This window comes from Pseudomonas sp. YL2, from assembly GCF_023063025.1.
Lineage (GTDB): Bacteria > Pseudomonadota > Gammaproteobacteria > Pseudomonadales > Pseudomonadaceae > Aquipseudomonas > Aquipseudomonas putida_A.
Genome location: NZ_JAJSLU010000004.1, coordinates 168,273 through 265,142, shown reverse-complemented (window position 1 = coordinate 265,142; position 96,870 = coordinate 168,273). Strand labels below are relative to the sequence as shown.

96 protein-coding genes and 2 pseudogenes are annotated in these 96,870 nt (G+C 60.1%); 53 read left to right on the top strand and 45 right to left on the bottom strand.

Annotation, left to right across the window (positions count from 1 at the left end; all coding sequences use genetic code 11):
* The first annotated feature begins 163 nt into the window (after positions 1 to 163).
* Positions 164 to 910: a FadR/GntR family transcriptional regulator gene (locus tag LVD08_RS08620; RefSeq protein WP_247267918.1), complete on the top strand. Its 747-nt coding sequence runs from the start codon at positions 164 to 166 to the stop codon at positions 908 to 910.
* Positions 911 to 914: 4 nt separating this feature from the next.
* Here LVD08_RS08620 and LVD08_RS08615 read toward each other — a convergent pair whose 3' ends face one another.
* The 3 genes from LVD08_RS08615 to LVD08_RS08605 form a co-directional block, all read right to left on the bottom strand.
* Complete coding sequence (locus tag LVD08_RS08615) at positions 915 to 1,268, bottom strand: hypothetical protein (protein WP_115988217.1); 354 nt, start codon at positions 1,266 to 1,268, stop codon at positions 915 to 917.
* A gap of 243 nt (positions 1,269 to 1,511) precedes the next feature.
* Positions 1,512 to 1,700 carry a hypothetical protein gene (locus LVD08_RS08610; protein WP_027610825.1) on the bottom strand — a complete coding sequence of 63 codons (189 nt, stop codon included), beginning with the start codon at positions 1,698 to 1,700 and terminating at the stop codon, positions 1,512 to 1,514.
* A 2-nt stretch (positions 1,701 to 1,702) separates the two neighbouring features.
* Positions 1,703 to 3,016: a phospholipase gene (locus LVD08_RS08605; protein WP_247267917.1), complete on the bottom strand. Its 1,314-nt coding sequence runs from the start codon at positions 3,014 to 3,016 to the stop codon at positions 1,703 to 1,705.
* 237 nt (positions 3,017 to 3,253) lie between these two features.
* Here LVD08_RS08605 and kdgD point away from each other — a divergent pair, with 237 nt between their 5' ends.
* The 5 genes from kdgD (at position 3,254) to LVD08_RS08580 (ending at position 9,992) form a co-directional block, all read left to right on the top strand.
* Entirely contained in the window at positions 3,254 to 4,165 is a 912-nt protein-coding gene (gene kdgD, locus LVD08_RS08600; RefSeq protein ID WP_247267916.1) for a 5-dehydro-4-deoxyglucarate dehydratase, read from the top strand.
* A 60-nt stretch (positions 4,166 to 4,225) separates the two neighbouring features.
* Complete coding sequence (locus tag LVD08_RS08595; RefSeq protein WP_096795340.1) at positions 4,226 to 5,671, top strand: aldehyde dehydrogenase family protein; 1,446 nt, start codon at positions 4,226 to 4,228, stop codon at positions 5,669 to 5,671.
* A gap of 189 nt (positions 5,672 to 5,860) precedes the next feature.
* A complete protein-coding gene (locus LVD08_RS08590) occupies positions 5,861 to 7,225 on the top strand; it encodes an MFS transporter (protein WP_247267915.1) in 1,365 nt (454 codons plus the stop codon).
* Positions 7,226 to 7,236: 11 nt separating this feature from the next.
* Positions 7,237 to 8,790, top strand: coding sequence for a galactarate dehydratase (garD, locus tag LVD08_RS08585; RefSeq protein ID WP_027610829.1), 1,554 nt, complete (start codon positions 7,237 to 7,239; stop codon positions 8,788 to 8,790).
* Between the two features lie 260 nt (positions 8,791 to 9,050).
* Positions 9,051 to 9,992: an AEC family transporter gene (locus LVD08_RS08580; RefSeq protein ID WP_134785438.1), complete on the top strand. Its 942-nt coding sequence runs from the start codon at positions 9,051 to 9,053 to the stop codon at positions 9,990 to 9,992.
* 109 nt (positions 9,993 to 10,101) lie between these two features.
* Here LVD08_RS08580 and LVD08_RS08575 read toward each other — a convergent pair whose 3' ends face one another.
* The 6 genes from LVD08_RS08575 to gatC form a co-directional block, all read right to left on the bottom strand.
* Complete coding sequence (locus tag LVD08_RS08575) at positions 10,102 to 10,482, bottom strand: carboxymuconolactone decarboxylase family protein (protein WP_027610831.1); 381 nt, start codon at positions 10,480 to 10,482, stop codon at positions 10,102 to 10,104.
* On the bottom strand, positions 10,479 to 11,540 hold the full coding sequence (locus LVD08_RS08570; RefSeq protein ID WP_247267914.1) for a calcium/sodium antiporter: 1,062 nt from the start codon (positions 11,538 to 11,540) through the stop codon (positions 10,479 to 10,481). Before LVD08_RS08570 ends, LVD08_RS08575 begins: the two co-directional genes overlap by 4 nt.
* A gap of 46 nt (positions 11,541 to 11,586) precedes the next feature.
* Positions 11,587 to 11,961 (bottom strand): septal ring lytic transglycosylase RlpA family protein, encoded by a 375-nt coding sequence (locus tag LVD08_RS08565; RefSeq protein ID WP_202370182.1) that lies wholly within the window; start codon positions 11,959 to 11,961, stop codon positions 11,587 to 11,589.
* 191 nt (positions 11,962 to 12,152) lie between these two features.
* On the bottom strand, positions 12,153 to 13,598 hold the full coding sequence (gene gatB / locus LVD08_RS08560; protein ID WP_007961565.1) for an Asp-tRNA(Asn)/Glu-tRNA(Gln) amidotransferase subunit GatB: 1,446 nt from the start codon (positions 13,596 to 13,598) through the stop codon (positions 12,153 to 12,155).
* A gap of 10 nt (positions 13,599 to 13,608) precedes the next feature.
* The gene (gatA, locus tag LVD08_RS08555) at positions 13,609 to 15,060 is read right to left on the bottom strand and encodes an Asp-tRNA(Asn)/Glu-tRNA(Gln) amidotransferase subunit GatA (protein ID WP_003221655.1); all 1,452 of its coding nucleotides are present in this window, start codon (positions 15,058 to 15,060) and stop codon (positions 13,609 to 13,611) included.
* Between the two features lie 16 nt (positions 15,061 to 15,076).
* Positions 15,077 to 15,364 carry an Asp-tRNA(Asn)/Glu-tRNA(Gln) amidotransferase subunit GatC gene (gatC, locus tag LVD08_RS08550; protein ID WP_003221657.1) on the bottom strand — a complete coding sequence of 96 codons (288 nt, stop codon included), beginning with the start codon at positions 15,362 to 15,364 and terminating at the stop codon, positions 15,077 to 15,079.
* A gap of 211 nt (positions 15,365 to 15,575) precedes the next feature.
* Between gatC and mreB the strand changes: the two genes are divergently transcribed.
* From mreB to tldD, 8 genes are all read left to right on the top strand, one after another.
* Positions 15,576 to 16,613, top strand: coding sequence for a rod shape-determining protein MreB (gene mreB / locus LVD08_RS08545; protein WP_002555108.1), 1,038 nt, complete (start codon positions 15,576 to 15,578; stop codon positions 16,611 to 16,613).
* A gap of 141 nt (positions 16,614 to 16,754) precedes the next feature.
* Positions 16,755 to 17,867: a rod shape-determining protein MreC gene (mreC, locus tag LVD08_RS08540; RefSeq protein ID WP_342453876.1), complete on the top strand. Its 1,113-nt coding sequence runs from the start codon at positions 16,755 to 16,757 to the stop codon at positions 17,865 to 17,867.
* On the top strand, positions 17,867 to 18,358 hold the full coding sequence (gene mreD / locus LVD08_RS08535; protein ID WP_096795347.1) for a rod shape-determining protein MreD: 492 nt from the start codon (positions 17,867 to 17,869) through the stop codon (positions 18,356 to 18,358). The genes mreC and mreD overlap by 1 nt, the downstream gene beginning before the upstream one ends.
* 44 nt (positions 18,359 to 18,402) lie before the next feature.
* Positions 18,403 to 18,999 (top strand): Maf family protein, encoded by a 597-nt coding sequence (locus tag LVD08_RS08530; RefSeq protein WP_247267912.1) that lies wholly within the window; start codon positions 18,403 to 18,405, stop codon positions 18,997 to 18,999.
* Between the two features lie 58 nt (positions 19,000 to 19,057).
* Positions 19,058 to 20,515 carry a ribonuclease G gene (gene rng / locus LVD08_RS08525; RefSeq protein ID WP_007961585.1) on the top strand — a complete coding sequence of 486 codons (1,458 nt, stop codon included), beginning with the start codon at positions 19,058 to 19,060 and terminating at the stop codon, positions 20,513 to 20,515.
* 75 nt (positions 20,516 to 20,590) lie between these two features.
* Complete coding sequence (locus tag LVD08_RS08520; RefSeq protein WP_247267911.1) at positions 20,591 to 24,394, top strand: YhdP family protein; 3,804 nt, start codon at positions 20,591 to 20,593, stop codon at positions 24,392 to 24,394.
* A gap of 58 nt (positions 24,395 to 24,452) precedes the next feature.
* Positions 24,453 to 25,313 (top strand): carbon-nitrogen hydrolase family protein, encoded by an 861-nt coding sequence (locus LVD08_RS08515; RefSeq protein ID WP_096795350.1) that lies wholly within the window; start codon positions 24,453 to 24,455, stop codon positions 25,311 to 25,313.
* 4 nt (positions 25,314 to 25,317) lie between these two features.
* The gene (gene tldD, locus LVD08_RS08510; protein ID WP_007961588.1) at positions 25,318 to 26,760 is read left to right on the top strand and encodes a metalloprotease TldD; all 1,443 of its coding nucleotides are present in this window, start codon (positions 25,318 to 25,320) and stop codon (positions 26,758 to 26,760) included.
* A gap of 51 nt (positions 26,761 to 26,811) precedes the next feature.
* On the opposite strand, the gene yjgA is transcribed toward tldD, so the two are convergent.
* Positions 26,812 to 27,336, bottom strand: a complete 525-nt coding sequence (yjgA, locus tag LVD08_RS08505; RefSeq protein WP_007961589.1) for a ribosome biogenesis factor YjgA — start codon at positions 27,334 to 27,336, stop codon at positions 26,812 to 26,814.
* Between the two features lie 108 nt (positions 27,337 to 27,444).
* On the opposite strand from yjgA, the pseudogene pmbA reads away from it, so the two are divergent.
* The 6 genes and pseudogenes from pmbA to LVD08_RS08475 all read left to right on the top strand — a co-directional run.
* A pseudogene (gene pmbA, locus LVD08_RS08500) lies at positions 27,445 to 28,758 on the top strand (metalloprotease PmbA); the annotation flags it as partial.
* A gap of 281 nt (positions 28,759 to 29,039) precedes the next feature.
* Positions 29,040 to 29,447, top strand: coding sequence for a FagA protein (locus tag LVD08_RS08495; RefSeq protein ID WP_247267910.1), 408 nt, complete (start codon positions 29,040 to 29,042; stop codon positions 29,445 to 29,447).
* Positions 29,428 to 30,804 carry a class II fumarate hydratase gene (locus tag LVD08_RS08490; protein WP_247267909.1) on the top strand — a complete coding sequence of 459 codons (1,377 nt, stop codon included), beginning with the start codon at positions 29,428 to 29,430 and terminating at the stop codon, positions 30,802 to 30,804. The genes LVD08_RS08495 and LVD08_RS08490 overlap by 20 nt, the downstream gene beginning before the upstream one ends.
* 27 nt (positions 30,805 to 30,831) lie before the next feature.
* Complete coding sequence (locus tag LVD08_RS08485) at positions 30,832 to 31,272, top strand: hypothetical protein (protein ID WP_007967199.1); 441 nt, start codon at positions 30,832 to 30,834, stop codon at positions 31,270 to 31,272.
* Position 31,273: 1 nt separating this feature from the next.
* Positions 31,274 to 31,885 carry a superoxide dismutase gene (locus LVD08_RS08480; RefSeq protein WP_247267908.1) on the top strand — a complete coding sequence of 204 codons (612 nt, stop codon included), beginning with the start codon at positions 31,274 to 31,276 and terminating at the stop codon, positions 31,883 to 31,885.
* A 30-nt stretch (positions 31,886 to 31,915) separates the two neighbouring features.
* Positions 31,916 to 32,809, top strand: coding sequence for a ZIP family metal transporter (locus LVD08_RS08475; protein WP_247267907.1), 894 nt, complete (start codon positions 31,916 to 31,918; stop codon positions 32,807 to 32,809).
* A 109-nt stretch (positions 32,810 to 32,918) separates the two neighbouring features.
* Here the strand turns inward: LVD08_RS08475 and LVD08_RS08470 are convergent, their stop codons facing one another.
* The 10 genes from LVD08_RS08470 to LVD08_RS08425 all read right to left on the bottom strand — a co-directional run bounded on the left by LVD08_RS08470 (position 32,919) and on the right by LVD08_RS08425 (position 40,035).
* Positions 32,919 to 33,194 (bottom strand): HPr family phosphocarrier protein, encoded by a 276-nt coding sequence (locus LVD08_RS08470; protein WP_003221684.1) that lies wholly within the window; start codon positions 33,192 to 33,194, stop codon positions 32,919 to 32,921.
* A 15-nt stretch (positions 33,195 to 33,209) separates the two neighbouring features.
* The gene (gene rapZ / locus LVD08_RS08465; protein ID WP_027610844.1) at positions 33,210 to 34,067 is read right to left on the bottom strand and encodes an RNase adapter RapZ; all 858 of its coding nucleotides are present in this window, start codon (positions 34,065 to 34,067) and stop codon (positions 33,210 to 33,212) included.
* A 2-nt stretch (positions 34,068 to 34,069) separates the two neighbouring features.
* Positions 34,070 to 34,534, bottom strand: a complete 465-nt coding sequence (gene ptsN / locus LVD08_RS08460) for a PTS IIA-like nitrogen regulatory protein PtsN (protein ID WP_027610845.1) — start codon at positions 34,532 to 34,534, stop codon at positions 34,070 to 34,072.
* Between the two features lie 12 nt (positions 34,535 to 34,546).
* A complete protein-coding gene (gene hpf, locus LVD08_RS08455) occupies positions 34,547 to 34,855 on the bottom strand; it encodes a ribosome hibernation-promoting factor, HPF/YfiA family (RefSeq protein WP_025109458.1) in 309 nt (102 codons plus the stop codon).
* 73 nt (positions 34,856 to 34,928) lie between these two features.
* Complete coding sequence (locus LVD08_RS08450; RefSeq protein WP_027610846.1) at positions 34,929 to 36,422, bottom strand: RNA polymerase factor sigma-54; 1,494 nt, start codon at positions 36,420 to 36,422, stop codon at positions 34,929 to 34,931.
* Positions 36,423 to 36,698: 276 nt separating this feature from the next.
* Positions 36,699 to 37,424: an LPS export ABC transporter ATP-binding protein gene (lptB, locus tag LVD08_RS08445; RefSeq protein ID WP_247267906.1), complete on the bottom strand. Its 726-nt coding sequence runs from the start codon at positions 37,422 to 37,424 to the stop codon at positions 36,699 to 36,701.
* Positions 37,424 to 37,969, bottom strand: a complete 546-nt coding sequence (lptA, locus tag LVD08_RS08440; RefSeq protein ID WP_247267905.1) for a lipopolysaccharide transport periplasmic protein LptA — start codon at positions 37,967 to 37,969, stop codon at positions 37,424 to 37,426. Before lptA ends, lptB begins: the two co-directional genes overlap by 1 nt.
* Entirely contained in the window at positions 37,956 to 38,528 is a 573-nt protein-coding gene (lptC, locus tag LVD08_RS08435) for an LPS export ABC transporter periplasmic protein LptC (protein ID WP_027610848.1), read from the bottom strand. Before lptC ends, lptA begins: the two co-directional genes overlap by 14 nt.
* An 8-nt stretch (positions 38,529 to 38,536) precedes the next feature.
* Complete coding sequence (locus LVD08_RS08430; RefSeq protein WP_007967216.1) at positions 38,537 to 39,061, bottom strand: KdsC family phosphatase; 525 nt, start codon at positions 39,059 to 39,061, stop codon at positions 38,537 to 38,539.
* Positions 39,061 to 40,035, bottom strand: a complete 975-nt coding sequence (locus LVD08_RS08425; protein WP_247267904.1) for a KpsF/GutQ family sugar-phosphate isomerase — start codon at positions 40,033 to 40,035, stop codon at positions 39,061 to 39,063. Before LVD08_RS08425 ends, LVD08_RS08430 begins: the two co-directional genes overlap by 1 nt.
* A gap of 274 nt (positions 40,036 to 40,309) precedes the next feature.
* On the opposite strand from LVD08_RS08425, the gene LVD08_RS08420 reads away from it, so the two are divergent.
* The 10 genes from LVD08_RS08420 (at position 40,310) to hisC (ending at position 48,275) form a co-directional block, all read left to right on the top strand.
* Positions 40,310 to 41,119: an ATP-binding cassette domain-containing protein gene (locus tag LVD08_RS08420; RefSeq protein WP_003221703.1), complete on the top strand. Its 810-nt coding sequence runs from the start codon at positions 40,310 to 40,312 to the stop codon at positions 41,117 to 41,119.
* Positions 41,119 to 41,916 (top strand): lipid asymmetry maintenance ABC transporter permease subunit MlaE, encoded by a 798-nt coding sequence (mlaE, locus tag LVD08_RS08415; protein WP_027610851.1) that lies wholly within the window; start codon positions 41,119 to 41,121, stop codon positions 41,914 to 41,916. The genes LVD08_RS08420 and mlaE overlap by 1 nt, the downstream gene beginning before the upstream one ends.
* A complete protein-coding gene (gene mlaD / locus LVD08_RS08410) occupies positions 41,916 to 42,383 on the top strand; it encodes an outer membrane lipid asymmetry maintenance protein MlaD (RefSeq protein ID WP_007967220.1) in 468 nt (155 codons plus the stop codon). The genes mlaE and mlaD overlap by 1 nt, the downstream gene beginning before the upstream one ends.
* An 11-nt stretch (positions 42,384 to 42,394) precedes the next feature.
* Positions 42,395 to 43,048: an MlaC/ttg2D family ABC transporter substrate-binding protein gene (locus tag LVD08_RS08405; protein WP_027610852.1), complete on the top strand. Its 654-nt coding sequence runs from the start codon at positions 42,395 to 42,397 to the stop codon at positions 43,046 to 43,048.
* Positions 43,045 to 43,350: an STAS domain-containing protein gene (locus LVD08_RS08400; RefSeq protein WP_027610853.1), complete on the top strand. Its 306-nt coding sequence runs from the start codon at positions 43,045 to 43,047 to the stop codon at positions 43,348 to 43,350. The genes LVD08_RS08405 and LVD08_RS08400 overlap by 4 nt, the downstream gene beginning before the upstream one ends.
* Positions 43,351 to 43,466: 116 nt before the next feature.
* Positions 43,467 to 43,706, top strand: a complete 240-nt coding sequence (locus LVD08_RS08395) for a BolA family protein (RefSeq protein WP_007953556.1) — start codon at positions 43,467 to 43,469, stop codon at positions 43,704 to 43,706.
* 22 nt (positions 43,707 to 43,728) lie between these two features.
* Positions 43,729 to 44,994, top strand: coding sequence for a UDP-N-acetylglucosamine 1-carboxyvinyltransferase (gene murA, locus LVD08_RS08390; RefSeq protein ID WP_027610854.1), 1,266 nt, complete (start codon positions 43,729 to 43,731; stop codon positions 44,992 to 44,994).
* A 127-nt stretch (positions 44,995 to 45,121) separates the two neighbouring features.
* Positions 45,122 to 45,757, top strand: a complete 636-nt coding sequence (gene hisG / locus LVD08_RS08385) for an ATP phosphoribosyltransferase (protein ID WP_007967226.1) — start codon at positions 45,122 to 45,124, stop codon at positions 45,755 to 45,757.
* Between the two features lie 125 nt (positions 45,758 to 45,882).
* Positions 45,883 to 47,220: a histidinol dehydrogenase gene (gene hisD / locus LVD08_RS08380; protein ID WP_096795361.1), complete on the top strand. Its 1,338-nt coding sequence runs from the start codon at positions 45,883 to 45,885 to the stop codon at positions 47,218 to 47,220.
* A gap of 2 nt (positions 47,221 to 47,222) precedes the next feature.
* Positions 47,223 to 48,275 carry a histidinol-phosphate transaminase gene (gene hisC / locus LVD08_RS08375; RefSeq protein WP_027610856.1) on the top strand — a complete coding sequence of 351 codons (1,053 nt, stop codon included), beginning with the start codon at positions 47,223 to 47,225 and terminating at the stop codon, positions 48,273 to 48,275.
* Positions 48,276 to 48,371: 96 nt separating this feature from the next.
* Here the strand turns inward: hisC and LVD08_RS08370 are convergent, their stop codons facing one another.
* From LVD08_RS08370 to algW, 3 genes are all read right to left on the bottom strand, one after another.
* Positions 48,372 to 49,091: a DUF4198 domain-containing protein gene (locus LVD08_RS08370; RefSeq protein ID WP_247267903.1), complete on the bottom strand. Its 720-nt coding sequence runs from the start codon at positions 49,089 to 49,091 to the stop codon at positions 48,372 to 48,374.
* Between the two features lie 12 nt (positions 49,092 to 49,103).
* Positions 49,104 to 51,209 carry a TonB-dependent siderophore receptor gene (locus tag LVD08_RS08365; protein WP_247267902.1) on the bottom strand — a complete coding sequence of 702 codons (2,106 nt, stop codon included), beginning with the start codon at positions 51,207 to 51,209 and terminating at the stop codon, positions 49,104 to 49,106.
* Between the two features lie 87 nt (positions 51,210 to 51,296).
* Positions 51,297 to 52,451, bottom strand: a complete 1,155-nt coding sequence (algW, locus tag LVD08_RS08360) for a Do family serine endopeptidase AlgW (protein WP_096795365.1) — start codon at positions 52,449 to 52,451, stop codon at positions 51,297 to 51,299.
* Positions 52,452 to 52,554: 103 nt separating this feature from the next.
* On the opposite strand from algW, the gene LVD08_RS08355 reads away from it, so the two are divergent.
* The 3 genes from LVD08_RS08355 (at position 52,555) to cysN (ending at position 56,395) form a co-directional block, all read left to right on the top strand.
* Complete coding sequence (locus LVD08_RS08355) at positions 52,555 to 53,313, top strand: Nif3-like dinuclear metal center hexameric protein (RefSeq protein ID WP_027610860.1); 759 nt, start codon at positions 52,555 to 52,557, stop codon at positions 53,311 to 53,313.
* A gap of 256 nt (positions 53,314 to 53,569) precedes the next feature.
* Complete coding sequence (cysD, locus tag LVD08_RS08350) at positions 53,570 to 54,487, top strand: sulfate adenylyltransferase subunit CysD (protein WP_003221715.1); 918 nt, start codon at positions 53,570 to 53,572, stop codon at positions 54,485 to 54,487.
* Between the two features lie 9 nt (positions 54,488 to 54,496).
* Positions 54,497 to 56,395, top strand: a complete 1,899-nt coding sequence (gene cysN, locus LVD08_RS08345; protein ID WP_027610861.1) for a sulfate adenylyltransferase subunit CysN — start codon at positions 54,497 to 54,499, stop codon at positions 56,393 to 56,395.
* Between the two features lie 757 nt (positions 56,396 to 57,152).
* On the opposite strand, the gene LVD08_RS08340 is transcribed toward cysN, so the two are convergent.
* The 3 genes from LVD08_RS08340 to LVD08_RS08330 are packed head-to-tail and all read right to left on the bottom strand — an operon-like array spanning position 57,153 to position 60,545.
* Positions 57,153 to 58,058, bottom strand: a complete 906-nt coding sequence (locus LVD08_RS08340; protein WP_047597834.1) for an acyltransferase — start codon at positions 58,056 to 58,058, stop codon at positions 57,153 to 57,155.
* On the bottom strand, positions 58,059 to 60,158 hold the full coding sequence (gene pta, locus LVD08_RS08335) for a phosphate acetyltransferase (protein ID WP_098967230.1): 2,100 nt from the start codon (positions 60,156 to 60,158) through the stop codon (positions 58,059 to 58,061).
* Between the two features lie 60 nt (positions 60,159 to 60,218).
* Positions 60,219 to 60,545 (bottom strand): DUF3565 domain-containing protein, encoded by a 327-nt coding sequence (locus tag LVD08_RS08330; RefSeq protein ID WP_247267901.1) that lies wholly within the window; start codon positions 60,543 to 60,545, stop codon positions 60,219 to 60,221.
* Between LVD08_RS08330 and LVD08_RS08325 the strand changes: the two genes are divergently transcribed.
* The 3 genes from LVD08_RS08325 (at position 60,514) to LVD08_RS08315 (ending at position 62,849) form a co-directional block, all read left to right on the top strand.
* Entirely contained in the window at positions 60,514 to 60,999 is a 486-nt protein-coding gene (locus LVD08_RS08325; RefSeq protein ID WP_007968032.1) for an FKBP-type peptidyl-prolyl cis-trans isomerase, read from the top strand. The genes LVD08_RS08330 and LVD08_RS08325 overlap by 32 nt on opposite strands.
* 122 nt (positions 61,000 to 61,121) lie before the next feature.
* Entirely contained in the window at positions 61,122 to 61,604 is a 483-nt protein-coding gene (locus tag LVD08_RS08320) for a glutathione peroxidase (RefSeq protein WP_027610864.1), read from the top strand.
* A 141-nt stretch (positions 61,605 to 61,745) separates the two neighbouring features.
* Positions 61,746 to 62,849, top strand: a complete 1,104-nt coding sequence (locus LVD08_RS08315) for an NADH:flavin oxidoreductase (protein ID WP_247267900.1) — start codon at positions 61,746 to 61,748, stop codon at positions 62,847 to 62,849.
* A 135-nt stretch (positions 62,850 to 62,984) separates the two neighbouring features.
* Here LVD08_RS08315 and LVD08_RS08310 read toward each other — a convergent pair whose 3' ends face one another.
* On the bottom strand, positions 62,985 to 64,184 hold the full coding sequence (locus LVD08_RS08310) for a glycosyltransferase family 4 protein (RefSeq protein WP_247267979.1): 1,200 nt from the start codon (positions 64,182 to 64,184) through the stop codon (positions 62,985 to 62,987).
* 114 nt (positions 64,185 to 64,298) lie between these two features.
* Here LVD08_RS08310 and LVD08_RS08305 point away from each other — a divergent pair, with 114 nt between their 5' ends.
* On the top strand, positions 64,299 to 64,874 hold the full coding sequence (locus tag LVD08_RS08305) for a hypothetical protein (RefSeq protein WP_143520542.1): 576 nt from the start codon (positions 64,299 to 64,301) through the stop codon (positions 64,872 to 64,874).
* 28 nt (positions 64,875 to 64,902) lie between these two features.
* Here LVD08_RS08305 and cysZ read toward each other — a convergent pair whose 3' ends face one another.
* Positions 64,903 to 65,658 carry a sulfate transporter CysZ gene (gene cysZ / locus LVD08_RS08300; protein ID WP_027610866.1) on the bottom strand — a complete coding sequence of 252 codons (756 nt, stop codon included), beginning with the start codon at positions 65,656 to 65,658 and terminating at the stop codon, positions 64,903 to 64,905.
* Positions 65,659 to 65,969: 311 nt separating this feature from the next.
* Between cysZ and trxB the strand changes: the two genes are divergently transcribed.
* Positions 65,970 to 66,932 carry a thioredoxin-disulfide reductase gene (gene trxB, locus LVD08_RS08295; RefSeq protein WP_003221727.1) on the top strand — a complete coding sequence of 321 codons (963 nt, stop codon included), beginning with the start codon at positions 65,970 to 65,972 and terminating at the stop codon, positions 66,930 to 66,932.
* Between the two features lie 182 nt (positions 66,933 to 67,114).
* Here the strand turns inward: trxB and LVD08_RS08290 are convergent, their stop codons facing one another.
* The 6 genes from LVD08_RS08290 to LVD08_RS08265 form a co-directional block, all read right to left on the bottom strand.
* The gene (locus tag LVD08_RS08290) at positions 67,115 to 67,453 is read right to left on the bottom strand and encodes a HopJ type III effector protein (protein WP_247267899.1); all 339 of its coding nucleotides are present in this window, start codon (positions 67,451 to 67,453) and stop codon (positions 67,115 to 67,117) included.
* The gene (locus tag LVD08_RS08285; RefSeq protein ID WP_007968038.1) at positions 67,446 to 67,742 is read right to left on the bottom strand and encodes a DUF1244 domain-containing protein; all 297 of its coding nucleotides are present in this window, start codon (positions 67,740 to 67,742) and stop codon (positions 67,446 to 67,448) included. Before LVD08_RS08285 ends, LVD08_RS08290 begins: the two co-directional genes overlap by 8 nt.
* Before the next feature lie 96 nt (positions 67,743 to 67,838).
* Positions 67,839 to 68,210 carry a dihydroneopterin triphosphate 2'-epimerase gene (folX, locus tag LVD08_RS08280; protein ID WP_007968040.1) on the bottom strand — a complete coding sequence of 124 codons (372 nt, stop codon included), beginning with the start codon at positions 68,208 to 68,210 and terminating at the stop codon, positions 67,839 to 67,841.
* Positions 68,211 to 68,771 carry a GTP cyclohydrolase I FolE gene (gene folE, locus LVD08_RS08275; RefSeq protein WP_103369128.1) on the bottom strand — a complete coding sequence of 187 codons (561 nt, stop codon included), beginning with the start codon at positions 68,769 to 68,771 and terminating at the stop codon, positions 68,211 to 68,213.
* A 21-nt stretch (positions 68,772 to 68,792) separates the two neighbouring features.
* Complete coding sequence (gene folM / locus LVD08_RS08270; RefSeq protein WP_027610869.1) at positions 68,793 to 69,503, bottom strand: dihydromonapterin reductase; 711 nt, start codon at positions 69,501 to 69,503, stop codon at positions 68,793 to 68,795.
* Positions 69,504 to 69,682: 179 nt separating this feature from the next.
* Positions 69,683 to 70,252, bottom strand: coding sequence for an antibiotic biosynthesis monooxygenase (locus LVD08_RS08265; protein ID WP_115988194.1), 570 nt, complete (start codon positions 70,250 to 70,252; stop codon positions 69,683 to 69,685).
* 212 nt (positions 70,253 to 70,464) lie between these two features.
* On the opposite strand from LVD08_RS08265, the gene LVD08_RS08260 reads away from it, so the two are divergent.
* Positions 70,465 to 71,424: a MerR family transcriptional regulator gene (locus LVD08_RS08260; RefSeq protein WP_096795375.1), complete on the top strand. Its 960-nt coding sequence runs from the start codon at positions 70,465 to 70,467 to the stop codon at positions 71,422 to 71,424.
* 3 nt (positions 71,425 to 71,427) lie between these two features.
* Here LVD08_RS08260 and LVD08_RS08255 read toward each other — a convergent pair whose 3' ends face one another.
* Both LVD08_RS08255 and LVD08_RS08250 read right to left on the bottom strand, forming a co-directional pair.
* Complete coding sequence (locus tag LVD08_RS08255) at positions 71,428 to 72,033, bottom strand: hypothetical protein (protein ID WP_027610872.1); 606 nt, start codon at positions 72,031 to 72,033, stop codon at positions 71,428 to 71,430.
* A 55-nt stretch (positions 72,034 to 72,088) separates the two neighbouring features.
* The gene (locus tag LVD08_RS08250) at positions 72,089 to 72,565 is read right to left on the bottom strand and encodes a PAS domain-containing protein (RefSeq protein WP_210558909.1); all 477 of its coding nucleotides are present in this window, start codon (positions 72,563 to 72,565) and stop codon (positions 72,089 to 72,091) included.
* A gap of 152 nt (positions 72,566 to 72,717) precedes the next feature.
* Between LVD08_RS08250 and LVD08_RS08245 the strand changes: the two genes are divergently transcribed.
* Complete coding sequence (locus LVD08_RS08245) at positions 72,718 to 73,173, top strand: flavodoxin (protein ID WP_247267898.1); 456 nt, start codon at positions 72,718 to 72,720, stop codon at positions 73,171 to 73,173.
* Here the strand turns inward: LVD08_RS08245 and LVD08_RS08240 are convergent.
* Positions 73,163 to 74,050: a LysR family transcriptional regulator gene (locus LVD08_RS08240; RefSeq protein ID WP_247267897.1), complete on the bottom strand. Its 888-nt coding sequence runs from the start codon at positions 74,048 to 74,050 to the stop codon at positions 73,163 to 73,165. The genes LVD08_RS08245 and LVD08_RS08240 overlap by 11 nt on opposite strands.
* Before the next feature lie 94 nt (positions 74,051 to 74,144).
* On the opposite strand from LVD08_RS08240, the gene LVD08_RS08235 reads away from it, so the two are divergent.
* From LVD08_RS08235 to LVD08_RS08210, 6 genes are all read left to right on the top strand, one after another.
* Positions 74,145 to 74,531: a CidA/LrgA family protein gene (locus LVD08_RS08235; protein ID WP_027610876.1), complete on the top strand. Its 387-nt coding sequence runs from the start codon at positions 74,145 to 74,147 to the stop codon at positions 74,529 to 74,531.
* Positions 74,521 to 75,207: an LrgB family protein gene (locus LVD08_RS08230; protein WP_097090405.1), complete on the top strand. Its 687-nt coding sequence runs from the start codon at positions 74,521 to 74,523 to the stop codon at positions 75,205 to 75,207. The genes LVD08_RS08235 and LVD08_RS08230 overlap by 11 nt, the downstream gene beginning before the upstream one ends.
* A gap of 131 nt (positions 75,208 to 75,338) precedes the next feature.
* Positions 75,339 to 76,121 carry a class II aldolase/adducin family protein gene (locus tag LVD08_RS08225; protein ID WP_247267896.1) on the top strand — a complete coding sequence of 261 codons (783 nt, stop codon included), beginning with the start codon at positions 75,339 to 75,341 and terminating at the stop codon, positions 76,119 to 76,121.
* Complete coding sequence (locus LVD08_RS08220) at positions 76,121 to 77,023, top strand: alpha/beta fold hydrolase (RefSeq protein ID WP_247267895.1); 903 nt, start codon at positions 76,121 to 76,123, stop codon at positions 77,021 to 77,023. The genes LVD08_RS08225 and LVD08_RS08220 overlap by 1 nt, the downstream gene beginning before the upstream one ends.
* A gap of 202 nt (positions 77,024 to 77,225) precedes the next feature.
* On the top strand, positions 77,226 to 78,137 hold the full coding sequence (locus LVD08_RS08215) for an SDR family oxidoreductase (RefSeq protein WP_247267894.1): 912 nt from the start codon (positions 77,226 to 77,228) through the stop codon (positions 78,135 to 78,137).
* A gap of 601 nt (positions 78,138 to 78,738) precedes the next feature.
* On the top strand, positions 78,739 to 82,221 hold the full coding sequence (locus LVD08_RS08210) for a dermonecrotic toxin domain-containing protein (protein WP_247267893.1): 3,483 nt from the start codon (positions 78,739 to 78,741) through the stop codon (positions 82,219 to 82,221).
* Positions 82,222 to 82,251: 30 nt separating this feature from the next.
* Here the strand turns inward: LVD08_RS08210 and LVD08_RS08205 are convergent, their stop codons facing one another.
* Positions 82,252 to 83,037: an IclR family transcriptional regulator gene (locus tag LVD08_RS08205; RefSeq protein WP_027610880.1), complete on the bottom strand. Its 786-nt coding sequence runs from the start codon at positions 83,035 to 83,037 to the stop codon at positions 82,252 to 82,254.
* 165 nt (positions 83,038 to 83,202) lie between these two features.
* On the opposite strand from LVD08_RS08205, the gene hmgA reads away from it, so the two are divergent.
* The 4 genes from hmgA (at position 83,203) to LVD08_RS08185 (ending at position 87,991) form a co-directional block, all read left to right on the top strand.
* Positions 83,203 to 84,507 (top strand): homogentisate 1,2-dioxygenase, encoded by a 1,305-nt coding sequence (gene hmgA, locus LVD08_RS08200; RefSeq protein WP_247267892.1) that lies wholly within the window; start codon positions 83,203 to 83,205, stop codon positions 84,505 to 84,507.
* 3 nt (positions 84,508 to 84,510) lie between these two features.
* On the top strand, positions 84,511 to 85,815 hold the full coding sequence (fahA, locus tag LVD08_RS08195; protein ID WP_103369123.1) for a fumarylacetoacetase: 1,305 nt from the start codon (positions 84,511 to 84,513) through the stop codon (positions 85,813 to 85,815).
* A 12-nt stretch (positions 85,816 to 85,827) separates the two neighbouring features.
* Complete coding sequence (gene maiA / locus LVD08_RS08190; protein ID WP_247267891.1) at positions 85,828 to 86,463, top strand: maleylacetoacetate isomerase; 636 nt, start codon at positions 85,828 to 85,830, stop codon at positions 86,461 to 86,463.
* A gap of 157 nt (positions 86,464 to 86,620) precedes the next feature.
* A complete protein-coding gene (locus tag LVD08_RS08185) occupies positions 86,621 to 87,991 on the top strand; it encodes an MFS transporter (RefSeq protein ID WP_247267890.1) in 1,371 nt (456 codons plus the stop codon).
* A gap of 183 nt (positions 87,992 to 88,174) precedes the next feature.
* On the opposite strand, the gene LVD08_RS08180 is transcribed toward LVD08_RS08185, so the two are convergent.
* Positions 88,175 to 88,978, bottom strand: a complete 804-nt coding sequence (locus LVD08_RS08180; protein WP_247267889.1) for a SirB1 family protein — start codon at positions 88,976 to 88,978, stop codon at positions 88,175 to 88,177.
* A gap of 172 nt (positions 88,979 to 89,150) precedes the next feature.
* Between LVD08_RS08180 and LVD08_RS08175 the strand changes: the two genes are divergently transcribed.
* Positions 89,151 to 90,170 (top strand): Glu/Leu/Phe/Val dehydrogenase family protein, encoded by a 1,020-nt coding sequence (locus tag LVD08_RS08175; protein ID WP_047597781.1) that lies wholly within the window; start codon positions 89,151 to 89,153, stop codon positions 90,168 to 90,170.
* Positions 90,171 to 90,348: 178 nt separating this feature from the next.
* Here LVD08_RS08175 and LVD08_RS08170 read toward each other — a convergent pair.
* From LVD08_RS08170 to LVD08_RS08150, 5 genes and pseudogenes are all read right to left on the bottom strand, one after another.
* Positions 90,349 to 90,603, bottom strand: a pseudogene (locus tag LVD08_RS08170) (YebG family protein); the annotation flags it as partial.
* 188 nt (positions 90,604 to 90,791) lie between these two features.
* Positions 90,792 to 91,562 carry an SDR family NAD(P)-dependent oxidoreductase gene (locus LVD08_RS08165; protein WP_247267888.1) on the bottom strand — a complete coding sequence of 257 codons (771 nt, stop codon included), beginning with the start codon at positions 91,560 to 91,562 and terminating at the stop codon, positions 90,792 to 90,794.
* A gap of 13 nt (positions 91,563 to 91,575) precedes the next feature.
* The gene (locus LVD08_RS08160; protein ID WP_247267887.1) at positions 91,576 to 92,724 is read right to left on the bottom strand and encodes an NADH:flavin oxidoreductase; all 1,149 of its coding nucleotides are present in this window, start codon (positions 92,722 to 92,724) and stop codon (positions 91,576 to 91,578) included.
* Entirely contained in the window at positions 92,721 to 93,965 is a 1,245-nt protein-coding gene (locus tag LVD08_RS08155) for an AfsA-related hotdog domain-containing protein (RefSeq protein WP_247267886.1), read from the bottom strand. The genes LVD08_RS08160 and LVD08_RS08155 overlap by 4 nt, the downstream gene beginning before the upstream one ends.
* A 148-nt stretch (positions 93,966 to 94,113) precedes the next feature.
* The gene (locus LVD08_RS08150) at positions 94,114 to 94,668 is read right to left on the bottom strand and encodes an acyl-homoserine-lactone synthase (protein ID WP_027610891.1); all 555 of its coding nucleotides are present in this window, start codon (positions 94,666 to 94,668) and stop codon (positions 94,114 to 94,116) included.
* Between the two features lie 155 nt (positions 94,669 to 94,823).
* On the opposite strand from LVD08_RS08150, the gene LVD08_RS08145 reads away from it, so the two are divergent.
* Together LVD08_RS08145 and LVD08_RS08140 are read left to right on the top strand one after the other, a co-directional pair.
* Entirely contained in the window at positions 94,824 to 95,543 is a 720-nt protein-coding gene (locus tag LVD08_RS08145; protein WP_027610892.1) for an autoinducer binding domain-containing protein, read from the top strand.
* A gap of 325 nt (positions 95,544 to 95,868) precedes the next feature.
* Positions 95,869 to 96,369, top strand: a complete 501-nt coding sequence (locus LVD08_RS08140; RefSeq protein ID WP_003221775.1) for a phosphate-starvation-inducible protein PsiE — start codon at positions 95,869 to 95,871, stop codon at positions 96,367 to 96,369.
* On the opposite strand, the gene LVD08_RS08135 is transcribed toward LVD08_RS08140, so the two are convergent.
* A complete protein-coding gene (locus tag LVD08_RS08135; protein WP_247267885.1) occupies positions 96,366 to 96,683 on the bottom strand; it encodes a DUF3509 domain-containing protein in 318 nt (105 codons plus the stop codon). The two genes, LVD08_RS08140 and LVD08_RS08135, sit on opposite strands and share 4 nt — an antisense overlap.
* Positions 96,684 to 96,870 lie beyond the last annotated feature (187 nt).

Genomic DNA, 96,870 nt, shown 5'->3' with positions numbered 1-96,870 from the left:
TGCTCGCGAAGGCGTCCATTCAGTCGACAAATCGGTTGCCTGACACACCGCCTTCGCGAGCAAGCCCGCTCCCACATGGGGTATTGTGAGGCGGGATGTGATCGTACAACCCGCCTGCGCTATGATGCCCACCAAGCCGAATTTTCGAGACCAGACGTTGACCATGGAAAACCCGATCGACACTCCACGCCTCCCACGCAAGCGCCGCAGCCTGGCTCAGGAGCTGGTGACGGTGCTTACCGGGCAGATCCGCGACGGTCTGCTCAAGCGCGGCGACAAATTGCCCACCGAGTCGGCGATCATGCAGGAGCACGGCGTCAGCCGCACCGTGGTGCGCGAGGCGATCTCCCGTTTGCAGGCCGCTGGCCAGGTGGAAACCCGCCACGGCATCGGCACCTTCGTGCTCGACACGCCGAGCCCCAGCGGTTTTCGCATCGACCCGGCCACGGTGGTCACCCTGCGTGACGTGCTGGCGATTCTCGAATTGCGCATCAGCCTGGAAGTGGAGTCCGCCGGCCTCGCCGCGCAACGCCGCAGTCCCGAACAACTGGCGACCATGCGCGCCGCCCTCGATGCGCTGAACGACAGCGTCGCCCACGCCAGCGATGCGGTGGCCTCGGACTTCGCCTTCCACCTGGAAATCGCCCTGTCCACCGGCAACCGCTACTTCACCGACATCATGACCCACCTGGGTACCAGCATCATCCCGCGTACGCGGCTGAATTCGGCGCGTCTGGCCCATGATGATCAGCAGCACTACATGAATCGTCTGAGCCGTGAGCACGAAGAGATTTATGACGCAATTGCCCGCCAGGATTCCGATGCGGCGCGGGCGGCGATGCGCCTGCATTTGACCAACAGCCGCGAAAGACTGCGCCAGGCTCATGAAGAGGCGCAGGCGCAGGGGTGAAAGGTTACCGTTCCAGTTTAATGCGCAGAGACGGTGATTTCTCTGGTACCTGATTGAAACGTGTGACGATGTAGTGGAGATCGGCAGTCGCTTCTGGAATCAGTTTCTTTTCAAAAACATCTTTGGGGATTAAGAAAATGATTGGCTTTCCTACCTCGGGCGCAGTCAGTACGTGATGGTCGTTCCACGTGTTACCGGAGGTGGTCACTACATGAAAAGTAATTCCGTCACCGACAGATGCATGAAGGTATGGCGGCACTTCTCCGTGGGCAGCTCCCGTCAGTTCGCCAACATAAAGTTTTCCGTCTTCTGCTTCCCTGAGACTTGGCGCAGCGAAAGCTTTAGCTTGTGCGGTCATGATCAAACTCCGTTTCAATATCCATCAAACCGTTTGAAGGCAAGCTGATTACGGCGTTACCTGGCGGAGCCGGTTCGTTAACTCCTTGAACATTGAAGCCGGGAGAGGATTGATCTGGCACCTGTAAGAAATACCAGTTTCGACGAACGGTCTTAGTCACGGGCCCTTCGCGAGCAAGCCCGCTCCCACACTTGAAATGCATTCAACGTGGGAGCGGGCTTGCTCGCGAATGGGCCGCTGACTTCAGCGCGGCAATATCGAGCGATCCACCCTCACCGCCAGTTTCGCTTTACCCGGCTTGGCAGCAAACGCCACCTCGCCTGATTGATCCACAACTCCCCGCGCAATCGGCTTGCCATCCGCCAGCAACTCCAGCGGTGCACCCTGCAGCGACTGCCCCGATGCCAGTTCCAGTTTCAATCTGATCGTCATGCTCATTCTCCTTGATTGACGTTGCCCGTCGGGTGGTAGTCCTTGAGCAGCAGGTAGGTGCTCCAGCCCCACCAGTCATCGATGGTGGCGGTGTCGTTGAGGTTGTTCACGTCTTTGCGCCGCAGCACCTTGCCGCCCTCGACGCGGAACAGCGGCGCGAAGTTATTCGAAAGATTCAGCACCGCCGTCAGATCCGGCAGGCGTTGCAGCGCGGCAAATGTCGAAGGGGCGGGCACGTTGCCGCTGAGGTAGGCAGCAAAGATTTCGTCCGCTGAAGCTTGCACCGCCAGATTGACCTGGGTGCGGTTGTCCGCATCGCTGGCCTCGAAGTAGCGTTTGTCGCCGTAGGCGCGCCATTGATCGCCATGGGCGTTGCGCACTTTGAGGCCGAATTTGCTGTCCTCGTCGTGCATGAAACGGGTCACCAGCGAGCCGAGATCGCTCGGCGTGACCACCGCCGCCATCTCTTTGCGCGGTACCCGCAGATGGCCGGCAGAGAACAGGTCGGTGAGGAAGTGGTCGGCAAACGCGTTCATCGCATAGGCCCGTTTCAGTTGCTGCTCATCGTGACTGGCGCGGGCCGCGACTGCGGTTTGCAGGGCGGCGGTGTGGCCGGCGATGTAGGCCAGTCTGGCCCATTCGCCGAAGTGGTCGGCGTTGTTCGCCGCCAGTTTCAGATAACGTCCGAGCGGGAACAGCGCGGAGACAAAACTGCCGCCACCGGTGATCTTGTTCCACTCCTCGGACAACGTATCTCCGAGCGCATCGTAGGCTTCGTGCGGTGATTTGCCGTCCTTGATCGCCTGTTTAACCGCGTCGATCTCTTTTTGCATGACCGCGAGAATCTGTGTGGCCTCGGCGCGGGAGGCCGGGAGCACGGCGAGAGAATCGAAGGCGGCATTGAAACGGTTCAGGCGATCAGCCGGGGTCGCGCCTTCGTTGATCGGTCGATCGACCACGCCGTAGAAATCTCCAGCCAGCGCCACCACCTGGCCGTAGGTCAGCGCTAGACCGTTGGGCAAGTGCAAGGGCAGGTTTTGCGCGCGAACCGGCTCGACGTTTTCGCTGAAGCGCAGCAGGGTGTTGTCGCCGATGGCCGTGTGTTCAGCGCCTTCAAAGCGCAGTGGCGGTCGAATGTTCAACGCTTTGCCGGGGAGGGCGGTGGCCGGTTCGACATCGCTGTGGGCGTCGGCGATGTGCAGCAGCAGATGCGGATTGTCAGCGTTGAAGGGGATGCCATTTACGGTGAAGAGATCATCGAACCGGGCGATGACCGGTTTGGGTCTTTCCTGTGGTTTTGCATGCAGTCCGGACATTTCTGGCTCCTTGATATGTCGTCGGTGGATTTATTTTTAACTGTATGGATATACAGTTAAATCGAGCCTAGCCCAGATTTTTCCTACGTCAAGAACGAATCTTGTCCGACAAAAAGTGTGAGGCGACGATGAAATGCAGTTGACGGTTATCTTTTAAGTTGTACGATGACCTACAACTTCAGCGCTGGCTGAACCATAAAACTCACAAAAAATGTTGCTACCCAGGGTGTTCGAAAAATGAATCCACAAGAACTGAAGTCCATCCTCTCCGCCGGTCTGCTGTCGTTCCCGGTCACCGATTTCAATGCCCAGGGCGATTTCAACCGCGCTGGCTACATCAAACGTCTGGAATGGCTGGCCCCGTACGGCGCGTCGGCACTGTTCGCCGCCGGCGGCACCGGTGAGTTCTTCTCCTTGGCAGCCAGCGAATACTCGGAAATCATCAAGACCGCGGTCGATACCTGTGCCACCAGCGTGCCGATTCTGGCCGGTGTCGGCGGCTCGACCCGTCAAGCCATCGAGTACGCCCAGGAAGCCGAGCGTCTGGGCGCCAAAGGTCTGTTGCTGCTGCCGCATTACCTGACCGAAGCCAGCCAGGACGGCGTTGCCGCCCACGTTGAAGCGGTGTGCAAATCGGTGAACATCGGCGTGGTGGTCTACAACCGCAACGTCTGCCGCCTGACCGCGGCACTGCTGGAACGTCTGGCCGAGCGCTGCCCGAACCTGATCGGCTACAAGGACGGTCTGGGCGATATCGAGTTGATGGTGTCGATCCGTCGCCGCCTCGGTGATCGCCTCAGCTACCTCGGCGGCCTGCCGACCGCTGAAGTCTATGCCGCTGCCTACAAGGCGCTGGGCGTGCCTGTTTACTCGTCGGCGGTGTTCAACTTCATCCCGAAAACCGCGATGGATTTCTACCACGCGATTGCTCGCGAAGATCACGCCACCGTCGGCAAGATCATCGACGACTTCTTCCTGCCGTACCTCGACATCCGCAACCGCAAAGCCGGTTATGCCGTGAGCATCGTCAAGGCAGGCGCCAAGATCGCCGGCTATGACGCAGGCCCGGTGCGGGCGCCGCTGACCGACCTGACCGGCGAAGAGTACGAAATGCTCGCTGCGCTGATCGACAAGCAAGGCGCGCAATAAACACCGACCCACAAGGCCGCTGAGCAATCAGCGGCTTTTGCGTAGAGAGGAGAATTTTCTGTGGCTGATTCCAAGCGTTACGACAACTACATCAACGGTGAATGGGTCGCCGGTGCCGACTACTCGGCCAACATCAACCCGTCCGAGTTGAGCGACACCATCGGCGATTACGCCAAGGCTGACCTGACTCAGGTTCACGCCGCCATCGATGCGGCCCGCGCCGCGTTCCCGGCGTGGTCGACTTCGGGCATCCAGGCCCGTCACGATGCGCTGGATAAAGTCGGCACGGAAATCCTCGCCCGTCGCGAAGAACTAGGCACCCTGCTGGCCCGGGAAGAGGGCAAGACCCTGCCCGAAGCCATCGGCGAAGTGACCCGCGCCGGCAATATTTTCAAGTTTTTCGCCGGTGAATGCCTGCGTCTGTCCGGCGATTACGTGCCGTCGGTGCGCCCGGGCGTCAACGTTGAAGTGACCCGCGAAGCCCTCGGCGTGGTCGGTCTGATCACCCCGTGGAACTTCCCGATTGCGATCCCGGCATGGAAGATTGCTCCGGCGCTGGCCTACGGCAACTGCGTGGTGCTGAAACCTGCGGATCTGGTGCCGGGTTGTGCCTGGGCGCTGGCGGAAATCATCTCCCGTGCAGGCTTCCCGGCCGGCGTGTTCAACCTGGTGATGGGCAGCGGTCGAGTGGTCGGCGAAGCGCTGGTCAACAGCCCGAAAGTCGATGGCATCAGCTTCACCGGTTCGGTCGGCGTCGGTCGGCAGATCGCTGTTAATTGCGTGTCGCGCCAGGCCAAGGTGCAGCTGGAAATGGGCGGCAAGAACCCGCAGATCATTCTCGACGACGCCGACCTCAAACAAGCGGTCGAGCTCTCGGTGCAGAGCGCGTTCTATTCCACCGGCCAGCGTTGCACGGCGTCGAGCCGCTTGATCGTCACCGCCGGGATTCATGACAAGTTCGTCGAGGCCATGGCCGAGCGCATGCAGTCGATCAAGGTCGGCCACGCGCTGAAATCCGGCACCGACATCGGTCCGGTGGTTTCCCAGGCGCAGCTGGAACAGGACATGAAGTACATCGACATCGGCCAGTCCGAAGGTGCACGTCTGGTCAGCGGCGGTGGTCTGGTGACCTGCGACACCGAAGGCTACTTCCTCGCGCCAACGCTGTTTGCCGACAGCGAAGCGTCGATGCGCATCAGCCGTGAAGAGATCTTCGGCCCGGTGGCCAACGTCGTTCGCGTGGCCGATTACGAGGCGGCGCTGGCGATGGCCAACGACACCGAGTTCGGTCTGTCTGCCGGCATCGCCACCACGTCGCTGAAGTACGCCAACCACTTCAAGCGCCATTCGCAGGCCGGGATGGTGATGGTCAACCTGCCGACCGCTGGTGTCGATTACCACGTTCCGTTCGGTGGCCGTAAGGGTTCATCCTATGGCTCACGTGAGCAAGGGCGCTATGCACAAGAGTTCTACACAGTCGTGAAGACCGCCTACATCGGTTCCTGAAGGAGCACGCGGTGTCGACCCCGACACCGCCCCCCTGTAGGAGCTGCCGAAGGCTGCGATCTTTTGATCTTGATTCTCTGGCGTCACTGACGACGCCGAAGATCAAAAGATCGCAGCCTGCGGCAGCTCCTACAGGGAATACATACAGATTCACCCGCGCATAAAAATAATCAGTGGGAGTACATCTACATGCAATCGTCCAAGCCGACTCACGTCCGCTATTTGATCCTGCTCATGCTGTTTCTGGTGACCACGATCAACTACGCCGACCGCGCGACCATCGCCATCGCCGGTTCCAGCCTGCAAAAAGACCTCGGCATCGACGCGGTCACCCTCGGCTACATCTTCTCCGCTTTCGGTTGGGCCTATGTTGCCGGGCAGATTCCCGGTGGCTGGCTGCTCGATCGCTTCGGCTCGAAAAAAGTCTATGCCCTGAGCATTTTCACCTGGTCGCTGTTCACCGTGCTGCAAGGCTTTGTCGGTGAATTCGGCATGTCCACGGCGATCGTTGCGCTGTTCATGCTGCGCTTTCTGGTGGGCCTGGCCGAGGCGCCATCGTTCCCCGGTAACGCGCGGATTGTCGCGGCCTGGTTCCCGACTGCAGAACGCGGTACCGCCTCGGCGATCTTCAACTCGGCGCAATATTTCGCCACCGTGCTGTTTGCACCGCTGATGGGCTGGATCGTGTATCGCTTCGGCTGGGAGCACGTGTTCATCGTCATGGGCATCCTCGGTATCATCTTCTCGCTGGTCTGGCTCAAGGTTATCCACAGCCCGCGTCAACATCCGCTGGCCAACGAAGCCGAAGTGCAGTTCATCGCCGACAACGGCGGCATGGTCGACATGGACGTCAAGCAAGGCAAAAAATCCGACGGTCCGAAGTGGGATTACATCCGTCAGTTGCTGACCAACCGCATGATGCTCGGTGTATATCTGGGTCAGTACTGCATCAACGGCATCACCTATTTCTTCCTGACCTGGTTCCCGGTGTACCTGGTGCAGGAGCGCGGCATGACTATTCTCAAAGCCGGTTTCATTGCCTCGTTGCCGGCGATCTGCGGTTTCATCGGTGGTGTGCTTGGCGGGGTGATTTCCGATTACTTGCTGCGCAAAGGGCATTCGCTGACCTTCGCCCGCAAGGCACCGATCATCGCCGGATTGCTGGTGTCGAGCAGCATCGTCGCTTGCAACTATGTCGATGTTGAATGGATGGTGGTCGGCTTCATGGCCTTGGCATTCTTCGGCAAAGGCGTGGGCGCGTTGGGCTGGGCGGTGGTGTCCGACACTTCGCCAAAACAGATCGCCGGTCTGAGCGGTGGCCTGTTCAACACCTTTGGCAACATCGCCTCGATTACCACGCCGATTGTGATTGGCTACATCATCAGCTCCACCGGTTCGTTCAAGTGGGCGCTAGTGTTCGTCGGTGCCAACGCACTGGTCGCGGTGTTCAGCTACCTGGTGATCGTCGGCCCGATCAAACGTGTGGTGCTCAAAGAGCCGCCAACCAACGGTGGTGCTGAAATCACCGGCAAATTGTCTCAAGCGCATTCCTGAGGAGCGGCGTCATGCAGTTGATTGAACATTCCGACTCGCCGCGCTACATCCGCCTGCACGAGCGGGACAACGTAGTGATTGTGGTCAACGACCAGGGCGTACCGGCCGGCACCGAGTTTCCGGACGGTCTGGTAACCGTGGATTTTGTGCCGCAGAGCCACAAGGTGACTCTTGAGGACATTCCCGAGGGCGGCCAGGTGATTCGCTACGGCCAGACCATCGGCTACGCGTTGCAGCCGATCCCGCGTGGCAGCTGGGTCAAGGAAGATCAACTGCGCATGCCGACCGCGCCGCCGCTGGACAGCCTGCCGCTGTCCACCGAAGTGCCGGCCGCGCAGGCCCCGCTGGAAGGCTTCACGTTCGAGGGTTATCGCAACGCCGACGGCACCGTCGGTACGCGCAATATTCTCGGGATCACCACCACAGTGCAGTGCGTGACTGGCGTGCTCGATCACGCGGTGAAACGCATCAAGGACGAGTTGCTGCCGAAGTATCCGCACGTCGATGACGTGGTGGCGCTGACCCACAGTTACGGCTGCGGCGTGGCGATCACCGCCACTGACGCCTACATCCCGATCCGCACCGTGCGCAATCTGGCGCGCAACCCGAACCTCGGTGGCGAAGCGCTGGTGATCAGTCTGGGCTGCGAGAAATTGCAGGCCGGGCAGGTGATGCACGAGGACGATGCCTCGGTCGATCTCAGCGAGCCATGGCTGTATCGCCTGCAGGATTCCAGTCACGGTTTCACCGAGATGATCGAGCAGATCATGGCGCTGGCCGAAGTCCGTTTGAAGAAGCTCGACCAGCGCCGCCGCGAAACCGTGCCGGCCTCCGAGCTGATCCTCGGCATGCAGTGCGGCGGCAGCGATGCGTTCTCCGGCATCACCGCCAACCCGGCGCTGGGTTATGCCTCGGACTTGCTGCTGCGCGCAGGGGCGACGGTGATGTTTTCCGAAGTCACCGAAGTGCGCGATGCGATTTATCTGCTGACTTCCCGTGCCGAAACCAAAACCGTGGCGCAGGAACTGGTGCGTGAGATGGACTGGTACGACCGCTATCTGGCCAAGGGCGAAGCGGATCGCAGTGCCAACACTACGCCGGGCAACAAGAAGGGTGGGTTGTCGAACATTGTCGAGAAGTCGCTGGGTTCGATCGTCAAATCCGGTAGCAGCGCGATCAATGGCGTGCTCGGCCCGGGCGAGCGTTTCAAGCAGAAGGGTTTGATTTTCTGCGCCACGCCGGCGAGTGATTTTGTCTGCGGCACCTTGCAGTTGGCCGCGGGGATGAACCTGCATGTGTTCACCACCGGGCGGGGTACGCCGTATGGTTTGGCGATGGCGCCGGTGGTCAAGGTTTCGACCCGCACCGAGCTGGCGCAGCGCTGGCCGGACCTGATCGACATCGATGCCGGACGTATCGCCACCGGGCGCGCGACCATCGAGGAATTGGGCTGGGAGTTGTTCCACTACTACCTGGATGTGGCGAGCGGCAAGCAGCAGACGTGGGCGGAGAAGCACAAGCTGCATAACGACATCACCCTGTTCAATCCGGCGCCGATTACCTGATGGTTTGTGAGGCAAAAGCTACCCTCACCCCAACCCTCTCCCGGAGGGAGAGGGGGCCGATCCGGGAATATTTTAGTAATACACCGACCTGAAAATGCTTTGCCGAATCCATAGTCGACTCGGTATTGCAGGTCGATGTATGACGCACCACACCTCAGTCAGTCCCCTCTCCCTCCGGGAGAGGGTTAGGGTGAGGGGCTTTTCAAGCTTTTGGCTTATCATTAAGCCCTGACGACGCTCACCCAAAGGCTCCCCCCGGCATGCTGGCAATCTTCCTCGAAACCCTGAACATCACCGCGCCGGTGTTCGCCATGCTGTTCCTCGGGGTGTTGCTCAAGCGCATCGACTGGATCAACGACAACTTCATCCACACCGCCTCGGCGCTGGTGTTCAACGTCAGCATGCCGGCACTGTTGTTTCTCGGGATCTTGCATGCGGACCTGCATGCCGCGCTGCAACCGGCGCTGCTGATTTATTTTGCGATCGCGACGCTGGTGAGTTTTGCCCTGGCCTGGGGCTGGGCGATCATCAAGTGCCCGCGTGAAGATCGCGGCATCTACACCCAGGGCGCGTTTCGCGGCAACAACGGGGTGATCGGTCTGGCGCTGGCGGCGAGCATGTACGGCGACTACGGGATTTCCCTCGGGGCGATTCTCGCGGCGCTGGTGATCCTGTTTTACAACACCCTGTCGACCATCGTGCTCGCGGTGTACAGCCCGGTGATCAAGTCCGATCCGTGGAGCATCTGCAAAAGCGTGTTCAGCAACCCGCTGATCATCAGCGTGATTGCCGCCGCGCCGTTCGCGTATTTTCAGATCAGCCTGCCCGGCTGGCTGGAAACCTCCGGCCAGTATCTGGCGCAAACCACCTTGCCGCTGGCGCTGATCTGCATTGGCGGCACGCTGTCACTGGCGGCGCTGCGCAAGAGCGGCAGCATGGCGCTGAGTTCGAGTCTGGTGAAGATGATCGGCCTGCCGGTGCTGGCAACGCTGGGGGCGTGGTTGTGGGGCTTTCGCGGGGCGGAGCTGGGGATTCTGTTTCTGTACTTCGGCAGCCCGACGGCGGCGGCCAGTTTCGTCATGGCCCGGGCGGCGCAGGGCAATCATGAGCTGGCGGCAGCGATCATTGTGCTGACCACGCTGATGGCGGCGGTGACCACCAATATCGGGATCTTTCTGTTGCAGTGGGGTGGGTGGATCTGACTGACAGATCTTCAGTGGCTGACAGGGCCTCTTCGCGAGCAGGCTCGCTCTCACAGGGAAATGCATTCCCAATGTGGGAGCGGGCTTGCTCGCGAAGGCGTCAGTTCGATCATTCAGGTTTCTGATAGGTATCGATCACTTCCTGCGCCGCACGAAACGCATCGATCGCCGCCGGCACCCCGGCGTACACCGCGCAATGCAGCAGCGCCTCGCGAATCTCTTCGACCGTGCAGCCATTGTTCAGCGCGCCACGCACGTGGCCCTTCAATTCCTGCGGGCACTTCAACGCGGTCAGCGCAGCAAGGGTAATCAGGCTGCGGGTTTTCAGCGGCAGACCTTCGCGATTCCACACGCCGCCCCAGGCGTGTTCATTGACGAAATCCTGCAACGGCTGAGTGAATTCAGTGGCGTTGCCCAAGGCGCGATCAACGAACGCATCGCCCATTACCTGACGGCGGATTTCAACCCCGGTTTTCTGCGAATCGGTCATGGCACATCCCTCTTGTGGTGTTGGCGGCGCCAGGCGCGTACGGACGTGAACAACAGAAACGCCAGCAGCGTCGGCAGCACGTAGAACAGCATCAGTTTTTCCAGTTTGCCGGCCAGCGGCATGCCGGTGGTGAACGACACCACGTGCAGCCCGTAAGCCGCGTACAAACCGAGCAACAACAAACCTTCGGCGCGGGTCACGCGGTAGCCGGAATAGAACACCGGCAGGCACAGCGCGGCGACGCCGAGCATCACCGGCAAGTCGAAATCCAGCGCGTTCGGCGAGACCGACAACGGTGTCGGCGCAATCAACGCAGTGACCCCGAGCACCCCGAGCAGGTTGAACAGGTTGGCGCCAATCACGTTGCCCACGGCGATATCGCGTTGTCCGCGCAATGCGGCGATCAGCGAGGTGGCGAGTTCCGGCAGCGAGGTGCCGACCGCAACCACCGTCAGACCGATCACCCGTTCGGAGAAGCCCAGATCGGTCGCCACCGCCACCGCTGCGCCGAGCAGTAAATGTCCGGCGAACACCAACAGCGCGAGGCCGACGATGATCATCAGCAGACTGCTGAACCACGGCACCTGCGGAAGTTGTGCCGATTCCGAATGCGGGCGCGCCGAGTGCCGCGACTGGCGCAGCAACAGGCCCAGATACAACGCCAATGCCGCGAGCAACAGCACGCCGTCGAAGCGGCCGATCTGTTCATTCCAAGCGAGGACGAACACCAGCAGGCTGGCGCCGATCATCAGTGGAATATCCAGGCGCACCAGTTGCCGCGAGACCCGCAGCGGAATGATCAGCGCCGACAGACCGAGGGTCACGAGGATGTTGAAGATGCTGCTGCCGATCACGCTGCCGACGGCAATGTCGGGGTTGTGCGCCAGGGTCGCTTGCAAGCTGACCGCCATCTGCGGGGCGCTGCTGCCGAGGGCGACGATGGTCAGGCCGATGATCAGCGGCCGCACATGCAGGCGCGCGGCGAGACGCACGGCGGCGCGCACCATCAGTTCGGCGCCGAGGATCAGCAGGATCAGGCCGCTGAGCAGTTCGATCACATTGATCAGCGGTAAATCGGCTAGAGCAAAAATGGTCAGCGCTCCATCAGTCGTCGAGGGCCTGTATGCGCACCCGCGCCGTGCCGCTACCGAGCATGCCGAGGCGTTCGGCGGCTTCACGCGAGACGTCGATCAAGCGGCCACGGGTGTGCGGGCCGCGATCATTGATGCGCACAACGCAGGATTTGTCGTTTTTCAGGTTGGTGACCTTCACCCGGGTGCCGAATGGCAATTGGCGGTGGGCGGCGGTCAGGGAATGCTGGTTGAACGGCTCGCCACTGGCGGTGCGTTTACCGTGGTGCCTGGCACCGTAATAGGAGGCGACACCGGTCTGGTCGTAACCGTGCGGGTCGATGATGTCGTTGCTGGCGCAACCGGCGAGCAAGGAGAGCAGGGCGCAGGCGCCGAGCAGGCGTTTCATTCGGAAGCTCCCAAAATAATTGTGGCGAGGGAGCTTGCTCCCGCTCGGCCGCGAAGCGGTCGCAAAACCGGCAACCGTATTCTTTTTGGAAGAGTGCGGTTGCCGACTTGGGTCTGCTGCGCAGACCAGCGGGAGCAAGCTCCCTCGCCACAGGGGATCAGAGCCAGTAATAAATGCTGGCTCCATTGTGGTCAGCCTTCGAGCTTGCTTTTCAGCAGTTCGTTCACTTGCTGCGGGTTGGCTTTGCCTTTCGAAGCCTTCATGGCCTGACCGACAAAGAAGCCGAACATCTTGCCGCGTTTGGCTTCGTCTGCCGCACGGTATTGTTCGACCTGCTCGGCGTTGGCCGCGAGCATTTCGTCCAGCACCGCGGAGATCGCGCCGCTGTCGGTCACTTGCTTGAGGCCGCGCTTGTCGATGATCTCGTCCGCGGTGCCTTCGCCATTGGCCATCGCTTCGAACACCACTTTGGCGATCTTGCCGGAGATGGTGTTGTCCTTGATGCGCTGCAGCATGCCGCCCAACAGTTCAGCGGAAACCGGCGATTCGTCGATGTCCAGGCCTTGCTTGTTGAGCAGGCTGCCCAACTCGACCATCACCCAGTTCGCCGCCAGTTTGGCGTCGCCACCAATGGCTGCGACCTTCTCGAAGTAGTCCGCTTGCTCACGGCTGGTAGCCAGCACGTTGGCGTCGTAGGCCGACAGACCGAACTGGCTCTGGAAGCGCTCGCGTTTTTGCGGTGGCAGTTCCGGCAGGGTGGCGCGCACCTCGCCGAGGAACGACTCTTCGATGACTACTGGCAGCAGGTCCGGGTCGGGGAAGTAACGATAGTCGTTGGCTTCCTCTTTGGAGCGCATCGGACGGGTCTCGTCCTTGTTCGGATCGTACAGACGGGTCTGCTGGATCACTTTGCCGCCGTCTTCGATCAGCTCGATCTGCCGCTGGATCTCGGAGTTGATGGCCTTCTCGATGAAACGGAACGAGTTGACGTTCTTGATCTCGCAGCGGGTGCCGAACTCGACCTGGCCTTTCGGCCGTACCGAGACGTTGCAGTCGCAACGCAGCGAGCCTTCGGCCATGTTGCCGTCACAGATGCCCAGATAACGTACCAACGCGTGGATCGCCTTGACGTAAGCCACGGCTTCCTTGGCGCTGCGCATGTCCGGCTCGGAAACGATTTCCAGCAGCGGCGTGCCGGCACGGTTCAGGTCAATGCCGGTGGCACCGTTGAATTCTTCGTGCAGGCTCTTGCCGGCGTCTTCTTCCAGGTGCGCGCGGGTGATGCCGACACGTTTGACGGTGCCGTCTTCCAGCGCGATGTCCAGGTGACCCTTGCCGACGATCGGCAATTCCATCTGGCTGATCTGGTAGCCCTTCGGCAGGTCCGGGTAGAAGTAGTTTTTGCGGGCGAACACGTTGTGCTGACCGATCTCGGCGTCAATCGCCAGACCGAACATCACCGCCATGCGCACCGCTTCCTGGTTCAGCACCGGCAATACGCCGGGCATGCCCAGGTCGATCAGGCTGGCCTGGGTGTTCGGCTCGGAGCCGAACTGGGTGGAACTACCGGAAAAGATTTTCGACCGGGTAGTGAGCTGAGTGTGAATCTCCAGCCCGATCACGACTTCCCATTGCATGTGTGTCTCCTCAGAAGCCGGTTGGGGTGCGGGTGTGCCAGTCAGTGTTCAACTGATACTGGTGCGCAACGTTGAGCAAACGGCCTTCCTGGAAATACGGCGCAAGCAACTGCACGCCCACCGGCAGACCGTCGACAAAACCGGCCGGCATCGACAGGCCCGGCAGGCCCGCGAGGTTGGCGGTGATGGTGTAGACGTCTTCCAGATAGGCAGCGACCGGGTCGCTGTTCTTCGCGCCGAGCTTCCAGGCCGGGTTCGGCGTGGTCGGGCCGAGGATGATGTCGACTTCATTAAAAGCCGCCATGAAGTCGTTTTTCACCAGGCGACGGATCTTCTGCGCTTTCAGGTAGTAGGCGTCGTAGTAACCGGCGGACAGCGCGTAGGCACCGACCATGATCCGGCGCTGCACTTCCGGCCCGAATCCTTCGCCACGGGAGCGTTTGTACAGGTCGATCAGGTTTTCCGGGTTCTCGCAGCGATGGCCGAAGCGCACGCCGTCGAAACGCGACAGGTTCGAGGAGGCCTCGGCTGGCGCGATCACGTAGTACGCAGGAATCGCGTGCTGCATGTTCGGCAGGCTGATTTCCTTGATCACGGCACCGAGCTTCTGCAGCTCTTTGATGCTGTTCTGGATCAGGTCGGCGATGCGCGGGTCGAGACCGGCGCTGAAGTATTCCTTCGGCACGCCGATGCGCAGGCCCTGCAGCGAAGTGTTGAGGCTGGCGGAGTAATCCGGAACCGGCTCATCGATGCTGGTGGAGTCGTTCTGGTCGAACCCGGCCATACCTTGCAACAAAATCGCGCAGTCTTCGGCCGTACGCGCCAACGGGCCACCCTGATCGAGGCTGGAGGCGTAAGCGATCATGCCCCAGCGCGAAACACGACCGTACGTCGGTTTCAGGCCTGTGAGGTTGGTGAATGCAGCGGGCTGACGGATCGAACCACCGGTATCGGTGGCCGTGGCCGCCGGCAACAGACGAGCGGCAACCGCCGCCGCCGAACCACCGGACGAACCGCCCGGCACGTGTTCCAGGTTCCACGGGTTTTTCACCGCGCCGTACCAGCTCGACTCGTTGGCCGAACCCATGGCGAATTCGTCCATGTTGGTCTTGCCCAGGGTCACGGCGCCGGCAGCGGCCAGTTTCGCGACCACGGTGGCGTCGTACGGGGCCTTGAAGTTGTCGAGCATCTTCGAACCGCAGCTGGTGCGGATGCCTTGAGTGCAGAACAGGTCCTTGTGGGCGATCGGCGCACCGAGCAGGGCGCCGCTCTCACCGTTGGCCCGGCGTGCATCGGCGGCTTTCGCCTGCTCGAGTGCCAGCTCTTCGGTGAGGCTGATGAAACTGTTGAGCTGCGGATCGAGCTGGGTAATACGCGCCAGCAGGACTTTGGTCAGCTCTTCGGAGGAAAACTTTTTATCGGCGAGACCGCGGGCGATCTCGGCCAGAGTCATTTGATGCATTGCAGGCTCTTTCCCTTTAGTCGATGACTTTCGGAACCAGATACAGGCCGTTTTCGACCGCTGGTGCGATGGACTGATAGGCCTCGCGGTGATTGGTCTCGGTCACGACGTCGGCGCGCAGGCGCTGACTGGCTTCCAGCGGGTGGGCCAAAGGCTCGATACCGTCGGTATCGACGGCCTGCATTTCGTCGACCAGCCCGAGAATGCTGTTGAGGGCGGAAGTAATGTGCGGAAGATCGGCATCATTCAGGCCGAGGCAGGCCAGATGTGCGATTTTTTCCACGTCGGAGCGTTCTAGCGCCATCGGGATTCTCCAGTGGAAAACAGAACGGACGGCGTCCGTGTGTTAGATTGTCGGAACACTACCGCACTTCTACGGTCATAAGGCCGCGATTGTGGGGCTTGGTGCACAGAAAAGCGGCCAATTTAACATATTGGCGCCTTGCCCAAAATCCCTGTCGTTGTTAGAGTTTGCCGCACTTTTTTACCCACGCGTTGCCTAGGGTCCCTTTCCCATGTTCAAGAAACTGCGTGGCATGTTTTCCAGCGATCTTTCCATTGACCTGGGCACTGCCAACACCCTTATTTACGTGCGCGAGCGCGGTATCGTCCTGAATGAGCCATCGGTTGTGGCCATTCGGACACACGGTAACCAGAAAAGTGTCGTTGCTGTCGGCACCGAAGCCAAGCGCATGCTCGGCCGTACGCCGGGCAACATTGCTGCCATTCGTCCGATGAAGGACGGCGTGATCGCCGACTTCAGCGTCTGCGAAAAGATGCTGCAATACTTTATCAACAAGGTTCACGAAAACAGCTTTCTGCAGCCCAGCCCTCGTGTGCTGATCTGCGTTCCATGCAAATCCACCCAGGTTGAGCGTCGTGCCATCCGTGAATCGGCCCTCGGTGCCGGTGCCCGTGAAGTGTTCCTGATCGAAGAGCCGATGGCTGCTGCGATCGGTGCCGGCCTGCCGGTTGAAGAAGCACGCGGTTCGATGGTCGTCGATATTGGTGGTGGTACCACTGAAATCGCGCTGATCTCCCTGAACGGTGTGGTCTACGCCGAATCCGTCCGCGTGGGCGGCGACCGCTTCGACGAAGCGATCATCACCTACGTGCGCCGCAACTACGGCAGCCTGATCGGTGAATCGACTGCCGAGCGCATCAAGCAGGAAATCGGTACGGCCTACCCGGGCGGCGAAGTGCGCGAAGTCGACGTTCGCGGTCGCAACCTGGCCGAAGGCGTTCCACGTGCATTCACCCTGAACTCCAACGAAGTGCTGGAAGCTCTGCAAGAGTCCCTGGCCACTATCGTTCAGGCGGTGAAAAGCGCCCTGGAGCAATCGCCGCCGGAACTGGCTTCCGACATCGCCGAGCGTGGCCTGGTGCTGACCGGTGGTGGCGCACTGCTGCGTGACCTCGACAAGTTGCTGGCCCAGGAAACCGGTCTGCCGGTGATCGTTGCCGAAGATCCGCTGACCTGCGTTGCTCGCGGCGGTGGCCGTGCATTGGAAATGATGGACAAGCACACCATGGACCTGCTCTCCAGCGAATAAGCGCCGGTTTGCAATACGTGGGTGAGCGCACAGGCAGCACTTTGCAGTGCTGCCTGTTGGCGTTTATCTTCTGTCAGTCTTCATCCAGGCCGGTTTGATGCCGTATGAATAAACAGAACATTTGCCTGGGAGGAGCGGCTTATTAAACCGCTTTTCGCCAAAGGCCCTTCGTTGGGTGTGCGCCTGTTGGTGCTGGCCGTGCTGTCGGTCGCGCTGATGGTGGTCGATGCCCGCTTCGACCTGCTCAAGCCCGCGCGCAAACAAGCGTCGCTGGTGTTGATGGACGCCTACTGGATCACCGACCTGCCCGGACGGCTGTGGGAAGGGATCGCCAGTCAGTTCGGCAGCCGCACCGAGCTGGTCGCCGAAAACGAAAAACTCAAGACCGAGAACCTGCTGTTGCAGGGGCGCATGCAGAAGCTTGCCGCCCTTACCGAGCAGAACGTGCGGCTGCGCGAGTTGCTCAATTCCTCCGCACTGGTCAACGAAAAGGTCGAGGTGGCCGAGTTGATCGGCATGGACCCCAATCCCTTCACCCATCGCATCATCATCAATAAAGGTGAGCGCGATGGCGTGGTGCTCGGTCAGCCGGTGCTCGATGCACGCGGCCTGATGGGCCAGGTGGTCGAGTTGATGCCGTACACCTCCCGGGTGCTGCTGCTGACCGACACCACTCACAGCATTCCTGTGCAGGTGAACCGTAACGGTCTGCGGGCGATTGCCAGCGGCACCGGTAACCCGGAACGCCTGGAACTGCGCCACGTCGCCGATACCGCCGACATCAAGGAAGGCGATCTGCTGGTGAGCTCCGGCCTGGGTCAGCGTTTCCCGGCCGGTTATCCGGTGGCGACGGTCAAGGAAGTCATCCACGATTCCGGCCAGCCGTTCGCAATTGTCCGCGCGGTGCCGACCGCTGCGTTGAACCGCAGCCGTTATCTGCTGCTGGTGTTCAGTGACAACCGCACCGCCGAAGAGCGCGCCAACGATGCGGCGCAGGCCCAGGAAAATCTCGATGCGCAGGGCGGTGGCCCGATGCTTCCGGCCACGGTGCCGAAAGTCGTCAACACACCGGCAGCGGCGGCAACGCCAGCTGCGTCGACCGCTCCAGCGCCCGCTGCTGCGGCCAGCACCACGCCGGCCAAACCTGCGGCCAAGCCAGCGGCGGCAAGCAAGCCGCCAGCTTCCCAGCCTGCTGCGCGTCCGGCGGCGAAACCGCCCGTAACTGCGCCGGGCAACACAGGGAGACAAGAATAATGGTCGGCGCTACCGCTTCGCGTAACGGCTGGATTGTCTGGCTGACGTTTGTCTTCGGCATCCTGCTCAGCGTTTCACCGCTGCCGATGTTCATGGAAATCCTGCGTCCCCTCTGGCTGGCCTTGCTGCTGACTTTCTGGGCGTTGTACATGCCGCATACAGTCGGCATGGTCACCGCGTTCTGCCTGGGGCTGGCCGAAGACGTGCTGCAGGGCGATCTGCTTGGCCAGAATGCCTTGATCCTGACGCTGATCACTTTCCTCGTGCTGTCGTTGCAGCAGCGTCTGCGGATGTTCCCGATGTGGCAGCAATGCCTGGTGATCCTGGTGATCTTCGGCCTCGCTCAACTGGTTCAACTGTGGCTCAGCGCCTTGACCGGCAATCGTCAGCCCACCCTGGCGCTGGTACTGCCGGCACTGGTCAGTGCCTTGCTCTGGCCTTGGGTCAGCTTCGCTTTGCGTGGATTGCGCCGGCGCTACAAAATCAACTGATTCGGTCAGGCATGTGCCCGCACCTCGACAAGGGAGATGTCTTGATGAAGCCGCTTTACCTCGCCTCTGGTTCGCCGCGTCGGCGTGAGTTGCTCACGCAGATCGGCGTGCCGTTCTCCGCCATCAGTGCGGACATCGATGAAACCCCGATCCCCGAAGAATCGCCCTCGGCCTATGTCGAACGCCTGGCGCGTGGCAAGGCCGAGGCCGGCCGACGCACGCTGGTGGCCGACGCGGCGTTTTGCGTTCTGGGCGCGGACACCGCCGTGGTGCTCGAAGGCAAAATTCTTGGCAAACCGGTGGACGAAGCCGATGCATGCGCCATGCTGATGATGTTGTCCGGCAAGGAGCATGAAGTGCTGACCGCCATCGCCGTGCTCGAAGGCGAGCGCTGTGAGTCGCGCGTGGTGCGCAGTCTGGTGCGGTTCCGCCCGATCAGTCGCGAAGAAGCTGCGGCCTACTGGGCCAGTGGTGAACCCCGGGACAAGGCCGGCGGTTATGGCATTCAGGGCCTCGGCGCGGTGTTTGTCGCCGGGCTCAATGGCAGCTATTCGGCGGTGGTCGGGCTGCCGGTTTGCGAAACCGCAGAACTGTTGGGCCATTTCGGCATACCCTGTTGGCAAAACCTGAACGCGCAATGAGCGTCGTACGAATCAAGATGCGGCCATTATCGTGAACATGCCTGAACGAGACCCTGCCATGAGTGAAGAGATTCTGATCAACATCACGCCGATGGAATCGCGCGTGGCGGTGGTCGAAAACGGTGTGCTGCAAGAAGTCCATGTCGAGCGCACGCAAAAACGCGGGATCGTCGGCAACATCTATAAGGGCAAGATTGTCCGGGTGCTGCCGGGCATGCAGGCGGCATTCGTCGACATCGGTCTGGATCGTGCGGCATTCATCCACGCCTCGGAAATCTCCCTTCGCGAAGGCCCGGCGGTGGAAAGCATCAGCGCGCTGGTGCACGAAGGGCAGAGCCTGGTGGTACAGGTGACCAAGGATCCGATCGGTTCGAAGGGCGCGCGCCTGACCACGCAGCTGTCGATTCCGTCGCGCTATCTGGTGTACATGCCGCGCACCGCCCACGTCGGCATTTCCCTGAAAATCGAAGACGAAGCCGAGCGCGAGCGCCTCAAGCAGGTGGTCAGCGATTGTGTGGCCAAAGAAGGAATCAAAGAGGCCGGTGGCTTCATCCTGCGTACCGCCGCCGAAGGTGCCGGGGCTGATGAAATCCTCATGGACATCCGCTACCTGCGCCGCCTGTGGGATCAGATCAATGCGCAGATCCAGACCATCGGCGCGCCAAGTGTGATCTACGAAGACCTCGGTCTGGCCCTGCGTACTTTGCGTGATCTGGTCAGCCCGAAGATCGAGAAGATCCGCATCGATTCCCGGGAAACGTTCCAGAAAACCACGCAGTTCGTCGCCGAACTGATGCCGGAGATTGCCGATCGTCTGGAGCACTATCCGGGCGAGCGGCCGATTTTCGACCTGTATGGCGTCGAAGACGAAATCCAGAAAGCCCTCGAGCGCAAAGTGCCGCTCAAGTCCGGCGGCTATCTGGTGGTCGATCCGGCGGAAGCCATGACCACCATCGACGTCAACACCGGCGCGTTTGTAGGCCATCGCAACCTTGAAGAAACCATCTTCAAGACCAACCTCGAAGCCGCCACCGCGATTGCCCGGCAGATGCGCCTGCGCAATCTGGGCGGGATCATCATCATCGACTTCATCGACATGGAAGATGAGGAGCATCAGCGTCAAGTGCTGCGCACCCTGGAAAAACAGCTCGAACGTGATCACGCCAAGACCAACATCATCGGCATCACCGAGTTGGGCCTGGTGCAGATGACCCGCAAGCGCACCCGCGAAAGTCTTGAACAAGTGCTGTGCGAGCCGTGCAGCAGTTGCCAGGGCCGGGGCAAGCTGAAGACCCCGGAAACCATCTGTTACGAGATTTTCCGCGAGATTCTGCGCGAAGCCCGCGCCTATCAGGCCGAAGGTTACCGGGTGCTGGCGAACCAGAAAGTGGTGGACCGTTTGCTCGATGAAGAATCCGGTAACGTCGCCGAGCTTGAAGGGTTTATCGGCCGCACCATACGCTTTCAGGTCGAAACCATGTATTCCCAGGAACAATATGACGTGGTGCTGCTCTGAACCCCTGCAGCACATTTAATCCACAACGGCTGGCCTCAGCTTTCAGTAGTTTTTTTGCCATGGGAGCCAACTGACATGGAGCGTCTGACACGCATTTTGGCCGCACTGACCCGCTGGGGGCTGGGCCTGTGCGCGTTGGTTCTGGTGTTGATGGCATTGTACGTCAGCCTCGGTCGGGAACTGACGCCACTGGTGGCGGAATACCGCACCGATATCGAAGACAAGGCCACGGCTGCGCTCGGCATGCCGTTGCAGATCGGCGAACTGGAAGGCAACTGGAGCGGCTTCGCGCCGATTCTGCTGGCCCATGATGTGATGGTCGGTGACGGCGCCAATGCCTTGCGTCTGGATCGGGTGCGCGTGGTGCCTGACCTCTGGGCCAGTCTGCTGTCGCGCGAAGTGCGTATCGCCCATCTGGAATTGAACGGCCTGAAGATCAGTGTCAAAGAAGCACAGGACGGCACCTGGGCGCTGGAAGGCCTGCCGGTGCAGAACGACCAGCCGCTGGATCCCGAACAATTGTTCAAGCGCTCGCAGATGGTTCAGCAACTGTCGGTGCTCGACAGTCAGGTGACCGTGCAGCCGCTGGATCAGGCGCCGATGACCTTTACTTATGTCGGTCTAAATCTGAAAACCGGCAGCAGCCGTCAGCGTCTCGATGCTCGTCTGACCTTGCCCGATGGGCAACCAGTGGCGATGAGCCTGCGTACACGGATTCGCCCCTCTCAATTGCCGAACAGTTCGGTGGAAGGTTATGTCAGCCTGCCGCAAAGCGACTGGTCGAAGTGGCTGCCTGAGCGTGTGACTCAACAGTGGAATTTTTCCGAGATCAAAGCGGGCGGCGAGCTGTGGGTGAACTGGAACGACGGCGCTCTGCAAAGCGCCGCCATCCGTTTGAACGCACCACAGGTGACCGGCGCTTATGCCGAGCGCAAGCCGATCAAGATCAGCAATCTGGCGCTCAACGGCTATTACCAGCGCGATGACGAGGGCGCGATTGTCACTCTCGATTCGCTGGCGATGAACTTCGGCGAGACCCGCTGGGAATCCCATGTGCAGCTCAAGCAGACGGTGGCCACCGATAAAACCGATGAGTTGTGGCACTTGCAGGCCGACCGCCTCGACCTGACACCGATCACGCCGTTGCTCAATGCGCTGGGGCCGTTGCCCGAAAACGTCGCTACGGTCGTCGACCACCTGAAGGTGACGGGTGGACTGCGCAACGTGCTGCTGGATTTTCGTCCCAATGCCACCGACGGCTCGAAATTCGGCTTTGCGGCCAACCTCGATAATGTCGGTTTCGATGCCTATCACGGTGCCCCGGCGGCGCGAAACGTCAGTGGCAGCCTCAGCGGCAACCTCGACGGTGGCGAGTTACGCCTGGACAGCAAGGATTTCGTCCTGCACCTCGACCCGATCTTCGCCAAGCCATGGCAATACATCCAGGCCAATGCCCGACTGACCTGGAAGCTCGATAAAGAAGGTTTTACCCTGATCGCGCCGTACCTGAAAGTGCTGGGCGAAGAGGGCAAAATTGCCGGCGACTTCCTGATCCGCCTGCACTTCGACCATAGCCAGGAAGACTACATGGACCTGCGCGTCGGGCTGGTCGATGGCGATGGTCGCTACACCGCCAAATACCTGCCCGAAGTCTTGAGCCCGGCCCTCGACGAGTGGCTGCGTACAGCGATCCTCAAGGGCGCCGTGGATCAGGGCTTCTTCCAGTACCAGGGTTCGCTGAGCAAAAACGCCAAGGACGTGGATCGCAGCATCAGCCTGTTCTTCAAGGTGCATGACGCCGAGCTGGCGTTCCAGCCGGGCTGGCCGCACGTGAGCAAGGTCAGCGGCGATGTGTTCATCGAGGACAGCGGCGTGCGCATCGTGGCCGACAAGGGCCAGTTGCTCGACACCCAGGTCAGCGACGTTTTCGTCAACATTCCCCATGTGCCGGCCGGGCAGCCCACCCATCTGTTGCTCGACGGCGGATTTGTCGGCGGGCTGGGCGATGGCTTGAAGATTCTGCAGACCGCGCCGATCGGTACCGGCGAAACCTTTGCCGGCTGGGAAGGCGAGGGTGATCTGCAGGGTAAGGTCAAACTCGACATTCCGCTGGAAAAGGGCGATCTGCCGAAGATCCTCGTCGATTTCAAAACCGCCAATGCGCGCCTGAAACTGGCCGAGCCGAAGCTGGAACTGAGCCAGCTCAAGGGCGATTTCCGTTTTGACAGCGCCAAGGGGCTGAACGGGCAGAACATCGCCGCCAGGGCCTTCGACAAGCCGGTGACCGCGCAGATTTTCGCTGATGGCAGCCCGAACAAGCTCAAGACTCGGGTCGCGGCTTCCGGGCAGGTCGAGGTCAAGAAGCTCACTGACTGGCTGGGCGTGACTCAGCCGTTGCCGGTGTCCGGGACCCTTCCGTATCAGTTGCAGGTCAACCTTGACGGCACTGACAGTCAGCTCACTGTCAGCTCCAGCATGAAAGGTGTGGCAGTGGATCTGCCGGCACCGTTCGGCATGTCGGCCGAGCAGGGTCGTGACACGGTGTTCCGCATGACGTTGCAAGGTGCGGAGCGGCGTTACTGGGTCAACTACGATCAACTGGCGAGCTTCACCTTCGCCGCGCCGCCGAGCAATATCGCCGATGGTCGCGGTGAGCTGTTTCTCGGTACGGGCGATGCAGTTCTGCCGGAGGCCAAGGGTTTGCGCATTCGTGGTGTGCTGTCGGAGCTGGACGTCGCGCCGTGGCAGGATCTGGTCAGCAAATACGCCGGCAACGATCCGGGCGGCAGTGCCAAACAATTGCTCAACAGTGCCGACTTCAAGGTGGGCAAGCTCACCGCCTTCGGCACCACGCTGGATCAGGCTGCTGTACAGGTCAATCGCAAGCCATGGGCGTGGAATCTGGCGCTCGACAGCCAGCAGGCCAAGGGTTCGGCCAGCCTGCCCGATGCCAAGGGCGCGCCGATCGCGGTCAATCTGCAACACGTACGTCTGCCGGCGCCGGATCCGACGGTGCAGGCTGACGAGAATTCGCCTGATCCGCTGGTTTCGGTCGACCCGACGAAGATTCCCGCGCTGGATATCACCATCAATCAGTTGTTTCTGGGCCAGGATCTGGTCGGTGGCTGGTCGCTGAAAGTTCGCCCGACGGCCAAAGGCATTGCCCTGAACAATCTCGATATGGGCCTCAAGGGCATCCTGTTGCAGGGCAATGGCGGCTGGGAAGGGGCGCCGGGTTCGACCAACAGCTGGTTCAACGGCCGGATCAGCGGCAAGAACCTTGCCGATGTGCTCAAGGGCTGGGGCTTTGCGCCGAGCGTGACCAGTGAAGAGTTCCACATGGATGTCGATGGCCGCTGGCCGGGCTCGCCGGCATGGCTGGCAACCAAGCGCTTCTCCGGCACGCTGGATGCCTCGCTCAATAAAGGTCAGTTCGTTGAAGTGGAGGGCGGCGCGCAGGCGTTGCGGGTGTTCGGTCTGCTCAACTTCAACTCCATCGGCCGTCGTCTGCGCCTGGACTTCTCCGACTTGTTTGGCAAAGGCTTGAGCTACGATCGGGTCAAGGGCCTGTTGGTGGCAAATAACGGCGTGTATGTCACCCGCGAGCCGATTCGTCTGACCGGTCCTTCGAGCAATCTTGAGCTGGACGGTACGCTGGATCTGGTCGGTGATAAGGTCGATGCGAAATTGCTGGTGACCTTGCCGGTGACCAACAACCTGCCGATTGCCGCGTTGATCGTCGGCGCGCCGGCGGTCGGCGGGGCGCTGTTCCTGATCGACAAGCTGATCGGCGACCGCGTGGCGCGCTTCGCCAGCGTCAAGTACACCGTCAAAGGCCCGTGGAAAGAGCCGAAAATCACCTTCGACAAGCCTTTTTGAACAGCCACATCCCAGGCCTATGGAGTAGCATGGCCGCATACCTGTTACGGAGTGCGCCATGTCTTTAGCGGTGATTCAAATGGTCAGCCAGAGTGATGTGCTGGCCAATCTGGCGCAGGCTCGACGCCTGCTCGAACAGGCCGCGGCCGGCGGCGCGAAGCTGGCGGTGCTGCCGGAAAACTTCGCCGCCATGGGCCGTCGCGACATCGCCGACATCGGCCGTGCCGAAGCGCTTGGCGAAGGTCCGATCCTGCCATGGTTGAAACAGACCGCCCGCGACCTCAAGTTATGGATAGTGGCCGGCACCTTGCCGTTGCCGCCGCTTGGGCAACCGGACGCCAAGTCGCATGCCTGTTCGCTGCTGGTCAACGATCAGGGTGAAACCGTGGCACGGTATGACAAGTTGCACCTGTTCGATGTTGATGTGGCGGACAATCGCGGGCGGTATCGCGAATCCGATGACTATGCTTATGGCAGTGGCGTGGTGGTCGCAGACACGCCGGTTGGCCGAGTCGGCCTGACCGTGTGTTACGACCTGCGCTTTCCGGAGCTGTACAGCGAATTGCGCGCCGCCGGTGCCGAGTTGATTACCGCCCCGTCGGCCTTCACCGCAGTGACCGGTGCGGCGCACTGGGATGTGCTGATTCGCGCTCGGGCCATCGAGACGCAGTGTTATGTATTGGCGGCAGCGCAGGGCGGGACTCACCCGGGACCGCGTGAAACCTTCGGTCATGCGGCGATTGTCGACCCGTGGGGCCGTGTGCTGGCGCATCAGGATCAAGGCGAGGCGGTATTGTTGGCCGCACGCGACAGTGATGAACAAGCGTCTATCAGGGCGCGAATGCCGGTGACGAGTCATCGGCGGTTTTTCTCGCAGGGCGCCCAGCGGCCTGCTTCAGAACATGAATTTAAGGCGTAAACCTATGAGCGAGTTGTTGTCCTCAGTCAGTGATCACCTGTTGGCGCCCGGCGGCGTGACCATCGAGAGCCTGCAAGGTGTGCTCGGCGATCTGGCCGGCCCGGGCATCGATGCTGCCGATCTGTATTTCCAGGGCCAGATCTCTGAATCGTGGTCGCTGGAAGACGGTATCGTCAAGGAAGGCAGCTTCAACCTCGACCAAGGTGTTGGCGTGCGTGCGCAGTCCGGCGAGAAAACCGGTTTTGCCTACAGCAACGCGATCACCCTCGAAGCCCTGGGCGCTGCGGCCCGTGCCGCCCGCTCGATCTCCCGCGCCGGGCAGAACGGCACGGTGCAGGCGTTCAGCACTCAGGATGTCGCGCAGTTGTATGCGCCGGACAATCCGCTGGAAGTGTTGAGCCGCGCCGAGAAAGTCGAGCTGCTCAAGCGCATCGACGTCGCTACCCGCGCCCTCGACCCACGGATTCAGCAGGTCAGCGTGAGCATGGCCGGGGTCTGGGAACGGATTCTGGTGGCGTCCACCGACGGTGGCCTGGCCGCTGATGTGCGTCCGCTGGTGCGTTTCAACGTCAGCGTGATCGTCGAGCAGAATGGCCGTCGCGAGCGCGGCGGACATGGCGGCGGCGGGCGTACCGACTACCGTTATTTCCTCGCCGAAGACCGTGCCATGGGCTATGCCCGTGAAGCGCTGCGTCAGGCGCTGGTGAATCTGGAAGCGATTCCGGCACCGGCCGGCACCTTGCCTGTCGTCCTCGGTTCGGGCTGGTCCGGTGTGCTGCTGCACGAAGCGGTCGGTCACGGTCTGGAAGGCGACTTCAACCGCAAGGGCAGTTCGGCCTACAGCGGGCGGATGGGCGAAATGGTTGCCTCCAAGCTCTGCACCATTGTCGATGACGGCACGTTGAGCGGTCGTCGCGGTTCGCTGAGCGTCGACGACGAAGGCACACCGACCGAGTGCACCACGCTGATCGAAAACGGCGTGCTCAAGGGTTACATGCAGGACAAGCTCAACGCACGCCTGATGGGCGTAGCCCGTACCGGCAACGGTCGTCGCGAGTCCTACGCGCATCTGCCGATGCCGCGCATGACCAACACTTACATGTTGGGTGGCGAGAGCGATCCGGCGGAAATCATCGCGTCGGTGAAGAAGGGCATCTACTGCGCCAACCTTGGCGGCGGTCAGGTCGACATCACCAGCGGCAAGTTCGTGTTCTCCACCAGTGAGGCGTACCTGATCGAGGACGGCAAGATCACCGCGCCGGTCAAGGGCGCGACGTTGATCGGCAACGGCCCCGAGGCGATGAGCCGGGTGTCGATGGTCGGTAACGATCTGGCGCTGGACAGCGGTGTGGGCACGTGCGGCAAGGACGGGCAGTCGGTGCCGGTGGGTGTCGGTCAGCCGACGCTGAAGATCGATGCGATTACCGTGGGTGGCACGGGCGCATAAAAAGAGGTGGAGCTGCGGGTGGCGCGCAGGGCGGCCACCCGATGGCGAGTATCAACGCAGGCCGCGTTGGGTATCGTCCAGCTCACGGATGTACTTGAAGATCTTGCGGCTGGAAGCAGGAGGTTTGTTGTGTGCAACCTCGTGCTGAGCCTGACGGATCAGGGAACGCAGTTGCTGGCGATCGGCGTCGGGGTATTCGACGACGAATTTCTCCAGCACGGCATCGTCACCGGCGATCAGGCGGTCACGCCAGCGTTCGAGGTTGTGGAAACGCTCGTTGTACTGACGGGTGGAGGCATCGAGTTGATCGAGCAGGACCAGAATCGCGTCAGTGTCCTGATCGCGCATCAGTTTGCCGATGAACTGCAGGTGCCGTTTACGCGCGATGTTCGCGGTGTGCTTCGGCGCATCAGCCAGGGCCCGGCGCAAGGCGTCGGTCAATGGCAGTTTTGCCTGCAAGTCGGGCTTGAGTGTTGTAAGGCGCTCGCCAAGGTCAACCAGAGCATGCAGCTCGCGTTTGACCTGAGATTTGCTTTTTTCTCCCGTATCGAGGGAGTCGTCGTAAGAATCAACCATGGTGGCAGTCCGCAAAGAAACGCCGCCATGATAACCAGTCGGGGGCCGCTTGTCCGGCCCGGTCGCTCGATGACCCCAGCCGAAAGCAGAATTTGAGTGGAGATGAGCATGAGTGCAGTTCAAAGCGTCGGCCCGCAAGCATTGCCGGCACTGCAGGAACAGGTCGAGCAGATCATCGCCGAAGCCAAGCGTCAGGGAGCCAGTGCCTGCGAAGTCGCGGTGTCGCTGGAGCAGGGTTTATCGACGTCGGTGCGTCAGCGTGAGGTCGAGACGGTCGAATTCAATCGCGACCAGGGCTTTGGCATCACCCTGTACGTCGGCCAGCGCAAAGGCTCGGCCAGCACGTCCGCCACCGGGCCGGACGCGATTCGTGAAACCGTTGCCGCTGCACTGGCGATCGCCAAACATACCTCTGAAGACGAAGCCTCGGGCCTCGCCGATGCCGCGCTGATGGCCAGGGATGTGCAGGATTTCGACCTGTTCCACGAATGGGACATCACCCCGGAGCAGGCCATCGAGAAGGCGTTGCTCTGTGAAGCCGCCGCGTTCGACGCCGATGCGCGAATCAAGAACGCTGACGGCACCACCCTCAGCACCCATCAGGGCTGCCGTGTATATGGCAACAGCCACGGTTTCATCGGTGGTTACGCGTCGACCCGGCACAGCCTGAGCTGCGTGATGATCGCCGAAGCCGACGGCCAGATGCAGCGCGATTACTGGTATGACGTCAATCGTCAGGGCAGCTTGCTGGCGGATCCGGTGAGCATCGGCCAGCGTGCCGCGCAACGTGCCGCGAGCCGTCTGGGCGCGCGTCCGGTACCGACCTGCGAAGTGCCGGTGCTGTTTTCCGCTGAACTGGCGGGCGGCTTGTTCGGCAGCTTCCTGTCTGCGGTGTCTGGCGGCAGTCTGTATCGCAAATCGTCGTTCCTCGAAGGCACGCTGGGGCAGAAGCTGTTTCCGGAATGGCTGACCATCGACGAGCGTCCGCACCTGATGCGCGCCATGGGCAGTGCGTCCTATGACGGTGATGGTCTGGCCACCTATGCCAAACCGTTCGTCGAGAAGGGCGAGCTGGTGTCGTACATCCTCGGCACATACTCCGGGCGCAAACTCGGCATGCCGAGCACTGCCAATGCGGGAGGCGTACACAACCTGTTCGTCACTCACGGTGATGAAGATCAGGCGGCGCTGTTGAAGCGCATGGGCCGTGGCTTGTTGGTTACCGAGTTGATGGGCCATGGCTTGAACATGGTCACCGGCGACTATTCGCGTGGGGCGGCGGGGTTCTGGGTCGAGAACGGCGAAATCCAGTTCGCGGTGCAGGAAGTGACCATCGCCGGCAACATGCGCGACATGTTCAAGCAGATCGTCGCAGTCGGTAATGATCTGGAGCTGCGCAGCAATATTCGTACGGGCCGGGTGCGGACGGGGAGGCGGACGGGCGGGGCCAGCTATCCCCCAGCGGGCAGACAAGAAGGCCCCGCCCCCTCGTGGGGGGGCGCGCCTTTTTTCTTGGCTCCACACAAAACCTTGTGGGAGCGAGCCTGCTCGCGAAAGCGATAGCAGCCTACTGCAGCGGCGACTCACACGACGCCTTCGCGAGCAGGCTCGCTCCCGCAATGGAGTCTGTGTAACCAGGCGCTCTTGTTTTGGTTCTCATTATCATCTAATAATAAATCTCATCTCCGAACGAGTCCCGGATCATGAGTTCTGCCTTGCACGAGCAGCCGTACCTCGAAAGCTGGCGCTGGATGAGTCGCCAGATCCGTTGCGCGATGGATCCTGACGAGCCGCGCCTGATCGAACATTACCTGGCCGAAGGCCGTTATCTGGCCTGTTGCACCGCGACTTCCCCATGGACCATCGCTGAAACCTCCTTCCGTTTGCTGCTCGACACGGCCACCGACATCGCCTTGCCGTGGCACTGGCGCAACCTGTGTCTCGATCAAGCCTGGCGGCCGTTGCGTGAAATGGAGCGCCTGTCGCTGTGCAACTGCCGGCTCCAGCGCTGGCAGCGCTACACCTGGCAACTGGCGACCTGCGAGTTGCTTCCCTCGATTCCTCTCATTGAATTAGTCCAAGGATTTACCGATGACCAAGACACGTATTGAGCGCGACAGCATGGGCGAATTGCAGGTGCCGGTGGACGCTCTCTACGGCGCGCAGACCCAACGCGCAGTGGATAACTTCCCGATCAGCGGCAAGCCGATGCCAACGCAATTCATCCGTGCGCTGATCCTCGCCAAAGCCGCCGCCGCGCGGGCCAACGTCGAGCTCAACCAGCTCAGCGCCGGCCAGGGCAAAGCTATCAGCGATGCCGCGCAAGGCCTGCTCGAAGGCGATTTCATGCAGCATTTCCCGGTGGATATCTTCCAGACCGGCTCCGGCACCAGCTCCAACATGAACGCCAACGAAGTGATCGCGACCCTCGCCAGCCGCCTGCTCGGCGAGCCGGTCAACCCGAACGATCACGTCAACTGCGGCCAGAGCAGCAACGACATCATTCCGACCACCATCCACGTCAGCGCGGCGTTGACCCTGCATGAGCAGCTGTTGCCGGCGCTGTTGCATCTGGTGCAGGTCATCGAAAACAAAGCCGATCAGGTGCACCACCACGTCAAAACCGGCCGTACGCACTTGATGGACGCGATGCCGGTGCGCATGAGTCAGGTGCTCAATGGCTGGGCGCAGCAGCTCAAGGCCAACATCGGTCATCTGCAGGATTTACTGCCGAGCCTGCAATCGCTGGCGCAGGGCGGTACGGCGGTCGGCACCGGGATCAACGCGCATCCGGAATTCGCCGCGCGTTTCAGCCGCCAGCTCAGCCAACTGACGAATGTGCAATTCACTCCGGGCAAGGATCTGTTCGCCCTGATCGGCTCGCAGGACACCGCCGTCGCCGTCTCCGGTCAGCTCAAGGCCACCGCCGTGTCGCTGATGAAAATCGCCAACGACCTGCGCTGGATGAACTCCGGTCCGCTCGCCGGCCTTGGCGAGATCGAACTGGAAGCCCTGCAACCGGGTTCGTCGATCATGCCGGGCAAGGTGAATCCGGTGATCCCGGAAGCCACCGCCATGGTCGCCGCACAAGTGATCGGTAACGATTCGGTGGTCACCATCGCCGGCCAGTCGGGCAATTTCGAACTGAACGTGATGCTGCCGATCATCGCCCAGAACCTGCTGAGCAGCATCGAACTGCTGGCCAATGCCAGTCGTCTGCTCGGCGACAAGGCCATCGCCAGCTTCAAGGTCAACGAGTCGCGGCTCAAGGAAGCGTTGTCGCGCAACCCGATTCTGGTGACCGCGCTCAATCCGATCATCGGTTATCAGAAAGCCGCGGAAATCGCCAAGCAGGCCTACAAGCAAGGGCGTCCGGTGATCGACGTCGCCCTGGAACACACCGACCTGTCGCGCAGCCAACTGGAAGAGTTGCTCAACCCCGAGAAACTCACCGCCGGCGGCGTGTAAACCCCGCAACCGCTTTGGAGGCTCACCATGGAGCACTGGAAACGCACGATCGAACGGGCCAATCGCTGCTTCATGCTGGGCGAGCTGATTGATGCCCGCGAGGCTTATCTGCAAGCCCTGGCCCTGGCGCAAGTACTGTTCGAACGCTGGGCGGACGCCGACGAAGCGGTGGCGGCGTGCGTCATCTCCCACCACAACCTCGCGGATCTGCATTTGCGCCTGAATCAGCCGGAGGAAAGTGCGGAGTACCTCTGCGCGATTCATCAACGGCTGTTGCAGACCATGCAGGACGAGCGCCTGCGTCCAGCACTGCGTGAAGCGGCGTTGCGCCAGAGCAGCAAGACCTACGTCGAACTGCTGAACTTCATCAGCGAGCATGGCGAATACCCGCGCACCCAGCGCCTGCTGCACCCGGACACCGGCAATGCACGCCGCGCGTCAGCCTCACATCACCATGGAGTCCACTGAAATGGCTTTTACCTTGCCTGCCTTGCCGTACGCCTACGATGCCCTGGAACCGCACATCGATGCGCAAACCATGGAGATCCACTACACCAAGCACCACCAGACCTACATCAACAACCTCAATGCCGCCGTCGAAGGCACCGAGTACGCCGAATGGCCGGTGGAAAAACTGGTCGCCAGCGTTCAGCAGTTGCCGGAAAAACTTCGCGCGGCGGTGATCAACCAGGGCGGCGGGCATGCCAACCATTCGTTGTTCTGGGAAGTCATGGTACCCAACGGCGGTGGCAAGCCGGACGGCGCGCTGGCCAAGGCCATCGAGGCGCAACTGGGCGGCCTCGACAGCTTCAAGGAAGCCTTCACCAAAGCCGCGTTGACCCGTTTCGGCAGCGGCTGGGCCTGGCTCAGCGTGACCCCGGAGAAAAAACTGGTCGTGGAAAGTAGCGGCAATCAGGACAGCCCGTTGATGAACGGCAACACGCCGATTCTCGGTCTGGATGTTTGGGAACACGCCTATTACCTGCTTTATCAGAACCGTCGCCCGGAATACATCAACGCGTTCTACAACGTGATCAACTGGCCGGAAGTTGCTGCGCGCTACCAGGCTGCACTGGTTTAAGTCTTCTATAAAAACAATCCAGGGCTGACTATGGGCACTGAAACACTGGCGATTGGCGGTGGGCGTATGTTTCGTTACGCGGTCGGGTCGCTGTTGCTGCTGGCGGGCATGACCCTGCTGGCCGTGCACGGGCTGGAATGGCTGGATCTGCAGCCGCGATTGTCACGCGCATTGCAGGGCGGCGCGATCTGCGCCCTCGGCACGGCGCTCGGCGCGGTGCCGGTGCTGGTGATCCGGCGTATGCCGCAGAGGCTCAGCGATACGCTACTGGGTTTCGGCGCCGGCGTGATGCTGGCGGCAACCGCGTTTTCGCTGATCGTGCCGGGCATCGCTGCTGCCGAAAGTCTGGGCCTGACACCGTTGGCCGCCAGCGGGCTGATCTGCTTCGGCATCATGCTTGGTGCATTCGGTTTGTATCTGGTGGATCTGAAACTGTCCGGCGCCTCACCGGAAATGCTCGTCGGTACCCCCGAGCACCCGGTGATTCCGCCGCGCATCTGGCTGTTCGTCTTCGCCATCATTGCTCACAACATCCCGGAAGGCATGGCGGTGGGGGTGTCCGCTGGCGGCGGCATGCCGGATGCCGACAGTCTGGCGATGGGCATCGCCTTGCAGGATGTGCCAGAGGGATTGGTGATTGCGCTGGTACTGGCGGGGGCGGGAATGTCGCGGGTCAAGGCATTCTTGATCGGTGCGGCGTCAGGACTGGTCGAACCGGTGTTTGCACTGCTCTGTGCCTGGCTGGTCAGTCTGGCGGAGCTGTTATTGCCGTTGGGGCTGGCGCTGGCGGCGGGGGCGATGTTGCTGGTGGTGACGCACGAAGTCATTCCGGAATCGCGCCGCAATGGTCATGACAAGCTGGCCAGTCTTGGCTTGCTGATCGGGTTTTGTCTGATGATGGTGATGGATACGGCGTTGGGTTGAATATCAAAAGATCGCAGCCTGCGGCAGCTCCTACATTGGAATGCGTTCACTGTAGGAACTGCCGCAGGCTGCGATCTTTTGATCTTTTGATCTTTTGATCTTTAAACGATCAACCACCCTCATCGAAGTAGTTGTTGATCAACGCCACCAGCGCATCCAGCGCTTCTTGTTCCTGATGGCCTTCGGTGCTCAGATAGATCTTCGTACCCTTGCCGGCGGCGAGCATCATCATCGCCATGATGCTTTTGCCATCCACTGTGGTTTCTGGCGTGCGACCCACTCTGATCGTGCAATCCGGGAACTGGCCCGCCACCCCGACGAACTTGGCCGACGCTCGGGCGTGCAGGCCCAGTTTATTGATGATTTCGATTTCCAGAGCAGGCATCGCGGTGTGAATCCTTTAAGTGAGGTCGCGGTGGCGAACCTGGACGTTCTTCAGGGTTTTCTGCAGGGCCTGACCCAGACGTTCGGTCAGGTAAACGGAGCGGTGATGCCCGCCGGTGCAGCCAATGGCAATGGTGACATAGGCGCGATTGCTCGCGGCAAAGCGTGGCAGCCATTTGTACAGGTAGCCGTAGATGTCCTGGAACATCTCCTCAACCTCCGGTTGTGCAGCCAGGTACTCGGCGACCGGTGCGTCGAGACCCGATTGTGCACGCAGTTCCGGTTTCCAGTAAGGATTGGGCAGGCAGCGCACATCAAACACCAGATCCGCGTCCACCGGCATGCCGCGCTTGAAGCCGAACGACTCGACCAGAAACGCCGTACCCGGCTCCGGCTGGTTCAGCAGGCGCAGTTTGATGGTGTCACGCAACTGGTACAGATTCAGATTGGTGGTGTTGACCTTGAGGTCGGCCAGGTCGGCGATCGGGCCGAGCAGGGCGGTTTCATCTTCGATCGCTTCGGCCAGCGAGCGGTTGGCAGTGCTCAATGGATGGCGCCGGCGGGTTTCCGAGAAGCGCTTGAGCAGGGTTTCTTCGTCGGCATCCAGATACAGCACATCGCACTGGATGTGCCGGGCACGGACTTCTTCAAGCAGTTCGGGGAAACGCGACAGGTGGCTCGGCAGATTGCGTGCATCGATCGACACGGCCACCAGCGGCTGGGCCAGTTCGGTGTGAATCAGGGCGCGTTCGGCGAGTTCCGGCAGCAGACCGGCCGGCAGGTTGTCGATGCAGTAGTAGCCGTTGTCCTCAAGGACATTCAGGGCGGTACTTTTACCCGAGCCGGAGCGGCCGCTGACGATGATCAAGCGCATGATTAATGACCGTTCTGCTCGCTCAGGACGACCTGATACAAGGCTTCGTTGCTCGGTGCGCTGCGCAGTTTTTCGCGCACTTCCTTGCGATCGAGCATGCTGGCGATCTGGCGCAGTAATTCCAGGTGGGCATCGGTGGCCGCTTCCGGGACCAGCAGTACAAACAGCAGGTCGACCGGTGCGCCGTCAATGGCATCGAAATCGATGGGGGCATCAAGGTGCATCAACGCGCTGATAGGCGCTTCGCAGCCTTTGAGGCGACAGTGGGGAATGGCGATGCCGTTGCCGAAACCGGTGGATCCGAGTTTCTCACGGGCTACCAGGCTCTCGAAAACATCCTGCATGGCCAGATCCGGCACTTCTTTATGGATGAGGTTGGCAATCTGTTCGAGGGCTTTCTTTTTACTGCCGCCCGGCACGTTCACCAGGGAACGGCCGGGGGTCAGGATACTTTCAAGTCGGATCATGGGTTGGGAGTGTTAACGACCTGTCGCGCCCTGAAGGAGGCTCTGGGTCTTTTCCTTATGCTTTTTGAGTTGGCGATCCAGCTTGTCGGTCAGTGAGTCGATCGCAGCGTACATGTCGGTATCTTCTGCGTTGGCGACCACTTCGCTGCCGGGTATATGCAAGGTGGCTTCGATTTTCTGCTTGAGCTTTTCGACGCACATCGTGACTTGCACGTTGGTGATCTTGTCGAAATGGCGCTCCAATCGTTCGAGTTTCTCGTTGATGTAGGTGCGCAGAGGTTCGGTCACTTCCAGTTGGTGTCCACTGATGTTGACTTGCATACAGCTTCTCCTTCGTTGCCAGTGCATAAAGCGGCAGGCCGAAGAGCCTGCCACTGGAACGCTGTAACGTGGCTTACATCAACCGCTTGCGTTCGCTCGAAGGCGCGATCCCGAGGGATTCGCGGTACTTGGCGACGGTGCGGCGAGCCACCTGAATGCCTTGTGCCTCCAGTAAACCAGCGATCTTGCTGTCACTCAACGGCTTTTTCTGATTTTCCGCCGCAACCAGTTTTTTGATGATCGCGCGGATCGCCGTCGACGAGCATTCACCGCCTTCGGAGGTGCTGACGTGGCTGGAGAAAAAGTATTTCAGTTCATAAATACCGCGCGGGGTATGCATGAATTTCTGCGTGGTGACCCGGGAAATCGTCGATTCGTGCATGCCGACCGCCTCGGCGATGTCATGCAGGACCAACGGCTTCATGGCTTCATCGCCATACTCCAGGAAGCCGCGCTGATGCTCGACGATCTGGGTGGCCACCTTCATCAGGGTTTCGTTGCGGCTTTGCAGGCTCTTGATGAACCAGCGTGCCTCTTGCAACTGGTTGCGCATGAAGGTGTTGTCGGCGCTGGTGTCGGCGCGACGGACGAAACCGGCGTACTGCGCATTGACCCGCAGACGGGGCACTGACTCCTGATTCAGCTCGACCAGCCAGCGTTCGTTATCCTTGCGCACAATGACGTCGGGCACCACGTACTCGGCTTCGGTCGATTCGATCTGCGAGCCCGGACGCGGATTGAGGCTTTGCACCAGTTCGATGACCTGACGCAACTCGTCTTCCTTGAGCTTCATACGCCGCATCAACTGGCTGTAGTCGCGACTGCCGAGCAGATCGATGTAATCGCTGACCAGACGTTTGGCTTCGTTGAGCCACGGGGTCTTGGCCGGGAGCTGACGCAGTTGCAGCAGCAGGCATTCGCCGAGGTTGCGCGCGCCGATACCGGCCGGTTCGAACTGCTGAATGCGGTGCAGAACGGCTTCGATCTCGTCCAGCTCGATGTCGAGCTCCGGATCAAAGGCGTCGAGAATTTCTTCGAGGGTTTCGTCCAGGTAGCCCTGATTGTTGATGCAATCGATCAGGGTCACGGCGATCAGGCGGTCGGTGTCGGACATCGGCGCCAGGTTCAATTGCCACAGCAGATGGCTTTGCAGGCTTTCGCCGGCGGACGTGCGGGTGGTGAAGTCCCACTCGTCGTCATCGCTGCTGGGCAGGCTGCTGGCGCTGGTCTGGTAGACGTCTTCCCAGGCGGTATCAACGGGCAGTTCGTTAGGAATGCGCTCGTTCCATTCGCCATCTTCCAGATTGTCCACCGTCGGGGCGGCTTCCTGATAGGACGGTTCCTGAATGTCGGTGTTGGGTTTTTGTTCGGCGTTGTCGGCCAAAGGATCGGTATTGTCGAAGTCGTCGCCTTCTTCCTGGCGTTCGAGCATCGGATTGGATTCCAGGGCCTCCTGGATTTCCTGTTGCAGGTCCAGGGTCGACAATTGGAGCAGGCGGATGGCCTGTTGCAGCTGCGGTGTCATCGTCAGCTGCTGGCCCATTCTCAAGACTAGCGATGGTTTCATGGCAGGGGCTTAACACCTTATTCGCCGGCGCGCATGCGCCATCCACTACAGGGCGCCGGAGCGCCAAACTTAAGCAAATTATATGCCTGAAACTGTCGTGTTTGCCTAGAGCGCTGTAACAATAAAAGCGTATAAAACTTTGTTGACGCATCGCGTCGAGGCGCGGTGAACATCTTTGAGGCGTCGTGTCTGCCCAGAGCGCTGTAACAATAAAAGCGTATAAAAATCAGCTTCAACGTTACAGCGCCCAAACGGCTGGCCGAATGCGATCGCGCTTCAGAGGCGGAATTCGTGGCCCAGGTACACTTCCTTCACCAGATCGTTGGCGAGGATGGTCGCCGCATCGCCTTCGGCGATCAGTTGACCGTCGTTGACGATGTAGGCGGTTTCGCAGATATCCAGGGTCTCACGCACGTTGTGGTCGGTGATAAGAACACCGATGCCCTTGGCCTTGAGGTGATGGATGATCTGCTTGATGTCGCCGACCGAAATCGGGTCGACACCGGCGAACGGTTCGTCGAGCAGGATGAATTTCGGTGCGGTCGCCAGGGCGCGGGCAATTTCCACCCGGCGGCGTTCACCGCCGGACAGGCTCATGCCGAGGTTGTCGCGGATGTGGCTGATGTGGAATTCCTGCAGCAGGCTTTCCAGTTCCTTGCGACGACCGGTCTTGTCGAGTTCCGTGCGGGTTTCGAGGATGGCCATGATGTTATCGGCCACCGACAATTTGCGGAAGATCGACGCTTCTTGCGGCAGATAGCCGATACCGGCCTTGGCACGGCCGTGCATCGGCTGATGGCTGACGTCCAGATCATCGATCAGTACGCGACCCTGATCGGCCTGCACAAGGCCGACGATCATGTAGAAACAGGTGGTCTTGCCGGCACCGTTCGGGCCGAGCAGGCCAACGATCTGGCCGCTGTCGATCGACAGGCTGACGTCGCGCACAACCTGGCGGCTTTTATAGGCCTTGGCCAGGTGTTGAGCTTTCAGAGTTGCCATTACTGGGTTTTCTCGTCGGTTTTCTTCTTCGGCTGGATCACCATGTCGATACGCGGACGCGTTTCGGTGACTTTGCTGCCGGTAGCGCGACCGGCACTGGCCAGTTTCTTCACCGTGTCATAGACGATTTTCTCGCCCTGAGTGGTGTTGTTGTCCTTGTCGACAACCTTGGCCTTGTCGATCAGCACGACGCGGTTTTGCGCGGCGTGGTACTGAATCGTCACGCCCCAGCCCTGAACAGGCTTGGCGTCACCTTGGGTTTGCAGTTGCTCGAAGTAGGCAAGGTTGCCTACCGAGGTCACCACGTCGATATCGCCGGTCGGAGTACGGGTGATGGTCACCGTATTGCCCTTAACGATCATCGAGCCCTGGGTGATGATCACATCACCTTTATAGGTGGCGATGCCGTTCTTGTCGTCCAGCTGGGCGTCGTCGGCCTGAATGCGGATAGGTTGCTGCTGATCGTTCGGCAGAGCCCAGGCGCTCACGCTTCCCAGTGCTGCGCCCAGACTGAGCAAAATAGGGAGGGTTTTAACGAGCCTCATACTGTCCTCTTACGTTCGATTGCAGGTGTATCCTGCTTTCCTTCAAATACGCCTTCATTCCCACGCCAGTCGATACACCGCCAGCGCCGTCGATTCTAACGGGTTGCTCGGTCTGCGCATATTGCTGCTGAGGGAACACCGTCATGCGTGTGCTGGTGATCAGGGTGTCGCGTTTCTTTTCATCGGTGCGCTTGATGCGTACCGAGTCGATCAATTCTACCTGCGTTCCGTCCGGATTCACTTCGCCTCGCTCGCTGGTCACGTGCCACGGAAACTCGGTGCCGCGATACATGTTGAGGTCGGGTTTGGTAACCAGAGTCACATCCGTCGCTTTCAGGTGTTCGGCCTTGTCCGACGTCATTTCGTACTGCACTTTGCCGTCCGGCAGATATTGCAGGGTATGCGTATTGGTGGCGTACCAGTCGATGGCAGTGTCTTCGACCTTGGCCACAGGCTTGTCGAGGAAACGTTCCGGACTGATGTTCCAGTAGCCGACCGCCGCAAACATCGCAGCGATGCAGCCGAACAGCAGGAAGTTGCGAAATTTTTTGCTAAACATGATTTGGCTCACAGGTACGCGGCGTTGGCCGCATCGAGGCGGCCCTGGGCGCGCAGGATCAATTCGCAGAATTCGCGGGCGGCACCTTCGCCACCGCGGGCCCGAGTGACGCCATGGGCGTGTTCGCGCACGAAGTCGGCAGCATTGGCAACGGCCATGCCCAGGCCTACGCGGCGGATCACCGGCAAGTCAGGCAGGTCGTCACCCAGGTAGGCGACCTGTTCATAGCTTAGGCCCAGTTGCGCCAGCAGGCCGTCCAGAACCACCAATTTGTCTTCGCGACCCTGAAACAGGTGCGGGATACCGAGGTTCTTTGCCCGGCGTTCAACCACCGGGGTCTTGCGGCCACTGATGATGGCGGTCTCGACACCGGCATTCATCAGCATCTTGATGCCCTGGCCGTCGAGGGTGTTGAAGGTCTTGAATTCGCTGCCGTCTTCGAGGAAGTACAGGCGCCCGTCGGTGAGGACGCCGTCGACGTCGAACACCGCCAGTTTGATCGCTTTGCCGCGTTGCAGCAGATCGGTGGTCATTACATCACTCCTGCACGCAGCAGATCGGAGAGGTTGAAGGCGCCGATCGGGCGATCTTCTTCGTCCACGACAACCAGTGCGTTGATTCGGTGGTCTTCCATGATTTTCAGGGCTTCGGCGGCGAGCATCTCGGGCCGTGCGGTCTTGCCGTGCGCGGTCATGACCTGGTCGATGGTGGCGCTGCGGATGTCGATGCTGCGGTCCAGCGTGCGGCGCAAATCGCCGTCGGTGAAGATTCCGGCCAGTTTGCCATCGGCTTCAACGATCGCGGTCATGCCCAGACCCTTGCGGGTCATTTCCATGAGCGCGTCCTTGAGCAGGGTGCCGCGCTGCACTTGCGGCAGCTCTTGCCCGGCATGCATGACGTTTTCCACTTTCAGCAGCAGGCGTCGACCCAGAGCGCCGCCCGGGTGTGAAAAGGCAAAATCTTCGGCGGTGAAACCACGCGCTTCCAGCAGCGCCACGGCCAGGGCATCGCCCATGACCAGCGCGGCGGTGGTTGAGGAAGTCGGTGCCAGGTTCAGCGGGCAGGCTTCGTGTTCGACATGAACGTTGAGATTGACTTCGGCAGCTTTGGCCAATGGCGACTGCGGATTACCAGTCAGACTGATCAACTGGATGCCGAGGCGCTTGATCAATGGCAGCAGGGTGACGATTTCGTTGGTTGAGCCGGAGTTGGAGAGGGCAAGGATCACGTCGTCGCGGGTGATCATGCCCATGTCGCCATGGCTGGCTTCGGCCGGGTGGACGAAAAATGCCGGGGTGCCGGTGCTGGCCAGGGTCGCGGCAATCTTGTTGCCGATGTGCCCGGATTTGCCCATGCCGACCACGACCACACGGCCTTTGCTGGCCAGAATCATCTCGCAAGCGCGTACGAAATCGGCGTCGATATGGGGCAACAAGCCTTGTACGGCTTCCACTTCGAGGCGGATGGTGCGTTGTGCCGATTGAATCAGGTCGCTGGATTGGCTCATGTCAGAAATCGTATAGCCCGATGAAAAGGCGGCGATTATAGCGGTTATGTTGAAAAGCCTCACGCAAGTTCGTCGTGCTTTGTCATTCCGCGTCAGCAAAACCCCGAAAAAGTGCCATCAGGCCTGTCATATCGTTGAACGCGGAGGGGCGGGGCCTTGGGCGCTTGGCGTTTGCAGTGATATAGTTCGCCGCCAGTTCGGCCTGCCCGGGAGGTATGTGCTTTCTGCGGAAAGCCAGGCGTCCGAGTGAGAGGCTGCATCGCAAGGAGTTTAGATGAGTGCCGATAACGCCTACGCGGTCGAGCTGAAGGGAGTCTCCTTCAAGCGCGGTGCGCGCAGCATTTTCAATAACGTCGATATTCGCATCCCGCGTGGCAAGGTTACCGGCATCATGGGACCTTCCGGGTGTGGCAAGACCACTTTGTTGCGCTTGATGGGTGCACAGTTGCGTCCTTCCAGCGGCGAAGTCTGGGTCAACGGTCAGAACCTGCCGACGCTGTCGCGCAGTGATCTGTTCGATGCGCGCAAGCACATGGGCGTGCTGTTTCAAAGCGGCGCGCTGTTCACCGATCTCGATGTCTTCGAGAACGTCGCTTTCCCCCTGCGCGTTCATACCCAATTGCCGGATGAAATGATCCGCGACATCGTCCTGCTCAAATTGCAGGCGGTCGGTTTGCGCGGTGCCATCGAGCTGATGCCCGACGAGCTGTCCGGCGGCATGAAGCGTCGGGTCGCCTTGGCCCGGGCGATTGCGCTCGATCCGCAGATTCTCATGTATGACGAGCCTTTCGTCGGTCAGGATCCGATCGCCATGGGCGTGCTGGTACGCCTGATCCGTCTGCTCAACGATGCGCTGGGGATCACCAGCATCGTGGTCTCCCACGATCTGGCCGAAACCGCGAGCATCGCTGACTACATCTATGTAGTGGGTGATGGTCAGGTGCTGGGGCAGGGCACGCCGGACGAATTGATGAATTCGGATGAACCGCGTATTCGCCAGTTCATGACCGGCAACCCCGATGGCCCGGTGCCGTACCATTTTCCAGCGACGGATTACCGCGCAGATCTTCTGGGGAAGCGCTGATGCGCAGAATTTCATTAATAGAACGCGTACGCCGGTTCGGCGAGGCGGCGATCGACGCCGTCGCGGTGTTTGGCCGCGCGACCCTGTTCCTGTTTCACGCCCTGCTCGGTCGTGGCGGTATCAGCGGCGGTTTCGGCCTGCTGGTCAAGCAACTGCATTCGGTCGGCGTGATGTCGCTGGTGATCATCGTCGTGTCGGGGATTTTCATCGGCATGGTGCTGGCGCTGCAGGGCTTCAGTATTCTGTCGAGCTACGGTTCGGAGCAGGCTGTAGGGCAGATGGTGGCCCTGACGTTGCTGCGTGAACTGGGGCCGGTGGTGACGGCGCTGTTGTTTGCCGGGCGTGCCGGTTCGGCGCTGACCGCAGAAATCGGCAACATGAAATCCACCGAACAGCTTTCCAGCCTGGAAATGATCGGTGTCGATCCGCTCAAATACATTATTGCCCCGCGTCTGTGGGCCGGTTTCATTTCCCTGCCGGTGCTGGCGATGATTTTCAGCGTGGTGGGAATCTGGGGCGGTTCGTGGGTGGCTGTCGACTGGCTTGGCGTGTATGAAGGCTCCTACTGGGCGAACATGCAGAACAGCGTGAACTTCACCAGCGATGTGCTCAACGGCGTCATCAAAAGTGTCGTTTTCGCCTTCGTCGTGACCTGGATCGCCGTTTTCCAAGGCTACGACTGTGAGCCCACTTCCGAGGGCATCAGTCGCGCCACCACCAAGACCGTGGTATTCGCCTCGCTGGCGGTACTGGGCCTGGACTTTATTCTGACCGCTTTGATGTTTGGAGATTTCTGATGCAAAACCGCACCCTGGAAATCGGTGTCGGCCTGTTCCTGCTGGCAGGGATCCTGGCTTTGTTGCTACTGGCTTTGCGGGTCAGTGGCCTGTCTCCGACCTCGACCACCGACACCTATAAACTGTATGCCTACTTCGACAATATCGCCGGTTTGACGGTCAGAGCCAAAGTGACCATGGCTGGCGTAACCATCGGCAAGGTCACGGCCATCGATCTGGATCGCGACAGCTTCACCGGTCGGGTAACCCTGCAAGTGGATAAAAAGGTCGACAACCTGCCGACCGACTCCACAGCGTCTATCCTGACCGCTGGCCTGTTGGGCGAGAAGTACATCGGTATCAGCGTGGGCGGCGAAGACACCCGTCTGAAGGATGGTGGAACCATCCACGACACCCAGTCGTCTCTGGTACTGGAAGACCTGATCGGTAAATTCCTGCTCAATACCGTTAGCAAAGACGCCAAATGAGGAGCTTTTGAATGATCTCTACCTTGCGACGTGGCCTGTTGGTGTTGCTTGCGGCACTGCCGATGCTGGCTAGCGCTGCGCCCGGACAGTCGGCGCACGACCTGATTCAGGACACCACGAACCGGATGCTGGCTGACCTGTCGGCCAATAAAGAGAAGTACAAGAAGGATCCACAGGATTTCTACACGGCGCTGAACACCATCGTCGGACCTGTGGTGGACGCCGAAGGCATTTCCAAGAGCATCATGACGGTCAAGTATTCGCGCAAGGCCACGCCGGCGCAGATGCAGACCTTCCAGGAAAACTTCAAGCGCGGCCTGTTCCAGTTCTATGGCAATGCCTTGCTCGAATACAACAACCAGGGCATCACGGTTGATCCGGCCAAGGATGAGTCCGGCGATCGCACCAGCGTCGGCATGACCGTCAAGGGCAACAACGGCGCGATCTACCCTGTGCAGTACACGCTGGAGAAGATCAATGGCGAGTGGAAACTGCGCAATGTGATCATCAATGGCATCAACATCGGCAAGCTGTTCCGTGATCAGTTCGCCGACGCGATGCAGCGCAATGGCAACGATCTGGACAAGACCATCAACAATTGGGCTGGCGAAGTGGCCAAGGCCAAGGAAACCACCGAGAAAGCTGCCGAGAAGCCAGCACAATGAATGAGGCGGCAGTTCGTATGAGTGATGTCGACGAGCTATTGCTCAGCGGAGTGCTGGACTATCGAACAGGTCCCGACCTGCGCAAGGAAGGCCAGGCGCTGATCAAGTCCAGCAAGGCGGCATCGCTGGTCATCGATTGCTCGGCAGTGAAGAAGTCCAGCAGCGTCGGCTTGTCCTTGCTGCTGTGCTTCATGCGCGATGCCCAGGCGGCCGGCAAGGCCGTCAGCATCCGTGCGATGCCGGAAGACATGCGCGAAATCGCTCAGGTCAGTGAACTGACCGAGTTGCTGGCGCACCCCTGAACCCGCATCGATAAACAAGCCCCCCGTCAGAGTCCTGCCAATGCGGGGTTCGCAGGCGCGGGGCTTTTTTGTATGATGTCCGACCCGTGCGCACAGGGCGCCGATTGAGGTTGAGCATGCAGGCCGTAGAAGTGAAGAGCTTCCTTGAAGGAAAGCTGCCAGGAACGCAGGTGGAAGTTGAAGGCGAAGGCTGCAACTTCCAGCTGAACGTGATTAGTGATGAACTGGCGGCGTTGAGCCCGGTCAAGCGTCAGCAAAGCATCTATGCCCATTTGAACCCTTGGATCGCCGATGGCAGCATCCACGCGGTCACTATGAAATTTTTCAGCAGCGCGGCCTGGGCCGAGCGCACCTGAGCCCTAGGGCGTCGAGATTCTTATGGATAAATTGATTATTACCGGTGGCGTTCGTCTTGATGGCGAAATCCGTATCTCCGGGGCGAAGAACTCCGCCCTGCCGATTCTGGCTGCCACCCTGCTGTGCGATGGCCCGGTGACCGTTGGCAACCTGCCGCACCTGCACGACATCACCACCATGATCGAGCTGTTCGGTCGCATGGGCATCGAGCCGGTGATCGACGAGAAACTCAGCGTCGAAATCGACCCGCGCACCATCAAGACCCTGATCGCGCCGTACGAACTGGTGAAAACCATGCGTGCCTCGATCCTGGTACTGGGCCCGATGGTTGCCCGTTTCGGTGAAGCCGAAGTCGCCCTGCCTGGCGGTTGCGCGATCGGTTCGCGTCCGGTCGACCTGCACATTCGTGGCCTCGAAGCCATGGGCGCGGTGATCGACGTCGAAGGCGGCTACATCAAGGCCAAGGCGCCTGAAGGCGGTCTGCGCGGTGCGCACTTCTTCTTCGATACCGTCAGCGTGACCGGTACCGAAAACATCATGATGGCAGCCGCCCTGGCCAAGGGTCGCAGCGTGCTGCAGAACGCTGCGCGCGAGCCTGAAGTGGTTGACCTGGCGAACTTCCTCAACGCCATGGGCGCCAAGGTATCCGGCGCCGGTACCGACACCATCACCATCGATGGCGTCGAGCGTCTGGGTTCGTGCTTCTACAAAGTCATGCCTGACCGTATCGAAACCGGCACCTACCTGGTGGCCGCTGCGGTCACCGGTGGCCGCGTGAAGGTCAAGGACACTGATCCGACCATTCTTGAAGCGGTCCTGGAAAAGCTCCGTGAGTCCGGTGCGGAAATCACCTGCGGTGAAGACTGGATCGAGCTGAACATGCACGGCAAGCGCCCGAAAGCGGTCAACGTGCGTACCGCGCCGTACCCGGCGTTCCCGACCGACATGCAGGCGCAGTTCATCTCGCTCAACGCCATTGCCGAAGGCACCGGTGCAGTGATCGAGACGATCTTCGAAAACCGTTTCATGCACGTGTACGAACTGCACCGCATGGGCGCCAGGATCCAGGTCGAAGGCAACACCGCGATCGTCACCGGTACTGAAGTCCTGAAGGGCGCGCCAGTGATGGCCACCGACCTGCGTGCTTCGGCCAGCCTGGTGATCTCGGCACTGGTGGCCGAAGGCGACACCCTGATCGACCGCATCTACCACATAGACCGTGGTTACGAGTGCATCGAAGAAAAACTGCAGATGCTGGGCGCCAAGATCCGTCGCGTTCCGGGCTGATTGCTGCATGCGGACACAGGGACGTGTCCACTGAATTTGTTTCGAGTCGAGCCGGTATCCGGCTCGATGTGTGTCCGGCGCCGATTGCGACCGGGCATGAGTACCTTGATAAGGACTGACGTTTCCCATGTTGACTATCGCACTGTCCAAGGGCCGCATCCTTGACGACACTCTGCCGCTTCTCGCTGAAGCCGGCATCGTGCCGACCGAGAATCCGGACAAGAGCCGCAAGCTGATCATCCCCACCACTCAGGATGACGTACGTCTGTTGATCGTGCGTGCCACCGACGTGCCGACCTATGTCGAGCATGGCGCGGCCGACCTCGGCGTCGCCGGTAAAGACGTGTTGATGGAATACACCGGCCAGGGCCTGTACGAGCCGCTGGATCTGCAGATTGCCCAGTGCAAGCTGATGACCGCCGGCAAGATCGGCGCGGCCGAGCCCAAGGGCCGCCTGCGCGTGGCGACCAAGTTCGTCAACGTCGCCAAGCGTTACTACGCCGAGCAGGGCCGTCAGGTCGACATCATCAAGCTCTACGGCTCGATGGAACTGGCGCCGCTGATCGGCCTGGCCGACAAGATCATCGACGTGGTCGACACCGGCAACACCCTGCGCGCCAATGGCCTGGAACCTCAGGAACTGATCGCCACGATCAGCTCGCGCCTGGTGGTCAACAAGGCTTCGATGAAGATGCAACACGCCCGAATCCAGGCGTTGATCGATACCCTGCGCAACGCAGTGGAATCGCGACACCGCGGCTGATTCACCTGCGTGACCTTGAGTCGCGCCCGTCTATCCGCCTCATAGCCAGAATCTCAGGTGCCCAAGCGGAAACGACTGCTAAGTTAGGGCGCCTGATTTTTTGCCATTCCTATGAGGCTCTCGCTATGACCGCACCGACTGCAATTCGCCGACTCAACGCTGCTGACCCGGATTTCGCGCATCATCTGGATCATCTGCTGAGCTGGGAAAGTGTGTCTGACGACTCGGTCAATCAGCGCGTGCTGGACATCATCAAGGCGGTGCGCGAGCGCGGTGACGCGGCGCTGGTCGAATTCACCCAGAAGTTCGACGGCCTCGAAGTGGCGTCGATGGCTGACCTGATTCTGCCGCGCGAGCGTCTGGAACTGGCGCTGACCCGCATCACCGTGGCACAGCGCGAAGCGCTGGAAAAAGCCGCGGCGCGGGTGCGCAGCTACCACGAAAAACAGAAACAGGATTCCTGGAGCTATACCGAGGCCGACGGCACCGTACTCGGGCAGAAGGTCACACCGCTGGATCGGGCCGGTCTGTATGTGCCGGGCGGCAAGGCGTCGTATCCATCGTCGGTGTTGATGAACGCGATTCCGGCCAAGGTCGCCGGCGTGACCGAAGTGGTCATGGTCGTGCCAACCCCGCGCGGTGAAATCAATGAACTGGTGCTGGCGGCGGCCTGCATTGCCGGCGTTGACCGGGTGTTCACCATCGGCGGTGCGCAAGCGGTTGCCGCGCTGGCTTACGGCACTGAAAGCGTGCCGCAGGTGGACAAGGTCGTCGGCCCGGGCAACATCTATGTCGCCACCGCCAAGCGTCACGTGTTCGGTCAGGTCGGCATTGACATGATCGCCGGCCCGTCGGAAATCCTCGTGGTGTGCGACGGTCAGACCGATCCGGACTGGATCGCCATGGATCTGTTCTCCCAAGCCGAGCACGACGAAGACGCCCAGGCGATTCTAGTCAGCCCGGACGCCGAATTCCTCGACAAGGTCGCTGCGAGCATCGACAAACTGCTGCCGACCATGGACCGCGCAACCATTATCGAAACCTCGATCAATGGCCGTGGTGCGTTGATTCACGTGAAGGACATGGCGCAAGCCATTGAAGTCGCCAACCGCATCGCCCCGGAACACCTCGAATTGTCGGTGGCCGACCCGCAAGCCTGGCTGCCGCAGATCCGTCACGCCGGTGCGATCTTCATGGGCCGTCACACCTCCGAGGCGCTGGGCGACTACTGCGCTGGCCCGAACCACGTGTTGCCGACCTCCGGCACCGCGCGGTTCTCCTCGCCGCTGGGTGTGTACGACTTCCAGAAACGTTCGTCGATCATCTTCTGCTCCGAGGCCGGTGCTTCCGAGCTGGGCAAGACCGCTTCGGTGCTGGCCCGTGGCGAATCCCTGAGTGCGCACGCACGCAGCGCCGAATACCGCATCAAAGACGCAGACTTTCTGCCAGGGCAGGGGGAGTGAACATGAGTAAATTCTGGAGCCCGTTCGTCAAGGATCTGGTGCCGTATGTGCCGGGCGAGCAGCCAAAGCTGACCAAACTGGTCAAGCTCAACACCAACGAAAACCCCTACGGCCCGTCGCCAAAAGCCCTGGCGGCGATGCAGACCGAACTCAACGACAACCTGCGCCTGTACCCGGACCCGAACAGCGATCTGCTGAAAAACGCCGTCGCTAACTACTACGGCGTGCAGAGCAATCAAGTGTTCCTCGGCAATGGTTCGGACGAAGTGCTGGCGCACATCTTTCACGGTCTGCTGCAACACGAGCAGCCGCTGCTGTTCCCGGACATCAGCTACAGCTTCTATCCGGTGTATTGCGGTCTGTACGGCATCCAGTTCGATGCCGTGCCGCTGGACGCGCAGTTCCAGATCAACCCGGCGGACTACGCCAAACCGAACGGCGGGATCATTTTCCCCAATCCGAACGCACCGACCGGTTGCCTGTTGGCGCTGGAGGCGGTCGAGCAGATCCTCAAGGCCAGCCCGGATTCGGTAGTGGTCGTGGATGAGGCGTACATCGACTTCGGTGGCGAAACTGCGATCAGCCTGGTGGATCGTTATCCGAACCTGCTGGTGACCCAGACCCTGTCCAAGTCGCGCTCGCTGGCCGGCCTGCGCGTTGGTCTGGCGGTGGGTCATCCGGATCTGATCGAAGCGCTGGAGCGGATCAAGAACAGCTTCAACTCCTATCCGCTGGATCGCCTGGCGATTGTCGGTGCGGCGGCAGCGTTCGAGGATCGCGAGTATTTCGACAAGACCTGCCGTCTGGTGATCGAGAGCCGTGAATGGGTGATCGCGCAATTGCAGGCCAAGGGCTTTGAAGTGCTGCCTTCGGCGGCGAACTTCATCTTCGCCCGTCACCCGCAACACGATGCAGCAGGGCTGGCAGCCAAACTGCGCGAGCAGGGTGTGATCGTGCGTCACTTCAAGCAGGAGCGGATTGCCCAGTTCCTGCGGATCTCGATCGGTACACCGGAGCAGAACCAGGCGCTGATCGACGGCCTCGGCAACCTCTGACCCGCATTCGCGAGCAAGCCCGCTCCCACATTAGGTACGCGGTTAAACTGTGGGAGCGAGCTTGCTCGCGAAGGGGACACCGCCAATACCCGCGATCTACTCGTGATGCGGTTCGCCAAGGAACGTCAGCGAACTGAACAGCCCGCGACTGTTCACATCCGCGCTGTCCTTCACCGGCACTTCCACCTGCGCCGCAATCACATTCAACCCTTCATTACGCACCAGCACCTGCGCGCGTCCGTCCTTGTCCGTTTCAGTGCTCAGGGTGTTCGGTGCATTACGATAGTCGCCAATCAGCTTCACGCCCGCTGCCGGTTTGCCATCGAGCAACACCCGCACCGGCAATGATTTCCCCGGCCCGACCGTCAGCGGATCGACTTCCGGCAGAATCAGCAATTTGATCTGATCAAGCTTTGGCAACTTCGCCCCCGGTTGATAAATCGCCAGGCTGTACTTGAACGTCTCGGTGGCTTCGACAGCGCCCGGCACTTTGCTGCGGCCGTCGTTGATCCATCTCTTGTCGGCGGTTTGCGACCACATGCCGTTGTTCAGTGCGACGGCCAGTACTGCCGGCGGCTTGAGAGGCTTGAGACGTGCGTGATCGGGCAGGCGTTCGACGCTGACCGGGATCATTTTGCCGCTTGTGTCATAGGCCCAGGCGCCGCTGATTTTCTGCGCCTTGAAGGCATTGTCCTCGGCGCCGTGGCCGTAGATCACTTCGATATTGCCGCGCCGTTGTTCTGTCCACAGGCCATGGGCCGAGGCTTGAGTGACGAACAAAGCGGCGATGATCAGCAGGGTTTTGCCGTATTGCATAGTGACGTCCTTTTACAGGTTGAGTGTCAGGCTGATGGTGAAATTGCGCGGCTCGCCGGGGTTGACCCAGTAATTGCTGTAGGAGCGCTCGTAGTATTTTTCGTCGAAGAGGTTGTTCAGGTTCAGGCCAACCGTGACGTTGTCGCTGGCTTTGTAATGGGCCAGCAGATCGACGGTGTGATAGGCCGGCATTTCAAAATCACCGCCGGCTTCACCGGAGCGATCGCCGACATAGGTGAACGCCGCGCCGACGTCCGAGCCGCGCAAATGGCCGTCCTGAAATTCGTACACACCGAGCAGGCTGCCACTGCGCTTGGCCACGCCAAGGATGCGGCTGCCGGTCGGGATTGCCGCGTCGCCCTTGGTCACTTCAGCGTCGATGTAAGCGAAGGCACCCATCACCCGCACGGCATCGGTCACTTGCCCGGTCACTTGCCAGTCGAAACCGCGACTGCGCGCCTTGCCCATCGCGCGGCTGGTGTCGGTGCCCGGGTCGAGGGCGAGGACGTTCTCCTTGTCGATGTGGAAGAAGGCGAGGGTGCTGCTCAGGCGCTCGTCGAACAGTTCGTTCTTGATCCCGATTTCGTAACCGACACCTTCTTCGGGATCGAAGGATTTGCCGGAGGCGTCGAGGCCGTTATTCGGTTTGAACGAGGTCGAGGCGTTGGCGAACAGGCCGGTGTTCGGCGTCAACTGATAGAGCAGGCCGGCGCGTTGGGTGAGGGCGTCGTGAGTCTGCTGGCTTTTGGCATCGCGGGTGTGATCGTCGATGCGTTGATCAAAATGTTCGAAGCGTGCGCCGATCATCCCGCGCAGTTTGTCGGTGAAGATGATTTGATCCTGCAGGTTCAGTGCGTGGCTTTCGACGTGTTCGAAGAAGTCAGTACCCGAGCGTGGGCCGTTGGGTTTTGGTTGGCCGTAGATCGGCTTGTAGATGTCGATGGCGTAGGGACCGCCAGCGATGGTAGTGACGCGTTCGTTCTTGCGGTAGTTCTCGTACTCGGTGCCGATCAGCAGTTCGTGCTGCCACGAGCCGAGGTCGAACAGACCGCGCAGCTCCAATTGGGTGATGCTGTCGTGCCAGTTAGTGTCCCGTTCGCGGTAGCGTCGGTTGACCGTGTGACCATCGGCGTTCAGCGCACGACTTTCAGACGCGTCGCCCCACAGTTTGCCTTCCTTGTAGTGGCTGGCCAGACGCAGTTTCCAGCTGTCGTTGAGGTGATGTTCAAGGGTGGCCTGGAGCAGGTTGTTGTGGTTGTCGATGTTGCCGTCGTTCGGTTCACCGAGGAAGGTCGAGCGCGAAACGCCGCTCCATTTGTTGTTCGGCGCGACGATTCCTCGGTCGAACGTGGAGTTGTGCCGGACGATTTCGCTTTCCACCAACAACGAAGTGTCCGGGCTCAGTTGCCAACTGATCGAAGGTGCGACGAAGACCCGCTGGCTGTCGACGTGATCACGGAAGCTGTGGTTGTCTTCGACCGCGAGGTTGATCCGCGAGAGCACGTCCCCCTGCTCGTCGAGCGGCGTATTGACGTCCAGTGCCGTGCGATAACGATCCCAGCTGCCAGCGCTGGTCTGCAGGGTGGTGAACGCTTCGGGCTGCGGCTTTTTGGTGACGATGTTCACCGTGCCGCCAGGATCGCCACGGCCATACAGGCTCGCGGCCGGGCCTTTGAGGACTTCGATGCGCTCCACATTGGCCGCGTCCGGCGTGCTCGGGTAGCCGCGATTGGCGCTGAAACCGTCCTTGTAGAACTCCGAGGTGGTGAAGCCGCGTACGCTGTATTCGTACAGCGTCAGGCCACCAAAATTGTTCTGCTTCGACACGCCGCCGGCAAATTCCAGTGCGCGTTCGACATTGTGGCTGCCCAGATCCTTGAGCACGCTGGCCGGCACCACGCTGATCGCTTGGGGAATGTCGCGGATGGCGGTGTCGGTTTTGGTTGCACTGGCGGAGCGCGTCGCGCGGTAGCCGCTGACCGGCCCGCTGGGGGATTCATAATCGGAAGTGACGCTGATGGCGTCGAGTTCGAGGGGTTGCGGATCTTCGGCGAAGACCGGATCGCCCAGCAGGCCCAGGGTCAGGCCAAGCAGCGAAGCCTTTTTTCGAGACGACATGTTATGTTGTTCCAATCGTTAAATTGAAACAATATAACATGCCTGTTGAGAGTGTCTTTCATTCGCGCACTCGGCGCGAATAAAGTTTTACTCTTCTTCTTTCACTGGTGCAGGCGGCGGACGCAGGCCGATTTCAGCGGTGAGCTTCAGTTCTTTGCCGTTGCGCATGACCTGAATGGTCACTTTGTCAGTCGGCTTGATCCGCGCCACTTGGTTCATGGACTTGCGGCCATCACCGGCCGGTTCGCCGTCGATACTCAGAATCACGTCACCCAGTTGCAGGCCGGCCTTCTGTGCCGGGCCATCGCGGAAGATCCCCGCCACGACAATCCCCGGGCGCCCGGACAGGCCAAACGACTCGGCCAGTTCCTGGGTCAGCGGCTGCACTTCAATACCGAGCCAGCCACGAATCACCTGACCGTGCTCGATGATCGATTTCATTACTTCCATCGCCAGTTTCACCGGGATCGCAAAACCGATGCCCTGCGAGCCGCCGGACTTGGAGAAGATCGCCGTATTGATGCCGGTGAGGTTGCCGTTGGCATCGACCAGCGCGCCGCCGGAGTTGCCCGGGTTGATCGCCGCGTCGGTCTGGATGAAGTCTTCATAGTTGTTCAGGCCCAACTGGTTACGCCCGGTGGCGCTGATGATGCCCATGGTCACGGTCTGGCCGACCCCGAACGGGTTGCCGATGGCCAGCGCGACATCGCCGATGCGGATGCTGTCGGAGCGGCCGACGGTGATCGCCGGCAGGTTTTTCAGGTCGATCTTCAACACCGCGAGGTCGGTTTCCGGATCGCTGCCGATCACCCGGGCGAGGGTTTCGCGACCGTCCTTGAGCGCCACCACGATCTGGTCGGCGCCGGTGGTCACGTGATTATTGGTCAGAATGTAGCCTTCCGGGCTCATGATCACCCCGGAACCGAGGCTCGATTCCATGCGTTTCTGCTTCGGCGAGTTGTCACCGAAGAAGCGCCGGAACTGCGGGTCTTCAAACAGCGGGTGCGCCGGTTTGTTGATGACCTTGGTGGTGTAAAGGTTGACCACCGACGGTGCGGCGATGGTCACTGCGTCGGCATAGGACACCGGTCCCTGCTGCACGCTGGTGGTTTGCGGGGCCTGTTGCAGGTTGACATCGAGGCTCGGCAGCCCGACCCACTGCGGGTAACGCTGAATAATCAACAGAGCGATAAGCACACCGGCCAACAGCGGCCAGCCGAAAAAACGCAGCGCCTTGAGCATTAAGCACGTCCTGGAAAAGTTGCAGGCGGGGTCAGACCGCCCATAATGTCGCGCATTATACGAGGCCGCGCGCGCCTCTGAACGGGATTTTCAGGAGTCTTTCATGGCCGTCGCCCTCAGCACCCTCGTCGAAGAAGCCGACCGTTACCTCGGCAGTGCGAAAATCGCCGATTATTGCCCGAACGGCCTGCAGGTCGAAGGCCGACCGCAAGTGATGCGCATCGTCAGTGGCGTCACCGCCAGTCAGGCCTTGCTCGATGCTGCGGTGGAAGCCGAAGCGGATCTGGTGCTGGTGCATCACGGTTATTTCTGGAAAGGCGAGAACCCGTGCATCACCGGCATGAAGCAGCGGCGTTTGAAGACTTTGCTCAAGCACGACATCAGTCTGCTCGCCTATCACTTGCCGCTGGATCTGCATCCGGAGGTTGGCAACAACGTGCAACTGGCGCGTCAGCTGGACATTACCGTTGAAGGGCCACTGGATCCGGACAACCTCAAAATTGTCGGACTGGTCGGGTCGTTGAGCGAGCCAATGACCCCAAGGGATTTCGCCCGCAAGGTTAAAGACGTCATGGGCCGCGAGCCGCTGCTGGTCGAGGGCAGTGGGATGATTCGTCGAGTTGGCTGGTGTACCGGTGGCGGGCAGGGTTATATCGATCAGGGCGTGGCGGCGGGTGTCGATCTGTTCCTCAGCGGTGAAGCCTCCGAGCAGACCTTCCACAGCGCGCGGGAAAACGACATCAGCTTCATCGCCGCCGGCCACCACGCCACCGAGCGCTATGGCGTGCAGGCGCTGGGTGACTACCTGGCAAAACGTTTCGCCCTCGAACACATCTTCATCGATTGCCCGAACCCGATCTAAGGCTAAAACTCATTTCAGTGTGGGAGCGGGCTTGCTCGCGAATGCGGTGGTTCAATCAGCGGCGATGTTGAATGACACACCGCTTTCGCGAGCAAGCCCGCTCCCTCAGGAACAGCATTGCCCGGCCGAACCGGCAGGCATATTCATATGCCCTTTCGATCTAGTAGGCGTCCTGATTAGAAGAGGTCGCTGTGCTAGGATTCCCCGCTCGAACACGGCCCGCTGGCCGTTCATAAGAAAGCTTTCGTGAGTAGCCATGGTCGACAAACTGACGCATCTGAAACAGCTGGAGGCGGAAAGCATCCACATCATCCGCGAGGTGGCCGCCGAGTTCGACAACCCGGTGATGCTGTACTCCATCGGTAAAGACTCCGCCGTGATGCTGCATCTGGCACGCAAGGCGTTCTTCCCGGGCAAACTGCCGTTTCCGGTGATGCACGTCGACACTCGCTGGAAATTCCAGGAGATGTACAAGTTCCGCGACAAGATGGTCGAAGAGCTGGGCCTGGACCTGATCACCCACATCAACCCCGATGGCGTGGCGCAGAACATCAACCCGTTCACCCACGGCAGCGCCAAACACACCGACATCATGAAGACCGAGGGCCTGAAACAGGCGCTCGACAAGCATGGTTTCGACGCCGCGTTCGGCGGTGCTCGTCGCGATGAAGAGAAATCCCGTGCCAAAGAGCGCGTGTACTCGTTCCGCGACAGCAAGCACCGCTGGGACCCGAAAAACCAGCGCCCTGAGCTGTGGAACGTCTATAACGGCAAGGTCAACAAGGGCGAATCCATTCGGGTGTTCCCCTTGTCGAACTGGACCGAGCTGGACATCTGGCAGTACATCTACCTCGAAGGCATCCCGATTGTGCCGCTGTACTTCGCCGCCGAGCGCGAAGTGATCGAGAAGAACGGCACGCTGATCATGATCGACGACGACCGTATCCTCGAACACCTGTCCGACGAGGACAAGGCACGTATCGTCAAAAAGAAAGTGCGTTTCCGTACCCTTGGCTGCTACCCGTTGACGGGCGCGGTGGAGTCCGAGGCTGAAACCCTCACGGACATCATTCAGGAAATGCTCCTGACGCGAACTTCCGAGCGCCAGGGCCGGGTCATCGACCACGATGGCGCAGGCTCGATGGAAGACAAGAAACGTCAGGGTTATTTCTAAGGGGTTGTCATGTCGCACGCATCTGATTTGATCAGCGAGGACATCCTCGCCTACCTGGGCCAGCACGAACGTAAAGAGCTGCTGCGCTTTTTGACCTGCGGTAACGTCGATGACGGCAAGAGCACCCTGATCGGGCGCCTGCTGCACGACTCCAAGATGATCTACGAAGATCACCTGGAAGCTATCACTCGCGATTCGAAGAAAGTCGGCACCACCGGTGACGACATCGACCTGGCGTTGCTGGTCGATGGCCTGCAGGCCGAGCGTGAGCAGGGCATCACCATCGATGTCGCCTACCGCTATTTCTCCACCGCCAAACGCAAATTCATCATCGCCGACACCCCTGGCCATGAGCAGTACACCCGCAACATGGCCACCGGTGCCTCCACCTGTGACCTGGCGATCATTCTGGTCGACGCCCGTTACGGCGTGCAGACCCAGACCCGTCGCCACAGCTTCATCGCCTCGTTGCTGGGCATCAAGCACATCGTCGTCGCCATCAACAAGATGGACTTGAAAGACTTCGATGAAGGCGTGTTCGAGTCGATCAAGGCCGACTACCTGAAGTTCGCCGAAGGCTTGAAGATGAAGCCGACCAGCATGCACTTCGTGCCGATGTCTGCCCTCAAGGGCGACAACGTGGTGAACAAGTCCGAGCGCTCGCCTTGGTACAAAGGTCAGTCGCTGATGGAAATTCTCGAGACCGTGGAAGTGGCGGGCGACCGCAACTTCACCGATTTGCGTTTCCCGGTGCAGTACGTCAACCGTCCGAACCTGAACTTCCGTGGTTTCGCTGGCACCCTCGCCAGCGGCATCGTGCACAAGGGCGACGAAGTGGTGGTTCTGCCGTCGGGCAAGAGCAGCCGCGTCAAATCCATCGTCACCTTCGAAGGTGAGCTGGAGCAGGCCGGCCCGGGTCAAGCGGTGACGCTGACCATGGAAGACGAAATCGACATCTCCCGTGGCGACCTGCTGGTGCATGCCGACAACGTGCCGCCGGTCACCGACAGCTTCGAAGCGATGCTGGTGTGGATGGCTGAAGAGCCGATGCTGCCGGGCAAGAAATACGACATCAAGCGCGCCACCAGTTACGTGCCGGGCTCGATTGCCAGCATCGTCAACAAGGTCGACGTCAACACCCTCGAAGAAGGCCCGGCGAGCGCGTTGCAGCTCAACGAAATCGGCAAGGTGAAGATCGCGCTCGACGCGCCGATCGCCCTCGACGGTTACGACAGCAACCGCACCACCGGCGCGTTCATCGTCATCGACCGTTTGACCAACGGCACCGTCGGCGCCGGCATGATCGTCGCTCAGCCAGTGGCTCATGGGACTGCCTCGCACCACGGCAAACTGGCTCACGTTGCCACTGAGGAACGTTCCCAGCGTTTCGGCCAGCAGCCAGCGACCGTGCTGTTCAGCGGCCTGTCGGGCGCGGGCAAGAGCACGCTGGCCTACGCGGTCGAGCGCAAGCTGTTCGACATGGGCCGTGCGGTGTTTGTGCTCGATGGTCAGAATCTGCGTCACGACCTGAACAAAGGGCTGCCGCAGGATCGTGCCGGTCGGACCGAGAACTGGCGGCGTGCTGCGCATGTGGCGCGTCAGTTCAACGAGGCGGGTCTGTTGACCCTGGCGGCGTTTGTTGCGCCGAGTGCTGAAGGTCGTGAGCAGGCCAAGGATCTGATCGGCAAGGAGCGTCTGCTGACGGTTTATGTGCAGGCCTCGCCGGCGGTGTGTGCCGAGCGTGATCCGCAGGGCTTGTATGCTGCGGGTGGCGATAATATTCCGGGTGAGTCGTTCCCGTATGACGTGCCGCTGAATGCTGATCTGGTGATCGACACGCAGTCGCTGTCGTTGGAAGAGAGCGTCAAGCAGGTGTTGGATCTGCTGCGCAAGCGTGGCGCGATTTAAGCTTTAGTCGGAAATAAAAGGCCCGCGGATGAGTGATCATCGGCGGGTTTTTTATTGGGGGGCATTTGGTTTTCGGCGGTGGCGGCCTTTGGGCTGGCCATGCTCTGGGGGGGTTGGGTGTATATCCGTTGCTGCGGTAACGGCTACTTAGGGTTTCGCCCTTACGGCGAGTCACCTTTTCCAAACGCCGAAAAGGTAACCCAAAAGGCTTGCTCCTGCGTTCGGCCCACTCGCTGGGGCTCGGGGTTCCTTCGCTGCGGGATTGATCCGGGCGCAGCGCCTCCGGTTTGCTTCGCTGCACCTCCTCTCGCTGTGTTTGGCTTCGCCAAACGGTCGCTGCGCTCCCACCCCCGGATCAATCCCTCCACTCAGCCTTCCGACGTCGCCCGTGGATCAAGATCAAGAGCGACAGCCGAGCTTGCGCTCATCCTGGAGTGGGGCGGCATGCGCCGCGTGCGGGTTGTACTTATCTTCCCTGTAGGAGCTGCCGCAGGCTGCGATCTTTTGATCTTGATTTTGTGGGAGCTGGCTTGCCAGCGAAGGCGGCCTGCCAGCCGACCAATCCCTAACTGAACACACCCAACCCAAACTGTAGGAGCGAGCTTGCTCGCGAAGGTGGTCTGACAGCCGACCAAGCTCTAACTGAATGCACTCCATCCAACTGTAGGAGTGAGCCTGCTCGCGATAGCGGTATGTCGTTCAACATTGGGAGTGGCTGTTCCACCGCTATCGCGAGCAGGCTCGCTCCTACAGGGGATTAACGTTTGTCTGGGAATTCGCGGTGCATCTGTTCCAGCAGCGCATCCTTGTCCTGCCATAGCTGGTTGATCCAGCCCTGGAATTGCAGGCGATATTCGCCGTCCTGGTCGTAGTTCTTGCCGATGAAGGCCGGCGGGATTTTCAGTTCTTCAAAGTGCACCACCACGTCGCGCACGTTGCCGCACAGCAGATCCCAGAAACCCGGACGCCCGCCCGGATAGTGGATGGTCACGTTGACGATCGACTCCAGTTGCTCACCCATCGCATCAAGCACAAAGGCGATGCCACCCGCCTTGGGTTTGAGCAGGTATTTGAACGGTGACTGCTGTTGCGCATGTTTGCCTTCGGTGAAGCGCGTGCCTTCGACGAAGTTGAAAATCCCCACCGGGTTGTTGCGGAATTTCGCGCAGGTCTTGCGCGTGGTTTCCAGGTCTTTGCCTTTCTTCTCCGGGTGCTTTTCCAGATAGGCCTTGGAGTAGCGCTTCATGAACGGGAAGCCCAGCGCCCACCAGGCCAGACCGATCACCGGAACCCAGATCAGCTCCTGCTTGAGGAAGAATTTCAGCGGCTGGATGCGGCGGTTGAGCACGTATTGCAGCACCAGGATGTCGACCCAACTCTGGTGGTTGCTGGTGATCAGGTATGAGTGTTGGTAGTCCAGACCTTGCAGGCCGCTGATGTGCCAGCGGGTGCGGCGCACCAGGTTCATCCAGCCTTTGTTGTTGCTGATCCAGGCTTCGTGGGTGTGGCTCATCAGCCACAGTGAGGCGCGGCGGGCGAGGTCGAAGGGCAGCACTTTGATCAGCGCGACGCAGAACAGGAACGAGCACAGCAGAATCGTATTGAGTGCCAACAGCAGCGCGGCGATCACGCCGCGAATCGGGGCGGGCAGGAAGTCCAGCATTTACACATCCATAGGTCGGTTGGCGGCTTGAATCGCGGTCAGGGCGATGGTGTAGACGATGTCGTCGACCTGCGCGCCGCGCGGCAGGTCGTTCACCGGTTTGCGCAGGCCTTGCAGCATCGGGCCGAGGCTGACGCAGTCGGCGCTGCGCTGCACGGCTTTGTGGGTGGTGTTGCCGGTGTTCAGGTCGGGGAACACGAATACCGTGGCGCGCCCGGCCACCTGGCTGTTCGGCGCCAGTTGCCGGGCGACGTCTGCGTTGGCAGCGGCGTCGTATTGCAGCGGGCCGTCGATCAGCAGCGAGTGCTGTTGCTCGTGGGCGAGCAGGGTGGCTTCGCGGACTTTCTCGACTTCTTCACCGCTGGCCGATTCGCCGCTGGAGTAACTGATCATCGCCACGCGCGGGGTGATGCCGAATGCTGCTGCGGAATCAGCGCTTTGCAGGGCGATCTCCGCCAGTTCGGCGGCGCTCGGGTGCGGGTTCATCACGCAGTCGCCATAGACCAGCACTTCTTCGGGGAACAGCATGAAGAACACCGACGATACCAGCGTGCAGCCCGGTGCGGTCTTGATCAGTTGCAGGGCCGGGCGAATGGTGTTGGCAGTGGTGTTGATCACGCCCGAGACCAGGCCGTCGACCTCATCCAGCGCGAGCATCATGGTGCCGATCACCACGGTGTCTTCCAGTTGCTGTTCGGCCATCGGCGCGTTGAGGCTTTTGCTTTTGCGCAGGGCGACCATCGGCTCGATGTAGCGCTCGCGAATCAAGTCCGGATCGAGAATCTCCAGCCCTGGCGGCAACTCGATACCTTGCGCACGGGCCACGGCTTCGACGTCTTCGGGTTTGGCCAGCAGCACGCAACGGGCGATGCCGCGCTCCTGGCAGATCGCCGCCGCTTGCACGGTGAGCGGCTCGCTGCCTTCGGGCAGGACGATGCGTTTGTTCGCCGACTGCGCCCGTTGAATCAGTTGGTAGCGGAATACCGCTGGCGACAGACGCATTTCCCGCGGGGTGCCACAGCGCTGATGCAGCCATTTGGCGTCGAGATGACTGGCGACGAAGTCAGTGATGATCTCCGCACGCTCGCGGTCATCGATGGGGATTTCCTTGTTCAGGCCATTGAGCAGGTTGGCGGTGTCGTAGGAGCCAGTGCTCACCGACAGCACCGGCAGACCGGCCTGCAACGCGCCACGGCATAGGTCCATGATGCGTGGATCGGGCAGGGTGTCGCTGGTCAGCAACAGCCCGGCCAGCGGTACGCCATTGAGTGCCGCGAGGCTGACCGCGAGGATGATGTCGTCGCGATCACCCGGGGTCACCACCAGTACGCCGGGCTTGAGCAGCTCCACAGTGTTGCGCATGGTCCGTGCGCAGATGATGATTTTGGTCATGCGCCGGGTTTCGTAATCGCCGGCGTTCAGCACCTGCGCGCCCATCAGGTCGGCGACGTCGCGGGTACGCGGTGCATTGAGTTCGGGTTGAAACGGAATGCAGCCGAGCAGGCGGAAATCACCGCTGCGCAACAACGGCGAATGCTCCTTCAATCGTGTGGCGAAGGCATCCATGCTCTCCTCGGTCTTGACCTTGTTGAGGATTACGCCGAGGACTTTTGGATCTTTCGGGCCGCCGAACAATTGCGCCTGCAATTCCACGCGACCGGAAAGTTCGGCGAGCACTTCGTTTTCCGGGGCCGAGACCAGAATCACCTCGGCATCCAGGCTTTTCGCCAGGTGCAAATTGACCCGCGCGGCGTAGCTGGCGCTACGGGTCGGCACCATGCCTTCGACCACCAGCACGTCTTTGCCGATGGCAGCTTGCTGATACAAGGCGATGATTTCTTCGAGCAACTCGTCAAGCTGACCGTCGCCGAGCATCCGCTCGACATGGGCCAGGCCCAGTGGCTGCGGCGGTTTCAGGCCGTGGGTGCGCGCCACCAGTTCGGTGGAGCGCTCCGGGCCAGTGTCGCCCGGATGCGGCTGGGCAATCGGTTTGAAGAAGCCGACTTTCAATCCGGCCCGCTCCAGGGTACGCACCAGCCCGAGGCTGATGGAGGTCAGACCCACGCCAAAATCGGTGGGCGCGATAAAAAAAGTTTGCATGCGGATTCTCTAAAGGTGCATGGCAATGGTGGCGATCTATACGTGACCGCCTACCGCAATTCAGTCGCCAAGGTTATCGCTAACCGAGCCTTGTGCGCACCAACCGCAGGCAAAGGGTTGGCCTATTTTTTCAATACGTTGCGCCGGGTCCAGGACCCATGGCCGCGATTGCCACGGCGGCTGGTGACGCAGGTGCTGGGTGTGGCCACAGGAAAGCTCGACCACCCAGTGACCGTCTTCATCCTGATGGAAGCCGGTGAGCGTCGAATCCCGTTTGTCCGGGTTGTGTTCGCTTTCGCGCGATTGCTTCGCTAAACTTGGCCTTTCTATATTCTTCTGCAAAAGGTCTCGCCCCATGCTGATCGCCGCCAATAAGGCTGTCTCCATCGACTATACCCTGACCAACGACGCTGGTGAGGTCATCGACAGCTCCGCCGGCGGCGCTCCGCTGGTCTACCTGCAAGGCGCAGGCAACATCATCCCGGGCCTGGAAAAAGCTCTGGAAGGCAAAGCTGTTGGTGATGAGCTGGAAGTGTCCGTTGAGCCGGAAGACGCTTACGGCGAATATGCTGCCGAACTGGTCAGCACCCTGAGCCGCAGCATGTTCGAAGGCGTTGACGAGCTGGAAGTCGGCATGCAGTTCCACGCTTCGGCGCCGGACGGCCAGATGCAGATCGTGACCATCCGTGACCTGGACGGCGACGACGTCACCGTCGACGGCAACCACCCACTGGCCGGTCAGCGCCTGAACTTCAAAGTGAAGGTCGTTGCTATCCGTGACGCCAGCCAGGAAGAAGTCGCTCATGGCCACGTCCATGGCGAAGGTGGCCATCACCACTGATTTTCTGCGCTAAGCTTCGAGTACTGGAGAGGCGCCTGCGGGCGCCTTTTTAGTCCGCGGCTGTCCTTGGTGCTCTCGCCAAGTGGCTGTTTCGAGTAGAACACGGGAATCTGGAGTCCGTCATGAGTGCTTTTCACGACCTTAAGTTGACAGCCCTGGATGGTCAGGAGCTACCGCTGGCGCCTTTCAAAGGCCAAGTCGTGCTGGTGGTCAACGTCGCCTCCAAATGCGGCTTGACCCCACAGTACGCGGCGCTGGAAAACCTCTACCAGCAATTCAAGGGCAAGGGCTTCAGTGTGCTGGGCCTGCCGTGCAACCAGTTTGCCGGTCAGGAGCCAGGTACCGAACAGCAAATCCAGGAGTTCTGCAGCCTGAACTATGGCGTGACGTTCCCGTTGTCGAGCAAGCTTGAAGTCAACGGCCATGATCGTCATCAGCTGTACCGTTTGCTGGCGGGCGAGGGGGCGGAGTTTCCGGGGGATATCACCTGGAACTTCGAGAAATTCCTGCTCGGCAAGGATGGCCGGGTATTGGCGCGATTCTCGCCGCGCACGCCGCCGGATGATCCGACCATTGTCCACGCGATTGAAAAAGCGCTGGGCTGAAACACAAAAATCGCAGCCATCGAGCTGCGATTTTTTTTGCCTGACTTTTGACCCTTAATCATTCAGATCAATAGTGCTGTTCAGAGGCGCTGACGGTTCATATTATCGCCGTCATAAAGTCATTCCCTGTGGAGCCTTCCAATGCCGGTGCAAGCCCTGTTCAAACCGTTCCACCTCGGTGCCCTCGAACTGCCGACCCGCGTGGTGATGGCGCCGATGACCCGCTCGTTTTCCCCGGGTGGCGTACCCAATTCCAAAGTGATCGAGTACTACCGTCGCCGCGCTGCGGCCGGTGTTGGCCTGATCATCACCGAAGGCACCACCGTCGGTCACAAGGCTTCCAACGGTTACCCGAATGTGCCGCAGTTCTTCGGCGAAGCGCCACTGGCCGGCTGGAAAAAAGTCGTCGACGCGGTGCATGCCGAGGGCGGCAAGATTGTTCCGCAACTGTGGCATGTCGGCAGCGTGCGCCGCATCGGCACCGAGCCGGACGCCAGCGTCCCGGCTTACGGCCCGACGGAAAAACTCAAGGATGGTCAGGTCGTGGTGCACGGCATGACCAAACAGGACATTCAGGACGTGATCGCCGCGTTCGCCCAGGCCGCCAAAGATGCGCAAGGCATCGGCATGGACGGCGTGGAAATTCACGGCGCCCACGGTTACCTGATCGACCAGTTCTTTTGGGAAGGCAGCAACCAGCGTACCGACGAATACGGCGGTAGCCTGGCCAACCGTTCGCGCTTCGCCATCGAGCTGATTCAAGCGGTGCGTGCGGCAGTCGGTGAAGGCTTCCCGATCATCTTCCGTTTTTCGCAGTGGAAGCAGCAGGATTACACCGCGCGTCTGGTGCAGACCCCGGAGGCGCTGGGCGAATTCCTCAAGCCGTTGGCCGACGCCGGGGTGGACATTTTCCACTGCTCGACGCGGCGTTTCTGGGAGCCTGAATTTGACGGTTCCGAGCTGAACCTGGCCGGCTGGACGCGCAAACTGACCGGCAAACCGACCATCACCGTAGGCAGCGTCGGCCTGGACGGCGAGTTCCTGCAGTTCATGGTTAACACCGACAAGGTCGCGCAACCGGCAAGCCTGGAGAAACTGCTGGAGCGTCTGAACAACGACGAGTTCGATCTGGTGGCAGTGGGCCGTGCGCTGCTGGTGGATCCGGACTGGGCGCTGAAAGTCCGTGAAGGGCGTGAGCAGGATATTCTGCCGTTCAGCCGTGAGGCGTTGATGACGCTGGTTTAAGCGTCGCCATTACCGACCCCTTCGCGAGCAGGCTCGCTCCCACAGGTTTCTCTGGGTTCACAGAATCTGTGTTCACTGAAGATCCCTTGTGGGAGCGAGCCTGCTCGCGAAGGCAGGTTCAAAATCAGCAAAGATCTAAGGTAATGTCTGCGCATTCGGCACCACCTGCTCCCGCAGACACGCCCCACGCAAGTGCTTTTCAAATTGCTCGATGATCGCCGCCCACCCCTGACGACTGGCATGCTGGCGCGCATTCAGGCGCACGCAACGCAAGGTCTCATCCTCCTCCAGCAACCACGCCGCCGCATCGCAGAACGCTTGTTCATCACCGGGCATCGCCAACACGCCGTTGTAGCCATGGCGAATGTGCTGCGCCGCCGCAGCCTGATCGTAAGCCACCACCCCCAGCCCTGACGCCAGCGCCTCAAGCACCACGTTGCCGAAGGTTTCGGTCATGCTCGGGAACAGAAAGATGTCGCCGGACGCATAGTGCGCCGCCAGTACTTCGCCGCGTTGTGAACCACAGAAGATCGCTTCGGACAGCTCCTTTTCCAGCGCAGGCCGTTGCGGCCCGTCGCCGACCACGATCAGCTTCAGCTTGCGCTGTGGATAAGTGCCGCACAGGGTGTCGAAGCAGCGCTTGAGCAGGCCGAGGTTCTTTTCCGGGGCCAGCCGGCCGACGTGAATCACCGCGATGTCCTGCTCGCTCAGGCCCCATTGCTCACGCAAGCCGTTCAGGCGCTTGGCCGGGTGAAACAACTGGCTGTCCACGCCGCGGGAGAGCAGGGCGAGGCGGTCGAAATGCCGACGCTCCAGTTCCAGGCGCTGACTGACGCTCGGCACCAGGGTCATCGCCGAGCGGTTGTGAAACCAGCGCAGATAATGCGTGAGCAAGCGCGTCAGCAAACTCAGTCCGTACTGATTGGTGTACTGCTGAAAATTGGTGTGAAAGCCGCTGACCACCGAGATCCCCAGACGCCGTGCCGCACGCAACGCCGACAAACCGAGCGGGCCTTCGGTGGCGATGTACAAAACGTCCGGGCGATGACGCTTCCAGCGCCGCAGCAGCTTGTGCATCGACGACTGTCCCCATTGCAGACCGGGATAACCCGGCAACGGCCAGCCTCGACACAACAGCAAGGCATCGTCCTCGACGCGCTGCGGATCTCCCGCCTGGCGCGGTCGCACCAGTTCCACCTGATGCCCACGCGCGCGCAAGCCATCGCACAAGCGACCAAGGGTATTGGCCACTCCGTTGATTTCCGGTGGGAAGGTTTCGCTGATCAGGGTGATATGCAGAGCTGTCGTCATGACCTCAGTGTCGATTGAGGCGATGTCGTCATTGTGTCGAGTTGATGATCGATTGATGACAGCTGCTTACCGTGTGCCTAAACCTTTTGCCTGCCCGGTCGTTAGCCTTGACTTGAACTCTTTCCAGGAAATATGGCTGTGTCAGAGAATGCTTATGCACCGCCTGAGGCGGAACTTTTGGTTGCGGATGAACAAACACCAGAGTTTTATGTTGTTGCACGGTGGAAGTTCATTCTGCTGGCGATCCTCAGTTTTGGCCTGTATTTCTACTTCTGGATTTACAAAAACTGGAGTCAGTACAAGCGCAGTACTCGACAGGAACTATGGCCGTGGGCGCGAGCGTTTTTCTATTTGTTTTTCGTGCATCAGCTTTATCGGCAAGCCAAAAAACGAATCCATGACAGAGGTGGAAAGTCCGATTGGGATCTTGAGCAATGGGCAACAGTCTTTGTTGTACTGACCGTAGTCGCGCACATATTCGAAAAGCTTCCCAAGCAGATTCCAGAGCTGAGTTTTCTTGGCCTTGTCGCCTTGATCATGCTGCCGATAAGAGTTTATGTCGCAAGCCAAGGGCAACAACTGATCAATTTGGCCGCCAGCGATCCTCAAGGCCTGAGTAACAATCGCCTCAACGCCTGGAACTTGCTGATTATCTTGCCAGGCGCTGCGGCGTGGGTATTGGTAGGGCTGCTTCTAGGCGGCGTTTACCCCTGAGTTGCCAGAAGGATTGATGCCTGGAGGCTCAGACTTTTTCCTGAGCCAGCATCTCGGCACCGCGCTCACGCACCCAGAACAACGTCGCTCCCGCTACCGCCGCCGGCATCATCAGAATGTTGACCACCGGAATCAGCAGCGCCAGATAGACGATCCCGCCAAAACTCATGCTCTGCCAGCGTTTCTGCCGCAGCCAGGCGAGCATCTCGTTCCAGCCCAGTTTGTGGTTGTCTGCCGGGTAGTCAATGTACTGGATCGCCATCATCCACACGCCGAACAGCAGCCACAGCGGGGCGGCGACGATGTTCACCACCGGGATGAACGAGAGAATGAACAGGCCGATCGCCCGCGGCAGGAAGTAGCCGAGTTTGCGCATTTCCCGGGCGAGGGTGCGCGGGATCATCGCAATCAGTTCGCCCCAGCTGAAGGCCGGGAAATCATCGGTGCCGCGTACCACCACTTCGACTTTTTCCGCGAGGAAACCGTTGAACGGCGCAGCGATCACGTTGGCGAGCATGGTGAAGGTGAAGAACACCATCAACGCCACCAGCACCACGAACAGCGGCCAGAGGATGTAGCTGAGGAAACTCAGCCAGTCGGGCAGCGACGGCATCAGGCTGTCGACCCACAGGCTGAACTGATGGCCGGCCAGATAGATCAATCCGACGAACAGCACCAGGTTGATCGCCAGCGGCAGCAACACGAACAGGCGCAGGCCAGGGCTGAGAACCAGTTTGAGGCCTTCGCGCAGGTATTGCGGGCCGGATAGAACAGGGGCGGGCATAAGGTGCTCCGAGCAAGGGAAAACGCGCCGACCTTACCGACTTTGCAACAGGTGCGAAAGCGCGGCAGAGCGCTCGACATTCACTGTAACAAAGACGTCGATATGGTCGGAGTGTGCGTATAGAGACCACCTATGAGCTGGATTGTTATTCCGTATTTCCTTAATCTTGCCCCCCTCGATACGCTGCACCCAACTTTTTACAGGACTGTCGAGCTCATACCTTCCCCAAGGTTATCCACAGTCCTTTTTTATTCCCGCCGGCAGTCCGGCGTTCCGCGCCAGTGTTTCGGCCCGGTCAACAGGAGCAGGTCATGTCTGAAGTCCGTCATTCGCGAGTGATTATTCTCGGTTCCGGCCCTGCCGGTTACAGCGCTGCGGTCTACGCCGCCCGTGCCAACCTCAAGCCACTGCTGATTACCGGCATGCAGGCCGGCGGTCAGCTGACCACCACCACCGAAGTCGACAACTGGCCAGGCGACGTGCACGGCCTGACCGGCCCGGCGCTGATGGAGCGGATGCGTGAGCACGCCGAGCGTTTTGAAACCGAGATCGTTTTCGATCACATCAACGCCGTGGACTTCGCTGCCAAGCCGTACACCCTGACCGGCGACAGCGCGACCTACACCTGCGACGCCCTGATCATCGCCACCGGTGCCAGCGCTCGCTACCTGGGCCTGCCGTCGGAAGAAGCGTTCATGGGCAAAGGCGTTTCGGCCTGCGCGACCTGCGACGGTTTCTTCTACCGCAACAAGCCCGTGGCTGTGGTCGGCGGCGGCAACACCGCTGTTGAAGAGGCGCTGTACCTGGCCAACATCGCCAGCACCGTGACCCTGATCCACCGTCGCGAAACCTTCCGCGCCGAGAAGATCCTGATCGACAAGCTCAACGCCCGCGTGGCCGAAGGCAAGATCATCCTCAAGTTGAACGCCAACCTCGACGAAGTGCTGGGCGACAACATGGGCGTGACCGGTGCGCGTCTGAAGAACAACGACGGCAGCTTCGACGAAATCAAAGTCGACGGCGTGTTCATCGCGATCGGCCACACTCCGAACACTTCGCTGTTCGAAGGCCAGTTGACCCTGAAAGACGGTTATCTGGTGGTGCAGGGCGGTCGTGACGGCAACGCCACTGCCACCAGCGTCGAAGGTATCTTTGCTGCCGGTGACGTGGCTGACCACGTTTACCGTCAGGCCATCACCTCGGCCGGCGCCGGCTGCATGGCAGCACTGGACACCGAGCGTTACCTGGACGGTCTGCAGAACGCTTCGTTCTAAATCGCAGGCACAAAAAAACCGGCTTCGGCCGGTTTTTTTATGCCCGTATTTCCGCTACATCGCATAACCCTGTGGGAGCGGGCTTGCTCGCGAAAGCGGTGTGTCAGACAAAGAAAAGTCGCCTGGCACGGCGCCTTCGCGAGCAAGCCCGCTCCCACAGGGGATGGCGTTGGCTATGGAAATCAGCGACGGGTCAGGGGCTGCGTTTCGAACTTCACACCCGCCAGACCGTGCTTGATCAGCGCGCGAATATTGCCGTGGTCGCTGCCTTCAGGCGTCGCCACCACCGAGCGGTAATGCTCGCCGAATGCCAGCAGCGCTTCTTCATCGCTCAAGCCTTCCAGTAGCGCCAGACCCAGGGTCTTGCACGAACCTTCGTTCTGCCCGGCGGCGTTTTCCACGCCACCGTTGTTGAACGCCTGAGGCTGATAGTCGTAACCGGCGGCGATGAAAGCCAGGGTGTCGGCGAAAAGGTGTTCGCCGCTCTTGAGGCTGGCGCGCAGGGTGTTCAGATCACTCATTGGGTTTTCCTTTGGCGAACGCCGCCTGTTGTTCGGCGCTGGCTTCTTGCTGGTATTGGGCTTTCCATTCGGCATAAGGCATGCCGTAAACCACTTCACGGGCGTCGTCGAGGCTGACCTCGATCTGACGGTCATCGGCGGCAGCCTTGTACCATTTGGACAGGCAGTTGCGGCAGAATCCGGCGAGGTTCATCAGGTCGATGTTCTGCACGTCCTTGCGGCTGTCCAGATGGGCGACCAGCCGGCGGAAAGCGGCGGCTTCGAGTTCGAGGCGTTGTTGCTCGGTCATGGGAGTCTCTGCGAGACAGCTTCAAGCGACGAGCTTCAAGCTGCAAGATGGGTGGCGTTGATATGAAGTTTACAGCTTGCCGCTTGAAGCTTGAAGCTAGCGGCTCGCTGCAAGCGTTATTGACACCGACTCGGCAAAACGCAGCGCATGCGGCTTGTCGACTTCGACTTCGGCGTACAGCACTGCAGCATGAGTCATCACCAGATCCAGCAGTTCCTGGGTCAGGCGTTCGAGCAGCGCAAAACGATTGCCCTCGACGTGGGCGATGATCGCCTTGGTGATGGTGCGGTAATTCAGCGCGTGATCGATGTCGTTGTCGCGCACCGCTTCCTGCGCTGCGTACAGGATGGTCAGGTTGATCAGCACATCCTGCTTGTTGAGGATCTCGTCCTCGTTGATCCCGATAAAGGTGCGCAAGCGCAGATCCTTGACCCGGATGCGCGCCATTCCCGGTTGAAGTTGTGACATTTACTTGCTCCGTCCAATCAATTGCAGGAACTCCTGGCGGGTGTTGCTCGAGTCGCGAAAGGCGCCGAGCATGACCGAGGTGTTCATGGTCGAATTCTGTTTCTCGACACCGCGCATCATCATGCACATGTGCCGGGCCTCGATGACCACCGCGACGCCGGCGGCATCGGTGACCTGTTGCACCGCATCGGCAATCTGCCGGGTGAGGTTTTCCTGAATCTGCAGGCGCCGGGCGAACATGTCCACCAGCCGCGCGATCTTCGACAGCCCCAGCACCTTGCCTGTCGGAATATAAGCCACATGGGCCTTGCCGATGAAGGGCAGCAGGTGATGTTCGCACAACGAGTAGAGCTCGATGTCGGCGACGATGATCATCTCGTCGCTGTCGGAGGCAAACAGCGCGCCGTTGACGATCTGCTCCACACTCTGTTCATAGCCGTGACACAGGTATTGCATGGCCTTGGCCGCGCGCACCGGGGTATCGAGCAGACCTTCGCGGTCGGGGTCTTCGCCGAGGCCGATGAGGATCTCGCGGTAATTCTCGGGCAGGGAACGGGTCATGGGAGATCCTCGCGCAGCAGCTTATTTGACGTGCCGTCCGCCGTTGACGGTCAGGGTTGTGCCGGTGACATAGGGGTTGTCGAGCAGATAGCGCAGGCTCTGGTAGATCACTTCGCTGCCGGGCTCGATGCCCAGCGCGGATTTGGCCAGCGCCCTGGCGCGGTACGCCGCGTCGTCGTCGGGATTGAACAATAGCAGGGCCGGCGCGATGCCGTTGACCTTGATTGCCGGCGCATAGCGCGCGGCGAAGGACAGGGTCAGGCTGTCGAGCCCGGCCTTGCTGGCGCAATAACCGATGTGCTTGCTGCTGCCCTTGCGCGTGACATCGTCGCTGATGTGGATGATGTCGGCCGGGGTCGAGCCTTTGAGCAGGTCGGCGCAGTGCAGGTTGATCAGATACGGCGCGAGCATGTGCACGTTGAGCATGCGCGAGAAGGCCTCGGCTTCACTGCCCGGGGTTTCCGCCAGCCATTCGGAGGCGTTGTGGACGATGGCGCGCAGGCAGTCGGTGTGGGTTTTCAGTTCATCGATGAAGGCGAGGATGGTGGCTTCGCTGGAGAAGTCCGCGAACACCGCGACAGCGCCCAGATCACGCAGGGCTTGTACGCCCGGACGTTCGCTGCGGTAGGTGAAGATGACCCGATGGCCGTCTTCAAGCAAACGCTGTGCGCAGTGCAGACCGACACGCTGGCCGGCACCGGTGATGAGGATCGGGGCGGAGGATTTGGACATGAACGGCTCGCGTCGCGGTTGGAGCAAAAACTATAACAGCGACGCGGGTTGCCCACCTACCGCAAGACGGGTGTTGTGCTTTTGTGGGAGCCGGGCTTGCTCGTGAAGGCGGTGTGCCAGGCACGGATGCATCAACTGACATGACGCTTTCGCGAGCAAGCCCGCTCCCGCATGGGCTCTCAACGGTTTTGAGTCACCGGTTCAACAGGTAGTCGAGGGGCCGGAGCACTGTTCAACCAGTTCGCCAGCAACCGCGTCGACAACGGAATAAAGAAATACACCATCAACGGCGTCAGGCACGCCGTACTGACCAATACCCGTGGCAGCAGGCTCATCTCGCCGAGCAGCGGCCCGAGGACAAAGTTGAACAGCAGCGACACCGGGAAGAACGCCAGCCAGATCGCCACGGCCTGTTTCCAGCGTGGTGGCCGTTGACCGGCAGCGCCGAACCAGCCTTCGATGCCGCTGACCCGATGCTCCTTGGGATGCTCGAACAGATCGCTGCCCCGCGCCAGCCACGCGGTCCGCGAGACCGAGTGCTCCCAGGCGTGCAGGGTCTGCTCGTCGACGAAGCGAAAAATGATCTGGAATTCGTTGTCACCGGGTGGCGGAGCGAGCACGCCGGAACCCAGGTAACCGGGAAAGTCAGTGGCCAGTTGTTCGCCTTCGCGCAGCCAGGCAATCAGGTCCTGATAGCGACCGTCGGCGACGCGACGCGCAACCATCAGCGTGACGGGGGAAGTAGACATTGTGTATCTCCATATTTCGAGTGCGGCGCTCCGGGTAGGAGGTTTCGCAATGCGCAAGCCGGGGTGGGGGCCTGCGCTTTTCAACAAGCAAGGATTATTCCCGATTTTGATGACAGTTTCAGAGACTTTCGTCTCTGTTTATTGGGTTGAACCGACAGAGGGCATCGGATGTAGAATGGGATCCAAATTTACCGAGCGGACAAACCTGCACCATGGCTGTTATCACGGACGCTAACCCTGCCTCGCAGGCCTCTGTCGCACTTGAGCGCGAAGAGTTGTTCCCTATTCGGGAGGTGTCGCGGCTGACCGGCGTCAACCCGGTAACGCTGCGTGCATGGGAGCGCCGCTACGGTTTGATCCAGCCGACGCGCACCGAAAGCGGGCACCGGTTGTATTCGATGACCGAAATCGAGCGCGTGCGCAGCATCGTCGACTGGATCGATCGCGGCGTGGCCGTGAGCAAGGTCGGCAAGATCCTGGCGAGGACCGAGCCGCTGAAAGCCTTGGCCCATATCATCCCCGATGATCTGGTCCAGGCCGATTACGCGCAATGGCAGCAGCAGGTGCAATTGGCCGTCAGTTCGTTCGACGACCGCGCGCTGGATCAGGTTTACAACCAGATCTTCTCGTCCTACTCGCTGCCGGTAGTGTTTCAGAACATTCTCATGCCTTTGTGGCTGCAGATGTTGCAGCGCCAGGATGCCTTCGGGCAGACCAGCGAGTGGCTGTTTTTCGACGGGTTCCTGCGGGCGCGGGTGTTGCAGCGGATCGTCGCGCTGCGCGGCACCCAGCCGCGCAAAGTGATTGTCAGTGCGCTTGCCGGTCAGTGTCGTGAACTCGAGCTACTGGTTGCCGCGTTGTTTCTCAGTGGCAATGATGCGGGCGTGCGGGTGCTGACCACCGGCCAGCCATTCGATGAGTTGGCGCTGGTGTGCGAGCGGATCAAGCCGCAGGCGCTGGTGCTGTTTTCCAACCATGCCCCCACCGCGGATTTGCCGCGCCGTCTGAATCGACTGGCCTTGAGTCTCGACTGTCAGGTAATGCTCGCCGGCGACGCTGCCGATCTGGCACAGGACAGTCTGGCCGGATCGTCGATCGGTTGTCTGGGCAATGAAGGAGCGACGATGCGTCAGCGCATGACGCAATTTCTCGCAGGTACGCTGGATACCTGAATATCAGGTGTGCAGGGCGGGGTGGGTCAGACGGTGTTGTTGCAGGATGAACTGGCGCAGCCGTTCGGTTTCATCGGCGTCGGTCTGGCTCAGCTCGTAGGCGTAGAAGCCGTGCTCGGTTTCGCGCTCGAAGTTGCCGCGCAGGGAAATCCGCTCGTAACCTGAAGGGCTGAACCACAGCGCGAAATGCTTGGGCGGTTTGGTCTTGTTGCGCATTTCCAGCAGCACGCCTTTGTGCGACACCTCGTGCACCCACATCATGCCCGGTTGGCCTTTGGCATTTTCCAGCGCGACCGGCTCTTCGAGAGTCAGGCGCCATGGGCGAATCATCGGCCCGTCTTCGTAAATGCTCGGCACGCCCAGGCGCAGGTGCAACGCGTGGAATTCGTCTTCCACCAGGTGCAGCGGAAAGGTCATTTGCTGATTTTCGAAATTGGCCTGGATGGTCACTTGCTCGTGAGCCGCCAGGCGCGTGAGCAGGTCACGGATCTGCGAACCTCCATTGACCAACAGGCTCGACGTCGCATCCCGCACATTGAGCTGCGGGTTGTGCTGCATGGTCTGGATGAAATCCAGCTCATCCTGGGTCAGGAGTGCGTCGCGTTGCATGGCCTGGCTCGAAAGAAATAGTTACAAAGTCATTGGTGATTGTAGTTACTGACACTTAGTTCGCAGTTTTGTTTACGCCGTTCGTCGCTTTCAACGCTGCCAGTTCCGCTTTCAGCGCTGCGACCTCAGCCTCGAGCTGAATCACGCGTTGCTGCGCCTTGACCTGAACCGTGACATCTTTCTGCACACCGACGAAATAAGTCTGGCCGTCATCAGCGTTTTTCACCGTCGAAAGCGACAGTTCGTTCCAGAACGGGGTGCCATCCTTGCGGTAGTTGCGCAGGATTTCCCGGCACGCCCCGCCGTTGTGCAAGGTGTCGCGAATCAGCGACAGACCGGCTTGATCGCGGTCTCCTGACTGCAGAAAGCGGCAGTCCTGATAAAGAATCTCTTCGCTGCTGTAACCGGTCAGGCGTTCGAAGGCCGGGTTCACGTAAATCAGGATGTTGTCCTGCTCGCCTTCCTTTTCGGCCACCACGATTCCATCGTTCGACGCGTTGATCACCATTTGCAGCAGACTGGCGTTGATCATCAATGAATCCTTTCAGTGTCGATAATGGCTGGCATTCTAGAAGTTCCAACGCCGCTGTCTACTGGCTATCACGGCGAATCGGGGCTGGATCGCGGCTTTTGCGTCGGACTGCTACTATCGCCGCTCTTTTTTTCAGCTTCAGGATCAGATTGATGAAAGTCGCCATCCTCTCCGGCTCGGTTTACGGCACGGCCGAAGAAGTCGCCCGTCACGCGCAGAACCTGCTGAAAGACGCCGGTTTTGAAACCTTCTACAACTCGCGCGCCAGCCTGGCGGATATTCAGGCGTTCGGGCCTGAAGCGTTCCTCGCGGTGACCTCGACCACCGGCATGGGCGAATTGCCGGATAACCTGCAGCCGCTGTATTCGGCGATTCGAGACCAGTTGCCAGCCGCGTGGCGCGGTTTGCCGGGCGCGGTGATCGGTTTGGGCGATGCCAGTTACGGCGATACCTTCTGCGGTGGCGGCGAACTGATGCGTGAATTGTTCGCCGAGCTGGGTGTGCGCGAGGTGCAAGAGATGCTGCGTCTGGACGCCAGCGAAAGTGTGACCCCGGAAACCGACGCCGAGCCATGGCTGGCGCAACTGATCGCCACCCTCAAGGGCTGATCGTGCGTTGGCGCAGCAAGGCCAGCCAGGCCTGGGCGGCTTTCGACAGATAGGCACCCCGGCGCCAGATGAACGCGATGTCCCAGCGCAGATACTCTGGCGCGCGCAAGGTCAGGCGCACCACGCCCGGACGCTCCAGTGCCCGGGCCACCACGCTGGGCAGCAGCACCACGCCTTGCCCGGCGGCTACCAGTGCCACGAGAAAATCCGCCTGCCCGCTGCGCCCGCCTTCTCTCGGGGTAAAGCCCAGTTGCTGGCAGGCCTGCAGTAAACGGTCATTGAGCACGAAGCTGCGCTGATACAACAGGAACGGCGTGTCGGCCAATTCCTCAAGGCCAATCTCGCCGCGCCCCGCCAACGGATGATCCACCGGCAATAACGCATCGAGTTTCTCATCGCAGAACGGCTGGAAATCGAACTGCGGATCTTTCGGCAGCAGGCTCCCGCCTAACTCCAGTTCGCCGCTGAGCACCGCTTGCTCGACATTGCGGCTGCCGCCTTCAAGCAATTGAATGCTGATGTTCGGATAGCGCCGCCGATACTCGGCGAACAACCCGGCGAACAGTGCATCACTGCCCAACAGCGGCAGACCGAGGCGCAATTCGCCGCGTGCCAGTTGGCTCAGATCATCCAGTTCACTGAGCAATTCATTGCGCAGGCGCAACATGCCCTCGGCGCGTTGCAGCACCACGCTGCCCGCAGCGGTCAGGCGCAGTTGCGAGCCGAGTCGTTCGAGCAACGGCGTGCCGAGGCTCTGTTCCAGTTGCGCGACTTGCTTGCTCACCGCCGACTGGCTGATGTGCAGGGTTTTCGCCGCTTGGGTGAAACCGCCCTGATGCATGACTTCGACAAAACTGCGCAGCTGTTTGAATTCCATCATCCGATTCCATTGTGGAATAGGGCTGAGTCTAACAATTCGCTTCTGGGATGACAGGCCGCTTCGTAAAATAAGCCCCTGTAAGGAGCCCATCATGAACGCCGCATCCCTCAAATACCTGTCCCGTCTATTCGCAGAACTGGCCGTGTTGCTCGGTCTCTACCTGCTCGGCTGCCAGATCGCCGCGTGGTTGGCCTGGCCGATTCCCGGCGGCGTGATCGGCATGGCCCTGTTGCTGCTGGCGTTTGCGTTTGGCTGGGTCAAACCGGCGGCGCTGCAACTGGGTGCCGGATTGCTGATGGCCGAGATGCTGCTGTTCTTTATTCCGGCGCTGATGAGTCTGCTCGACTACGGCGCGCTGTTGCGCGATGACGGCTGGCGGATTTTGCTGGTGATCGGCGCCAGCACCCTGATGGTGATGCTGGTGACAGCCTTCACCGTAGAGCTGGCCGTGCGCCTGAGGCGGTCCCATGAAGCTTGAATGGATGCCGATGTTCTGGCTCGCCTTCACCCTGTTGGCGTACCTGTTCAGTCGCTGGATTTACCGGCGCACCGGGCGTTACTTGCTGTCGCCGCTGATTCTGGTGCCGGCGCTGCTGCTTGCGCTCGCGGTGCCGTTGCACACCGCCTATGCCGAATACGCCAGCAACACCCATTGGTTGATGCTGGTGCTCGGGCCGGTGACGGTCGCCTTCGCCGTGCCGATCTGGCAGCAGCGGCGTCTGCTGGTGCGGCACTGGTCAGCGCTGTTGCTGGGCATGCTTGCCGGCAGCGCGGCGTCGATCGCTACGTCGTTCGGTCTGGCCAGAGCGCTGGCGCTGGATAGCTCGGTGACGATGTCGCTGGTGCCGCGTTCGATCACCACGCCGTTCGCCATGCCGCTGGCGCAGGATCTCGGTGGCGTGCCGGAACTGACTGCCGTGTTCGTGATGTTTACCGGCGTGTTCGGTGCGATGCTCGGCGGCGTATTGCTCAAGTGGCTGCCGTTGCGCAGTGCGTTGGCGCGCGGTGCGTTGTTCGGGGTTGGCGCGCACGGCGCAGGGGTGAGCCGGGCGCATGAAGTGGGCGGTGAGGAGGGCTCGGTGGCGGGACTGGTGATGGTGCTGACCGGGCTGCTCAATCTGTTCGCCGCGCCTTTGTTGGCGTCGTTGCTTTGACATGGATCCAAGGAGTTTGCCTGGCTGACCCGCTCAGTCATCAAGCTGGCTGGCAATGCAACTACGCGATCCTCTGCGCCTGACTAGACTGCTCGTACGTGCAGAACAATAAGAACGCAGAGGTGCATACAGTGAGCGTAGCCCCCGTCCAATTGTCCCTTGATGTCAAAGACCAGGTCAGTGCCGCGGAATGGCAGACCCGGGTCGATCTCGCCGCCTGTTATCGGCTGGTGGCATTGCATGGCTGGGACGACCTGATCTTCACCCACATCTCGGCCAAGGTCCCGGGCACCGAAGACTTCCTGATCAACCCGTTCGGGTTGATGTTCCATGAGATCACCGCGTCGAGCCTGGTCAAAGTCGATCAGGCCGGCCGCAAGCTCATGGACAGTCCCTACGAAATCAATCCCGCCGGGTACACCATCCACAGCGCCGTGCACGAAGTGCGGCACGATGTGGTTTGCGTGCTGCACACCCACACCGCATCCGGTGTCGCGGTGTCGGCGCAAAAGCAGGGCATGTTGCCGATCAGTCAGCAGTCGCTGTTCGTGCTGTCGAGCCTGGCCTATCACGCCTACGAAGGTGTGGCGCTGAATCACGAAGAGAAGGCGCGCTTGCAGGCGGACCTTGGCGAGAACAATTTCCTGATGCTGCACAACCACGGTCTGCTGACCTGTGGCGGCACCATCGCTGACACCTTTCTGATGATGTTCACCTTCCAGCGCGCCTGCGATATTCAGGTCATGGCGCAAACCGGCGCTGCTGAACTGATCGCCATCGAACCGCAGATCCTGGCGGGCGCCAAAGCGATGATCGCAGGCGTGACCAAAAGTGCTCAAGGCATGGGCGGCGCGCTGGCCTGGCCGGCGTTGCTGCGCAAACTCGATAAACAAGACCCCGGATATAAACTCTGATGCCTCTTGCCGAGATTCCTCTGTGTGTCTGGCGCAAACGCAGCCGGACGTTTGTCTTTCGCGGCCTGTCGATCCGTTACTGGACGGCGGGGCAGGGTGAGCCGCTGCTGCTGATCCACGGTTTCCCGACGGCCAGTTGGGACTGGCACTACCTGTGGCAGCCTCTGGCCCAGCGCTACCGGGTGATCGCCTGTGACATGCTCGGTTTTGGGGATTCGGCCAAACCATTGCATCACCGCTACAGCCTGCTGGAACAGGCCGACTTGCAACAGGCGCTGCTGGCGCATCTTCAGGTCGAGCAAGCGGTGCATGTGCTGGCCCACGATTACGGCGACAGCGTTGCCCAGGAATTGCTCGCCCGGCATTACGAAAACCGGATCGAGATCGCCAGTTGCGTCTTTCTCAATGGCGGGCTGTTCCCCGAAACCCATCGTCCTGTGCTGATGCAAAAGCTGCTGCTCAGCCCGCTGGGCTGGATGATCGGGCGGGCGTTCAGCCGTGATGCACTGGTGAAAAGTTTCCGCCAGATCTTCGGTCCGCAGACCGGCCCCAGCGAAAGTGAGCTGGATGATTTCTGGAGCCTGATCGAGACCCATCGTGGCCCACGCATCCTGCACAAACTGATCGGCTACATCCCCGAGCGGCGGGTGCAACGTGATCGCTGGGTGACGGCGATGCAACGCGGCGAGGTGTCGCTGCGAGTTATTGACGGTGAGGTCGACCCGATCTCCGGTGCGCACATGGTCGAGCGTTACCGCGAGCTGATTGCCGACGCCGATACGGTGCTGTTGCCGGGCATCGGCCACTATCCGCAGATCGAAGCGCCGGTGCAGGTGCTCAAGCATTACCTGGCGTTTCGTGAGCGCCTGGAGTTGCCGCCGCGCAAGGTCGCATGCTCCTGAAAGATCAAAAGATCGCAGCCTGCGGCAGCTCCTGCACCGATCTTCTGTAGGAGCTGCCGCAGGGCTGCGATCTTTTGATCTTTTGACGCTCTCATCATCCCTCACCCTTATCGCGCACCATTCAGCCTCAGCCGTATTCGTTGTGACCCAAAGCCCTGTGCCTGACACTCGGACTCAATACTGGCCTGCTGGAGTTCCTGCGATGAATGAGTCCGTACGTTTCGAAGATAAAGTCGTGATCGTCACCGGCGCCGGTGGTGGCCTGGGGCGAGCGCACGCTTTGCTGTTCGCCCGGCACGGTGCCAAAGTGCTGGTCAACGACCTCGGCGGCTCGACCCAGGGCGAAGGGGCCAACGCCTCCGCCGCTGACCGTGTGGTGGCGGAGATTCGCGAAGCCGGCGGCATCGCCGAGGCCAACCATGACTCGGTCACCGACGGCGACAAATTGGTACAGAACGCTCTCGATGCGTTTGGCCGTGTCGATGTGGTGGTGAACAACGCCGGGATTCTGCGCGACAAGACCTTTCACAAGATGGACGACGCCGACTGGGATCTTGTCTATCGCGTCCACGTCGAAGGCGCCTACAAAGTGACCCGCGCCGCGTGGCCGCACTTGCGCGAGCAAAACTACGGAAGGGTGATCTTCACCGCCTCGACCTCGGGCATCTACGGCAACTTCGGCCAGTCCAACTACGGCATGGCCAAACTCGGCCTCTACGGCCTGACCCGTACCCTGGCCATCGAAGGTCGCAAGAACAATATTCTGGTCAATGCCATCGCGCCTACCGGCGGCACGCGCATGACCGAAGGCCTGATCCCGCCGCAAGTGTTCGAACAGCTCAAACCGGAACTGGTCAGCCCGCTGGTGGTGTACCTGGCCAGTGAACATTGCCAGGAAACGTCCGGCCTGTTTGAAGTCGGTGGCGGCTGGATGGGCAAGGTGCGCTGGGAACGCAGCCTCGGTGCTGGCTTCGATCCCCGCAGCGGCTTCTCCCCGGAAGATGTCGCGGCGCACTGGCAGCAGATCTGCGATTTCGAAGGCGCGGCGCATCCGAAGGACAACATTGAAGCGCTGAAGGAAATGATGGCGAATTTGCAGAAGTATTCGCTGTAACGTTTGCCACGCCCCGCAAATACCGATCCCGCCGGTAAAGCCTTCGCCCATAAAAAAGGCCGCTGCAAACGCAGCGGCCAAGGTAAGACGTTGGATCAAGGAGCTACAAATCAACGTCAGTGAACACCGGGGCGATCAATCGAAGCATCGACTCATCTGAAATCGGTCAGCGCTGGCGCGAGTTGCTCAGCAGCCAAGGCTTGGTGCTTTGCGGCGTCTGCCTGAAAGCCCGCTCAGAATAAGCACTTGAACCCGAAGGAAAAATAGCGATTCCGGACATGCACTGTTACGGGGCGTGCAACAGTCTTGATCGCGCCACACGATCCTGCACGGACTGCGCAAAGTGTTCGCGCCCGGAATATATCGCTTCGCTGTCTATTCTGGATGGTTGAGTTAGTTACTTTGTATGAGGCTTTTGTGCGGATTATTTGTTTGTGAATTAGTCATTTTTTACAGGTGGTTTTTTTGTTTCGGTTAATACCTTGTAATCTATATTTGTTGAAATGAACTGGCGCTTCTTGTTTGTTAAAAATAAAACTATCTTTCGCTATCGCAGTGATGCGGGGTTGCGTTCACTGAACTTGAAAGATAGGACTTGAATATGGATAAGTTATACAAAAGCTTGATGCGAGGTTCTGAAGGTGCAGAAGTAACCTGGAGGGCTGAGTGGGCAAAGGCCGCTGCCGCGCAGAATGATTTGTTCGCTATTGTTGAGGCGATCCCGACAGTTCGGCAGATTGCTCGGCAGGCATTGCAGCAAGAATTGCAGCAGCGGCAGAAGAATATCAATATCGATAATGTTTATATAAATATTACCGATCAGTCCAATGAGATTGAACGTCGTCCTTCGGGTAAACTGTCTGAGGTATTGCTTCATTGTCTTGATAATAATGTGGCGCCGAGCTATCTGGCTGGCGGCGGGGACGGTGTCTTTCACCTGCCCGATACCGTTGGCGAAGAGATGAGAGTCAAGGGCTTCAGTATTATCGAGGCTGAGGAGGCTATTACTTATACGCTGCGAAACATGGAGAGCAGCCTGCGTTCGGAGATAGGCAAATATTGGGCGACCCCCGTAAAAGTCGCAACAACTGAAAATACCGGACTGACAAATAAACAGGCCTTGCAGCAGGCTTATAACGTTGTGCTGACAGCGGAGCTTTCTTTAAAAGCCATGGCGGGATTTCTGGATCATGGCATGGCGACGCGCTATTGCTATTTGTTGAACCTGGAAAACGGCGCCGGCGCTTATAGCGTTGTGGTGAGTCCTGAATCCGACTCTCGCACTTCGCTTGTTCCGGGGTTTGTCCTCGATAATGCGATGCGGGCGGATCCGCAAATGAAACTGCTCAATGAGTCCACCGGTTATGTCATTCACACGCCAGGCAACGGCTTTGAATACTTCGCCAGGAATATCGACGCGCACGCAACGCTGCTGGCGCGTGTATCGGCGTCCGGTAGCAAAATCGCTTTCCCTAAAGCCACGCAAAGTGTGTCTGCTCATTGTGTCGACGCTTACTTGAAGGGGCAACTTGAGACGCTTGCAAGTCTGATGCGCGATTGCAAGGGCCAGACTCGAGCGTTCAGCCGTGTATTGCAGGACAATCAGATGTTGTCGGTGATGCGTGCTGACATCGGTCGTCGATTCGATCAAGTGCAGGCAGAACTCAAGCGGACCGAATGGCCACTCTGGCTGAAGAACGGTGGTAACGCTCTTCAGCAGCGTTACGTCGAGCTTGAGCACTCGATGGAGAAATATCACTCTGACTACCGGGTGGTTTTCGACAGGTGTTTCTCTTTTAAAGATTATGTCTTGCGTTGTTTTTCCGAGTGGGCGATGAGCGCGTTGGGTGAGCAACTGGAAGCCGAGACGATAATGGTGCGCAGCGTCCACAAGATGCAACTGGGCGGCCGCACCCTCGAGCAGGTCGACAGTCGGACCCTGACGGAATTCATCATCTTCGGTCTGCATGACGAGGGGTATAAAGCCGAAATCAGCCTCACCGGGTTGCCGTCCGGCAGCAGGCTATCCGCTGCTGCACTTGAGCAATGGTTGAACAACATCAACGTGCGCTCGCAGTTTGTATCCAGTCTTCCAACTGATCCATCGCCGGAGTTTGCACAGGCGTATCGCGACCACTTGCACAGCAACATCGAGTTCGCGCTTTTCGTTGCGCGCCATTCGGGCGCCTTCAGTGAAACCGAAGCGAAGGTCATTGAAAGGGCGTTGGCAGGTGACCTTTCGGTGTCTATCCGCGGATTGAAACTGAGCCTGCAGATTCCAGGGCCCGCCTTGAAAGGTGTGATGGTTTTTCGGGCACCGGAGACTCGGAACTATCTTGTTTATCTGATAACACCTGCAGGCAAATCCGTTTTCATGGCGTTTGCGGATGTACTCGCTCTGAACAAATGGTTTGAATCGGCCATGACCGCTGATCGTGAATACGCGGCGTCATTGATTCATCCGGACTATTTGCACGATGCCGGATCCTTGCGCGGTATCAGCCGTCACTCCACCCATTATCTGTACAAGCTGGATACTCAATACTCGGATCTTTTCCCCAATGGCACAGCGCCGTTGCTCAATGACGTCAATCTCGCTTTTCAGTCTGAGCTGGCGTTACACAAGACCATTGCGCCTGCGCCTTACCGCTATCTCGGAATTGAGCCGCGCAAACGTTACGCTCGATTGAATACCGAACTGAAAGCGCTCTCCACCGTAGAGGCAAGGGACAATGCGTTCCCTTCTTTCGAACGCTTTACCCACGATGCGGTAAAGCAGAATCTTGAAAGTCTGTTGCGTTCGCGAGGACGAAATGTCGAGATCAATCCCGATCAGATTATTGTCCAGACTGACGATTTTCAGAAAAGCGTAACGGATCTGCTCATCGAAGGGCTGTCGTTTGAAGCTGCCAATCCGGCTTATCCGAGCAAGTATGACCCGAGGTATTTTTTGACGGACGGCCATCCGGCCATTGATCAACTGGATATTCGCGATCTGTCCTCGTTATCGAAAACATTCCGTCCTGGCGACAGGTATACGGAAATGCTCAAGACCGACTATCTGGACGGGAAGCATCCTGACTACGCCTTCAAGCGCGCCGTTCACGCAAAAAAAGTTCGCTGTCAGATGCATTACGATCTGCTCTCCAACTACATTGATGGCAGGTTTGGCTCTGAAATCTTTATAGCGCTACAACGGGTTGTCGGCAGTTTGAAAGAGGATGTCTATCACTACCCGATCAATGATTCGTCCGCAGAAGGTGATGAAGGTCTTTACGAATTCAATATCGGGAAAACCGGCTTGACCAAGGCGGGGGATCGTACGGTTGCGGGTGTCTATATCCTGCGGATGAACATTCTCGGCCAGTTCCACGACTGGTTATATACGCCCGATGCGCCGGATGGCGTTGCTTATCGACCCATCAACGATTTCATTCCATCGATTCGTTTCCAATACGGACCGATGCGCGATTACTACTTTGACCGGGTTGCGATCGTCGATCAAAAAGTAATCAATGATTATTTTGACGATCTTGTCGCAAGCGGAAAACCCCTGCCTCCGGTCAAGACGCAAGAACGCGCCAAGTTGAACAACCTCTTCGCGTTTCATGATCGGAGAGTGCGTCGCGCATTGAGCGATATCGACGAGCGAACCACCAGTTTGAAGGAGGTTATCGCGGGACTGTTTTACGATGGCCTGATCAAGGCGGCGAGTGTCATCAGTCTCGCCGTGCCGCCAATCGGCACTCTGGTCGTCGCGGTGCAGATGATGAAAAGTGTTTACGACGGAGCACAGGCGCAACGGCGCGGTGACTACTCGGCGGCACTGGGATACGGCGCGGACGCGTTGATCGGACTATTTACGCTTGGCCAGGCGGCCACAGCCGGTGCGAGCGCAGAGGTGATCAAGCAGGTGACCAACGTTCAACGATCGTTTCTCGGTCTGGTTGATGATGCACGGTCGGCGGCGCAATTCGTCGCCGAGGCGGCGGGTCATAAAGCGGCAGATCAACAGTTGATCGATTTCTTCACTGACTTGATGAAGGATCGGGTAACCGGCATCAGCCAGACCATCGTGCGCTGATCCCCGGCTGGCGCCTGGAGATCGCCTGACTCAACCGGCTTGCTCATACCCCATGCGCCAGCTCACGGCCCGCGACGCCGCCAGTAACCGCTGCGCCGCCGGGCCGTCTTCATCAGCGTGGAACAGTGAAGTCGGGCCGACGATGGTCAGCACTGCGGCGATCTGCCCGACTGCGTTGAACACCGGGGCTGACAACGCGTCCACCCCAGGCATCAACAAGCCGTGCACATGATGCAGACCGCGTTCACGGATCTGCTCGCACAAACCGCTGTAGGCATTTTGATCGGCCAGTGGATGGCCGGCGACGGCGATTTCCTGCTCGCGCAACTCATCGGTTTCCCGATGCGGCAGAAAGGCACTGAACACCAGCCCGGTGGACGAACTAAGCAGCGGCAAAACCGAACCCAACTGAGTCACCACCGTCACCGCGCGCACCGCCGGCTCGATGTGCACTACGGTCGCGCCCTGATTGCCCCACACCGCCAGAAAGCAGGTTTCATTCAGCTCGTCGCGCAACTCGGACAGGGGCAGGGCGGCGACTTTCAGCACGTCCATACTGTTCAGGGCTGCCAGGCCCACGCGCAACGCTTCACGGCCGAGTCCGTAATGGTTGGTGGCAGCGTTCTGCTCGGCGAAACCACTGGCGATCAGTGCCTGGAGATAGCGGTGCACCTTGCTCGCCGGCATCTGCACATGCTCGGCCAGACGCGACAGTGAGGTGGAGGGCGACAACTCGGCCAACGCCTTGAGGATGTCAGTGCCGACCTCGGCGGAGCGGACTTTCTGTTTGCCGTTGCTGTCGCTGGTTTTTTCCATGGTGCGGCCGGGATCCGAAAACGAATGGGCGTCTTTATAGCTTGACGCTGGATAGCGAGCAAATTACGTTATGCGTAATCGAATTACGATAATAACAACCCCGGCGTGCGCAAAGCTCTGAGCCAGAGCGATGGGCCACTGCCGACTCCCTGTTCAGGAGGCTCCATGAACCTCGATTCAAACGCGTCGGAGCTGACGTACCAGTCCGGTTTCGGCAACGAATTCAGCAGTGAAGCGTTGCCCGGCGCCTTGCCCATCGGCCAGAACTCCCCGCAAAAAGCCCCGTACGGCCTCTATACCGAATTGCTCTCCGGCACTGCGTTTACCATGACCCGCAGTGAAGCCCGGCGTACCTGGATGTACCGGATCCAGCCGTCGGCCAATCACCCGGCGTTCGTCAAACTGGAGCGGCAACTGGCCGGCGGCCCGTTGGGTGAAGTGACGCCCAATCGCCTGCGCTGGAATCCTCTGGATATCCCGGCCGAGCCGACTGATTTCATCGACGGTCTGGTCGGCATGGTGGCCAATTCGGCGGCGGAAAAACCAGCCGGCATCAGCATCTATATCTATTGCGCGAATCGCTCGATGGAGCGGGTGTTCTACAACGCCGACGGCGAACTGCTGCTGGTGCCGCAACTGGGGCGGCTGCGAATTGCCACCGAACTCGGTGTGCTCGAAGTCGCGCCGCTGGAAATTGCTGTGCTGCCGCGTGGCCTGAAATTCCGCGTCGAGCTGCTTGATCCGCAGGCGCGCGGTTACGTTGCCGAGAACCATGGCGCGCCGCTGCGCCTGCCGGACCTGGGGCCAATCGGCAGCAACGGCCTGGCCAATCCACGGGATTTCCTCGCGCCGGTCGCCGCTTACGAAAACCTGCAGCAGCCGACGACGCTGGTGCAGAAATTCCTCGGCCAGTTGTGGGGCACCGAGCTCGATCATTCGCCGCTGAACGTGGTGGCCTGGCACGGCAACAACGTGCCGTACAAATATGATCTGCGCCGTTTCAACACCATCGGCACCGTAAGCTTCGATCACCCGGATCCGTCGATCTTCACCGTGCTGACCTCGCCGACCAGCGTGCACGGTCTGGCCAACCTCGACTTCGTGATCTTCCCGCCACGCTGGATGGTCGCCGAGAACACCTTCCGTCCGCCGTGGTTCCATCGCAACCTGATGAACGAATTCATGGGCCTGATCCAGGGCGAATACGACGCCAAGGCTGAAGGGTTCGTGCCCGGCGGTGCCTCGCTGCACAGCTGCATGAGCGCCCACGGCCCGGATGGCGAAACCTGCACCAAAGCGATCAACGCGGAACTCAAACCGGCGAAGATCGATAACACCATGGCCTTCATGTTCGAGACCAGTCAGGTGCTGCGCCCAAGCCGCTTCGCCCTCGACTGCCCGCAACTGCAATCCACATACGACGCCTGCTGGGCCACGCTGCCCGCCACGTTCGACCCGACCCGGAGATAACCCATGACTCAGACTTCCATCACCCGCAGCTGGGTTGCTTCGGCCAATGGCCACGCGGATTTCCCGCTGCAGAACCTGCCGCTGGGCGTGTTCAGCACTGGCGGCTCGGCGCCGCGCGCGGGCGTGGCGATCGGTGAACATATTTTCGATCTGCAGGTGGCGCTTGAAGCCGGCCTGTTCGACGGCCCGGCACGCAGCGCGGTCGAAGCCATGCACGGCGGTCTGCTGAACGCCTTCTTCGACCTCGGTCGTGAAGCCCGCGTAGCCTTGCGCAGCCGCTTGCTGGAATTGTTCGGCGAGGGCAGCACTCATCGCGGCGCCATCGAAGCCCAAGGCGCAAAACTGCTGCCACTGGCTGCCGATTGCCAGATGCACCTGCCGGCGCGCATCAACGATTACACCGACTTCTACGTCGGCATCGAGCACGCGCAGAACGTCGGCAAACTGTTCCGTCCGGACAACCCACTGCTGCCCAACTACAAGCACGTGCCGATCGGTTATCACGGTCGCGCCTCCACCGTGCGCGCTTCTGGTACCGACGTGCGCCGCCCGAAAGGCCAGACCCTGCCGGCCGGTGCGAGCGAGCCGACCTTCGGCCCGTGCGCACGACTGGACTACGAGCTGGAACTGGGCATCTGGATCGGTCAGGGCAACGACATGGGCGAGCCGATTGCCATTGGTGACGCCGCCGAACACATCGCCGGTTTCTGCCTGCTCAACGACTGGTCGGCCCGCGATATCCAGGCCTGGGAATACCAGCCACTCGGCCCGTTCCTCTCCAAGAGTTTTATCACCAGTGTTTCGCCATGGGTGGTGACCGCCGAAGCGCTGGAGCCATTCCGCATGGCGCAACCTGCGCGCCCGGAAGGTGATCCGCAGCCGCTGCCATACCTGTTCGACAAACGTGATCAAGATGGCGGCGCCTTCGACATCGAACTGGAAGTGCTGCTGCTCACCGAAGCCATGCGCGAACAGAATCTGCCAGCCCATCGGCTGACCCTGAGTAACACTCGCTACATGTACTGGACCGTCGCACAAATGGTCGCGCACCACAGCGTCAACGGCTGCCAGTTGCAGGCCGGTGACCTGTTCGGTTCGGGGACTTTGTCCGGCCCGCAAAGCGGTCAGTTCGGCAGCTTGCTGGAAATCACCGAGGGCGGTAAAAAGCCGATCGAACTGGCCTCCGGCGAAGTGCGCAAATTCCTCGAAGACGGCGACGAAATCATCCTGCGCGCGCGTTGCGCCCGAGACGGTTTTGCCTCGATCGGCTTCGGTGAATGCCGCGGCAAAGTGCTGGCGGCGCGCTGACAGGAGCGGATCATGGATCTCTACACCTATTACCGCTCGACCTCGTCTTATCGGGTGCGTATCGCGTTGGCGCTGAAAGGGCTCGACTACACCGCGCTGCCGGTCAACCTGATCGCGCCGCCGGGGGGCGAGCACCGCCAGGCGGCGTATCTGGCGATCAATCCGCAGGGCCGGGTGCCGGCCCTGCGCACCGATGACGGCGAGCTGCTGATTCAGTCGCCGGCGATCATCGAGTACCTGGAAGAGCGTTATCCACAGCTGCCACTGCTGCCTGAAGACCTTGCCGCGCGTGCCCATGTGCGCGGTGTGGCGGCGGTGATCGGCTGCGACGTGCATCCGTTGCACAACGTCAGCGTGCTCAATCGCCTGCGTCAGTTGGGCCACGAAGAGCCGCAGGTGGTGGAGTGGATCGCGCACTGGATCAGTCAGGGGCTGACGACCGTCGAGCAATTGATCGGTGACAGCGGTTTCTGCTTTGGCGAGTGGCCTTGTGTGGCGGATGTCTATCTGATTCCGCAGTTGTATGCGGCCGAGCGCTTCGGTGTTTCGCTGGAGGCTTACCCACGGATTCGGCGGGTGGCGGCGTTGGCGGCTGAGCATCCGGCGTTCATCAAGGCGCATCCGGCCAATCAGCCCGATACCCCTTAAAGCTCTACCTCGCCCCATGTAGGAGTGAGCCTGCTCGCGATAGCGGAGTGTCAGATACGGGGATGTTGACTGACACACCGCTATCGCGAGCAGGCTCACTCCTACAAGGGATCAGGGCCGCACACAAAAAACATAAAAACAAAACAGGTACCTTGCGATGCACAACCAGATTGCCAGCTTTCGCGCGGCACTCGACGCCCGTCCTGTGTCCCGCTATCAGTGGTTATTGCTGATCCTGCTCGCCTTGCTGCTGGTCACCGACGGCTATGACGCCCAGGTGCTCGGTTACGTGGTGCCGGCCCTGGCTCAGGACTGGGGGCTGGAGAAAGCCGCGTTCGGGCCGGTTTTCAGCGCCAACCTGTTGGGCCTCACGCTCGGCTCGCTCGCGGTGACGCCGCTGGCCGATCGCTTCGGCGTGCGGCGAATCCTGCTCGCCTGCGTGCTGATCTACGCCAGCCTGACGGTGTTGATGGTGTTCGCCGATTCTCTGAACACCTTGATGATCGCGCGCTTCATCTGCGGTATCGGCATGGGCGGTGCGATGCCCAGTGCCATGGCCTTGATGTCGGAATACTCACCGCCGCGTCTGCGCACCTTGATGGTGACGCTGGCCGCTTGTGGGTTTTCGTTTGGCGGTGCAGCGGGTGGTTTTGTTGCTGCGGGCTTCATCGATCGCTTTGGCTGGCAAGCGGTGTTCCTTGCCGGTGGTGTCACGCCGTTGCTGCTGTTCCCGTTCCTGTGGTGGATGCTGCCGGAATCGCTGCCGCGTCTGCTGCGCGATGCACCGCCCTATGCGCGCCTGCGCAAAGTCACCGCGCGAATGCTGCCGGACTGGCAACCGCCGGCCGCGTCCGTCGAACAGAACGAGCGCGAGCAGGGCAGCAAATTGACCGTGGTCGAGCTGTTTCGCAACGGTTATGCGCGCCCGACCCTGCTGATCTGGGCGACGTTTTTTTTCAGCCTGATTCTGTTGTATTTCATGATCAGCTGGCTGCCGACGCTGTTGCTGGAAAGCGGTCTGAAACTCAATGAAGCCAACCTGGTGACCTCGATGTTCCTGTTCGCCGGCACCTTGGGCGCGGTGTGCATGGCCTGGTTCGCCGACCGCCTGAAACGCAAGGTGCGGCTGCTCTGCGCGGTGTTGGCCGGGGCGGCGCTGTGCACGATTCTGCTGGGCTTGAACCACGACAATCCACGCTATCTGGTGGCCTGCGTGTTTGCCGCGGGATTCTGCATCATCGGTGGGCAACTGACGTTGAACGCCTTCGCCAGCAACTTCTACCCGGCGCATGTACGCGCCACGGGCACTGGCTGGGCGTTGGGAGTCGGGCGCTTCGGTTCGATCCTCGGGCCGTTGTTCGGCAGCATGCTGCTGGCGATGCACATTCCGGTGACGCAGATTTTCTTCTTCTGCGCGATTCCGGCGGTGATTGCGGCGCTGCTGATCATCCAGGTGCGCTCGCCTTCAGATATCCCGCAATCCAATGTGGGAGCGAGCTTGCTCGCGAAGAACGATAACGCAGTCTGACAGGAACAACGGTGGCGCCTGCTTCGCGGGCAAGCCACGCTCCCACAAGGGATCGTTGTGATGCAGAAGAATGGGGCCACGCTGAACCCTGTGGGAGCGGGCTTGCTCGCGAAGGCGATTCAGGCTTCGATGCATTCATCGCTGACACCACGCTTTGCGAGCAAGCTCGCTCCCACACAGGGATTAGTGGACGACTGAATTCGGCGGCAGGTGCCCAAGCCGCTCAGTCAGGCGCAGGCGCTGGATCGGATCGTCGCTGAGCAGCAGCGCATGTTCCAGGTCGAAGCGCTCGGCGTTCGGGCAATCAAGCCGTTGATACAGGCTGGCGCGGGCCAGATAATCGGCGGCGCTGGCACCGCCCAGTTCCAGCACGCGTTCAGCATCGATCAGCGCGGCGATGTAATCCTCATGGGCCAGATGCAACTGCCGCAGGTTGCGTGACAGGCGCTGGAGCATCTGCTCTGGGCTGGCGGTGGCCAGATGGTCAGCGTTGAGTTTGAGGTGCGCGCCGTACTGACGTTGCAACAACTCGCGACAGTCATTGGGGTACAGCCGCCGACCGCCGCAGGGATCCAGCAGGTGATCAGCACCGGGTACCCGCAGCAGGAAATGCCCGGGGAAGTTCACCCCGACCAGCGGAATCTCCAGACCACGGGCCAGTTCCAGAGCAATCAGGGACAGGGTCAGCGGCTGGCCGCGACGGGTCTGCAACACTTTGTGCAACAGCGCGACCTGCGGGCGCAGCGGCAGAAAGTCATCCTGAGAGAAGCCCAGATCATTCATCCGCCGCAGCAACGGTTGCGCCAGTTCGCTGACTGGCAGCATCGGCAAGCCGTAACTGACGCGCTGTTGCAGCTCCTTGAAGTCCTGTTGCAGCGCTTCGACATCCAGGCCTTTTTCGTGCTCGGCAGCCATCCACAGCGCCGCTTCGAACAGCGCGGGCGGTGAACGGTGCAGACACTCGAAAAAGCGTTGGCGCGGACTCATCGAAATCTCCGGGGAATGCCTCGTTTTAGCCCCGTCCGCGCCATTCGTCCAGTACCGGCCAGGTTATGCCGCAAAGTCGCCGTCGAAGCGGGCGCTTATTCCGGTGCGCTTCAGCAATTTTTGGGCGCAAGCCTATACTGGCGTCTACCAGAAGTGATTCGGGAGCCTGCCGATGTTCGCTCTCATGCAAAGCACTCGCCTGGAATCGCTGCACCTCAGCGTTGACCCGGTCACCGGGTTGAAGGCGGTCATTGCCATTCATAACAGTCGCCTCGGGCCTGCCCTGGGCGGTTGCCGTTATCTTGCCTATCCCAACGACGAATCCGCAGTCGAGGATGCCATACGCCTCGCGCAGGGCATGAGCTACAAGGCGGCACTGGCCGGGCTCGATCAGGGCGGCGGGGTGGCGGTGATTGTGCGCCCGGCGCATGTGGAAAACCGCGCTGCGTTGTTCGAAGCGTTTGGCCGCTGCATCGAGCAGCTCGACGGTCGCTACATCACCGCCATCGACAGCGGCACTTCGGTGGCGGACATGGATTGCATTGCCCAGCAGACCCAGCATGTCACCAGCACCACCTCGGCCGGCGACCCGGCGCCGCATGCGGCGATGGGCGTGTTCACCGGGATTCGCGCCACCGCCATGGCGCGTTTGGGCAGCGACAATCTCGAAGGCTTGCGCGTGGCGATTCAGGGCTTGGGCAACGTCGGTTATGCACTGGCCGAGCAGCTACACGCGGCAGGCGCCGAATTGCTGGTCAGCGACATCGACCACGGCAAGGTGCAACTGGCGATGGAACAGCTCAACGCGCATCCGATCGCCAACGACGCCTTGCTCAGTACACCCTGCGACATCCTTGCGCCGTGCGGCCTCGGCGGGGTGCTCAACAGTCACACGGTGACGCAACTGCGCTGCTCGGCGGTGGCCGGTTCGGCGAACAATCAACTGACGCATCTGGATGTGGCTGATCAACTGGAGCGACGCGGGATTCTGTATGCGCCGGATTATGTGATCAACGCGGGCGGGTTGATTTATGTCTCGCTCAAGCATCGCGGCGAAGAGCTGGGGACGATTACTGCGCACCTGTCGAAGATCAGTTCGCGGCTGACCGAAGTGTTTGCCCATGCGCAGGCCGAGAAGCGTTCGCCGGCGCGGGTGGCGGATGAGTTGGCGGAGAAAGTCTTGTATCGCTGAAAAGCAAAAGATCGCAGCCTGCGCCAGCTCCTACATATGGAATGCGTATTCCCTGTAGGAGCTGCCGCAGGCTGCGATCTTTTCGATTCAAACGTGGTTACTTGGCAGCTTTCGCCGCTTTAACCGGCTTCACTGGAGCTTCTTCCGGCTCAGCCGCTGCGTCTTTTTCGACTACTTCTGCCGGTGCATTGATCAGCTCCGACAGTGCATCAGGCTGGCTCTTGAAGGCCTTGGCGAACACATCGCGGTTCTTCGCCATGTAGATCCCGACTTCTTCAACCTGTTGCTCGTTCAGCGACGGCACGGCTTTTTGCAACACTTCGGACAGCATCTCGGCCAGTTCGAGCATTTTGTCATGACGGTCAGCTTCGGCTTTATCCATGAACAAGCGCTCCAGATCTCGGCTGCTGCGGTATACCACTTCGACGGCCATTCACCACCTCACATGCCTTCACATTTAGTTGTCTTAGCGACTACTGTATTTATATACAGCGAAAGGATAAGCGAATCCCTGCGCTTTGGGTAGTGGCTTTTCAATGTAGACCGGATTCGGGGTTTTTCCTGATGCGCGCGCCTCAAACAAAACGACCCGCACACGGCGGGTCGTTGGTTTTTTTGATTTCAGAACTTGCCGCTGGCGTAACCACCATCGATAGGCATGATCACACCCGTGACGTATGCGGATTGATCGCTGAGCAGCCAGAGCACCGCGTTGGCCACTTCGTCCGCCGTGCCGAAGCGCTTCATCGACGTCACGTTGATTTTACGCTGGGTGTTTTCCGGTGCGGCTTTCAGGCGTGCCTCGCTGTTCATGCCGCCGAGGATCGGCCCCGGGGCGACCGCATTGACGCGAATGCAGCCGCCGTCTTCCAGCCGCGCATTCTCGATCGACGCCACCTGGGTCATGCCGTTGATCGCCTGCTTGCTGGCGACATAGGCCACCTGGCCGCCAATCGGCACCACCCCGGCACAGGATGAGGTGTTGACGATCGCCCCCGTGCCGCGGGTGAGCATCAGTTGCAGTTCATGGCGCATGCAGTGGTAGGTGCCGTTGACGTTGATGTTCATCACCTTCATCCAGTCGTCCGGGCACGATTGCGCGAGCGCTCCGTACTTGGCGGTCACGCCGGCATTGTTGAACGCGCAATCGAGGCGGCCGTAGGCCGAACGAATGGTCGCGAACGCCTGCTCGACCTGCGCCGGATCACCGACATCGCAGGCGATGAAACGGCAGTGTTCACCCAGCCGATCGGCCAGCGCCGCGCCTTTTTCTTCGTCCCGACCGAACACGATCACATCGGCGCCGGCCTTGATCAGGCGTTCGCTGACGGTTTCGCCAATGCCGCTGGTGCCGCCGGTGACCAGGCAGACTTTTCCCAGAAAATCGTACATATGTCGCATCTCCTTATGCCAACGCGGGGCGTAAATATTTCGGGTTTACGCAGCAATACACCCGATCCAGTCGAGGATTGCTTTTGTCACTGAAGCACTGGCTGTCCCATCGGCATTTGTGGATGTCGGCGGAGCGGCCCTGCAGGGTTTTATTGATCAGGTCGTTGTCGGCAAACAGCGCCCGCGACATCCCCACCCAATCGCATACGCCGTCGGCGAGCAACTGCTCGGCCTTGTCCAGACCGTCGATGAAACCGGCGTAACCCACCGGCACTGTCGACACCGACTTGATCGCCCGCACTCCGGCTTGCAGGTAGTGGTCCATGGTCTCCGAATGCACAATCAACTGGCCGAAAGTCGCGCCCATGCACATCGAACATTCCAGCGCGGCAACGCCGGCCTGACAGAGCGCCTGCACGGTTTCCTTGAGGTCCGGATATTGCAGCCCTTCAGCGCCCAGACGGTCATCGATGCCCAGACGAATGGTGACGATCAGTTGGCCCTGGGTGCGCTCGCGGATGGCCTTGACCACGTCGAGCAACAGTCGCGCACGGTTCTCTTCGCTGCCGCCATATCGGTCGGTGCGCTTGTTGGTGTGCGGCGAAAGAAAACTGCTCAGCAGGTAGCCGTTGGACGCCTGCAACTGCACCAGACGTGCGCCGTTGGTCCAGGCCAGCCAGGCGGAGTGGGCGAACTGCTCGATCACCTGAGCGATGTCGGTTTCGTCCATGATCTGCACGCGGTAATCCGGATCGAGTTTCGACACGCGCGGGCAGGGCACGCCACTCGGGGTCAGCACGGCAACGCCGGTGTGGGTGGTGGTGCCCTGACCGCCGTAATGCTGCAATTGCACACCTACCGGCGTGTTGACCTGCTCGGCCATCGCGAACATCGCCTTGAGCGATTCGCCCTGCTGCTGTTCGAACAGGCCGAGCCCGGTGCTCTGCAGACGCGATTGCGGCGAGACCGTGGCGTTGCACAGAAACGCCATGGAGCAGCCGCCCTCCATGATGCCCTGATAGAACTCGATCATGGCGGGCGTCACGCATCCGCTGTGATCGGCCAGGTCCACGCCCATCGACGCGAAGAACAGTCGATTGCGCAACTCCAGCCCGCCGGCCAGCCGCAGCGGCTCCAGCACGTGGGGATAGCGCGGCATCATGCTTCCTTCCTTTGTTCGGGCATCGCCGAAGCCTGGTCGAAGGTCATCCACAACGGTTGGCCGAGGACAGGCGCCGGAACCGGGGCGGTTTCTTCGTGGGAGAAGTAAGCGAACTGTTTGAGCACTTCGCGCCACTTGAAGCGCAACGGTGAATCCAGCTCTGCCAGGTGCAGTTTGAGCGTGCCGGCATTTGTCGCGTCGCTGGCGTGCAGTGATTGCAACGGCAGGCTGATCATCCCTTCGTTTTCCAGGTACAGGTAGACGTGTCCGCGCTCGGAAGCCTCGAGCGGGCTGTCGCATTGCACTTGCAGGCCGGCCATCGACAGCAGCTCAAGGCGGGCGGAGAGGTGACGACCTGAATCCAGGCGCACCAGCACTTCATGGCGTATGCCCTTGAGCGGACGGAACCAGCAGGCGGGGTCGATGTTGATATTCCGCATGCGCTTGAACACCGGCATCTTGATCACTTCACCGTGCAGGCGAATGTCGGCCACCAACTCGCCCCGCTGGAAGAATCGCGCACGCTTGTCGACCTTGCGCGCCCGCGGCTGGGCCATGCCTTCGTAGTCGCCAACCAGCACATCCACCTGAAACGAAGACTCGGTGTAACGGGGAAAACTCGACAGCAGATCAACGATGGAAATCGACACCTCACCGCGGGCATAACCGCTGTGCTCGTAGAACTGCGCGTACATGGCCTGGCGTGCCGCTTCGATCAGCATCAGGCCGGGCACGTGCTCGTGGTGCTTGCGGTAGAAAAAGTAATTGGCGGTGTCGTTGAACAGGGTGAAATAGAGCAGACCCTGCTGCGGGCAGCCGTCCAGGTTTTTCAGGACATCATGTACCAGCCGGCGCTGATCGAGGCTCAGGCCGTTGCCGCAACCGGGCAGTCGAGCCAGTTTGGCCTCGGTGCTTTCCAGCACCCAGATGCCGCTGAGGATCAGGTGGTCGGTGGCCTTTTCGTAATTCGTCAGCAGTTCTGGCAGACAGTCCGACAGGCCTGCCTGTTCGAGCTCTTCCAGGTCAATGATGGTTGGCAGCGAGCGCAGCACCAGACGTTCGCTGTCGAGCCGATAGGCCTGATTGACGATCTCCAGATCCATTGGATCAAGGTTCGCCCGTTGCACGATGGCGGCCGGCAGCCAGGCCGGCAGCAAGTGGTGAGCGTCGTAAATCAGCACGTCGTCATCGTGGCCCTTGTGGACGATGTCTTTGGCAACTTTCCTGTGCATGTCGATCATGATCATCCCTCTGTGTTGAACGTTGGTTGTAAGGCAGTTGCTATCCATGGCGTGAAATCGACCCACACCGAAAGGTGCTGCTCGACGCGTGTCAGCAGCTTCAGTTGATGTGTTTTCTTGTTTTCTTGTTATCGAGTGTCGGGCAGGTTTACTGCACCGTGATGTAGCAGGCGCCCAGGGTTCGGTTGTCCAGAACCTGCAGCGGCGCCAGCCATTTGTAGTCGATGCCGCCACGTCTGAGCAGGCGTCCGATGGCAACCGGGGACACTGACACCAGATGTGAAACGCCGCAGGTTCGGGCGTACTCCAGCGTGGCCATGAACAGGCCAACGGTGTTTTCGTCGGACATCATCTGTTCGTTTTTGCCGCCCTCGGCATCGAGGTCCAGTGAGGTGAAACGCGACAGCTCCCAGATGTCATCGCCGCACGGGGCAGGCTTGTCGCCGAGCAACGAGGTGAACACCTCACTCAGCAGATACGGCTGGGTGGTGGGCAGCAGGCGGGCGCATCCCTTGATGTTGCCGTCGTGTTCTTCGGCGACAATGTAGTGAGTGCCGCTGTGATCAAATTGGTCGAATTCGAAATCATCCGGCGTGGATAATTGCCAGCCGAGGCGTTCGACGAACACCTGATAGCGATATTGAGCCAAGCGTTGACGCTTTAGTGTCGTCAACTCGTCATAACGTCCTGACAAGTAATCCATCACAGATTCCGTTTAGTGATTGGTTGGGTGGCGATTAAAGTGCACACTGCGCTCGCATACTACCTGTCACCCTTGACAGCTAGCGGAAACATTTGGAAATATGCTAGGCATGTTGGCAAGAGGCCGGCAGCATTAACTGTGGGAAAGGAATCTCTATGTCATATTGGCAGGCTGAACTGTTGGAAAACGCCATGTCTGCAACGGATGTCGAGTTGTTGTTCGACAGTATCAAGACCGTCGCCAGGCAGTTGGAGTTTGATTATGTGGCTTACGGGTCACGCCGGCTTTTCCCCATCACCAAACCCTGTCTTTTTCTCGCCAATAATTATTCGCCCGCCTGGCAAGCTGCCTATTCCGCCAATCGTTACCTGGACATCGATCCTTACGTCCAGCGCGCAATGCGCAGCGTGAAACCGGTGCTGTGGGACGCTGAACTCAAGGCTCAGATGCCCGAATTCTGGCAGGATGCGCAGGCTCACGGGCTCTCGGAGGGCTGGGGGCAGACGCTGCTCAACAGCGAAACGCAAGGGCTGGTGACCTTTGCCCGGGGCAGCGGGACGATCACCGCGCAGGAACTCGAAACCAAACAGGCGCAGCTGTCCTGGCTGGCCCAGATTACTCACCTGGGGCTGACGCGCCTGCAGATGCGCGGCGCCGATTCGGTGCTCCCGGTACCGATAGAACTGTCGCAGAGGGAAAAGGAAATCCTGCAATGGACCGCTGACGGAAAGTCATCGGACGATGTTTCGGTGATCCTCGGTATCAGCAAAAGGACAGTAAACTTCCATATTAACCATTGCCTGAAGAAACTCGGTTGCCAAAACAAGATTGCCGCTGCAGTTAAAGCTTCGCTGATGGGCCTGCTGTGGAAATAATTATCCTGATAATTTATTGGATAACTAACTGGTGAATAACCGGAGTGTTTGTGCGCGAGTTCACAGATTTGCCGGATTAATAACATTTCATTTATAAGCTAATGCCTTTTCAAGCGTAACGAATTCATCAAGAAACTTCAGTTATACCGTCACAAACATTCCTGACGACGGTGCCTGTTCAACGGTGCGACCAAACGCCACGGCGCAGGTTTCATGCCGGCTCGCCATGATGCGTGGCCTCGTTTCTGCATGGCGCATAGCGCATACGGAAAACCGTCACGTCCAACCGGCATCATCCGCTCGCATCGGGCTAAGGAACATCATCGTGAAAATCAACTGGGCCGAGAAACTGCGGCAAAACGTGCATCAACTGGCGGAGTCCCTGGGCAACCTGTTCGTCGAGACCTTCCACTACCTGGCGCTGTTCGCCATTGGTGCGGTGACCGCATGGGCGGCGGTGATGGAATTTCTCGGCATGCTCGAAGAAGGCCACATCAAGATCGATGACATTCTGTTGCTGTTCATCTATCTGGAACTGGGGGCGATGGTCGGGATTTACTTCAAGACCAACCACATGCCGGTGCGCTTCCTGATCTACGTGGCGATCACTGCGCTGACCCGCCTGCTGATCTCCAACGTTTCGCACCACAACCCGCCGGACATGGGCATCATCTACCTGTGCGGCGGCATTCTGCTGCTGGCGTTCTCGATCCTGGTGGTGCGTTACGCCTCGTCGCAATTTCCGTCGGTGAAGATCGAAAAACCGCAACGCAAGCTCGGCGCCGGCTCCGGTGAACACCCCGAGATCGAGAAGGGCGAACTTTAAAGCCCCATCGACGGCCCAGGCTGGCCGTTGTTCTGCTGCGGTGGCGGAGGCAGCCCGTCACCGCTGGTCATCGCTTCAAGGATCGCCATGGCGCTATGGCCCTGTTCGATGGCGATGCCGAACTGAATGCTTTGCACCAGCCGCTTGAGCCGTACCGGATCGTTGCGCTGTTCGGCGCTGATCATCCGTTTGGCGACGATTCGGCCGCTGTTCGACAGGGTCAGCATGATGCTGCCGTCCAGCCCCTGAATGCTCAGGTTGATCTGATAGTCCGGCGCGAAGGCATCGGTAATGATCTGAAAAGGGTTGTCCATGATGCGTCACCGCCTGATTGAACGTGCAGTTGTTGACCGGCCGTGATCGGGTTGGTTCGCAATACCTGATCATCGGCGATTCCGTGGCCTGTGTTGTTGCTTTATGTGGGAGCTGCCGCAGGCTGCGATCTTTTGATCTGCGCTGTTTTGACTTCGGTCATGAAGATCAAAAGATCGCAGCCTGCGG

Coding starts and splice junctions, on each gene's coding strand:
- LVD08_RS08620 (WP_247267918.1), top strand. CDS start 164: ATGGAAAACCCGATCGACACTCCACGCCTCCCACGCAAGCGCCGCAGC.
- LVD08_RS08615 (WP_115988217.1), bottom strand. CDS start 1,268: ATGACCGCACAAGCTAAAGCTTTCGCTGCGCCAAGTCTCAGGGAAGCA.
- LVD08_RS08610 (WP_027610825.1), bottom strand. CDS start 1,700: ATGACGATCAGATTGAAACTGGAACTGGCATCGGGGCAGTCGCTGCAG.
- LVD08_RS08605 (WP_247267917.1), bottom strand. CDS start 3,016: ATGTCCGGACTGCATGCAAAACCACAGGAAAGACCCAAACCGGTCATC.
- kdgD (WP_247267916.1), top strand. CDS start 3,254: ATGAATCCACAAGAACTGAAGTCCATCCTCTCCGCCGGTCTGCTGTCG.
- LVD08_RS08590 (WP_247267915.1), top strand. CDS start 5,861: ATGCAATCGTCCAAGCCGACTCACGTCCGCTATTTGATCCTGCTCATG.
- garD (WP_027610829.1), top strand. CDS start 7,237: ATGCAGTTGATTGAACATTCCGACTCGCCGCGCTACATCCGCCTGCAC.
- LVD08_RS08580 (WP_134785438.1), top strand. CDS start 9,051: ATGCTGGCAATCTTCCTCGAAACCCTGAACATCACCGCGCCGGTGTTC.
- LVD08_RS08575 (WP_027610831.1), bottom strand. CDS start 10,482: ATGACCGATTCGCAGAAAACCGGGGTTGAAATCCGCCGTCAGGTAATG.
- LVD08_RS08565 (WP_202370182.1), bottom strand. CDS start 11,961: ATGAAACGCCTGCTCGGCGCCTGCGCCCTGCTCTCCTTGCTCGCCGGT.
- gatB (WP_007961565.1), bottom strand. CDS start 13,598: ATGCAATGGGAAGTCGTGATCGGGCTGGAGATTCACACTCAGCTCACT.
- gatA (WP_003221655.1), bottom strand. CDS start 15,060: ATGCATCAAATGACTCTGGCCGAGATCGCCCGCGGTCTCGCCGATAAA.
- gatC (WP_003221657.1), bottom strand. CDS start 15,364: ATGGCGCTAGAACGCTCCGACGTGGAAAAAATCGCACATCTGGCCTGC.
- mreB (WP_002555108.1), top strand. CDS start 15,576: ATGTTCAAGAAACTGCGTGGCATGTTTTCCAGCGATCTTTCCATTGAC.
- mreD (WP_096795347.1), top strand. CDS start 17,867: ATGGTCGGCGCTACCGCTTCGCGTAACGGCTGGATTGTCTGGCTGACG.
- LVD08_RS08530 (WP_247267912.1), top strand. CDS start 18,403: ATGAAGCCGCTTTACCTCGCCTCTGGTTCGCCGCGTCGGCGTGAGTTG.
- rng (WP_007961585.1), top strand. CDS start 19,058: ATGAGTGAAGAGATTCTGATCAACATCACGCCGATGGAATCGCGCGTG.
- LVD08_RS08520 (WP_247267911.1), top strand. CDS start 20,591: ATGGAGCGTCTGACACGCATTTTGGCCGCACTGACCCGCTGGGGGCTG.
- LVD08_RS08515 (WP_096795350.1), top strand. CDS start 24,453: ATGTCTTTAGCGGTGATTCAAATGGTCAGCCAGAGTGATGTGCTGGCC.
- tldD (WP_007961588.1), top strand. CDS start 25,318: ATGAGCGAGTTGTTGTCCTCAGTCAGTGATCACCTGTTGGCGCCCGGC.
- yjgA (WP_007961589.1), bottom strand. CDS start 27,336: ATGGTTGATTCTTACGACGACTCCCTCGATACGGGAGAAAAAAGCAAA.
- LVD08_RS08495 (WP_247267910.1), top strand. CDS start 29,040: ATGAGTTCTGCCTTGCACGAGCAGCCGTACCTCGAAAGCTGGCGCTGG.
- LVD08_RS08490 (WP_247267909.1), top strand. CDS start 29,428: ATGACCAAGACACGTATTGAGCGCGACAGCATGGGCGAATTGCAGGTG.
- LVD08_RS08485 (WP_007967199.1), top strand. CDS start 30,832: ATGGAGCACTGGAAACGCACGATCGAACGGGCCAATCGCTGCTTCATG.
- LVD08_RS08480 (WP_247267908.1), top strand. CDS start 31,274: ATGGCTTTTACCTTGCCTGCCTTGCCGTACGCCTACGATGCCCTGGAA.
- LVD08_RS08475 (WP_247267907.1), top strand. CDS start 31,916: ATGGGCACTGAAACACTGGCGATTGGCGGTGGGCGTATGTTTCGTTAC.
- LVD08_RS08470 (WP_003221684.1), bottom strand. CDS start 33,194: ATGCCTGCTCTGGAAATCGAAATCATCAATAAACTGGGCCTGCACGCC.
- rapZ (WP_027610844.1), bottom strand. CDS start 34,067: ATGCGCTTGATCATCGTCAGCGGCCGCTCCGGCTCGGGTAAAAGTACC.
- ptsN (WP_027610845.1), bottom strand. CDS start 34,534: ATGATCCGACTTGAAAGTATCCTGACCCCCGGCCGTTCCCTGGTGAAC.
- hpf (WP_025109458.1), bottom strand. CDS start 34,855: ATGCAAGTCAACATCAGTGGACACCAACTGGAAGTGACCGAACCTCTG.
- LVD08_RS08450 (WP_027610846.1), bottom strand. CDS start 36,422: ATGAAACCATCGCTAGTCTTGAGAATGGGCCAGCAGCTGACGATGACA.
- lptB (WP_247267906.1), bottom strand. CDS start 37,424: ATGGCAACTCTGAAAGCTCAACACCTGGCCAAGGCCTATAAAAGCCGC.
- lptA (WP_247267905.1), bottom strand. CDS start 37,969: ATGAGGCTCGTTAAAACCCTCCCTATTTTGCTCAGTCTGGGCGCAGCA.
- lptC (WP_027610848.1), bottom strand. CDS start 38,528: ATGTTTAGCAAAAAATTTCGCAACTTCCTGCTGTTCGGCTGCATCGCT.
- LVD08_RS08430 (WP_007967216.1), bottom strand. CDS start 39,061: ATGACCACCGATCTGCTGCAACGCGGCAAAGCGATCAAACTGGCGGTG.
- LVD08_RS08425 (WP_247267904.1), bottom strand. CDS start 40,035: ATGAGCCAATCCAGCGACCTGATTCAATCGGCACAACGCACCATCCGC.
- LVD08_RS08420 (WP_003221703.1), top strand. CDS start 40,310: ATGAGTGCCGATAACGCCTACGCGGTCGAGCTGAAGGGAGTCTCCTTC.
- mlaE (WP_027610851.1), top strand. CDS start 41,119: ATGCGCAGAATTTCATTAATAGAACGCGTACGCCGGTTCGGCGAGGCG.
- mlaD (WP_007967220.1), top strand. CDS start 41,916: ATGCAAAACCGCACCCTGGAAATCGGTGTCGGCCTGTTCCTGCTGGCA.
- LVD08_RS08405 (WP_027610852.1), top strand. CDS start 42,395: ATGATCTCTACCTTGCGACGTGGCCTGTTGGTGTTGCTTGCGGCACTG.
- LVD08_RS08400 (WP_027610853.1), top strand. CDS start 43,045: ATGAATGAGGCGGCAGTTCGTATGAGTGATGTCGACGAGCTATTGCTC.
- LVD08_RS08395 (WP_007953556.1), top strand. CDS start 43,467: ATGCAGGCCGTAGAAGTGAAGAGCTTCCTTGAAGGAAAGCTGCCAGGA.
- murA (WP_027610854.1), top strand. CDS start 43,729: ATGGATAAATTGATTATTACCGGTGGCGTTCGTCTTGATGGCGAAATC.
- hisG (WP_007967226.1), top strand. CDS start 45,122: ATGTTGACTATCGCACTGTCCAAGGGCCGCATCCTTGACGACACTCTG.
- hisD (WP_096795361.1), top strand. CDS start 45,883: ATGACCGCACCGACTGCAATTCGCCGACTCAACGCTGCTGACCCGGAT.
- hisC (WP_027610856.1), top strand. CDS start 47,223: ATGAGTAAATTCTGGAGCCCGTTCGTCAAGGATCTGGTGCCGTATGTG.
- LVD08_RS08370 (WP_247267903.1), bottom strand. CDS start 49,091: ATGCAATACGGCAAAACCCTGCTGATCATCGCCGCTTTGTTCGTCACT.
- LVD08_RS08365 (WP_247267902.1), bottom strand. CDS start 51,209: ATGTCGTCTCGAAAAAAGGCTTCGCTGCTTGGCCTGACCCTGGGCCTG.
- algW (WP_096795365.1), bottom strand. CDS start 52,451: ATGCTCAAGGCGCTGCGTTTTTTCGGCTGGCCGCTGTTGGCCGGTGTG.
- LVD08_RS08355 (WP_027610860.1), top strand. CDS start 52,555: ATGGCCGTCGCCCTCAGCACCCTCGTCGAAGAAGCCGACCGTTACCTC.
- cysD (WP_003221715.1), top strand. CDS start 53,570: ATGGTCGACAAACTGACGCATCTGAAACAGCTGGAGGCGGAAAGCATC.
- cysN (WP_027610861.1), top strand. CDS start 54,497: ATGTCGCACGCATCTGATTTGATCAGCGAGGACATCCTCGCCTACCTG.
- LVD08_RS08340 (WP_047597834.1), bottom strand. CDS start 58,058: ATGCTGGACTTCCTGCCCGCCCCGATTCGCGGCGTGATCGCCGCGCTG.
- pta (WP_098967230.1), bottom strand. CDS start 60,158: ATGCAAACTTTTTTTATCGCGCCCACCGATTTTGGCGTGGGTCTGACC.
- LVD08_RS08325 (WP_007968032.1), top strand. CDS start 60,514: ATGCTGATCGCCGCCAATAAGGCTGTCTCCATCGACTATACCCTGACC.
- LVD08_RS08330 (WP_247267901.1), bottom strand. CDS start 60,545: ATGGAGACAGCCTTATTGGCGGCGATCAGCATGGGGCGAGACCTTTTG.
- LVD08_RS08320 (WP_027610864.1), top strand. CDS start 61,122: ATGAGTGCTTTTCACGACCTTAAGTTGACAGCCCTGGATGGTCAGGAG.
- LVD08_RS08315 (WP_247267900.1), top strand. CDS start 61,746: ATGCCGGTGCAAGCCCTGTTCAAACCGTTCCACCTCGGTGCCCTCGAA.
- cysZ (WP_027610866.1), bottom strand. CDS start 65,658: ATGCCCGCCCCTGTTCTATCCGGCCCGCAATACCTGCGCGAAGGCCTC.
- trxB (WP_003221727.1), top strand. CDS start 65,970: ATGTCTGAAGTCCGTCATTCGCGAGTGATTATTCTCGGTTCCGGCCCT.
- LVD08_RS08290 (WP_247267899.1), bottom strand. CDS start 67,453: ATGAGTGATCTGAACACCCTGCGCGCCAGCCTCAAGAGCGGCGAACAC.
- LVD08_RS08285 (WP_007968038.1), bottom strand. CDS start 67,742: ATGACCGAGCAACAACGCCTCGAACTCGAAGCCGCCGCTTTCCGCCGG.
- folX (WP_007968040.1), bottom strand. CDS start 68,210: ATGTCACAACTTCAACCGGGAATGGCGCGCATCCGGGTCAAGGATCTG.
- folE (WP_103369128.1), bottom strand. CDS start 68,771: ATGACCCGTTCCCTGCCCGAGAATTACCGCGAGATCCTCATCGGCCTC.
- folM (WP_027610869.1), bottom strand. CDS start 69,503: ATGTCCAAATCCTCCGCCCCGATCCTCATCACCGGTGCCGGCCAGCGT.
- LVD08_RS08265 (WP_115988194.1), bottom strand. CDS start 70,252: ATGTCTACTTCCCCCGTCACGCTGATGGTTGCGCGTCGCGTCGCCGAC.
- LVD08_RS08260 (WP_096795375.1), top strand. CDS start 70,465: ATGGCTGTTATCACGGACGCTAACCCTGCCTCGCAGGCCTCTGTCGCA.
- LVD08_RS08255 (WP_027610872.1), bottom strand. CDS start 72,033: ATGCAACGCGACGCACTCCTGACCCAGGATGAGCTGGATTTCATCCAG.
- LVD08_RS08250 (WP_210558909.1), bottom strand. CDS start 72,565: ATGATCAACGCCAGTCTGCTGCAAATGGTGATCAACGCGTCGAACGAT.
- LVD08_RS08245 (WP_247267898.1), top strand. CDS start 72,718: ATGAAAGTCGCCATCCTCTCCGGCTCGGTTTACGGCACGGCCGAAGAA.
- LVD08_RS08240 (WP_247267897.1), bottom strand. CDS start 74,050: ATGGAATTCAAACAGCTGCGCAGTTTTGTCGAAGTCATGCATCAGGGC.
- LVD08_RS08235 (WP_027610876.1), top strand. CDS start 74,145: ATGAACGCCGCATCCCTCAAATACCTGTCCCGTCTATTCGCAGAACTG.
- LVD08_RS08230 (WP_097090405.1), top strand. CDS start 74,521: ATGAAGCTTGAATGGATGCCGATGTTCTGGCTCGCCTTCACCCTGTTG.
- LVD08_RS08220 (WP_247267895.1), top strand. CDS start 76,121: ATGCCTCTTGCCGAGATTCCTCTGTGTGTCTGGCGCAAACGCAGCCGG.
- LVD08_RS08215 (WP_247267894.1), top strand. CDS start 77,226: ATGAATGAGTCCGTACGTTTCGAAGATAAAGTCGTGATCGTCACCGGC.
- LVD08_RS08210 (WP_247267893.1), top strand. CDS start 78,739: ATGGATAAGTTATACAAAAGCTTGATGCGAGGTTCTGAAGGTGCAGAA.
- LVD08_RS08205 (WP_027610880.1), bottom strand. CDS start 83,037: ATGGAAAAAACCAGCGACAGCAACGGCAAACAGAAAGTCCGCTCCGCC.
- hmgA (WP_247267892.1), top strand. CDS start 83,203: ATGAACCTCGATTCAAACGCGTCGGAGCTGACGTACCAGTCCGGTTTC.
- fahA (WP_103369123.1), top strand. CDS start 84,511: ATGACTCAGACTTCCATCACCCGCAGCTGGGTTGCTTCGGCCAATGGC.
- maiA (WP_247267891.1), top strand. CDS start 85,828: ATGGATCTCTACACCTATTACCGCTCGACCTCGTCTTATCGGGTGCGT.
- LVD08_RS08185 (WP_247267890.1), top strand. CDS start 86,621: ATGCACAACCAGATTGCCAGCTTTCGCGCGGCACTCGACGCCCGTCCT.
- LVD08_RS08180 (WP_247267889.1), bottom strand. CDS start 88,978: ATGAGTCCGCGCCAACGCTTTTTCGAGTGTCTGCACCGTTCACCGCCC.
- LVD08_RS08175 (WP_047597781.1), top strand. CDS start 89,151: ATGTTCGCTCTCATGCAAAGCACTCGCCTGGAATCGCTGCACCTCAGC.
- LVD08_RS08165 (WP_247267888.1), bottom strand. CDS start 91,562: ATGTACGATTTTCTGGGAAAAGTCTGCCTGGTCACCGGCGGCACCAGC.
- LVD08_RS08160 (WP_247267887.1), bottom strand. CDS start 92,724: ATGATGCCGCGCTATCCCCACGTGCTGGAGCCGCTGCGGCTGGCCGGC.
- LVD08_RS08155 (WP_247267886.1), bottom strand. CDS start 93,965: ATGATCGACATGCACAGGAAAGTTGCCAAAGACATCGTCCACAAGGGC.
- LVD08_RS08150 (WP_027610891.1), bottom strand. CDS start 94,668: ATGGATTACTTGTCAGGACGTTATGACGAGTTGACGACACTAAAGCGT.
- LVD08_RS08145 (WP_027610892.1), top strand. CDS start 94,824: ATGTCATATTGGCAGGCTGAACTGTTGGAAAACGCCATGTCTGCAACG.
- LVD08_RS08135 (WP_247267885.1), bottom strand. CDS start 96,683: ATGGACAACCCTTTTCAGATCATTACCGATGCCTTCGCGCCGGACTAT.